The sequence below is a fragment of the Nonomuraea sp. NPDC050383 genome (genome assembly GCF_044459125.1).
GTDB lineage: Bacteria > Actinomycetota > Actinomycetes > Streptosporangiales > Streptosporangiaceae > Nonomuraea.
Genome location: NZ_JBITIP010000014.1, coordinates 169,224 through 250,138, shown reverse-complemented (window position 1 = coordinate 250,138; position 80,915 = coordinate 169,224). Strand labels below are relative to the sequence as shown.

Annotated in this window: 82 protein-coding genes (1 of these 82 only partly in view); 42 read left to right on the top strand and 40 right to left on the bottom strand. The window is 73.2% G+C overall.

The features are described 5' to 3' along the window. Window positions 1-112 precede the first annotated feature (112 nt). Window positions 113-1,654 carry an ISL3 family transposase gene (locus tag ACIBG4_RS30950; protein WP_397204807.1) on the bottom strand — a complete coding sequence of 514 codons (1,542 nt, stop codon included), beginning with the start codon at window positions 1,652-1,654 and terminating at the stop codon, window positions 113-115. A gap of 257 nt (window positions 1,655-1,911) precedes the next feature. Between ACIBG4_RS30950 and ACIBG4_RS30945 the strand changes: the two genes are divergently transcribed. From ACIBG4_RS30945 to ACIBG4_RS30930, 4 genes are all read left to right on the top strand, one after another. Further along, window positions 1,912-2,145 carry a hypothetical protein gene (locus tag ACIBG4_RS30945; RefSeq protein WP_397204806.1) on the top strand — a complete coding sequence of 78 codons (234 nt, stop codon included), beginning with the start codon at window positions 1,912-1,914 and terminating at the stop codon, window positions 2,143-2,145. Window positions 2,146-2,247: 102 nt separating this feature from the next. Next, a complete protein-coding gene (locus tag ACIBG4_RS30940; protein ID WP_397204805.1) occupies window positions 2,248-2,847 on the top strand; it encodes a hypothetical protein in 600 nt (199 codons plus the stop codon). 441 nt (window positions 2,848-3,288) lie between these two features. Next, window positions 3,289-3,792, top strand: coding sequence for a hypothetical protein (locus ACIBG4_RS30935; RefSeq protein WP_397204804.1), 504 nt, complete (start codon window positions 3,289-3,291; stop codon window positions 3,790-3,792). A 26-nt stretch (window positions 3,793-3,818) separates the two neighbouring features. After that, a complete protein-coding gene (locus tag ACIBG4_RS30930; protein WP_397204803.1) occupies window positions 3,819-4,604 on the top strand; it encodes a DUF6461 domain-containing protein in 786 nt (261 codons plus the stop codon). Between the two features lie 463 nt (window positions 4,605-5,067). On the opposite strand, the gene ACIBG4_RS30925 is transcribed toward ACIBG4_RS30930, so the two are convergent. Then, the gene (locus tag ACIBG4_RS30925; RefSeq protein ID WP_397204802.1) at window positions 5,068-6,057 is read right to left on the bottom strand and encodes a helix-turn-helix transcriptional regulator; all 990 of its coding nucleotides are present in this window, start codon (window positions 6,055-6,057) and stop codon (window positions 5,068-5,070) included. A gap of 94 nt (window positions 6,058-6,151) precedes the next feature. Here ACIBG4_RS30925 and ACIBG4_RS30920 point away from each other — a divergent pair, with 94 nt between their 5' ends. After that, window positions 6,152-6,526: a VOC family protein gene (locus ACIBG4_RS30920; RefSeq protein ID WP_397204801.1), complete on the top strand. Its 375-nt coding sequence runs from the start codon at window positions 6,152-6,154 to the stop codon at window positions 6,524-6,526. 119 nt (window positions 6,527-6,645) lie between these two features. Further along, the gene (locus ACIBG4_RS30915; protein WP_397204800.1) at window positions 6,646-9,525 is read left to right on the top strand and encodes an ATP-binding protein; all 2,880 of its coding nucleotides are present in this window, start codon (window positions 6,646-6,648) and stop codon (window positions 9,523-9,525) included. A gap of 63 nt (window positions 9,526-9,588) precedes the next feature. Here ACIBG4_RS30915 and ACIBG4_RS30910 read toward each other — a convergent pair whose 3' ends face one another. The 5 genes from ACIBG4_RS30910 to ACIBG4_RS30890 all read right to left on the bottom strand — a co-directional run bounded on the left by ACIBG4_RS30910 (window position 9,589) and on the right by ACIBG4_RS30890 (window position 15,604). After that, window positions 9,589-11,397, bottom strand: a complete 1,809-nt coding sequence (locus tag ACIBG4_RS30910; RefSeq protein ID WP_397204799.1) for a hypothetical protein — start codon at window positions 11,395-11,397, stop codon at window positions 9,589-9,591. 171 nt (window positions 11,398-11,568) lie between these two features. Continuing rightward, complete coding sequence (locus tag ACIBG4_RS30905; RefSeq protein WP_397204798.1) at window positions 11,569-12,258, bottom strand: FadR/GntR family transcriptional regulator; 690 nt, start codon at window positions 12,256-12,258, stop codon at window positions 11,569-11,571. Window positions 12,259-12,262: 4 nt separating this feature from the next. Beyond that, window positions 12,263-13,396, bottom strand: coding sequence for a mandelate racemase/muconate lactonizing enzyme family protein (locus ACIBG4_RS30900; protein ID WP_397204797.1), 1,134 nt, complete (start codon window positions 13,394-13,396; stop codon window positions 12,263-12,265). Window positions 13,397-13,433: 37 nt separating this feature from the next. Beyond that, window positions 13,434-14,564: an exo-alpha-sialidase gene (locus ACIBG4_RS30895; protein ID WP_397204796.1), complete on the bottom strand. Its 1,131-nt coding sequence runs from the start codon at window positions 14,562-14,564 to the stop codon at window positions 13,434-13,436. 140 nt (window positions 14,565-14,704) lie between these two features. Next, window positions 14,705-15,604 carry a LysR substrate-binding domain-containing protein gene (locus ACIBG4_RS30890; protein WP_397204795.1) on the bottom strand — a complete coding sequence of 300 codons (900 nt, stop codon included), beginning with the start codon at window positions 15,602-15,604 and terminating at the stop codon, window positions 14,705-14,707. A 99-nt stretch (window positions 15,605-15,703) separates the two neighbouring features. Here ACIBG4_RS30890 and ACIBG4_RS30885 point away from each other — a divergent pair, with 99 nt between their 5' ends. From ACIBG4_RS30885 to ACIBG4_RS30855, 7 genes are all read left to right on the top strand, one after another. Further along, window positions 15,704-16,528, top strand: a complete 825-nt coding sequence (locus tag ACIBG4_RS30885) for an oxidoreductase (protein WP_397204794.1) — start codon at window positions 15,704-15,706, stop codon at window positions 16,526-16,528. Between the two features lie 136 nt (window positions 16,529-16,664). Then, the gene (locus ACIBG4_RS30880) at window positions 16,665-17,075 is read left to right on the top strand and encodes a hypothetical protein (protein ID WP_397204793.1); all 411 of its coding nucleotides are present in this window, start codon (window positions 16,665-16,667) and stop codon (window positions 17,073-17,075) included. Window positions 17,076-17,080: 5 nt separating this feature from the next. Beyond that, on the top strand, window positions 17,081-18,295 hold the full coding sequence (locus ACIBG4_RS30875) for an NRAMP family divalent metal transporter (RefSeq protein ID WP_397204811.1): 1,215 nt from the start codon (window positions 17,081-17,083) through the stop codon (window positions 18,293-18,295). Continuing rightward, entirely contained in the window at window positions 18,292-19,089 is a 798-nt protein-coding gene (locus ACIBG4_RS30870) for a hypothetical protein (RefSeq protein ID WP_397204792.1), read from the top strand. Before ACIBG4_RS30875 ends, ACIBG4_RS30870 begins: the two co-directional genes overlap by 4 nt. Before the next feature lie 108 nt (window positions 19,090-19,197). Continuing rightward, the gene (locus tag ACIBG4_RS30865; RefSeq protein WP_397204791.1) at window positions 19,198-19,803 is read left to right on the top strand and encodes a hypothetical protein; all 606 of its coding nucleotides are present in this window, start codon (window positions 19,198-19,200) and stop codon (window positions 19,801-19,803) included. Between the two features lie 151 nt (window positions 19,804-19,954). Beyond that, window positions 19,955-20,476, top strand: coding sequence for a DUF6328 family protein (locus tag ACIBG4_RS30860; protein WP_397204790.1), 522 nt, complete (start codon window positions 19,955-19,957; stop codon window positions 20,474-20,476). Between the two features lie 273 nt (window positions 20,477-20,749). Beyond that, window positions 20,750-21,118, top strand: a complete 369-nt coding sequence (locus ACIBG4_RS30855) for a hypothetical protein (protein ID WP_310712109.1) — start codon at window positions 20,750-20,752, stop codon at window positions 21,116-21,118. 59 nt (window positions 21,119-21,177) lie between these two features. Here ACIBG4_RS30855 and ACIBG4_RS30850 read toward each other — a convergent pair whose 3' ends face one another. Both ACIBG4_RS30850 and ACIBG4_RS30845 read right to left on the bottom strand, forming a co-directional pair. Further along, window positions 21,178-21,594, bottom strand: coding sequence for an SRPBCC family protein (locus ACIBG4_RS30850; protein ID WP_310712110.1), 417 nt, complete (start codon window positions 21,592-21,594; stop codon window positions 21,178-21,180). Between the two features lie 68 nt (window positions 21,595-21,662). Continuing rightward, a complete protein-coding gene (locus tag ACIBG4_RS30845; RefSeq protein WP_397204789.1) occupies window positions 21,663-22,643 on the bottom strand; it encodes a carbohydrate kinase in 981 nt (326 codons plus the stop codon). A 203-nt stretch (window positions 22,644-22,846) separates the two neighbouring features. Between ACIBG4_RS30845 and ACIBG4_RS30840 the strand changes: the two genes are divergently transcribed. From ACIBG4_RS30840 to ACIBG4_RS30820, 5 genes are read left to right on the top strand one after another with little or no spacing between them, the layout of a single operon-like run. After that, the gene (locus tag ACIBG4_RS30840; protein WP_355435598.1) at window positions 22,847-23,836 is read left to right on the top strand and encodes a sugar ABC transporter substrate-binding protein; all 990 of its coding nucleotides are present in this window, start codon (window positions 22,847-22,849) and stop codon (window positions 23,834-23,836) included. 1 nt (window position 23,837) lies between these two features. Next, entirely contained in the window at window positions 23,838-24,809 is a 972-nt protein-coding gene (locus ACIBG4_RS30835; RefSeq protein ID WP_310712113.1) for an ABC transporter permease, read from the top strand. Beyond that, window positions 24,806-25,615, top strand: coding sequence for an ATP-binding cassette domain-containing protein (locus ACIBG4_RS30830; protein ID WP_397204788.1), 810 nt, complete (start codon window positions 24,806-24,808; stop codon window positions 25,613-25,615). Before ACIBG4_RS30835 ends, ACIBG4_RS30830 begins: the two co-directional genes overlap by 4 nt. 19 nt (window positions 25,616-25,634) lie before the next feature. Beyond that, window positions 25,635-26,648, top strand: coding sequence for a LacI family DNA-binding transcriptional regulator (locus tag ACIBG4_RS30825; RefSeq protein WP_355435589.1), 1,014 nt, complete (start codon window positions 25,635-25,637; stop codon window positions 26,646-26,648). 1 nt (window position 26,649) lies between these two features. After that, a complete protein-coding gene (locus ACIBG4_RS30820; RefSeq protein ID WP_397204787.1) occupies window positions 26,650-27,165 on the top strand; it encodes a hypothetical protein in 516 nt (171 codons plus the stop codon). 15 nt (window positions 27,166-27,180) lie between these two features. Here ACIBG4_RS30820 and ACIBG4_RS30815 read toward each other — a convergent pair whose 3' ends face one another. Then, entirely contained in the window at window positions 27,181-27,756 is a 576-nt protein-coding gene (locus ACIBG4_RS30815; protein WP_397204786.1) for a TetR/AcrR family transcriptional regulator, read from the bottom strand. Between the two features lie 81 nt (window positions 27,757-27,837). Here ACIBG4_RS30815 and ACIBG4_RS30810 point away from each other — a divergent pair, with 81 nt between their 5' ends. Next, on the top strand, window positions 27,838-28,524 hold the full coding sequence (locus tag ACIBG4_RS30810; RefSeq protein ID WP_310712119.1) for an SDR family oxidoreductase: 687 nt from the start codon (window positions 27,838-27,840) through the stop codon (window positions 28,522-28,524). Between the two features lie 40 nt (window positions 28,525-28,564). Here ACIBG4_RS30810 and ACIBG4_RS30805 read toward each other — a convergent pair whose 3' ends face one another. Together ACIBG4_RS30805 and ACIBG4_RS30800 are read right to left on the bottom strand one after the other, a co-directional pair. Next, window positions 28,565-29,389, bottom strand: coding sequence for a PIG-L family deacetylase (locus ACIBG4_RS30805; protein ID WP_310712120.1), 825 nt, complete (start codon window positions 29,387-29,389; stop codon window positions 28,565-28,567). Window positions 29,390-29,529: 140 nt separating this feature from the next. After that, window positions 29,530-29,847 carry an ArsR/SmtB family transcription factor gene (locus ACIBG4_RS30800; RefSeq protein WP_397204785.1) on the bottom strand — a complete coding sequence of 106 codons (318 nt, stop codon included), beginning with the start codon at window positions 29,845-29,847 and terminating at the stop codon, window positions 29,530-29,532. 93 nt (window positions 29,848-29,940) lie between these two features. Here ACIBG4_RS30800 and ACIBG4_RS30795 point away from each other — a divergent pair, with 93 nt between their 5' ends. Next, on the top strand, window positions 29,941-30,939 hold the full coding sequence (locus tag ACIBG4_RS30795) for a zinc-dependent alcohol dehydrogenase family protein (protein ID WP_397204784.1): 999 nt from the start codon (window positions 29,941-29,943) through the stop codon (window positions 30,937-30,939). 157 nt (window positions 30,940-31,096) lie between these two features. Continuing rightward, a complete protein-coding gene (locus tag ACIBG4_RS30790; protein WP_397204812.1) occupies window positions 31,097-31,246 on the top strand; it encodes a hypothetical protein in 150 nt (49 codons plus the stop codon). Window positions 31,247-31,304: 58 nt separating this feature from the next. Here the strand turns inward: ACIBG4_RS30790 and ACIBG4_RS30785 are convergent, their stop codons facing one another. Genes ACIBG4_RS30785 through ACIBG4_RS30775 form a run of 3 tightly spaced genes read right to left on the bottom strand, consistent with a single transcriptional unit; the run spans window position 31,305 to window position 35,721 of the window. Further along, window positions 31,305-32,264: a PmoA family protein gene (locus tag ACIBG4_RS30785; RefSeq protein ID WP_397204783.1), complete on the bottom strand. Its 960-nt coding sequence runs from the start codon at window positions 32,262-32,264 to the stop codon at window positions 31,305-31,307. Next, entirely contained in the window at window positions 32,261-33,382 is a 1,122-nt protein-coding gene (locus ACIBG4_RS30780) for a Gfo/Idh/MocA family protein (RefSeq protein ID WP_397204782.1), read from the bottom strand. Before ACIBG4_RS30780 ends, ACIBG4_RS30785 begins: the two co-directional genes overlap by 4 nt. Beyond that, a complete protein-coding gene (locus ACIBG4_RS30775) occupies window positions 33,379-35,721 on the bottom strand; it encodes a beta-glucosidase (RefSeq protein WP_397204781.1) in 2,343 nt (780 codons plus the stop codon). The genes ACIBG4_RS30780 and ACIBG4_RS30775 overlap by 4 nt, the downstream gene beginning before the upstream one ends. Before the next feature lie 271 nt (window positions 35,722-35,992). On the opposite strand from ACIBG4_RS30775, the gene ACIBG4_RS30770 reads away from it, so the two are divergent. Both ACIBG4_RS30770 and ACIBG4_RS30765 read left to right on the top strand, forming a co-directional pair. Further along, window positions 35,993-37,003: a LacI family DNA-binding transcriptional regulator gene (locus ACIBG4_RS30770; protein WP_397204780.1), complete on the top strand. Its 1,011-nt coding sequence runs from the start codon at window positions 35,993-35,995 to the stop codon at window positions 37,001-37,003. Next, on the top strand, window positions 36,991-37,737 hold the full coding sequence (locus ACIBG4_RS30765; RefSeq protein ID WP_397204779.1) for a cupin domain-containing protein: 747 nt from the start codon (window positions 36,991-36,993) through the stop codon (window positions 37,735-37,737). The genes ACIBG4_RS30770 and ACIBG4_RS30765 overlap by 13 nt, the downstream gene beginning before the upstream one ends. 65 nt (window positions 37,738-37,802) lie before the next feature. On the opposite strand, the gene ACIBG4_RS30760 is transcribed toward ACIBG4_RS30765, so the two are convergent. The 5 genes from ACIBG4_RS30760 to ACIBG4_RS30740 all read right to left on the bottom strand — a co-directional run bounded on the left by ACIBG4_RS30760 (window position 37,803) and on the right by ACIBG4_RS30740 (window position 43,605). Further along, on the bottom strand, window positions 37,803-40,007 hold the full coding sequence (locus ACIBG4_RS30760; RefSeq protein WP_397204778.1) for a hypothetical protein: 2,205 nt from the start codon (window positions 40,005-40,007) through the stop codon (window positions 37,803-37,805). Window positions 40,008-40,144: 137 nt separating this feature from the next. Next, a complete protein-coding gene (locus ACIBG4_RS30755; protein ID WP_397204777.1) occupies window positions 40,145-41,182 on the bottom strand; it encodes a hypothetical protein in 1,038 nt (345 codons plus the stop codon). After that, window positions 41,179-41,661, bottom strand: coding sequence for a SigE family RNA polymerase sigma factor (locus ACIBG4_RS30750; protein ID WP_355451418.1), 483 nt, complete (start codon window positions 41,659-41,661; stop codon window positions 41,179-41,181). Before ACIBG4_RS30750 ends, ACIBG4_RS30755 begins: the two co-directional genes overlap by 4 nt. 129 nt (window positions 41,662-41,790) lie before the next feature. After that, entirely contained in the window at window positions 41,791-42,759 is a 969-nt protein-coding gene (locus ACIBG4_RS30745) for an adenylate/guanylate cyclase domain-containing protein (protein WP_310710192.1), read from the bottom strand. Between the two features lie 81 nt (window positions 42,760-42,840). Beyond that, window positions 42,841-43,605, bottom strand: a complete 765-nt coding sequence (locus ACIBG4_RS30740) for a FadR/GntR family transcriptional regulator (protein ID WP_397204776.1) — start codon at window positions 43,603-43,605, stop codon at window positions 42,841-42,843. A 96-nt stretch (window positions 43,606-43,701) separates the two neighbouring features. On the opposite strand from ACIBG4_RS30740, the gene ACIBG4_RS30735 reads away from it, so the two are divergent. Genes ACIBG4_RS30735 through ACIBG4_RS30700 form a run of 8 tightly spaced genes read left to right on the top strand, consistent with a single transcriptional unit; the run spans window position 43,702 to window position 52,380 of the window. Beyond that, the gene (locus ACIBG4_RS30735) at window positions 43,702-45,192 is read left to right on the top strand and encodes an ABC transporter substrate-binding protein (protein ID WP_397204775.1); all 1,491 of its coding nucleotides are present in this window, start codon (window positions 43,702-43,704) and stop codon (window positions 45,190-45,192) included. After that, entirely contained in the window at window positions 45,189-46,136 is a 948-nt protein-coding gene (locus ACIBG4_RS30730; protein ID WP_397204774.1) for an ABC transporter permease, read from the top strand. The genes ACIBG4_RS30735 and ACIBG4_RS30730 overlap by 4 nt, the downstream gene beginning before the upstream one ends. Then, window positions 46,133-46,972 (top strand): ABC transporter permease, encoded by an 840-nt coding sequence (locus tag ACIBG4_RS30725; RefSeq protein WP_355451405.1) that lies wholly within the window; start codon window positions 46,133-46,135, stop codon window positions 46,970-46,972. Before ACIBG4_RS30730 ends, ACIBG4_RS30725 begins: the two co-directional genes overlap by 4 nt. Next, on the top strand, window positions 46,959-47,873 hold the full coding sequence (locus ACIBG4_RS30720; RefSeq protein ID WP_397204773.1) for an ABC transporter ATP-binding protein: 915 nt from the start codon (window positions 46,959-46,961) through the stop codon (window positions 47,871-47,873). The genes ACIBG4_RS30725 and ACIBG4_RS30720 overlap by 14 nt, the downstream gene beginning before the upstream one ends. Continuing rightward, entirely contained in the window at window positions 47,842-48,753 is a 912-nt protein-coding gene (locus ACIBG4_RS30715) for an ATP-binding cassette domain-containing protein (protein WP_397204772.1), read from the top strand. Before ACIBG4_RS30720 ends, ACIBG4_RS30715 begins: the two co-directional genes overlap by 32 nt. Further along, window positions 48,750-49,952 carry a M20 family metallopeptidase gene (locus ACIBG4_RS30710; protein WP_397204771.1) on the top strand — a complete coding sequence of 401 codons (1,203 nt, stop codon included), beginning with the start codon at window positions 48,750-48,752 and terminating at the stop codon, window positions 49,950-49,952. Before ACIBG4_RS30715 ends, ACIBG4_RS30710 begins: the two co-directional genes overlap by 4 nt. After that, window positions 49,949-50,953 carry a P1 family peptidase gene (locus tag ACIBG4_RS30705; RefSeq protein ID WP_397204770.1) on the top strand — a complete coding sequence of 335 codons (1,005 nt, stop codon included), beginning with the start codon at window positions 49,949-49,951 and terminating at the stop codon, window positions 50,951-50,953. The genes ACIBG4_RS30710 and ACIBG4_RS30705 overlap by 4 nt, the downstream gene beginning before the upstream one ends. Next, complete coding sequence (locus ACIBG4_RS30700) at window positions 50,953-52,380, top strand: aldehyde dehydrogenase family protein (protein WP_397204769.1); 1,428 nt, start codon at window positions 50,953-50,955, stop codon at window positions 52,378-52,380. Before ACIBG4_RS30705 ends, ACIBG4_RS30700 begins: the two co-directional genes overlap by 1 nt. Before the next feature lie 21 nt (window positions 52,381-52,401). Here ACIBG4_RS30700 and ACIBG4_RS30695 read toward each other — a convergent pair whose 3' ends face one another. Continuing rightward, window positions 52,402-53,172 (bottom strand): SDR family oxidoreductase, encoded by a 771-nt coding sequence (locus ACIBG4_RS30695; protein WP_397204768.1) that lies wholly within the window; start codon window positions 53,170-53,172, stop codon window positions 52,402-52,404. Between the two features lie 79 nt (window positions 53,173-53,251). On the opposite strand from ACIBG4_RS30695, the gene ACIBG4_RS30690 reads away from it, so the two are divergent. After that, entirely contained in the window at window positions 53,252-53,887 is a 636-nt protein-coding gene (locus ACIBG4_RS30690; protein ID WP_397204767.1) for a TetR/AcrR family transcriptional regulator, read from the top strand. A gap of 49 nt (window positions 53,888-53,936) precedes the next feature. Here ACIBG4_RS30690 and ACIBG4_RS30685 read toward each other — a convergent pair whose 3' ends face one another. From ACIBG4_RS30685 to ACIBG4_RS30660, 6 genes are all read right to left on the bottom strand, one after another. After that, window positions 53,937-54,917, bottom strand: coding sequence for an aldo/keto reductase (locus tag ACIBG4_RS30685; RefSeq protein WP_397204810.1), 981 nt, complete (start codon window positions 54,915-54,917; stop codon window positions 53,937-53,939). A gap of 111 nt (window positions 54,918-55,028) precedes the next feature. Next, a complete protein-coding gene (locus ACIBG4_RS30680) occupies window positions 55,029-55,793 on the bottom strand; it encodes an SDR family NAD(P)-dependent oxidoreductase (protein WP_355451383.1) in 765 nt (254 codons plus the stop codon). A gap of 52 nt (window positions 55,794-55,845) precedes the next feature. Then, window positions 55,846-57,147, bottom strand: coding sequence for an RNA polymerase sigma factor (locus ACIBG4_RS30675; protein ID WP_397204766.1), 1,302 nt, complete (start codon window positions 57,145-57,147; stop codon window positions 55,846-55,848). Window positions 57,148-57,155: 8 nt separating this feature from the next. Then, window positions 57,156-57,503 (bottom strand): YciI family protein, encoded by a 348-nt coding sequence (locus ACIBG4_RS30670; protein ID WP_355451377.1) that lies wholly within the window; start codon window positions 57,501-57,503, stop codon window positions 57,156-57,158. A gap of 95 nt (window positions 57,504-57,598) precedes the next feature. Further along, window positions 57,599-58,141 (bottom strand): GNAT family N-acetyltransferase, encoded by a 543-nt coding sequence (locus tag ACIBG4_RS30665; protein ID WP_397204765.1) that lies wholly within the window; start codon window positions 58,139-58,141, stop codon window positions 57,599-57,601. 71 nt (window positions 58,142-58,212) lie between these two features. After that, window positions 58,213-58,974, bottom strand: a complete 762-nt coding sequence (locus tag ACIBG4_RS30660; RefSeq protein ID WP_397204764.1) for an alpha/beta fold hydrolase — start codon at window positions 58,972-58,974, stop codon at window positions 58,213-58,215. A gap of 60 nt (window positions 58,975-59,034) precedes the next feature. Here ACIBG4_RS30660 and ACIBG4_RS30655 point away from each other — a divergent pair, with 60 nt between their 5' ends. From ACIBG4_RS30655 to ACIBG4_RS30640, 4 genes are all read left to right on the top strand, one after another. Further along, window positions 59,035-59,604, top strand: a complete 570-nt coding sequence (locus ACIBG4_RS30655; RefSeq protein ID WP_310710161.1) for a PadR family transcriptional regulator — start codon at window positions 59,035-59,037, stop codon at window positions 59,602-59,604. A 108-nt stretch (window positions 59,605-59,712) separates the two neighbouring features. Next, the gene (locus ACIBG4_RS30650; RefSeq protein WP_397204763.1) at window positions 59,713-59,949 is read left to right on the top strand and encodes a DUF6289 family protein; all 237 of its coding nucleotides are present in this window, start codon (window positions 59,713-59,715) and stop codon (window positions 59,947-59,949) included. Window positions 59,950-59,978: 29 nt separating this feature from the next. Next, the gene (locus ACIBG4_RS30645) at window positions 59,979-60,140 is read left to right on the top strand and encodes a hypothetical protein (protein WP_397204762.1); all 162 of its coding nucleotides are present in this window, start codon (window positions 59,979-59,981) and stop codon (window positions 60,138-60,140) included. A gap of 80 nt (window positions 60,141-60,220) precedes the next feature. Then, entirely contained in the window at window positions 60,221-64,501 is a 4,281-nt protein-coding gene (locus tag ACIBG4_RS30640; RefSeq protein WP_397204761.1) for a hypothetical protein, read from the top strand. A 68-nt stretch (window positions 64,502-64,569) separates the two neighbouring features. On the opposite strand, the gene ACIBG4_RS30635 is transcribed toward ACIBG4_RS30640, so the two are convergent. Further along, window positions 64,570-65,010 (bottom strand): MarR family winged helix-turn-helix transcriptional regulator, encoded by a 441-nt coding sequence (locus tag ACIBG4_RS30635; protein WP_397204760.1) that lies wholly within the window; start codon window positions 65,008-65,010, stop codon window positions 64,570-64,572. Window positions 65,011-65,089: 79 nt separating this feature from the next. Here ACIBG4_RS30635 and ACIBG4_RS30630 point away from each other — a divergent pair, with 79 nt between their 5' ends. Then, window positions 65,090-65,503, top strand: coding sequence for an organic hydroperoxide resistance protein (locus ACIBG4_RS30630; RefSeq protein ID WP_310710155.1), 414 nt, complete (start codon window positions 65,090-65,092; stop codon window positions 65,501-65,503). An 83-nt stretch (window positions 65,504-65,586) separates the two neighbouring features. On the opposite strand, the gene ACIBG4_RS30625 is transcribed toward ACIBG4_RS30630, so the two are convergent. Continuing rightward, window positions 65,587-65,865, bottom strand: a complete 279-nt coding sequence (locus ACIBG4_RS30625; RefSeq protein ID WP_310710153.1) for a hypothetical protein — start codon at window positions 65,863-65,865, stop codon at window positions 65,587-65,589. Between the two features lie 101 nt (window positions 65,866-65,966). Here ACIBG4_RS30625 and ACIBG4_RS30620 point away from each other — a divergent pair, with 101 nt between their 5' ends. Beyond that, on the top strand, window positions 65,967-66,962 hold the full coding sequence (locus ACIBG4_RS30620; protein WP_397204759.1) for an acetylxylan esterase: 996 nt from the start codon (window positions 65,967-65,969) through the stop codon (window positions 66,960-66,962). Between the two features lie 96 nt (window positions 66,963-67,058). On the opposite strand, the gene ACIBG4_RS30615 is transcribed toward ACIBG4_RS30620, so the two are convergent. The 11 genes from ACIBG4_RS30615 to ACIBG4_RS30565 form a co-directional block, all read right to left on the bottom strand. Next, complete coding sequence (locus tag ACIBG4_RS30615; RefSeq protein ID WP_310710149.1) at window positions 67,059-67,346, bottom strand: Fe-S cluster assembly protein HesB; 288 nt, start codon at window positions 67,344-67,346, stop codon at window positions 67,059-67,061. 116 nt (window positions 67,347-67,462) lie between these two features. Then, window positions 67,463-68,122, bottom strand: coding sequence for a potassium channel family protein (locus tag ACIBG4_RS30610; RefSeq protein ID WP_397204758.1), 660 nt, complete (start codon window positions 68,120-68,122; stop codon window positions 67,463-67,465). 34 nt (window positions 68,123-68,156) lie between these two features. Next, window positions 68,157-69,440, bottom strand: a complete 1,284-nt coding sequence (locus ACIBG4_RS30605) for an ArsB/NhaD family transporter (protein ID WP_397204809.1) — start codon at window positions 69,438-69,440, stop codon at window positions 68,157-68,159. Window positions 69,441-69,442: 2 nt separating this feature from the next. Then, window positions 69,443-69,886, bottom strand: a complete 444-nt coding sequence (locus tag ACIBG4_RS30600; RefSeq protein WP_397204757.1) for a CBS domain-containing protein — start codon at window positions 69,884-69,886, stop codon at window positions 69,443-69,445. Window positions 69,887-70,085: 199 nt separating this feature from the next. After that, entirely contained in the window at window positions 70,086-70,388 is a 303-nt protein-coding gene (locus ACIBG4_RS30595) for a hypothetical protein (RefSeq protein ID WP_310710137.1), read from the bottom strand. An 85-nt stretch (window positions 70,389-70,473) separates the two neighbouring features. Beyond that, window positions 70,474-71,886, bottom strand: a complete 1,413-nt coding sequence (locus tag ACIBG4_RS30590) for a dihydrolipoyl dehydrogenase family protein (RefSeq protein WP_397204756.1) — start codon at window positions 71,884-71,886, stop codon at window positions 70,474-70,476. A gap of 104 nt (window positions 71,887-71,990) precedes the next feature. After that, window positions 71,991-72,605, bottom strand: coding sequence for a pentapeptide repeat-containing protein (locus tag ACIBG4_RS30585; protein ID WP_397204755.1), 615 nt, complete (start codon window positions 72,603-72,605; stop codon window positions 71,991-71,993). A gap of 48 nt (window positions 72,606-72,653) precedes the next feature. Next, a complete protein-coding gene (locus ACIBG4_RS30580; RefSeq protein ID WP_310710134.1) occupies window positions 72,654-73,829 on the bottom strand; it encodes a cation:proton antiporter in 1,176 nt (391 codons plus the stop codon). A gap of 8 nt (window positions 73,830-73,837) precedes the next feature. Then, window positions 73,838-74,320, bottom strand: a complete 483-nt coding sequence (locus tag ACIBG4_RS30575) for a cation:proton antiporter regulatory subunit (protein ID WP_310710133.1) — start codon at window positions 74,318-74,320, stop codon at window positions 73,838-73,840. An 88-nt stretch (window positions 74,321-74,408) separates the two neighbouring features. Continuing rightward, window positions 74,409-75,584, bottom strand: coding sequence for an acetate/propionate family kinase (locus ACIBG4_RS30570; protein WP_397204754.1), 1,176 nt, complete (start codon window positions 75,582-75,584; stop codon window positions 74,409-74,411). Then, window positions 75,560-77,863 (bottom strand): phosphoketolase, encoded by a 2,304-nt coding sequence (locus ACIBG4_RS30565; RefSeq protein ID WP_397204753.1) that lies wholly within the window; start codon window positions 77,861-77,863, stop codon window positions 75,560-75,562. The genes ACIBG4_RS30570 and ACIBG4_RS30565 overlap by 25 nt, the downstream gene beginning before the upstream one ends. A gap of 130 nt (window positions 77,864-77,993) precedes the next feature. On the opposite strand from ACIBG4_RS30565, the gene ACIBG4_RS30560 reads away from it, so the two are divergent. The 4 genes from ACIBG4_RS30560 to pgi form a co-directional block, all read left to right on the top strand. Further along, window positions 77,994-78,383, top strand: coding sequence for an ATP-binding protein (locus ACIBG4_RS30560; protein ID WP_397204752.1), 390 nt, complete (start codon window positions 77,994-77,996; stop codon window positions 78,381-78,383). A 135-nt stretch (window positions 78,384-78,518) separates the two neighbouring features. Then, the gene (locus ACIBG4_RS30555; protein ID WP_310710126.1) at window positions 78,519-78,935 is read left to right on the top strand and encodes an ATP-binding protein; all 417 of its coding nucleotides are present in this window, start codon (window positions 78,519-78,521) and stop codon (window positions 78,933-78,935) included. Between the two features lie 48 nt (window positions 78,936-78,983). Continuing rightward, window positions 78,984-80,690, top strand: coding sequence for an IlvD/Edd family dehydratase (locus tag ACIBG4_RS30550; RefSeq protein ID WP_397204751.1), 1,707 nt, complete (start codon window positions 78,984-78,986; stop codon window positions 80,688-80,690). Window positions 80,691-80,844: 154 nt separating this feature from the next. After that, window positions 80,845-80,915, top strand: the 5' end (the start) of a protein-coding gene (pgi, locus tag ACIBG4_RS30545) for a glucose-6-phosphate isomerase (RefSeq protein WP_310710123.1). 1,561 nt of this gene lie beyond the right edge of the window; only the first 71 of its 1,632 coding nucleotides appear in the window; its start codon is at window positions 80,845-80,847; its stop codon lies off the right edge, out of view.

Sequence of the window (80,915 nt, the reverse complement as noted above, 5' to 3'; positions counted from 1 at the left end):
CCCGCTACGACAAGCTCGCCGTTCACTACCAGGCAAGTGTCACCATCGTCTGCCTGTTGCTATGGCTCACATGAGATCCACAAAACAGGCCCTAGCGCTGATCTCCTTGCGTTCAGATGATCAAGAGTCGTCGGCGGAGTAGGTCGAGGTTGGCTCGGCCGTACATGCTTCTCTTGATCATTTTCAGTCGGTTCACGGTCCCCTCAGTAGGACCGTTGCTCCAGGGCAGGGTAAGTCCGGCAGTGACAGCATCCTGGTCGCGGATGAGGCTAGTCGTGAAGCGGTGGAGCGCGGGCAGGTCATCGGCCCGGACAGCCTCGATCCAGGTCGGTAGCCTGGCTCCGTCTAGGTTCTGGATCATGTTGGCGAAGCTGCCGACGTGATGACGTGTGGCCTCCAGTTCGGGGCAGCGCGCGAGGATGTTCTTGAGCTGCACGGTGGCGCCCGCGCTCAGGTGGTCGGGGTCGGACATGATCCAGCCGGCGACTATGCGCGGTTTCGGGGGTGTCGGCGCGGTCGGGGGTGGGTCCGTCCGTTCACGCAGCTGGGCGACGTAGCGTTCGACGGTGCGCAGGCTGCCGCGCCAGCCCAGGAGCTGGATCTCGCGATGCAGTGCCGTGGCGTTGCAGAGCCCGTCAGCGAAGCGCTGGTGCAGGTGGTCCATGAACCGGTCCAGACGGCTCGCACGATTGTTGGCCCTGCCCAGGTACTGCTCCAGGGGCGTGCCGGCGAAGCGGTAAACGGTGCGCTCGCTGATCCCGAGCTCGCGGGCGGCCTCGGCGCGGGACCGGCCTGCGGCCAGCAGTTCGTGGATCGCGACGTGGCGTTGCCGATGCCGCCGGGCCAGCGGGTACTCGATCGGCGGATCCGGTTGCGGTGGCGGGCCGATCTGGCTGTGCTGTTCATCGGCTACGTGGTTGTCCTCAAGGGGCGGCTCGGGCAGGCAGGCGGCGTGTGCGGAGACCGTCTTGTCCACTGCCGCGCCCAGGTTCGCCCACAGATGCCAGCGGTCGGCCACCTCGATGGCATCCGGTGCGCCGCGACGGACTCCGTCGGCGTAGGACCCTGCGCGGTCCCGGCAGATCACCGCGATGCCGGGACGCTCGGCCAACCATGCGGCCAGTGTGTCGGCGTCGCGGCCGGGGAAGATGTCGATCGGCCGGCGGGTCTGCATATCGATGATCACAGTTCCGTACACGGCGCCCTTGCGCAGTGCGAAATCGTCGACCCCGATCACCGTCGCCGCCGCCGCGGGCGGCTCGGGCAGCGCACGGACCAGCCGGATCAGGGTGTCTCGACAGGCTGGCATGCCCAGCTTGGCGGCCATACGAGATCCGGCGCGGCCAGCCAGCGCCAATCCGATTGCGGCCAAGCGGTCGGTCAGCCCGGCCGTGCGCCGCGCGAACGGCGCGGTCAGGCCGGGGATCTGCTCAGCGAACGTCACCGCACCGCATCCAGGATCATCGCAGCGGAACCGTCGGACGCCGACGTCGATTCGCACCGGGCGACCGGAAAGCGGCAGGTCGGTCAGCCTCCGGCGATAGCCCCCGTGCGTCCTGGCCGACACCGTGCCGCACCTCGGGCACGCAGCCGTGCGCATGGTCGAGCTGACCGTGAACACGACCGCGCCTTCCTCGACCTGCGCTGACTCCACGCGGGCTAATGCAAGGTGTGGCAGCAGTAACTCAATCCCATGATCGATGCACGCGAACCAGCATCACCAACCCGCACACCTCGACGCAGGAACAATACGCACCTGGTCTACACAAAAACAAGATCAGCGCCAGAGCCCAACTTCGATGACACGAGGACTGGTATGTCGACACCCATCGAAGTGACAGTGCCCAGGTCAGGAGGAGACCTCACTGTCATCTTCGCTGCGTCCAGACAGTTGGCCGGCGTCCTCTACGCATGGCGTTGGTGGTTGAGCCACAGCAGGACGAGTCCTTCGCCTCGCGGGTTGATCGGATGGCGGTAGGGAACGGATGCCCGCCGTGGACGATCGTCGAGTGGCTGGGGCTGGATGTGCGGGCCACGTCCGGCGATGTCCGCTCGCTGGCGTACGGCATCGTTGCGGCCCCGGAGATGTGTCAGGTGATCAGGGCTGCCGCCGGGGTAGGCGCCTGGATGCGATCCCTAGAATGATCATTCCTGCATGACCTCGATATGGAGTCCGAGCTGGCTTCCACAGGGACAACGGTGTGACTGTTCTCGGGCGGATGATTCTGCGGAAAGGTGGATCAGGGGGTGTTCGATGAGATCGTCGCTCACTACGACGACCTGATCGCCGAGATCGGGGACACCATCGCCTACACGGTGACGATCCCTGATTCCGGCATCCTTACCCTCGAAGAGGCCATGCACCGCATGGGGTTCGACCCGGCCGCACTGCAGGCCCCTGGACAACTGCACTCCGTCGGCAGCCTCTCCCTCTACCAGGTCGGCGCTGGCATCGCCACCCTGGATTGGATCAATCCGGCGGAGGAGCGCCGACAGGTGACCGATCGACTGGCGGGCGTAGGACACCGGCACTGGCAGGTGTCCTACGACATGGCGTGCAACACTGTGATGTATGTCCGTTACGGGGCCGACGAGGGCTGGGTCGAACACCCCGAGCCGGCCCGCCTTCCCTTCACCCACTGGACGGAGTACCTGGGTCCGCTGATCGGCTACGCCGGCTTCTTGGCAAGCGGCTACGACAGCGAGGAGGCGGAGGCCGAGGTGGACATGACCGCGGCCTGCCTGACCGTGGTCGAGCTGGAAAGCGGCGTCCGGCTGGATCGGGAGTTGATGGACGGTCCGCGCACGGTGCTGCCACTCCCTGAACCGGACTTCGCCCAGTTCTAGGCTCCGCTGTCATGTTCAGTGACGCCAGACAGTTGTTGTCTGAGGCGCTGTAGCGTTATGGCCGCTTGGCGGGCTCGATTGTGCTGGGATGGCAGAGTGAGTGAGCGGCAGCCGGGTCCTCCACCACCTCAAGATCCGACACGTCGACCCGGCACTGCTCAAAGTGCTCGCTCTCGGGAACCCGGCGCGCCCCGCCACCTGCACCCGGCCGAAACCGTCGAAGACCTGGGCCTGCCCGAGGTGGCGCTGCTTTGGGCCGGCGAAGGCTTACGTCCCTGGGAGACCGCCTTACCCAGCCTGCCGCTGCTCAGGTGAGCGCACCTCGGCGCACGAACCGATGGCCTGGCCAGAACTCCTGAACGAAGGCGAGCACGGCCACACCACGACACCCGAGCTCGGATCGGCCGGAAGTGTCAGTACATGATCATACTCTTGCCGACCATGACCACTACTCGCGCCGTCTCGTTCGACCTCTGGGTTTCCTATGGGCAGGCATATCTCGTTGATGACACCGACGGCAACCCGGGCTACGCCACCTTTGCCGATGATCATCCCGATCGTCCCGTCGGAATCATCCGTGTGGAGGACGGCGCCGCTCTCTTGCTCACGGGTACGCACACGGGCACCCTCGGCATTTCGGCGACCGTGGCTGACCACGACCCGGGAGCGAACACCAACGAGTATGAGGACATTGTGGAGATCAGCTTCCGGTCCGAGGCCGGGCGGCTCTCGCTGTGCGAGTGGGGAGGCGAACGCGCCCACGAGCTGCCCGAGTTGCCTTCGGGGCCGGGGTGGTATCGGCTGCGCTATCACGCGGTGAACATGGACGAGGAGTCGGAAGCGGAAGATCGCTATCTGCTCCAGATCTGGCCACAGCCTGAATCCATCCCACGAATGGTCAAATGCACAAGCGCGGCACTCGCCTATTGGTGCAGTGCGGGCTGACGTCCCGGCTTCGGTAGTTTCTGACCATGGCCGATGCCGACTTCACCCCCCTTCGCGTCACCTACCGGGCGCCCAAGCTCGGCCGCACTCAGATTCGGGACTGGGCGAGAGCGAACGGCTACCTGGTCGGTGAGCGTGGCCGGATGGCTCCAGAAATCACCGAGGCCTTCTTCGCCGCCCACCCCGAGATTCTCGAGCAGGCGAGCACGTTCGAGATGGTCCGCGCCACCGCGAGAACCCCCGGCGCGTCGCCGGAGGATTACGAGTGGCAGGAGAACAGCCCACTCGGGGACATCTACACGATCGTCTTCGTTCGTGGGCTCGACGAGCACGAGACGCTGCGCCGGCTCGGGGCCGCGGACGAGGACATCCGGCTCATCATGGACGAGGACCACTCCCAGCCGGAAGGGCCGGAGATCATCACCGTGAGGCGAATCGGGGACTGGACAGTCGCGATCGAGGACCGCGGCTGGCGCGGCCTGCAACGGGAGGGTTTGGGCGTCCTGTCGCGCGACGGCGGAGAGGCCGTGGCGGTGCACCGGCATGACTACGCCCAGCACCACGTCGCCTACGCCGTCGACGGCCAGATCATCACCGACATCAACCCGGGGTTTCCCATCGACAGGCAAGGCGCGGATCCCGACTGGCTCAATCGTCACCTCCGTGAGCTGGGCATCGATCCGGCCGCCGACGACAGCATCGACAACCCCATCCCGGCGGCCCTGGCACTCGCCGGCCGCATCACAGAGGTCACGATCACTCCACAGCACCTTCGCCGCCCCGTCCTGGGTGCGGCAGTGCCCGATGCCTGATTTTGATCCAGGTGGGGATCAGATCGCGCACTGGACACCCGGCGTTCCAGGTTCCGGTGCATGGCCGCCACCGGACGAACTCGTGAAACCCAAACTCACGATCGCCCCATGACTTCTCACCATCGACGTCCTCGAACGCTGGGCCGCAGCCGCCGATCGCACCGGGCGTCACGAAGCCGCCGCCCAAGAGCGCGAATCCGAGAACTGATTCTCTCCCGGCTTCAAGCGCACGGCGTCCGACTGCCTGAAGGCTCCGCCGACAACCCTGGGTCACCGCTCAAGGGAACTTGATCTCCGGCCTGGTACTGCCGACTCTGATGACGCGAGCATCCGTAATTCGACGCATATCGAAGTGACAGTGTCCAGGTCGGGAGCAGGTCCTGCTGTCATCTTCGCTGGGTCCAGACATCACTGTCCGTCCGGACTCAAGGGCTGACCGGTGGCTGGCGGCCCGGCTCGGCGATCAGGCTTGGCGGGCGCTGGACGCCAGGCGATCGGCGAGCGCGATGACGAGGTCGCGCAGTTCGTCCGGGCGCTCGATGACGAACGGCCGGTCGAGGGAGGCGAGGAGCGGAGGCAGCCAGTCGAGCCGCTCCACCCGTAGCTCGACGTGCAGCCAGCGCTCGGTCGCCGGATCCGAGCCTGCCGCGGAGGCGGGCTCCGTTATGGTCGCCACGCTGCCGGGAAGCCGGGCGCGAATCTGCGCGACCGTCCCGTGGATCCGCAAGGTCACCTCGTGCCGGTACGCCGCTGTGGCGAACCCGGACAGGACGCGCTGCGCCGGGTCCGGTCCGGCGGGCGCCTCGAACGATCCGGGCAGGGTCCTGGCGTGCGCGACGCGATCGAGCCGGAAGGTCCGCTCTTCGCCGATCTCGGGATCGGTGCCGATGACGTACCACCGGCCCGAGTGCGTGACGATCCCGTACGGGTGCAGCGTGCGGTCGCGTCGCCGGTCGTCGCGGTCGGTGTACCTGATCGAGACCGGCCTGCGGTGGTGTACCGAGTCGGCGATGGTGAGCAGGACCCCGGCATCCGGGGTGGTGAACTCGCCGGGTGGTTCGGTGAAGGCGAGGGATTCGAGGACCGTGTCGAGCCGGTGGGCGAGGCGCTCGGGCAGCACCCGCCGGATCTTGGCCGCGGCCGTCTCACTCGCCGTGCCGGCCGCGGTCGTCAACCCCGTCCGGCGGCCGGCGATCAGGCCGAACAGCACGGCGAGCGCCTCGTCGTCACTGAGCATGAGCGGAGGCAACCGGTAGCCCGGGGCGAGGCGGTAACCCCCGTGACGGCCGCGCACCGCCTCGACGGGTATGTCGAGGTCGATCAGATGGCCGACGTACCGCCGGACGGTGCGGCCGTCGACGCCGAGCCGGTCGGCGAGCTCGGCCATCGTGCGGACGCCGCCCGACTGCAGCAGCTCCAGGAGGGTGAGCACGCGGCCGGCGGGTCGGGACATGCTCAAAGTCTAGCGACAATACTGGACCGATTCTGTCCAGTATTTGTTCTAACGTGTGACGTACCACCGCTTCTCGGACCCAAGGAGAACACCCATGGACTTCGTCTCGATCCGCATCATCACCGGCGACGTCGCGCGCCTCGTCGAGTTCTACGAGAGGGCCACCGGGCTGCGGGCGGCCTGGTCCACCGAGGACTTCGCCGAGCTCCGGACACCCAGCGCCACCCTCGCCATCGCCGGCACCCGCACCGTCCCGCTCTTCGCGCCAGGCTCCGCCCGCCCGGCCGACAACCACACCGTGATCATCGAGTTCCGGGTGGACGACGTGGACCATGTGCACCGGAACCTGGCCGGCTTCGTCACCGACTTCGTCAATGAGCCCACCACGATGCCCTGGGGCAATCGGTCGCTGTTGTTCCGCGACCCTGACGGCAACCTCGTCAACTTCTTCACCCCCGTCACCACGTGACGGCATCGCGGCGGAGGGCCCCTGGACATCGACCCGGATCCATATGATCATCGATCTCGCACCCTTCACTGACCGTGCGACGGGTCCTGGCGTGATCGCCGGACGGACCGGAGGATGCCATGACCGATGACAGGTCGGCCTCGCCGGGAGCTGTCCGGGAGCAGTGGTCCGAGCTGGTCGCGCGAGCCGGCGAGACGGCACGGATCGAGGAGGCCGTCGCCGGTGCGGCGGCCGGGGAATGCCGGCTGCTCCTCATCGACGGTGATCCGGGAGTAGGCAAGACCCGGCTGCTCGCGTACCTGATCGAGCGGGCGCACGCGGCCGGGCGGACCGTGCTCGACGGCAGCGCCACCGAGTTCGAGCGGCTAGTCCCGTTCGGCATGTACGTGGACGCCTTCACCCGGATGTCCGACGAGCACGACGAGCCGGGCGGCGCCGGACCCGGTGTCCTCGCCGAGGCGGCACTGCGTACCTTGCTGTCGGCGGGTGAGACGAGCGACACCGAGCGCGGCCGGTTAGATCGCTATCACACCTATCGAGGCATTCGAGCGCTCCTGAACCATCTGGCCACCGACCGTGGTGTGGTGCTGGCCTTCGACGACCTGCACTGGGCGGACGGGCCGTCGCTGGAGCTGACCGAGTTCCTCCTGCGCCGGCCGCCGGCCGCGGGATTCCTGCTGGCCGTCGCCTGCCGGTCGTCCATGATCCCTCCGATGGTGGCCGAGGCCGTCGCCCGGCGGGATCGGCGCGTCACCCGGCTGAGCCTGGCCCCGCTCGACGAGAACGGGGTCGCGCTGCTCATGCCGTCCGACACGAGCCCGCGCCGGCGGACGCTGATGTACCGGGTCAGTGGCGGCAACCCGCTGTTCCTGCGGGCGTTGCTGGACGCCGACGACCACACCCTGGCAGAGCTGGCCGACGGCCGGCCCGGGGCGGCGCTCGCCCTGGAGCGGGAGCTGCTGGCGGTGCTGCGCGGGGAGCTGGACCGGCTCACGCCGGCGGCCCGCCGGGCGGCTCACGCGGCGGCGGTCGCCGGAGAGCTGGCCTCGCCGGTCGTGATCGCCCACGTCGCCGAGCTCGACGCCGCGACCGCCGCCGCCGCCGTGGACGAGCTGTGCCGGCAGGGGCTCGGCACGCTGGCGGGCGCGCGGTTCGCCTTCCACCATCCGCTGGTGCGCGGCGTCGCGTACGACACCTGTGGCCCGGGCTGGCGCGTCGCGGCGCACGCGCGGGCCGCCGGCTACCTGCGCGGCAACGACGGATCGCTGGCGCTGCTCGCCCACCACACCGAGCGGTACGCCGAGCACGGCGACGAGCAGGCCGCCCGGACGCTGGCAGAGGCCGGCATCGCCTACCTGGACTCCGCGCCGGCGACCGCCGTGCGGCTGCTCCGCGACGCCCTGCGGGTGCTGCCGGAACGCGACGACCTCGTGCCGTACCGCGGCCACCTGCTCACCTGCCTGGCGAAGGGGACCGGTGTGATGGGCTCGCTCACCGAGAGCCGGCGCATCCTGCACGAGGTCATCCACCTGCCGCACGAGGTGGCCGCGGCGGCGGTGGCCTTCTCCTCCGTGATCTCCCGGCTGCTCGGCCGGCTGGACGAGGCACGCGCCCTGCTGAGCGCGCACACCGGACGGGCCGGGCACGACTCGCGGCTCCGCGCCCAGCTCCTGCTGGAGCGAGCCTGCGTCGCGGTGCTTCGGGCGGACCCGGGTGAGGCCCGCCGGCACGCGCGCGAAGCCGTCGCGCTCCTGTCCGAGACCGCCGATCCGGTGCTCAGCGCCGCGACGTACGCGGTGCTGGCCCTGGCGTGCCTGCAGGACGGCGACATCTCCGCGGGCCGGGCGCACAGCGGGCGAGCCGGCTGGCTGATGGACAGCGCGTCGGACAACGCCCTGGTGTCGCACGTGGAGCTCGTCGCGCCGCTCTCGTGGGCCGAGACCCTGCTGCAGCGGCCCGGCGACGCCGAGCGCCACCTCGCCCGTGGGGTGGACCTCGCGACGATGTCCGGCGGCAGCTACGCGATGCCCTACCTGCTCATCGCCCAGGCCCACCAGCAGGCGCGGGCCGGCCGCCTGGCGGAGGCCATCGAGACCGCGAACCACGCCGCCACGGCGTCGGAGTACATCCAGAGCAGCGAGACCCTGGCGATGGCCCGCTGCGTCATGCTGTTACCGGTGCTGTGGCGGCACGGCACCGGTCCCGCCATGAAGCTCGCCGCCCGGCTCGCCGAGGCGGCTCCAGGTTCGGCCTGGTGGCAGGCCATGGCGCATCTGTCCGCGGCCCGGGTCCGCCTGGCCGCCGGCCGTGCGCAGCCGGGGCACGCGCCGCCGCTGCCATCGGTCCTCACCCGTGACACCGAGGTGGAGCGGCTGGCCGTGCAGTCGCTGCAGGCCGGGGCCGAGGGCGACGTCGGCGCCGCGCTCCGCCGGTCGGCGGCCGCGGTCGCCGCCGCCGAAGGTGGTGGCGCCTACCGCGCCGGGATCGCGTACGACGCCCGCGCCCGCGCGTTGTGCGGCCACGACGACCTGACCGGAGCCGCGGCTGCTGCCCGGATCGCCGCCGAGCGGTTCGCCGAGAGCGGTGCCGTCGGCGAGCGCGGCCTGGCCCACCAGCTTCTCGCCACCGTCCACGGCCGCATGGGGGACGTGGCGTCGTCCCGCGCCGAGATCGGCCGGGCCAAGGCTGCCTACCGGGAGTCGGGTGCCGACTGGCTCGCCGGTCAGCTGGCCCGGGCGGAGCGGCGGCTGGCCGCGCGCGGCCCCCGGCAAGCGGCGCGGAGAGCCGCCGGCCCGCCGGCGCTGACCGCGCGCGAGCGCCAGGTGGCGGAGCTCGTCAGCCAGGGGCTGACCAACCGGGAGGTGGCCGAGCGTCTCCAGCTCAGCCGGAAGACGGTCGAGACGCACGTGGCACGCATCTTCAGCAAGTTCGACGTGCGGTCCCGGGTGGCGCTGGCCAGGCGCATGGCCGGCCAGGGCGACATCCCGGCAGCCGGATGACGACGATCGGAGCCTCCGGGCGGCCGCCCGGAGGCTCCGGTCATCCGTGTCGTCCGATGCCCGTCAGAAGTCGTCGGGGAGGGTGCCGGTGTTCAACCACTGTTCCGACGCCTCCCGGATCTTGTCCGGGTCGACCTTCTCCCCCTTCTGGCACGGGTCCTGCCTGACGGTCCTGGGGTTGAAGGTGACCCAGACGAGGTCGATCGGTTTCTGCAGCCCCCCACCGCTCAGCGTGGACGTCGAGACCTGCAGGCCCGGCTCGCCCGGGTCCTTGGCCTTGATCTCGCAGGGATCCCCCGTGGGGGTGTTGTCGATCGGGCCGCCTACGGGGATGGACGGCGCGCTGCTGTAGGTGGCGGGAATCCAGGTCGAGGGTGCCGGCCCGCCGCCACCGCCGGAACCGCCCCCGCCGCCCCCGACCACGGGAGCTCCCGGCATCGGCGGCAGGGGGATCGGATTGTCCAGCACCTCGGTCGGGACCGTCACCTCACCGTCGGGGCCGATGAAGTGGCAGATGCTGTCGATGTCGCTCCCGTCGCACGCCTCCTCGGGGTGGGCACTCACCCATTCCTCCAGCGCCTGGTCGGCGACCGGGTCGTCGGCGGAGGCCTGCGCGTCGACGTTGACACGTGAGAAGTCGGGCCCGTTCGGGAAGAGCGCCGGGAACTCGTGGGCCATCCAGGTGGCCAGCGCCCTGCCGATCGTGACGGCCCCCACCTCGTTGGGGTGGAAGCTCTCCTGGTTGATCTTGAAGAGCTTGAACTGCCCCAGCAGCCGGTAGCGGGGCCTCAGCCCGGTGAAGTACGGCTCCACCTGGCCGAGCTCGTGGCCGGCCACCACGCTGCTGCCGTTCGGTCCCGCCGTGTTCGGGTCGAACACATGGACGTTGACGTTCGGGTACCTGGCGCGGAACCGGTCGACCGCCTCCTTGATGGCCTTGTTCACCTCGGTGGCGAACGGATACATCAGGTCCAGGGTCGGCCCGGCGATCTGCTTGATGTCGCCGTTGCCGGACTGCTTGATGGCCAGCGGGTAGAGAGCCACGACGAGATCCGCCTGCTGCGCCACGTTATGCGTCTCCACCAGGCCCTGTTCGACGTTCGCCGAGACCTGCGGCATCCGCTTCAGCAGCCGGCCCACCTCCAGCCGGACGGCGGTCATCTGGTTGTGCACCCAGCTCGACGGCCTCAGGATCCCGTCCTCGTAGTACACCTTCACCGCGGTCTCCAGCAGCGACCCGAATCCGGCGTCGTTGCCGCCGAGCCCGAAGTAGACGATCTTGGTGTCCGCCGGGATGCCCTGGAGCTGGGGCGCGTTCCGTAGCTGCGCCGGGTCGGGTTTGTCGTCGTTCTCGTACTGCGGCTGGGTGAGGTGCTTGGTCTTGGCTCCCGACGAGGCGTTGAAGACGAACGTGTCGCCGCCCCACGTGGTGCGTATCTGGGTGGGGTCGAGCGTGTACGTCCCGACGGGATAGCGGCCCGATTCCAGGAAGGCCCATGCCGCGTGAAGGGGCGCCAGGCCGGATATGTGCCGCCAGTCGTCGACGCCGTCCGGCTTCGCCTTCCAGTAGATGCTGTTCCTGCTCGCGCCCTCGCCACCCGTGTAACTGTCGCCGACCCCGGCGATCGTGTACGCCTCCAGCGTCGTCGGAGGGGGCGTCGGTGGCGGCGTCGGCTGCACGGTGGGCGGGGAGAGCGTCGGGGGGACCGGCTTGAACGTCGGTCTGGTCGGGGGCGTGGTCGGCACGGGGACCGGCGGCCCGGCGCTTGCCGGAGCGCTGACCAGCACGGCCGCGGAGAGGGCGGCCACGAGCCCGATCAGGCCCAGCCGCCCGAGGGTGCGCCATCTCCGGAACCGGCGGGGAAGTCGCATGGACGAGCCTTCCTGTTGCTGCGATGGAAAGGGGGCGCGCATGTGCTGCCCGCATCATCCGCCGCCCGTGGGATCGCTAACATCAGGTGTCGTCCACCCGACCACCCCGACATCTGCCGATGGGTCCGACGGAGCTCGGCGTCCTCGCCGGCCAGGAGCTCGTGCGCGGGGTCAGCCGCCGGTGCCCGGGGCCGGTCCGTCCTGGAGGAGGCGGGTGTGGCTGTTGGAGAGGTGGACGCGGGCCGCCGCCCGCGCCGCGTCCGCGTCCTGCCGGGCGATCGCCCCGTAGATGTTCTCGTGCTCCGCCACGATCCCGGCGAAGCGGCCGCCCGGGTCGAGGCGGTCCCGGGGAACGACGATCATGGACGGGCCGAGCGACGAGACCAGGTCGGCGAAGTGATGGTTGCCCGTCGCCAGGGCGATGCGCAGGTGGAAGCGGTAGTCGGCGTTGACCGCCGTGCTCGGGTGGTCCGCCGCCCCGGCGAACGCGTCCAGGGCCTCGCGCAGGTCCGCGAGCTGCGCGTCCGTGCGGCGGCGGGCGGCCAGGGCGGCCGCCTCCACCTCGAACGCGGTCCGGAACTCCAGCAGCCCCGCCACGTCCTCCAGCGTCGCCTCCCCGCCGGGGCCGGTCAGGAAGCGGTTCGTGGAGGGACGGGCGAGGACGAAGCTGCCCCGGCCGTGGTGCGTCTCGACCAGCCCGGCCGCCTGCAGCCGGGAGATGGCCTCGCGCACGACGGTCCTGCTCACGCCGTACGTCTCGACCAGGCTGCTCTCGGTCGGCAGGCGCTCGCCGGGCCGGACCACGCCCTCCCTGATACGGGCCGTCAGGGTGTCGACGAGGCGCTGCGTGCGGTTGGTCATCGGGTTACCGGCCGCCGAACTCGCACTGGTCGGCGGTCCACTTGCGGGCCTGCTCGCTCAGGGTGACGCCGAGGCCGGGCCGCGAGGGCACCAGCATGCGGCCGTCGCGGATCTCCAGGCGCTCCTCGAACAGCGGCTCCAGCCACTCGAAGTGCTCCACCCACGGCTCCAGCGCGTACGCCGCGGCGAGGTGCACGTGGATCTCCATGGCGAAGTGCGGCGCGAGCTGCAGCCGCTGGTGCTCGGCGAGGGCGGCCAGGCGCAGGAACGGGGTGATGCCACCGATGCGGGGCGCGTCGGGCTGGATGACGTCGGCGGCGCCCGCGCGGATGAGCTCGGCGTGCTCGGCGACGCTGGTCAGCATCTCGCCCGTCGCGATCGGCGTGTCGAGGGAGGCGGCGAGCGCCGCGTGGCCGGCGCTGTCGTAGGCGTCGAGCGGCTCCTCGATCCACACCAGCCCGTACGGCTCCAGCGCCCGGCCGAGCCGCTGGGCGGTGGGGCGGTCCCACTGCTGGTTGGCGTCCACCATGAGGGGGACGGCGTCGCCGAGGTGCTCGCGGACCGCGTTGACGCGGGCCAGGTCCACCCGCGAGTCGGGGTGACCGACCTTGATCTTGATGCCGCCGATGCCGCGCTCCAGGGCGGCGGTGGCGTTGTCCATGACCTGCTCGACGGGGGCGTGCAGGAAACCGCCCGAGGTGTTGTAGCAGCGGACGGAGTCGCGGTGGGCGCCGATGAGCTTGGCCAGGGGGAGGCCGGCGCGCTTGGCCTTGAGGTCCCACAGCGCCACGTCGATGGCGGCGACGGCCTGCGTGGCCAGGCCGCTGCGCCCGACGGACGCACCGGCCCAGACCAGCTTGTCCCACAGGCGGGCGATGTCACTGGGGTCCTCGCCGAGCAGCTCGGGGGCGATCTCGCGGGCGTGGGCGTACTGCCCGGGGCCGCCGGCGCGCTTGGAGTAGCCGAACCCGACGCCCTCGTGGCCGCTCTCCGTCCCGATCTCGGCGAACAGGAACGCGATCTCGGTCATCGGCCGCTGCCGCCCGGTGAGCACCTTGGCGTCGCTGACGGGGGTGTCGAGGGGGAGGTAGGCGGAGGACAGCCGCACCCACGTGATGCGGTCGGAGGCAGACATCATGCCGGTCATCATATGACTCGCCATGTTGTCGGACAACTCACGGCCTCACGAGTTCGGCGAGGGGGAGGCGGAGGAAGGTGATGGTCTCGTACGCGGAGAAGTCGCCCGTCTCGAACAGCAGCCCGACCGTGTCCGCGTCCACCCGCGCCAGATCCGAGTAGGCGGCGGGCAGACCCGACACCGTGTACGCGGGACGCCAGGTGACGCCGTCGTCGCCGCTCACGCGCACGGTCATCACGGCCCGCGCGTCCGGGGCGGCGGGGCCGGACAGGAGGAGCACGCCCGGGTCGTCCCAGGCCAGGACGCTGCACTCCACGACCGGGCACACCACGCCGGCCTGGGGGCGGAACGGCAGCTCCAGCGTCTGCCCGCCGTCGGCCGAGTACGCGTCGGCGCGGGTGCCCGGCGCGGCAGAGTCGGTGCGGCAGTTGAGGTAGAGGCGGCCGCCGGGCAGCTCGGCGGCCGTGGTCTCGTTGACGTTGACGTACCCGTCGGGGTTGTCGTCGGTGTAGCCGATGCGCCAGGTCGCGCCGCCGTCGTCGCTGAGCAGGGCGTGCCCGCCGTTGTACCTGCCCTCGGTGCCGTTGTCGGCGCCGGTGGGCGGGAGCGAGTGGTTGCCGGGCACCGCGATCCGGCCCGCGTGCGGTCCGTGCCGCAGCTCGACGGCGTGGCCGGGGCCCGTGGCGTACCACCGCCACTCGGGGCGCTTGACGCCTGCGGTGATCTCGCGGGCCTCCGACCAGGTGGCCCCGTCGTCGTCGCTCGTCTGGACGTACACGCGCCGGCCGTTCGCGGCCGGGACCTGGCCGCGCCGGATCTTGTCCTCCGTGGCGTCGGCGGCGTTGCGCACGTGGACGAGCACGACGCGGCCGTCGCGGGTGACGACCGGGGCGGGGTTGCCGGCGGTCCCGCCGCGCGGCTCGCGCGCCACCACCTGGAGCGGGCCCCACGTCGCGCCGCCGTCCGCGGAGCGCTTCAGGACCAGGTCGATCCGGCCGGCGTCCCCGGCTGCGTCGCGCCGCCCCTCGGCGAAGGCCAGGACGGTGCCCGCGGCGGTGACCACGACGGCGGGGATGCGGAAGGTGTGGTAGCCCTCGGTGCCGGCCCGGTACGGCACGGAGGTGGAGGTGCCGGCCCGGTACGGCACGGAGGCGGGGTGGGCGTCCATGGGCGTCCCTCTCAGGGGTGGCTGCTGACGCAGGCGGTGTCGGCTGCGTGGACGCAGCATGATCGCCGCCGGGCGAGGCCGCCGGGTGGACGCGGGGGGACGCGCGCGTGAACACCCCGGGGAAGGGGCTCCCGGGGCCCCTACCCGGCGGGCCGTACGGGCGTGGCCTGGCGGCAGGCGCGCACGTAGTCCACGACCAGCGGGCGGCGGTCGCCGGCGCGCCAGGCCAGCGCCAGCCGGGACGGCGAGATGCCGCGCACCGGGCGGGTCACCACGCCGCCCAGCGTCAGGAGGGGCGCGTTGCCGCTGGCCAGCAGGCAGACGCCCCGGCCGTCCACCAGCGCCTCGTACGTCTCGGCCGTTCCGGCGATCTCGGCGCCGACGCGCACGGGCCTGCCGTCGCGGGCCTCCGTGGCCAGCCAGTAGTCACGCAGCGGGCCGGCCGTCTCCGGCAGGGCCAGGAACGGCTCGTCCAGCAGCTCGGCGAAGTCGACGACCTCGTGCCCGGCCAGCCGGTGGGTCTCGGGCATGGCCACCACCCGCGGCTCCTCGGCCACCACCGTCCAGGTGTACCTCTCGGCGTCCGGGATCGGCAGCCAGACGAACGCCACGTCGGCCGAGCCGTCCGCCAGCCCGGCGGTGGAGTCCTCCCAGCCGACCTGCCGCAGCCTGACCGTGGCCTGCGGGTGCAGGGCGGTGAAGCGGGACCTGATCGCCGGCAGCATGCCGCCCCGCCCCGGGCTGGTGCTCATGCCCACGACCAGGGTGGCGCGCTGCTCGCCGCTGACCCGGGCCACGGTCTCCCAGGCGGCGTCCCACTCGGCGAGGACCCGCCGGGCGTGCGGCAGCAGCGCCGCCCCCACCGGGGTGAGCCGCACGCCCTGGGCGGCGCGTTCGAACAGCGGCGCGCCGAGCTGCCGCTCCAGCATCCTGATCTGCTTGCTCAGCGCCGGCTGTGAGACGAACAGCCGCTCGGCCGCGCGCGTGAAGTGCAACTCCTCGGCCGCCGTCATGAAGTACCGCAGATCCCGCCCGTGCACGTCCATAACCATCAGTTATCACGCTTGCTCTTGGACGCGGACCCCGGCCCCCCGGCAGGGTGGATCACGTACGGAGCACTCCCTGTGAGAGGAACCCTGATGAACAAGGTCTGGCTGGTCACCGGCGCGAACAGCGGCTTCGGCCGGGCGATCACCGAGGCGGCCGTCGCCGCCGGCGACGTGGTCGTGGCCACCGCCCGCCGGGTGGCGACCCTGGACGACCTGGTGGCGGCGCACCCCGACCAGGTGGAGACGCTGCCGCTGGACGTCACCGACGCCGCCGGTGTCGAGGCCACGGTGCGGCAGGTGGCGGAGCGCCACGGGCGGATCGACGTGCTGGTCAACAACGCGGGCCGCAGCCACGTCGGCGCCGCCGAGGAGACCACGGACGCCGAGCTGCGCGCGCTGTTCGACCTGCACGTGTTCGGCCCCGCCGCGCTGGCGCGGGCGGTGCTGCCGCACATGCGCCGCCGCCGCTCCGGCGCGATCGTGCAGCTCAGCAGCATGGGCGGGCAGATGTCCTTCGCGGGCTTCGCCGCCTACAGCGCCACGAAGTTCGCGCTGGAGGGCATGTCGGAGGCGCTCGCGGCCGAGGTCCGCCCGCTGGGCATCAAGGTGCTGATCGTGGAGCCCGGCGCCTTCCGCACCTCCCTGTTCGCCAACATCACGGCCAGCGACCCGATCGACGACTACGACGACACGGTCGGCCCGACGCGGCGGATGGCCGAGACCGGCGACGGCACGCAGCCGGGCGACCCGGCCAAGGCCGCGGCGGCCATCATCACCGCCCTGGAGGCCGAGGACACCCCGCTGCGGCTGCCTCTCGGAGACGACGCCGTGGACGCGATCGTCGGCCACCTCGACGCCGTCCGCGCGGAGATCACCGCCTGGGAGAAGGTCGCCCGCGACACCCGTCTGGGCTGAGGACCCGGGTGACTATGATCGCCGCCTGAGGGAAGCCTGCCTCCATGACCGATGAGGGGCTGGTGCTGCTCATGGCATGGGCGCAGTTGCTCACCCTGCTCGGCGTGCTGGCCTACTTCCTGCTGCGCGGGCGCTCATGAGGGCGTTCCTGGCCGCCGCCGCGCTGGTGCTGATGCTCGGCGGGTGCGTGAGCCCGGCCTGGGACGACCACGACTACGCGCTCAAGGCGCAGCAGACGACCCAGTCCGTGGTGTCGACCGTCGAGGTCGTCCGGCTGGCCGTCCAGCACTCCGGCGAGCTCCACCGGCCGTACCTCAAGGTGGTGCTGACCGAGGCGGCGACGGACCTCGGCACCCTCGCCCAGCAGTTCGGGGGCGTGCAGCCGCCCTCCGACGCCTCCGACGAGGTGCGCGACCGCACGCTGGAGCAGCTCCAGCAGGCCCAGGACCAGGTGGACGCGCTGCTCATCGAGGTCCGGCGGGGCGGCGTCGAGCACCCGGACCGGGCCGCCGCGCGGCTGGAGAAGCTGGCGAAGGAGCTGCGGTGAAGAAGATGTTCGCCGTGACGCTCGGCATCCTCACGGCGTTCGGCGGGTTCGTGGACATCGGCGACCTGGTGGCCAACGCGCTCGTGGGAGCCAGGTTCGGCATGTCGCTGGCCTGGGTGGTCGTGGTCGGCGTGGTCGGGATCTGCCTGTTCGCCGAGATGTCCGGCCGCATCGCCGCCGTCTCGCAGCGGCCCGTCTTCGACCTCGTACGCGAACGGCTCGGGCCGAGGGCGGGCGTGGTCAACCTCGGGGCGTCGTTCTTCGTCAGCCTGCTCACCCTCGCCGCGGAGATCGGCGGCGCGTCGCTCGCCCTGGAGCTGGCCACCGGGGTCAACTACCTGCTGTGGGTGCCGGCCGTGGCGCTCGTCGCCTGGCTGGTGATGTGGCGGGTCAAGTTCGAGACCATGGAGCGGGTCTTCGGGCTCCTCGGGCTGGTGCTGGTGGTGTTCGCCGTCGCGCTGTGGAAGCTCGGGCCCGACTGGGGGGAGCTGGCCGGCCAGCTCGCCTCGCCGCCGCAGGCCGAGGGCGCGCCGACGTACTGGTACTACGCCGTGGCCCTGCTCGGCGGCGCCATGACGCCGTACGAGGTGTTCTTCTTCTCCTCCGGCGGCGTGGAGGAGAAGTGGACGCGCGAGGACCTGAGTGTGGCGCGGGCCAACGTGTTCGTCGGCTTCCCCCTCGGCGGGGTGCTGTCCCTGGCCATCGCGGCCTGCGCCGCCACCGTGTTCCTGCCGGTCCAGGCGCAGGTGGACTCGCTGGCGCAGATCGTGCTGCCGGTCGGCCTGGGCCTCGGCCAGGCCGGGCTCGCGCTCGTCATCCTCGGCGTGTTCGCGGCCACGTTCGGCGCCACCCTGGAGACCGCGCTGTCGTGCGGCTACACCCTCGGCCAGTACTTCGGCTGGCAGTGGGGCAAGCTGGTGCGGCCCGTCGACGCCGCCAGGTTCCACACCGTGGTGCTCGTGACGGTGGTCCTGGCCGCCGCGCTCATCCTCACCACCATCGACCCGATCATGGTGACGGAGTACTCGCTGGTGTTCTCGGCCGTGGCATTGCCGCTGACGTACCTGCCCGTCCTGATGATCGCCAACGACCCCGACTACATGGGCGAGCGGGTCAACAGCCGCTGCACCAACGCGCTCGGCACCTTCTACATGCTGCTCCTCGGCGTGGTCGCCGTGGTGGCGATCCCGCTCATGATCGCGACGAAGGCGGGCCAATGAGAGCCAGAGAGATCCACGCGGGGCTGCACCTGCTCGACCGGCAGGTGGTGCGCGTCTCCACCGGCAGGCTCGTCTGCAAGGTGGACGACCTGGAGCTGACCGGCGACCCGCCGTACGTGACCGCGATCCTGGCCGGCCCGCTGGCGCTCGGCCCCCGCCTCGGCGGTATCCCAGGCCGGCTCATGGTGGCGCTCGCCGAGCTCCTCAGCCCGCAGGAGCGCCCCCAGCCGTGGCGCATCCCCATGCACCTGGTCACCGAGCTGGGCGCCGCCGTCGAGGTGGGGGGCGAGCCGGAGGAGCCCGCGCTGGAGACCTGGGCCAGGCAGAACATCGTCGCCAGGATCCCCGGCAGCGGCGGCGATTCCGCGCAGCGGAAGAACCCCGCGACCCACGGTGACGTCCCTGCCGCGCGGCTCAGCGCCTACCTCGACCGGCCGGTGATCGACTCCGACGGCGTGCCCGTCGGCCGGGTGGCCGACATCCGGCTGCGTCAGGACGGCCCGCTGCTGCGGCAGGTGCAGCAGGCGTTCACCGTCGCGGACCTCATCGTGGTGCCCGGCTGGCGATCCCGGCTGTTCGGCTATGAGCGCGGGCCCGGCGGCCGGGCCCCCTGGCTGGTCAGCGCCTTCCTCCGCGGCAGGTTCGCCGGCGCCAGGCTGGTCCGGTGGGAGCAGGTCGGGACGGCCGGGTACACGGGGCCCGAGTCCGGGAAGCCCGCGTTCCGGCTCGACGTGCCCGTCGCGCGGCTGGCCCCGCTCAGCGACCTCTACGAGCCCGACCCCCGGCGGCGGTAGCGTCACCAACTCTTGGGGCCCACGAGGGACCCGGCCGGTCGACCGGCCAGGCGGGCGCTCCTAGCGTGGTGGGGGACAGGCGAGGGAGTCCGGAGAGGGGAGGCGGCGATGTTCGTCCAGGTCTTCCAGGGGCGGGTGGCCGACGTGACCGAGGCCCGCCAGGCGCTGGACCGGTGGGCCCGCGATCTGGCGCCCGGCTCGCACGGCTGGCTCGGCACCACCGCCGGCGTGACCGCCGACGGCACGCTGGTGGCCGTGGCCCGGTTCGAGTCGCGGGAGGAGGCGCGGCGCAACTCCGACCGGCCCGAGCAGACCCAGTGGTGGATGGAGACCGCCAAGCTGTTCTCCGGCGAGGTGGCCTTCCACGACTGTGACCAGGTGGACGTGTACCTGCGCGGAGGGTCCGACTCGGCCGGGTTCGTCCAGGTGATCGAGGGGCGGGTCCGCGAGCCGGAGCGCGTGCGGGAGGTGCTGCGCCGCATCGAGCCGGACCTCGACGGGTGCCGGCCCGACCTCATCGGCGGGCTGGCGGCCGTGTCCGCCGACGGCGGGTACGTCGAGACCGCGTACTTCAGCTCCGAGGAGGAGGCGCGGCAGGGGGAGAGCAAGGAGCTGCCGGCGCGGCTGCGCGAGGCGTTCGAGGAGCTGATGGGGCAGTTCGAGGGCGCGCCGGTCTACCACGACCTGCGCGAGCCCTGGTTCTACTCGCCCTGACCCCGCCGTCCGGTCCTTGATCAGCGGCTTCGCCCGCCGCGCCGTCTCCGCCGCCCGCGGAGGAGGTTTCGCCGCCCCGCGCCCGGAAAGACGAGGCGCGAGGTCAGTGCAGAACGTCCGCGTGACGGCAAGAGGTGGAAGGGCGGCCCAGGTGGATCAGGAGTTGGAGTCCGGGAAGGAGCGCGCCGACCGCAACTTCGTCGAGTTGCTGCAGGGCGCTCGCGTGGCGGTGACCGGGGTCCAGGTGCTGTTCGCCTTCCTGCTCACGGTGCCGTTCTCGCCGGGGTTCGTCCGGCTCGGGGAGGGCGACCGGCGGCTGTTCTACGTGGCGCTGGTCAGCGCGGCCGTCGCGTCCATCTGTTACATCGCGCCGGCGACGCAGCACCGGGTGCTGTTCCGGCAGGGGCTGAAGGAGACGCTCGTACGGCGCTCCAACGCGTACGGGATCGCCGGGGCGCTGGCGCTGGCCGTGTCGATGACCGCGGCGACCATGCTGGTGGTGGACTTCCTGTTCCACAGCGCCATCGGGATGGTCACGGCCGGGGCCGTCGCGCTGCTGGCGGTGTGGGCGTGGTTCGGGCAGCCGGCGCTCGACCGGTCCCGGGCGGCGGAGGACGCCGGCGACGCCGGCAGTTCCGGCGACACGCCCTCGCGCAGGCGCACCGGGGGATGACGAACGGCCCGCGGCACCGTATAAGGGGGAGGACGCGTCTTGCGCGCCCCCGCTCACCGCGGCCGGCGGCGAGACGAGCCGAGGGTGGCCCAGCCGCCGTGCCCCGGGCCGGCGCGGCGGCGGCCCCCACGCCTTCCCCCCGAGAACCCCACGCCTCCGCCCGAGGCTCCCGGGTCGCCACCGGGGCTCCCGGCCCGTGACGCATGCCGTACGGGATGCGGGGTAACGGACCCGGAAGCACCTGTCACCAGGGGAAACACACCGGGGGGAATCGTGGCAGAGCAGAACCGGCCCGTCGAGGGCGAGCACAAGTACCAGCAGCACATCGACTCGACGGAGGAGCACGAGGAGCGGCCCGGCCGCAGCCTCGTCACCACCGACCACGACGTGATCCGCCAGTGGGCCGAGCACCGCAAGGCCCGTCCCTCCACGGTGCCGGGCACGGAGCACGAGGGACACCCCGGCGTGCTCAGGTTCGACTTCCCCGGCTACGGCGGCGGCGACCTCCAGGAGATCTCCTGGGACGACTGGTTCAGGACGTTCGACGAGCGGAAGCTGAACTTCATCTACCAGGAGCACACGAAGGACGGCAAGGAGAGCAACTTCTTCCGCCTGGAGAACCCGGACCGCGAGGACGCCTGACGACCGACAGAGCCTCGTGGCGGTGAACGGCGGTCCACGGCAGGGCCGGCCCGGTGCGCTCAGGCGCGCCGGGCGACCTCGCCGGCCAGCCGGTCGAGCGACTCGTCCAGCATGCCCCGCACCTCCGAGCGCCGCTCCTGCGACGTCTCCTCCTCGGGCTCGTCGAGCAGCGAGATGTGCACGGTGACCTCGCTGGCGCCGTCGCCCCGGTCGGAGACCTGCAGCCAGCCCGCGTAGCCGGGGTGGTCGCGCCCGCCCCACTCCACGCGCAGCTGGTCCTTCGAGGCGCCGAACAGGCCCTCGTGCTCGCCGTCGCCCGGCACCACGTCGCCGGCCGCCTCCACGGTGCCCGCGCCGCTGTCGCGCACGATCAGCCCGTGCGGCAGCCACTGGTTGACGAGCCCCACGTCGGAGGCCACCTCGAAGACCGTCGCACTGGTCGCGGGCATCTCTCGCGTCGCTTCGTACTCTGCCATCTCGACACCCCCGCCCCGGCCCTACCCGCCGCCCGCGGGGGCAAACGATCTCCGCGGGCCGGGCGGCCTCAGGCGGTCGCCCGGTCGTCCAGGTCGCGTGCCCACGGCGGGTCGGCGCCCGCGACCGCGCACGTCAGGGCCGCCACCCGGGCGGCGAACGCGGCGGCGTCGGCGGCCGTCTCCAGGTCCAGCCCGTCCAGCCGGCCGCCCAGCAGGCCCCGGTCGCCGAGCCGGTGCAGCAGCCCGGCGGTGAACGCGTCTCCGGCGCCGACCGTGTCCACGACCGTGACCCGCGGTGCCGCGACCTCCGTCCGCGCGCCGTTCAGCGAGACGAGCGCCCCGGCGCCGCCCCGGGTGACGATGACCAGCGGCGCCCCCGCGGCGTGCCAGGTGTCGCAGACCCGCTCCACCGGCTCGTCCGGGGCGAGGAAGGCGAGGTCGTCGTCGCTCAGCTTGAGGATGTCCGCGAACGCGCACCAGCGCGGCACGTCGTACGCCTCGCGCGGCGCCAGGCTCGGCCTGACGTTGGGGTCGATCGACACGGTCGCGCCGCGGCTCGCCGCCCCCGCCGCGAACGCCTCGACCGCGTCGCGGCCCGGCTGCCTGACCAGGGCCAGCGAGCCGGTGTGCAGGCACGACGCCCCGCCCAGGTCGCGGGAGGCCAGCTCGGCGGACGTCCACGCCCAGTCGGCTGCGCCCTCGGCGTGGAAGCCGTAGGCGGCCTGGCCGCGCTCGTCGAGCGAGGCGACCGCGAGCGTGCTCGGCTCGGCGGCGTCCACGCACGCCGTCAGGTCGACGCCCGAGGAGGCGAGCCGGTCGCGGAACAGCCGCCCGAACACGTCGCCCGACAGCCGCCCCAGGAACCTGGTGGGCGTGCCGAGCCGCGCCAGGGCCACGGCCGTGTTGGCGGGGCCGCCGCCCGCGTGCACCCGCAGCGTCAGCTCACCGGCCTGGGCGTCAGGCCGGCTCCCCGCCTCTTGCGGCCGCTCGGGGCCGGGCCCGTGTTCGGCGAAGGCGTCGGCCACGCACTCGCCGAGGACAGCGATCATCGGATCTTCCTTTCCGCCACGTTGCCGACCGACCACGTCTCCCAGTGTTGCCGATTCGTTACGGGGCGAAAGCATTGACGTTTCCAGGCTCGGAGTTCATCATCGCAACACAGCCAATGTCAACGTTGACATGTGTCAACGATGACATTGCGTTAGCCCTGATAGTACGATTAAAACCGAGACCACTCTGTTAGGAAGCCACCATGAAAGCAAGGCTCTCGGCCGGTCTCCTGGCTGCCGCACTGCTGGCAGCCGGATGCGGCGGCAACAGTGGGGGCGGCGGCCAGGAGGCCGGCGCCGCGAAGGTCGGACTCATCACGAAGACGGAGACCAACCCGTTCTTCGTGAAGATGAAGGAGGGCGCCGAGAAGGCCGCCAAGGCCGACGGCATGGAGCTCATGACGGCGGCCGGCAAGTTCGACGGGGACAACGCCTCCCAGATCACCGCCATCGAGAACATGGTGGCCGCCGGCGTCAAGGGCATCCTCATCACCCCGAGCGACACCAAGGCCATCGTCCCCGCCATCAAGAAGGCCAGGGACGCGGGTGTCGTCGTGATCGCGCTCGACACGCCGACCGAGCCGCAGAGCGCCACGGACGCGCTGTTCGCCACCGACAACCTCAAGGCCGGCGAGCTGATCGGCCAGTACGCCAAGGCGGCGATGGCGGGCAAGCCCGTCAAGATCGCCACCCTGGACCTGGCGCCCGGCATCACCGTGGGCCAGCTCCGCCACGACGGCTTCCTGAAGGGCTTCGGCATCGCCCAGGGCGACCCGCGGATCGTCTGCTCGCAGGACACCCGCGGCGACCAGGCCAAGGGTCAGACCGCGATGGAGAACTGCCTGCAGAAGGCGCCCGACATCAACCTCGTCTACACCATCAACGAGCCCGCCGCGCTCGGCGCCCACACCGCGCTCAAGGCCGAGGGCCGCGACAAGGACGTGCTCGTCGTCTCCGTCGACGGCGGCTGCACGGGCGTCAAGGCCGTCCAGGCCGGGCAGATCGCCGCGACGTCGCAGCAGTACCCGCTGAAGATGGCCGAGCAGGGCGTCAACGCCGTCTCCGCGTTCGCCAAGAGCGGCAAGAAGCCCTCCGGCTACACCGACACCGGCGTCACGCTGATCACCGACAAGGCGGTCCCCGGCGTCGACGCCAAGGACACCGCCTTCGGCCTGGCGAACTGCTGGGGCTGACATGGCCGTCATGCAGGCGACGCTGACGCGCCGCATCGTGTCCACGCCCACCGCGGGGCCCCTGGCGGCGCTCGTGCTGGCGTGCGTGTTCTTCTCCCTCAAGAGCGACCAGTTCCTGACCGGCGGCAACTTCTCGCTGATCATCCAGCAGGTGATGGTCGTGGGCACGCTGGCCATCGGCCAGACCCTCATCATCCTGACCGCGGGCATCGACCTGTCGAACGGCGCCATCATGGCGTTCGGCGGGATCGTGATGACCAAGCTGGCCGTGGACAGCGGGCTGCCGCCGCTGCTCGCGATCGCGGCCGGGCTGGTCGTGTGCGCGGCTTTCGGCCTGCTCAACGGGCTGCTGGTGATGAAGATCAACCTGCCGCCGTTCATCGTCACGCTGGGCATGCTGAACGTGGTGTTCGCGCTGACCCACATCTACTCGCAGGACCAGACGGTCACGAACCTGCCGCCCGCGATGACGTACCTCGGGCAGACCTTCCGCATCGGCGGCACCAACGTCACCTACGGGTCGCTGCTCACCATCGTGCTGTTCCTGCTGTTCGCCTACCTGCTCGGCCAGACCGCCTGGGGCCGTCACGTGTACGCGCTCGGCAACAGCGCCGAGGTGGCCCGCCTCACCGGCATCCGCACCAACCGGCTCCTCGTCGGCGTCTACACGGTGGCCGGTCTTGTGTACGGCATCGCGGCGCTGCTGCTGGTGTCCCGTACGGGGGTCGGCGACCCGCAGGCCGGCCAGACCGACAACCTCGACAGCATCACCGCGGTCGTCCTCGGCGGCACGAGCCTGTTCGGCGGGCGCGGGACCGTGCTGGGCACCCTGATCGGCGCCCTCATCGTGGGAGTCTTCCGCAACGGCCTCCAACTCATGGGCGTACCGTCGATCTATCAGACTCTCATCACCGGCATCCTGGTGATCCTCGCCGTCACCGTCGACCAGCTCTCCCGCAGGAGGACCCGATGACACCCGTGCTCCAGGCCCGCGGCCTGGTCAAGCGCTACGGCCACGTGACGGCGCTGGACGGCGCCGACTTCGACCTCATGCCCGGCGAGGTGCTCGCGGTCATCGGCGACAACGGCGCCGGCAAGACCAGCCTCATCAAGGCGCTGACCGGCGCCCTCCAGCCGGACGAGGGGGAGATCCTTCTCGACGGCGAGCCGGTGCGCTTCCGCGACCCCCTGGAAGCGCGCAGGCACGGCATCGAGACCGTCTACCAGGACCTCGCGGTCGCCGCCTCGCTCGACATCGCCACCAACATGTTCCTCGGCCGCGAGGTGCGCAAGCGCGGTCCGCTCGGCACGGTGTTCCGGATGCTCGACAAGAAGCGCATGCGGGAGGAGTCGGCCGAGCACATGGCCAACCTCAAGATCGGGCTGCGCTCCCTGACCCAGCCCGTCGAGTCGCTGTCCGGCGGGCAGCGGCAGGGCGTGGCCGTCGCCCGCGCGGTGGCCTGGGCCTCGCACGTCGTCGTCATGGACGAGCCCACCGCCGCGCTCGGCGTCAAGGAGTCGGGCCAGGTGCTCGACATGATCAAGCGGGTCCGGGACCGCGGCACGCCGGTCGTCCTGATCAGCCACAACATGCCGCACGTCTTCGAGATCGCCGACCGCATCCACGTCCAGCGGCTCGGCCGCCGGGTCGCCCAGATCAAGCCGGGCGACCACAGCATGGCCGAGGTCGTGGCCATCATGACCGGAGCGATGACCGTCTCCGACGGCAAGGCGGTGGTCGCGGACCAGGGGGCCGCGGAGGCCATCGGCCTGTCCTGACGCCACTACCATGGTCGGAATGCGGCGACCCACGATGGCAGACGTCGCCCGCGAGGTGGGTGTCACGGCCAAGACCGTGTCGCGGGTGCTCAACGACGACGGGCCCGTCGCGGTCGAGACGCGCGAGCGCGTCATGGAGGCGGTCCGCAAGCTCGGCTACCAGCCCAACCTCATGGCCCGCAACATGCGGGTCGGGGCGCGCGACGCCGCGATCGGGCTGGTCATCCCCGAGATGGGCAACCCGTTCTTCGGCACCGTCGCGGGCGGGGTCGAGAGCGCTGTCCGCCCGCGCGGCCTGACCCTCATCGTCGGCTCCTCCAGCGAGACGGCCGAGCTGGAGCGGTCCCTGATCGCGACGTTCCTGGCGCGGCGGGTCAGCGGGCTCATGGTGGTGCCGTCGTCCGACGGCGACCACCGCTACCTGCGCGCCGAGCGGGTCGCCGGGCTGCCCATCGTCTTCCTCGACCGGCCCGCCGTCGGCATGGCCGCCGATCACGTGGTCAGCGGCAACCGCGAGGGCGCCCGGGACGGGGTCGCCCACCTCGTCGCCCACGGGCACCGCCGCATCGGCTTCGTCGGTGACCTGCCCGCCGCCCTCTACACCCGGCGCGAGCGCTTCCAGGGCTACCGCGACGCGCTGGAGGCGGCGGGGCTGCCGTTCGACCGGGCGCTCGTCGAGAGCGGTCACGACCAGGAGGCGGCCAGCGCGGCCGTCGCGCGGCTGCTCGCACTGCCCGCCCCGCCGACGGCGCTGTTCGCGGCCAACAACTTCGCCTCCATGGGGGCGGTCGTCGCCCTGGCCCGCGCGGGGCGGCGGGACGTGGCGCTGGTCGGGTTCGACGACCTGCCGCTGGCGGAGGTGCTGGAGCCGCCGCTCACGGTCGTCGCCCAGGACCCGGCCGCGCTGGGCACGGCGGCGGCGGAGCTGGTGCTGTCGCGCCTCGACGGCCTGCCCTCGCGCGCGGCCCGCCGCGAGCTGATCCCGACGCGGCTCATCGCCAGGGGCTCGGGCGAGCTGCCCCCGGCCCGCTGACGTGTCCAGGCGGTTCCGGGACCAGGGGTGGCGGCTGTGGCACTTCGCCCGCGAGATCCTCGTGCGCTGCCCGCGCTGCGACGGCCGCGCGTGCGTGGCGGTCCACCCCGGCCACCGTGAGCGGCACGCGCACGCCGTGGGATGGCTGACGGCTCCGCACCGGCTGAGCTGCGGCGGGTGCGGGCGGGTCGCCGACTGGGCGCCGGACCGCTGGGAGCCGGGCCGGGGCGACGCGTACTTCACCGCCGGCGGCCCCTACGTGGTGCCGCGCCTGGGCGGCCCGGAAGACCCGTACTTCGGGCTGCCGCTGTGGCTGCGGCGATCCTGCCGCGGCGGCCGGGTGCTGTGGGCGTACAACCTCGCGCACCTGGACGTGCTGGAGGCGTACGTGGCCGCGCCGCTGCGGGAGCGGCCGGTGACGGCGGGGTCGCAGACGATGCTGGAGCGGCTGCCCGCCTGGATGAAGGCGGCGGAGCGCCGCGACGAGGTGCTGGCGGCCATCCGCTCGCTCCGTTAGCGGTCGCGGGGTGGGTCAGGGGGAGACGGCGCGTATGAGCAGGCCGGTCAGTTCCCGGCCCGCGTCCTCCCCCAGAGGAGCGTGGTCCAGCATCAGCCGGTACCACAGGACGCCGTACACCACGTCGATGAGCAGCTCCCGGCCCACGTCCGGGGGGATCTCGCCGCGGGCGGCGGCGCGGTCGAGGATCCGCCGCAGCGCGGCGCGGCGGCTGAACAGGAACCGGTCGCGGAACGCCTTGGCGAACTCGGGGTCGAGCAGCGCCTGCGCCATCAGGCCGGTCAGCACCGAGCGCAGGCCGCGCTCGCGGAACGTCGCGCCGATGAACGCGTCCAGGTCGGCGGCCAGCGTGCCCTCGTCCGGGAGGGTGATCGAGGTCTCGGCGCGGTCGATCAGCGCTTCCAGCACGACGTCGGCCTTGGAGGACCACCAGCGGTAGACCGTCTGCTTGCCCACGCAGGCGCGCGCGGCGATGCCCTGCATGGTGAGCGCCGCGTAGCCGTGCTCCGCCAGGTCGAGCATCGCCGCGGCGAGGATCGCCTGCCGTGCAGCCTCACTCCGTGGCCGTCCCCGGCTCCGCTGATCCGTCATGACCCCACTTTACAAGACGCGATGTCTCGGATTACGCTTCTTCTATATCGAGACGCTGTGTCTAGAAAAAGGGGGCGCGCGATGCGCGTTGTGATCATGGGTGGGACGTCGGGCATCGGCCTGGCCGCGGCGGAGCTGCTGGCGGCGGACGGCGCCGAGGTGATCGTCACCGGCCGCGACCCGGAGCGGCTGGCCGCGGTGAAGGACCGGGTGGCGCTGGCCGAGGCGGTGGACGGCACGGATGAGGAGCAGGTCGCGGCGTTCTTCGAGCGGACCGGCCCGGTGGACCACCTCGTGCTGGCGTTCAGCTCGGGTGGGGGCGGCATGCGGCCGGCCACCGAGACCGGGGCCGACGACGTCCGCTCGGCCTTCGAGGGCAAGCTGTTCGCCTACCTGTCCGCGGTGCGGCACGCCACGGTGACAGGGTCGATCGTGTTCATCTCCGCGGCCAGCGCGCGGGCGGCGCTGCCGGGCACGGTGACGCTGGCCGCGGTCAACGGGGCGATCGAGCGGATGGTGCCGCCGCTGGCCGCCGAGCTGGCCCCGGTCCGGGTCAACGTCGTGTCGCCCGGCGTCATCGACACGCCGTGGTGGGGCTTCCTGCCGGAGGAGGCGCGGGCGGCGCAGTTCGAGGCGATGGCGAGCGGGCTGCCGGCCAAGCGGGTGGGCCGTCCGGACGACGTCGCCGCGGCCATCCGCTACCTCATCGACGCGACGTACGTGACGGGCACGATCCTGCCGGTGGACGGCGGCTTCACCGTCGCCTGACCCGTCTTCCGGGGGGAGCGCGCTCCCCCCGGAAGAGGTGTTACGGGCGGAGGCCGGCGAAGAGGTCGTCCTCCTGGTCCGGGGCGTCGACCCGGCTCTGGACGCGGGTGAACGCCTCGTGCGAGAACGCCTCCTGCTGCGTCTGCTCCGGCATGTTGAGCAGGAAGATGTTGTCGCCCTGGCTCTCGTGCGCCCGCAGCGCCTTGAGCTTGCGCTCGACGTACGGCGCGACCTCGACGACGGTCGTCACCAGCTCGTCCGGGGTGCCGAAGTCGTCGGAGGGCCGGAAGTCGCCGAGGTCGAGCCCGCTCTCGGCCATCATCTCGAACATCCGCCGGATCGAGGCGCGGGGGATCGCCGTGTAGTAGAGCTTGTCGGGGATGCCCGTCGCCTCGACGGCCGCGACGGCGACGCGGTGGGTCTGCACGTGGTCCGGGTGGTTGTAGCCGCTGCCGCCCGTCTCGTCGTACGTCACGACGACCTGCGGCCGGTAGCGCTCGATCAGCTCGGCCAGCCGGGACGCGGCGGCCTCCACCGGGACGTTGGCGAACGCCTCGGGGTGCCGGTTGGCCTCCCAGCCCTCCATGCCGGAGTCGCGGTAGCCGAGCAGCTCCAGATGGTCGATACCGAGGTGGGCCACGGACTCGCGCAGCTCCGCCAGCCGCCGCTCGGCCACCGCCGCGTCGTCGTGGCCGGGGTCGCCCGGCTTGACGCCGCCCGGGCCGTCGCCCTGCTCGCCGTTGGTACAGGTGACCAGGACGGTGCGGATGCCCTCGTCGGTGTAGCGGGCGAGGATGCCGCCGGTGCTCAGGCACTCGTCGTCGGGGTGGGCGTGCACGGCCATGAGGGTGAGTTGCCGATCCATGGGAGCGACCCTACTCTCCGGCGCCGACAACCTGTGGCCGGCGGCCTGTGGCCGGCGGGATGCGGGGTGCGGGACCCGCCGGCCGCGCGGGCCCCCGGTCAGAGCCGTGCGGGCCCCCGTCGGAGCCGTGCGGGCCTCCGTCAGAGCCGGGCGGCCTGGCGCGCGGTCAGGGCGTCGAGCAGGCCGGGGAACGCCTCGTCCATCTCGGCGCGGCGCAGGGCGTTCATCCGGGACGTCCCCACGTAGTACTGCCGGATGAGGCCCGCCTCGCGCAGCACCTTGAAGTGGTGGGTGGCGGTGGACTTGCTGACCGCGATGTCGAAGGTGCCGCAGGCGAGGTCCCGGCCGGCGGCGTCGAGCTGCGTGACGATGCTGCGGCGTACCGGGTCGACGAGGGCCTCCAGCACCTGCTGGAGCTCGACCTGCGACACGTCCGGATGCGGCGGTGTGCGTCCCATGGACCCCATGGTACGACACCCATCAAAGTTTGACAGCCATCGTACTTATGGCCCACAGTGACTCCCGTACACGAGTGACGAGAGGACGAGGACATGGCCAGGACGGTGCGCTTCCACGAGCTCGGCGGGCCCGAGGTGCTGCGGCTGGAGGACCTTGAGCCGGGGGAGCCGGGGCCGGGCGAGGTGCGGATCCGGGTGGAGGCGATCGGGCTCAACAGGGCCGAGGCGCTGTTCCGGAGCGGCCGGTACATCCAGCCCGTCAAGCGGCTCCCCTCCGGGCTCGGCAACGAGGCGGCCGGGGTGATCGAGGCGGTCGGCCCGGACGTGACCGGGTTCGGGGAGGGGCAGGCGGTCAGCGTCCTGCCGTCCTTCTCGCACAACGACTACGGCGTGTACGCCGAGCGGGCCGTCGTGCCGGCGAGCGCGCTCGTGCCCCGCCCCGACGGCGTGGACGCGGTGGCCGGCGCGGCGGTGTGGATGCCCCATCTCACGGCCTACGGGGCGATGGCGGAGGTGGGCGGCGTGCGGGCGGGCGACACGGTCGTGCTGACCGCGGCCTCCAGCAGCGTCGGCGTGGCCGCGATCCACACGGCCGGCCGCCTGGGCGCGACGCCGGTCGCCGTCACCCGCACCTCCGCCAAGAAGCGGCGGCTGCTCGACGAGGGCGCGGCCGAGGTGATCGTCGCCGAGGAGGAGGACGTCGCCGGACGGGTCCTGGAGCTGACCGGCGGCCGGGGCGCCGAGTACGTCTTCGACGCCGTCGCCGGACCGGGCGTGACCGAGCTGGCCAGGGCCGTGGCCCCCGGCGGGACGCTGTTCCTGTGGGGCGCGCAGAGCGGGCAGCCGACGCCGTATCCCGGGTTCGACCTGGGCATGCCCGCCCTCAACATGCGCACGTACACGATGCTCGAGATCACCCGGGACCCCGCGCGGCTGCGTCGCGCGGTGGCGTTCATCACCTCGGGCCTGCGTGCCGGCACCCTCCGCCCGGTCGTCGACCGGCTCTTCCCGCTGGAGGAGATCGTGGAGGCGCACCGGCACATGGAGTCCGGCGCCCAGTTCGGCAAGATCGTGGTGACCACGGCTCGCTGACCGGGCGGGAGCCAGCCCGCCAGGGGACGGACCACGGCCGCGCCCAGCGGCGCCGGCTCGACCTCGCCGCCCACCGCCGCCCCGTGAGCAGGTCCGTCCCCTCCACGGGCACGGTCGCGCCGCGCTCGGCGTCGTGGTTGAGGAGGAACACGTACTCGTGCTCCCCGTCCGCGCGCACCGCGCACTCCACGTACGCGGGGACGCCCTCGAAGGGGTTCGCCACGCCGGCCTGCCGCACCGCGTCGAGCAGCACCGCGTCGAAGGCCGCCCGCTCCAGCAGCGTAGCGACGTGGTGCTCCAGTGGTGATGCCGCTGCGCCCGTACTCCGGCGAGCTGGAGAACGGCCGGTCAGGGGAGGGGACCGGTCAGGGGAGGGGAAGCGTGGCGGCGGCGCCGGCGGCGGCCTTGGCCAGGCTTTCGGCGCCGCCGGGGCCGGTGTCGCCGTCGGCGAAGGTGACCGTGTGGCGGAAGCTCAGGGACTGGCCGGGCTCGACCGGCCGGACGGTGTCGAAGAACGGCGCGGGGCAGACGCAGGCGAAGACGCCGGTGCGCACGAACCACCGCACCGGCTCCTCACCGGTCCCGGGCGTGTCGTCGGTGAAGACGAGCGTCGAGCTGCCGCCCGTCTCGTCGTGGTCGCCCGCGTAGGCGAGCCATCCGCCGCGCTCGCCCATCATCTCGTCGCCGCCCGTGCGGCCGTCCATGTAGACGCGGCCGCCGCTGAACGAGCGCGGTCCCCGCCAGAACAGACCGCCGTAGCCGGCGTTGGGCCGCCCCTCGGTCGTGGGGCTGCCGATCGGCACGGTCGCGCCGGAGACGTTGGTGAACGCGGTGGCGTAGGCGAGCGTCCAGGTGCCCTGCGCCTCGTCCACGGTCGCGGCGAACGCGCGCCGCTCGGTGAACCACGTGTCGCCGGTGCTCGCCACCCAGTCCAGCGTCTCGCCGACGGTGACGCGGTCCTGGCCGGTCTCGACGGCCGTTTCGATCGAGGTGAAACCGGTGTGGACGGTGGAGCCGTTGTTGTCCTCCTGGGCGTAGCCGCGGTCGCGGTAGTAGGTGGGGCCGCCCCAGAAGTTCTGCGCGCCCACGTTCGGCAGCGACCAGGCGATGCCCTTGTGCCAGACGTGGTCCCACGGCCGGTAGAGCGACACGGTCCGGCCGGACAGCGTGCGCAGCGGGTGGAAGTACGGCCGGGGCGACTCCAGCCGGGCGTCCCACGGTCCGTAGACGTACCGGAACAGCTCGACGCCTCCGGCGGTCAGCCGCAGGGAGCGGTCGTGCTCGTCGGTGATCTGGAGCCGGTTCGCGGGCTCGGTGACGGTCAACGTCCTTGCCTTTCGTCGGGTCGGGTGAGCCAGGGGACTCGGCCGCCGCCCATCGAGGCGTGGAACGGCGAGTCTTCGGTGATCTGGCCGCGGGCGACCTCCTCGCCGGTGAAGGCGGAGGCGTAGATCGCGGCGATGAGCTCCAGGGTCTGCCGGGCGTCGGCGGAGGCGACCGGCGGCGCCGCGCCGGTGCGCAGCGCGTCGATCACGGCCTCGAACTGGGCGGAGTGCCCGGAGGGCCGGCCCTCCGGCAGCGCCTCCCAGCGGGCGGCCACCTCGGGGTCCGCGCCGGGGGCGGGGGTGAGGCGCCACGCGTCGTCGCCGTAGCCGTACAGGTGCTCCAGCTCGACCGTGGCCCGCTCGAAGTCGAAGCGCAGGTGGCTGGTCTCCCGTGCGGACAGCAGGCTGTTGACGGCCACCACGGTCGCGCCGCTCTCGAGCGTCACCGTCGCCACCGACAGGTCCTCGGTGTCCGTGGCGCGCGCCTTGCGCTCGGCGACGGCGCGGACCGAGGCCCAGGGGCCGGCCAGCGACAGCAGGAGGTCCATCTGGTGGATGCCGTGCCCGAGCGTCGGGCCGCCGCCCTCCGATTCCCAGGTGCCGCGCCACGGCACCTCGAAGTAGGAGTCCGGGCGGAACCAGAGCGTGTCGCACAGCGCCAGGCGCAGCGGGCCGTACTCGCCGCGGGCGATCGCCTCGCGCACGGCCACGGCCCGCCCGCCGAAGCGGTGCTGCGAGACGGTGGCGAAGAAGCCGGGGCTGCGGGCCTCGGCCGCCGTGATCTCGTCGAACTCGCGCAGCGACAGCGCCGGCGGCTTCTCCGACAGCACCGACCAGCCGCGCTGCAGGACGGCGATCGCCTGCTCGCGGTGCAGCGCGGGCGGCGAGCACAGGTGGACGACGTCGCACTCGGCGTCCTGCAGCAGGTCCTCCAGCCGGGTGTACGCGCGGGGGATGTTCCACGTGCGGGCGAACGCGGCGACGCGGTCGGCGTCCACGTCCACCGCCGCGACCAGCTCGGCGGCGCCGTCCATGCGGGCGAGGTCGTCGGCCTGGACGCCGGCGATGCCGCCGCTGCCGACGATGGCGATCCGGGCCGGCCCGGAGTGCGGGGTCATGAATGCTCCTCTTCCTGGCCTTGCCGGGTGGGGACGGGCTCGAGGTGCACGCTCACCTCGGTGAGCCGCCGCTCGGCGCCGGTGACCTCGTACACGGGGCCCGTGATCGTCACCGGCAGCTCCGCGACCACGTCGGCGGCCGAGCGGCGGACCGACAGCACCACCTCGCCGGGCTCGACGACCCGCCGCCCGTCCCGGCCGGTGAACGAGAGCAGCCGCGGCGGCACGTCGAAGGCCACCCGCGCGGCCTGGCCCGGCGCCAGCTCGACCCGGGCGAACCCGACGAGCTGGGCGAGCGGCCGGGTGACCGAGGCGATCGTGTCGGAGGCGTACACCTGCACGACCTCCGCGCCCGGCCGCTCGCCCGCGTTGCGGACGGTCACCGCGCAGCGGATGGGCCCGCCGGCCGGCACGGTCTCGTCGGCGGCCGGGTCCGTGTAGGCGAAGCGCGTGTAGCTCAGGCCGTGGCCGAAGGGCAGCGCGGGCGCGGGGTCGATGTTGCTGACGGAGCTTGCCGCGCCGAGCCGCGGGTGCAGGTAGCTGTACGGCTGGCCCGACGCCGAGCGCGGCATGCTCATCGGGAGCCGGCCGGAGGGGTTGACCGCGCCGCTGATCACGCGGGCGACGGCTCCCGCGCCCTCCTCGCCGGGGAAGAACGCCTGCACCACGGCGGCGGCCCGCTTCAGCACGTCCGGCACCGCGTACGCCCGGCCGGTCAGGAGCACCACCACCGTCGGCGTCCCGGTCGCGAGCACGGCCCGCGCCAGCTCCGCCTGGGCGCCCGGCAGGTCCAGCGACTCCACGTCGCAGCCCTCGCCGGAGGTGCCCCGGCCGAACAGCCCCGACCGGTCGCCCAGCACGAGGACCGCCACGTCGGAGGAGGCGGCCAGCCGGGCGGCGGCGGGGATGCCGGCGCGGTCGCCGTCGTCCACGCCGGTGCCCCGCTCGTGGGCCAGCTCGGCGTCCGGCAGCTCGGCGCGCAGCGCGGCGAGCAGCGTGGGCGCCTCGATGCCGGCCTCCACCTCGGGGAAGTGGGGGAGCACGTGGTTGACGAACGCGTAGCAGCCGAACAGCGCCGCGACGCTGTCCGCGTTCGGCCCGAGGACCGCCACCCGCCTGCCCGCGGCGTCGCCGAGCGGCAGCACGCCGTCGTTGGCGAGCAGCACGACCGACTCCTCGGCGAGCCGGCGCGCCACCTCCCGCGACTCGGGCGGGTCGAGGTCCACGGGGCCGGACGGGACGGGCTCGTAGCCCTCGTCCAGCAGCCCGAGCGCGGCCTTCTGGGTGAGCACGCGGCGCAGCGCCCGGTCCACCAGGTCCTCGGAGACCCGCCCGGACCGCACAGCCTCCTTCAGCGGCTCCAGGTAGGCCACGCCGGTGGGCAGCTCGACGTCGACCCCGGCGGTGAGCGCCTGCCCGGCCGCGTCCCCGGCGTCCTCCGCCACGGCGTGCAGGGTGTGCAGGAACGCCACCCCGAAGTAGTCCGCGACGACCGTGCCCTCGAACCCCCACGCGCCGCGCAGCAGGTCCGTCAGGTACGTGGGATCGGCGGCGACCGGCACTCCGTCGATCTCCGCGTACGAGTGCATGACCGAGCCGGCGCCCGCGTCGCGCACCGCCACCTCGAACGGGAACAGCAGCGTGTCCGCCACCTCGCGCGGGCCCGCGTGGACCGGCGCGAGGTTGCGGCCGGCGCGCGAGTTGCTGTAGCCGACGAAGTGCTTGAGCGTCGCGATCACCCCGGCCGACTGGAGCCCCCGCACGTACGCCGCGCCGACGACCGCCACCTCGTACGGGTCCTCGGACACGCACTCCTCGACCCGCCCCCACCGCTGGTCGCGGATGACGTCGAGGACCGGGGCGAGGCCCTGGTGGACGCCCAGCGCCGCCATGCCCTCGCCGATCCGCCGGGCCATCCGCTCCACCAGGACGGGGTCGAACGACGCCCCCCACGCGGGCGGCGCCGGATAGGTGGTGGCCCGCCAGGCGGCCAGGCCGGTCAGGCACTCCTCGTGGGCCAGGGCGGGGATGCCCGGCCGGGTGTGGTCCATCAGCCAGCGCTGCCGCTCGGCCAGCAGCGTGCTCGCCCACCGCGGATCGACGGGCCGGGTGCCGTAGTGGCGGGTGACGTGCCCGAGGCCGTGGCGCGCGAACGTCTCGAACTCGACGTCCTCTCCCTGCATCGCGTCCTGGAGCGGGGCGACGGCCCCCTCCTCGCGGTCGACGTTCAGCCATACGCCGACGAGCTGCGCGAGCTTCTCGTCCAGCGACAGGCCGGCCACCAGGTCGTCGACCCGCCGCGCCCGGCGGCTCTCCGGGCTGTGCGGCTCAGCTTTCACCGGTGTCCATCCTCATGTGGTCGGCATCTCCGATCAGGCGCGGAGAGAAAGGGGGAGGGCAGAAAGTTTCTGATTGGTTTTCGGAAGAAATTACCGTAACATGCCGTATCGTGACGCTAGGCTCCGGCCTGTAAGCATGTCAATAGCCCGATCTCTCGCAGTCCTGCCTGATCAGCCGCGATCAGCGGGGCGACCTCGCTCGACGGATTTTCCGGAAAGTTGCGTATCGACGGCGACCGCCGGAGAGCGCGCCACGGTCACAGGAGGTCCCGTGTCACGAGCCACGCTCGCCGACGTCGCCGCCGCCGCCGACGTCTCGGTGCCGACCGTCTCCAAGGTGCTCAGCGGCAAGAAGCACGTCTCGGCCGCCACGCGCGAGAAGGTCCTCGAAGCCGTGCGGACCCTCGGGTACGAGGCGCTCCGCCCGGCCGGCGCGCCCCGCGTGGGCCTCGTGGACCTGCTCATCGACGGCCTCGGCTCGCCGTGGGCGCAGGTTCTGATCAGCGGCGCCGAGCGGGCCGCGGCGCGCTGGGGGTTCTCCCTGGTCATCACCTCCTCCGGCCGGCCCGACTTCGACCTGCGCCAGTGGCTCGGCATCCTGCGCAAACGCGGCACCGACGGGATCGTGCTCGTGCTGTGGCGGGCCGGCCAGGAGGAGGTCGCGGCCATCCAGGAGCTGCTGCACGTGCCTCTGGTGCTGCTCGACCCCGTCGGCCGGCGCGACCCCCGGCTCTCGACGGTCGGCGCCACCAACTGGTCCGGCGGCGTCATGGCGGCCACCCACCTGCTGGAGCTGGGGCACACCCGCATCGGCTTCATCGGCGGCCCGCGCGACACGCAGTGCACGCTCGACCGGCATGAGGGCTACCTGGCCGCGCACCGCACGTTCGGCATCGAGCCCGACCCCGTGCTGACCCGCTTCGGGGACTTCCTCATCGGCGGCGGCAAGGAACGCGGGGGCGAGCTGCTGGACCTGCCCGACCCGCCCACCGCCGTCTTCGCCGGCTCCGACCTGCAGGCCGCCGGCGTCTACCAGGCGGCGGCCGAGCGCGGCATCCGGGTGCCCGGCGACCTGTCGGTCGTGGGCTTCGACGACGCCCCGCTCTGCGAGACCATGTCGCCCGCGCTCACCACCGTCCGCCAGCCGCTCGGCGACATGGCCAACGAGGCCATCCGGCTCGTGGCGGACGAGCTGTCCCATCCCGGCGAGTCCACCGGCACCCGGATCGAGCTCGCCACCAGTCTGGTCGTCCGAGGGAGCACCACACGATGCGTGAGCTGAACCAGGGGAGCTTTCCCGGCGGCACGTCGGTCAGCCGGTTGTCGGTCTACTCCGGCGTGTGCGCGGCCGACGGCCTGGCGGGCGGCACGCCGCACCTGCACACCGCCTCCACCGAGGCGTACGTGGTGATCGGCGGCAGCGGCGCGCTGCAGACGCTGGACGCGCGCGGGCTGCGCGAGACCGAGCTGCGGCCCGGCTCCACGGTCTGGTTCACCCCCGGCACCATCCACCGCGCCGTCAACCACGACGGCCTGCGGGTGGTAGTGGTCATGCAGAACGCCGGACTGCCCGAGGCCGGCGACGCCGTCATGACCTTCCCCCCGGACGTCGTGGGCGACCCCGGCCGCTACCGCGCGGCCGCCGCCCTGCCCGCCGCGGCGTCCACCGAGGAGATCGAGCGGGCCGTGGCCCGCCGCCGCGACCTGGCCGTGGACGGCTTCCTGCGCCTGGCCGCCGCCGCCCGCGACGGCGACCCCGAGCCGCTGCGCCGCCTCTACGCCGCCGCCGTCGCCCTGGTCCGGCCGAACGTGGCCCGCTGGCGCGACCTGTGGGAGCGTGACGTCGCCGCCCAGACCCGCCACACCGCCGCCGTCCTCGACGCCCTCCAGGCCGGCGACGGCGCCCACCTGCTGGACGCGGCCCTCATGGAGAGCCCGCCCCAGGACCGGTGGGGCATGTGCGGAAACCTCGTCACCCACGACGTCACCCACCCCATCGTCCGCGCGCCGTCATAGCGGTCCGGGCGGCGCCTCACCCCGTGCGGGGCGAGGCGCCGCCTTCCCGCCGGCTCACCCCGGTGTCACTGCTGCGGGGCGCCCCCCGGCTGGGTGACGCCGTTGACCTTCAGCGTGTACGGCGCGTACTGCCCCACCTGCTCCGTCGGGTCGTCGTAGGCGACCACCGCGACCACCTTCGGGAACGGGGCCAGCACGGCGAGCTGGAGCCGGTTGAGCGAGAGCGTGCGCCGCCCGTCGGACTCCACCTGGAGCGCCACCGCGTGCTTGTCGTCCAGCCCGACGAGGCGGACGTTCCAGTTGGCGACCGGCGTCGGGTGGATCTCCGTCGGCGAGTCGAACGGCTCCAGGCTCGACCCGTCGCTCACCGCCGTGCCGCCGACCGTGACGTCGTCGATCCGCAGGCCACCCTCGTTGACGCCAGCGTCGCTGACGTACCGGAAGCCGAGCAGGATCTCCTTGCCCGCGTAGGCCGCCAGGCTGAAGGTGTGCGGCTCGAAGCCGGTGGTGGTGCCGTTGAGCGCCGGGCCGAGCGGGCCCGTCACCGTGCGGTCGCCGGGGACGGCGGTGTAGGTGGCGCCGCCGTCCGTGGAGACCACGACGTAGCCGTAGTCGAAGCCGCTCTCCGCCCCGTACTTGGCCAGGAGGCGCAGCGTCGGGTCCGCGGTGGGGACCGTCACCCGGGTCACCGCGGCGGCGTCGAGATTGCTGGAGTTGCCCGACCACAGCACCGGGTTGCCGGCCCGGTCCGGGTCGTCGGAGACGACGGTCCAGGCGAGCGGCTGGGCGGGCAGCGTCTTCGCGCCCTCGAACGACAGCGACCGCAGGTCCGACCCGCGCAGGACCTTCCCGCCGGTCGCCTGGAGCGGCACGTAGTCGGCGCCGTTCGGGGCGGCGCCGGCCGTCCTGTACGCCGCCGGGTTGTCCAGGTTGACCGTTGAGCGCAGGCTCGCGGTGGTCACCCGCTTCTTCGGCACGCCGAGCATGACGCCCCTGGCCGACTCCCCGACGATCTTGTCCACCAGGGTCGTCGTCTGGTAGTCGTGGATCACCTGGTACGGGTTCTTGACGCCGCGCGCCTCCAGCGCCGCCCGCAGGCTGGCCAGGCCCTGCAGGTCGCCGTCACGGTGCAGGCGCGTCAGGAAGTCCGTGCCGTACCTGTCGTACAGGAACAGCATGAACGAGTACGCGTTGCCGTAGTCGGCCAGCACCCCGCTGGCCGTGGCGCCCTCGCCCCACAGGTTCAGCGAGTTCTCCGGGCCGCCGCAGTCGCGCGGGTTGGTGTTGTACGGCGTCTGCACGGTGCCGAAGCCCTGGAAGCAGTAGATGTGGCTGTCGGCGCCCCGGTCGAACACCGTGGCCTTCGCGTCGGCGTATCCCACGAGGGTCTGCGCGAAGTCCGACAGGCCCTCGTTCATCCAGGTGGTCTCCAGCGGGTCGGTGTAGTAGTGGGCCAGGTGCTGCCACTCGTGCGCGAACGTGTTCTCGTACTGGTGCGGCCGCGCCGGGCGGGAGGTGCACAGGTCGGAGGTGGGCTCGTCCGGCGGGTTGGCGCCGGTGCGGTGCAGCCAGTCGAACGCGTCGATCGTCATGACGTTGCGGTCGAGCAGCTCGTTGAACTGCGAGGAGAAGAACCCGGCGATGTACGTGGGCGCGGCCGGGAAGTCGTAGAAGTTGTCGTCCCTGACGTTGTCCACGAGCGTCACGGTGCGGTTGCCCGCGCCGGTGTAGACGCCGCCGTTGCCGTTGGCGTCGGGCCCGAGGACGGCGTTGGAGCCGTCGCGGTCCGGCGGCCTGCTGAAGGCGGCGGTCTCCTTCGGGTACATGTTGGTGTCGAACTCGTGGACGAGGCTCGCCACCTGCGCGTCGGTGACCTGCGTGCTGGACGGGACCTGCGCGCGGCAGTCGCCGGCGGGGAAGGCGAGGTCGTTGGCGACCCACACCTCGATGTTGTCGCCGACGCCGCGCAGCGTGTAGTCCTTGCGGTAGAGCCGCCCGTTGAAGTCGTCCATGCCGAGCCACTGCCGCACGGTGCCGACCGGCGGCGTGTCGGCGGCCTTCGCCCTGGCACTCGGCTTGGCCCGGTACGCCGACGGCACCTTGACCGGCTTGCCGTCGAGGGTGAAGTCCTTGCGGGTGAGCTCCCGCACGTCGGACGGCGCCGGGGCCGGTGGGGCGGCGTGCGGGGCCTCCGCGGTGGCGGGAAGGGCCGTGAGGAGGGGTAAGGCGAGGAGCGTGGCTGCGAGCCCGATGATCCGGTGGCGCGCCATGGAACCCCCTTTTGATGGGTGTTGCCCGGGATTGTTGGGGACAAGCCGTTATCACCCGGGGCCGTGGGGGCGCGCAAGCGAAGCAGTTGCCAACAACCACCCGGGGTTTTCGTGCTCACGCGCCCTCCACCTCACGCCTACCGCCGGAAGAGCCCCACCGACCAGCGGACCGGGCGGCCGGCCGCCGGTGACCGCATGGTGAGCTTCACGGTGACGGTCACCGTCCTGCCCTTCGGCACGTTGAGCATCTTCATGGCCATGGGGAAGGGGCCCTTCTCCCACAGGGGGCACGGGCTGCTGCTGCCGGAGTCCCGGCCGTCCACCGCGTGGCCGAACCAGAGCCGCGGGGCGAGGTCACCGGTGCAGGCCTGGTCGATGCCGTACGTGTGGCCGTCGCCGCGGATCCGGAAGGTCGCGGTGCCGGCTCCGGGCCAGCGGCCGGAGCGGGTGTCCATCAGCGTCCACCCCTGCATCTCGCGCGGGAAGGCCCTGGGCGGCCGCGGCTCGGCCGGCGTCTGCGGCGGCGTCCACTCGTACACGGCGAGGGACCAGGACACGCGCTCCTCCTTGACCGGGACGCAGGGGTCCTTCGCGCCGGCCCGCACGCATCCGGAGCCGTGCGTGGTCGTGTCGAAGGTGACCGTGATCCGGCTCCCGGCACCCGCGGGCACGGTGAGCGGCACCAGGTTCCTCTGGCCCGTGCAGAACAGGCCGCCCCCGCCCCCCGAGGGCCGTCCGTCGACCGTGATCCGGGGACCGGCGCTGATCCCGGTCCGGCCGGCGCAGAGTCCCGCCACATCCAGGGGCCTGCCCGTGACGGGGACGGTGATCGTGGTCTTCCTGCTGCCCGTCCTGCCGATCGAGGTCGCGGCCAGGCGCCGGTAGACGGTGCCGTCCGGCGCGGTGAAGCTCTCCGGCAGCCCGGCCGGGGCGGCGGGCGCGACCAGCGGGTGGGCCGTGGTGGTCGTGTCGGGGCCTCCCCCCGTGACCCCGCCGGGCAGCAGCACCAGGCCCAGCGCGGCGACCGCCGCCACGGTGGTCCCGGCCGCGGCGAGCCGCCGGCGCAGCCGGATCCTCGAGATGCGGGCCCGTACCTGCTCGTGGCGGACCGGGTTGGACGGGGGAGTGGCGTCGCCGTGCTCGCGCAGCACGTCGCGCAGCTCGCGTACGGTCATCGGTGGGTCTCCTCCATGATCGACTCGTCCACCCGCAGCTTGGCCAGCGCCTTGGCGGTCTGGCTCTTGACCGTGCCGGGCGCGCAGCCCAGCAGCCGGGCCACCTCGGCCACGGGCAGGTCCTCGTAGAAGCGCAGCACGATCACCGCGCGCATCCGGGCGGGGAGGCGGCCGACGGCCCGCCACAGCTCCTCGCGGTCGCGGCCGGCGCCGCCGTCCACGGGGACGTCCGGCAGGTCGTCGCTCGGCAGCTCCCGCCGCCACTTGCGCCGCCACCACGACGTGTACGTCGTCACGAGCACGCGGCGCACGTACGCCTCCGGCTCCTCCACGCCGGGCCAGGCGAACCAGGCCTTGGCCAGCGACTCCTGCAGCAGGTCCTCGGCCAGGGCCCAGTCGCGGGTCAGCAGGTACGCCGTGCGTAACAGCCGGTCCGACCGCGCCAGCACGAATTCCTGATATATCGCCCGATCCGCCACCTAAATGCCTCCTGCCGGCGCGGCGCGCCCGCACGCGTCTCGTCCGGCCCTCCCGCTGAGGGCCACTGCGGCTAGTGACGCATCGACGCGCCCGCCGGGTTGCCCGGCCTCAACAGGGAACGGGTCGGATCAGCCGGCGCGGCCGGCGCGCAGGATCGTGAACGGCGCCAGCTCGCCCAGGCCGCGCACCGACAGCCGGTTGACCGGGCGCAGCTCGAAGGCGCGGTCGCCCTCCAGCTCCTCGGCCATCTCCGGGTCGGCCAGGATGGTGCCGGGACGGGCCAGCGCCGTGAGCCGGCTGGCCAGGTTGACCGTCGTGCCGAACACGTCGCCCATCCGCCAGATCACCGACCCCGCGGCCAGCCCCACGCGCAGCTCCGGCATGCCCCGGACCCTGGCGTGCGTCTCCAGCAGCCGCAGCCCGATCTCGGCCGCCTCGTGGGCCTTGCCGGCGACGAACAGCACGGAGTCGCCCAGCGTCTTGACGATCCGGCCGCCGGAGGAGGTCACCACGTCGGCGGAGCGGCCCTCGAAGCTGTCGACCAGCGTGGCCAGCTCCCGCTCGGTGATCTGCCGGCTCAGCCGGGTGAACCCGACCAGGTCGGCGAAGCCGACCGCCAGCCGTACCGCGGTGTGGTCCTGGTCGACCATGCGGCCGGCCGCTGCGGCGAGCTGCCGCTGCCACGAGTAGACGAGCAGCCGCGCGAGCGGGGGCACGACCCGGTCGGCCCGGCGGCGCCAGGCGCGGGACCGCTCGGCCAGCGGGACGCCCGCCTGGTCCAGCTCTTCGGCGCCGAGCTGCGCCTGCGACTCGGCCAGGCGCGTGGTGGCCCGCCCGAGCGAGCGGGCTATGAGCAGCACGTGCTCCTCGTCGTAGACGCCGGCGCTGACCATGCCGACCAGGGTCCTCAGCGCCTCCACGTCGGAGTCGGTGAACTCCACGGCGTCGTCGCGGACGTTCGGGAACCCGAGCGCCCGCCAGAACCGGCGCGCGCGGTAGACCGGCACCCCGGCCATCTCGGCGACCTGGTGGCTGGTGTAGCGACGGGGCTCGCGCAGGAACGCCTCGGCGAGCCCGTCCGAATCCTCGCGCGCCACGGCTGCAACATACACCCGTTAACGGGAGATAGCGCGTCCATATCCCAAGGTGGCCGGACATGTCGCGGTCCATCCGGAACGCTACTCCAGCAGGGCCCGCAGGGGGGAGCGCTCGGCCGCCGGGACGTGGTCCGCGTAGTAGTCGTACATCGTCTGCCGCGCCAGCCGGGCCGCCAGCGGGCCGTCGCCGGCGCGGACCGCGGCCAGCACCTCCTCGTGGTGGCGGATGCTGCGCCGCATCAGCGCCTCCCGGTCGGGCTCGGCGGCGAGCCGGTCGGCCACCAGGCCGACGACGATCGAGCGCACCACCTCGACGCAGATCTGGATGAGCTTGTTGCCGCTGGCCCGCGCCACCGCGTCGTGGAAGGCCACGTCGGCGGCGCTGAACGCGTCATGCCCGTCCGCGGCGCCCTCCCGGAGGGTGGCGCGCATCCGGTCGATGGCCGCCTCCATCTCGGCGAGCTGCTCGTCGGTGCGCAGCCGGGCCGCCAGCAGGTTGGCCGACCCGTCGAGCAGCATCCGGAACTGCACCAGCTCCCCGAGCGACAGGCCCTCGACCCGGGCCAGCGTGGCCATGGACCTCTGCAGCGCGTCGGGGCTGAACGGCAGCACCTCGGCCCCGTGCGGGTCTCCCGGCCGCGAGCGCACCAGGCCGCGCGACTGGAGCACGCGCAGCGCCTCGCGCACCGTGGACCGGCTCACCGAGAACTGGCCCATGAGGTCGCGCTCGCTGGGCAGCCGCTGACCGGGGCGGAGAGCGCCGCTCTCGATGGCCTGCTCGACCTGCTCCACGATCCGCTCGTACGCGCGTACGGTGCGTACCGGCTCGAAGCGTGGACCACTCATTGCGCCCCCTTGACCTGAGCCGTCGTCGGCTGGCAATGTGCGTAGCCTACTGGTCCGACCAGTGCACTAGCCAGGGCACAGCCAGGAGGCTTGGACATGAGGCGCATCGGCATCTGGATGGCCCTGGGCGGGCTCCTGCTGGGCACGGCGGCCTGTGGCGGCGGCTCCGGCGGAGGCTCCGGGGGAACGGCCGCGAAGCAGACGCTGGCGGTCGGGTTCACGGCCGAGCCGGCCAACCTCGACTTCACCTCCACCGAGGGCGCCGCCATCCCGCAGGCCCTGCTCGTCAACGTCTACGAGGGCCTGGTCAAGCTCGACCAGGACGGCCGGATCCAGCCGCTGCTCGCCGAGAAGATGGAAGTCTCGCCGGACCGGAAGACCTACACCTTCACGCTGCGCAAGAACGTCACCTTCACCAACGGCGCCCCGTTCACGGCCGACGACGTGGTCTTCTCCCTCGGCCGCGTGCGGACGGACTGGAAGCTGAAGATCAAGTCGCAGCTCGACGTCATCGACAAGGTGGACAAGAAGGACGACACGACGGCTGTCGTCACGCTCAAGCGCCCCAGCAACGGCTTCCTCTACGCGCTGGCGACCCGGCTCGGCGCCATGTTCAGCCGCACCGGCGTCGCCGACCTGGCCAACAAGCCCGTCGGCACCGGCCCCTACCAGCTCGGCTCGTGGAAGCGCGGCGACTCCATCAGGCTCGACGCCAACCCGAAGTACTGGGGCACCAAGCCGGCGATGAGCGCCGTCACCCTCAAGTACTTCAAGGACGCGACGGCCATGAACAACGCGCTGCTGACGGGCGGCATCGACGTCATCTCCAGCGTCCAGGCCCCCGAGTCGCTCCAGCAGTTCGCCGACCCCAACCGGTTCGTCACGGTCGAGGGCACCACCAACGGCGAGGTGGTGCTGTCGATGAACAACGGCCGCCCGCCGTTCGACGACAAGAAGGTGCGCCAGGCCGTCCGGTACGCCATCGACCACAAGGCGCTGCTCGACACGGCCTGGGCCGGACGCGGCAAGCTCATCGGCTCCATGGTCCCGCCCACCGACCCCTGGTACGAGGACCGCGCCGGCGACTACCCGTACGACGCGGCCAAGGCCAAGGAGCTGCTCGGCGGCAAGACGTACACGGTCAAGATGCGCATCCCCAACCTGCCCTACGCCGTGGCCTCCGCCCAGGTGGTCAAGTCGCAGCTCGCCCAGGTGGGCATCACGGCCGACATCGAGCCGCTGGAGTTCCCGGCCCGGTGGCTGGACGTGGTGTTCAAGCAAGGCGACTACGACCTGTCCATCATCAACCACGTCGAACCCCGCGACATGGGCATATTCGCCGACAAGTCGTACTACTTCCGGTACGACAATCCGGAGTTCGGCAAGCTGCTCGCCTCCGCCGACGAGGGCAGCGAGCAGCAGCAGACCGACGACCTCAAGCAGGCCGCCAAGCTCCTGTCCGACGACGCCGCCGCCGACTGGCTCTTCCTCTTCCCCAACCTGATCGTGGCCAAGAAGGGCGTCACCGGCCTGCCCCAGAACGCCATCGCCGAGTCGTTCGACTTCACCGGGCTCGCCAAGCAGTGATCGTCTACCTGTCGAAGCGGCTGGCGGTGCTCCTCGCGAGCGTCGCCGCCGCCGGCGTGGCGGTCTTCGCGTTCATGGCCGTGCTGCCCGGCGACCCGGCCGAGGTCGCGCTCGGCGTCAACGCCACGCCCCAGGCGGTCGCCGAGCTGCGGGCCCGGTTCGGCACCGACCGGCCGCCGGTCACCCAGTTCCTCGACTGGTTCGGCGGGCTGGCCCAGGGCGACTTCGGCACCTCGTACGTGACCAGCTCCCCGATCGGGCCGCAGATCGCCGACCGGCTCGGCGTGACCGCGGTGCTGGTCATCGGCGGCATGGTCATCGCGCTGCTCGTCGCCGTACCGGCCGGCACGTTCGCCGCCGTCCACCACCGTGACCCGCTCGGCGCGGCCGTCAGCGCGGTGAGCCAGATCGGCATCGCCGTCCCCGCGTTCCTGGCGGGCATCCTGCTCGTGTTCGTCTTCGCGGTGAAGGCGCAGGTGCTGCCGTCCGGCGGCTACGTGCCGATCGCCGACGACCCGGCCGGGTGGCTGCGCGGCCTGCTGCTGCCGTGGCTGTCGCTCGGCCTGGTCCAGGGCGCCGTCCTGACCAGGTACGTGCGCAGCGCCGTGCTCGACGTGATGCGCGAGGACTATCTGCGCACGGCCCGGGCCAAGGGCAGGGGCCGGATGGGCGCCCTGTGGCGGCACGGGCTGCGCAACGCCTCCATCCCCGTGGTCACCGTGCTCGGCCTCCAGCTCGCGACCCTGCTCGTCGGCGCCGTCGTGGTCGAGCGGGTGTTCGTCGTGCCGGGGCTCGGTGACCTGCTGCTGAACGGCGTGGCCGGGCGCGATCTGCTGCTCGTCCAGGGCGTGGTGATGGTGCTGGTCGCCGCCGTCCTGCTGATCAACTTCGTGGTGGACGTCTGCTACGCCGCCCTCGACCCCCGCCTGCGGGGCGCCCGATGAGGGGACGGCTCAACCTGGGGCTGGTGACGGGCGGCACGCTGGTCGGGATCGTCGTGGCGGCCGCGCTCGTCTCGTTCGTGTGGACGCCGCACGACCCGACCCTCGTCGACGCGGCCGCCAAGCTGCGCGAGCCCGGCGGCGGTCACCTGCTCGGCGCCGACAAGTTCGGCCGCGACACGCTCAGCCAGCTCATGGTCGGCGCCCGCACCACCCTGTACGTGGGAGTGGTGGCCGTCGGCATCGCCGCCGTCCTGGGCACGCCGCTGGGCGTGGCCGCCGGCATGGCGCCCCGCTCCCGGGGCTGGCTGTCGGAGCTCATCATGCGGGTGAACGACCTGGTGTTCGCCTTTCCCGCGCTGTTGCTGGCCGTCATGCTGGGCGCGGTGTACGGGGCGGGCACGCTGACCGCGATGATCGCGATCGGGGTGGCCACCGTGCCCGCGTTCGCCCGCGTGGCCAGGGCGGCGACGATGCAGGTCATGGTGACCGACTACATCCTGGCCGCGCGCGCCGCCGGCCGCCGTGGCCCCGCCATCGCCGCGCGGCACGTGCTGCCGAACATCGGCTCGGTGCTCATCGTGCAGGCGTCGGTGTCGTTCGCCATCGCGATCCTGGCCGAGGCGGCGCTGTCGTTCCTCGGCTTCGGCACCCGGCCGCCCACGCCGTCGTGGGGGCGCATGCTCCAGGAGTCGCAGGAGCTGCTGTTCTCCACCCCGCGCCTGGCCCTGTGGCCCGGCCTGGCCATCGCGCTGGCCGTGCTCGGCTTCAACCTGCTCGGCGACGGCCTGCGCGACCACCTCGACCCGAAGCTGAGGAGCATCCGTGCTGACGGTTGAGGGATTGAGTGTGCGGGCCGAGGACATCGAGCTGGTGCGGGAGGTGTCGTTCGGCATCGGGCCGGGCGAGCGCGTCGGCCTCATCGGCGAGTCCGGCTCCGGCAAGTCGCTGACCGCGCTGGCGCTCATGGGGCTGCTGCCCGACGGCGTGACCGCGTCCGGCACCGCCCGGCTGCGCGAGCGCGACCTGGTGGGCGTGCCCGAGCGGCGGCTGAAGGATCTGCGCGGCCGTACGGTGTCCATGGTCTTCCAGGAGCCCATGACGGCGCTCAACCCGCTCATGCGGGTCGGCGCGCAGGTCGCCGAGGTCATGACCCTGCACGGCGCCCCGGCGCGCGGCGCCCGCGAGCGCGCGGTCGAGCTGCTCGGCCGGGTCCGCCTGCCCGACCCGGAGCGGATCGCCCGCTCCTACCCGCACCAGCTCTCCGGCGGCCAGCGCCAGCGCGTCATGCTCGCCATCGCCCTGGCCAACGAGCCCGAGCTGCTCATCTGCGACGAGCCGACCACCGCGCTCGACGTGACCGTGCAGCGGCAGATGCTGGAGCTCATCGCCGAGGTCGCGCCCGCGCTGCTGTTCATCACCCACGACCTCGCCGTCGTCGCCTCGGTCTGCGAGCGGGTGCTCGTCATGTACGGCGGGCGGGTCGTGGAGAGCGGCCCCCTGCGCGAGGTGTTCGCCCGGCCCCGCCACCGCTACACCGAGGGCCTGCTGGCGGCCTCCCGGCTCCCGCCGCGCGGCACCCGCCTGGCCACCATCCCGGGCACCGTGCCGGCGGCCGGGACCTTCCCGGAGGGGTGCGTCTTCCGCGACCGGTGCGCCCACGCCTCCGACGACTGCGCGACCGTTCCGGAGCTGACAGGAGACGGCCATGCCTTCGCATGCCGGCACCCCCGGGACTGACCCGGTGACCGCCACGACGGCCGCGACCGACGCTACGGCCGCGGCAGACACGGCGGCCGCGGCGCGCGGCCGGGACCGCGCGGGCGGCTCCCGGGGCGAGCCGCTGATCGAGGTGCGCGACCTCACCCGCGTCTACCGCCGCCCCCGCGGCTCGCTCACCCGCCCCGGCGAGGCCGTGCACGCGCTGAAGGGCGTGTCGCTGACCGTCCACCGCGGCGAGCGGTTCGGGATCGTCGGCGAGTCCGGCTCCGGCAAGTCCACGCTGCTGCGCCTCCTCTGCGCGCTCGACCGGCCCACGAGCGGCTCCGTCACCTTCGGCGGCCGGGAGGTGACCGGCCGTCCCGAGCGGTCGCTGCGGTTCCTGCGGCGCAGCCTCCAGATCGTCTTCCAGGACCCGATGAGCTCCCTCGACCCGCGCATGCGGGTGCGCGACCTCGTCGCCGAGCCGCTGGTCGCGCTCGGGGAGCCCGTCGGGAACCGCGTCGCCGAGCTGCTCGACGCGGTGGGCCTGCCCGCCTCGGCGGCCGGCCGCTACCCGCACCAGTTCTCCGGCGGCCAGCGGCAGCGCATCGCGATCGCCCGCGCCCTCGCGCCCCGGCCGGAGGTGCTCGTCGCCGACGAGCCGGTCAGCGCCCTCGACGTGTCGGTACGCGGCCAGATCCTCAACCTGCTGGCCGACCTGGCCGACGAGCTGGGCCTCACCCTCGTCTTCGTCTCGCACGACCTGGCGGTGGTCCGGCACCTGTGCGAGACCGTCGCGGTCGTCCACGACGGGTTGATCGTGGAGAGCGGCCCGGTGGACGACGTGTGGGCCGCGCCGGAGCACCCGTACACGCGCGCGCTGCTGGCGGCCGTACCGACCCTGGAGGGACTGCTGTGATCGACGTAGACGCCCGCGGAGTCGTGGAGTTCACCCAGGCGCTGGTGCGGATCCCCAGCACCAACGATCCGGCCCGCGGGCGCTGCGAGCGGCCGGCCGCCGAGCTGGTCGAGGCGCGGATGCGGGAGTGGGGCTGGGAGCCGCGCGTCTACGAGGTCGAGCCCGGCCGGCCCAACGTGGTGGCCGTCGTCGAGGGCGGCGGCGGTGACGGGCCGACCCTCATGTTCGAGGGGCACACCGACGTGGTGACCGAGGGCGACCTGTCGAGCTGGACGGTGGACCCGTTCGGCGGCGAGATCCGCGACGGGAAGCTGTGGGGGCGGGGCAGCGCCGACATGAAGTCGGGCCTGGCCGCCGCCCTCTACGCCACGCGGGCGCTCCAGCTCGCCGGGCCGTTCCCGGGCCGGATCAAGGTGTGCGCGCTGGCCGACGAGGAGGGCCTGATGATCGGCGCCCACCACTTCGTCGCCGAGGGCCTGGCCGCCGACGTCGACGGCGCGATCGTGGCCGAGCCGGAGGCGGGCGAGATCTGCGCGGTCGCCAAGGGCGCGCTGCGGCTCCGCGTGGACCTCACCGGCAAGATGGCGCACGGCGCGATGCCCCAGCACGGCCGCAACCCCATCCAGGCCGTGGGCGCGCTGCTCGTGGGGCTGCGTTCCCTGGAGAAGGAGCTCCAGGCGGCGCATCCCGCCCACGAGCATCTGGGCGAGGTGTACGTGACGCCGACCGTGGTGCGGGCGGGCACCGAGGAGCAGGTCAACGTCATCCCGGCGGTCGCGTCGGTCTTCGTGGACGTGCGGACCGTCCCCGGGCTCGCGCACGCGGACGTCGCCGCCCGGGTGCGGGAGCTGGCCTCCCACGACGGGATCGCGGCGGAGGTGTCGGTCCTCGTGGACCGGCCGCCGGTGGAGGTGCCCGTGGACGACCCCGTGGTCGCGGCGCTGGCCGGCGCGCACCGGGCCGTCACCGGCGAGGAACCCGTCTACGGGGGCGTGCCCGGCTCGACCGACGGCACCGTCCTGACGCACTGGGGCGGCGTGCCGTCCGTCGTGTACGGGCCGGGCGGCAAGTGGATCGCCCACCAGGCCGACGAGTACGTCGAGGTGGACGAGATCGTGCAATGCACCCGCGTCTTCGCCGAGGCGGCCCGCCGCTTCCTCACCGGGGCCCGGTCCTCCGGGCCCGGGAGGCGGGCGTGAAGGCCGGGCGCACCAACGCGCTGGTCGACGTGCCGGGCCTGCGTGTCGGCCACGCGGAGCGGGTCGGCGGCGGCTACCGCACCGGCACCACCGTCGTGCTCGCGCCCCCCGGCGGCATGGTCGCGGGGGTGGACGTGCGCGGCGCCGCGCCGGGCACCCGGGAGACCGAGCTGCTCGACCCGCGCAACCTCGTCGAGCGCGTCCACGCGATCACCCTCGCCGGCGGCAGCGCGTACGGGCTGAGCGCCGCGTGCGGCGTCATGGAGCGGCTGGCCGACGCGGGGATCGGCTTCCCCGTCGAGGGCGGCGTGGTGCCCATCGTGCCCGCCGCCGTCATCTACGACCTGGGGCGCGGCGGCCGGTTCCGCGCCGTGCCGGACGGCGCGCTGGGCGCCGCCGCCGTGGACGCCGCCTCGGCCGCCGAGGCGCGCAGCGGGTCGGTCGGCGCGGGCGCCGGAGCGGTGGCGGGCGGGCTGGCCGGCGGCGTCGGCACCGCCAGCGCCGTGCTGCCCTCCGGCGTGACCGTGGCCGCGCTGGCCGTGGTCAACGCCGCCGGGTCGGTCCTCGACCCGGGCCGCGCGCTGCTGTCCGGCACCCGGTACGGCCTGCCGGGCGAGTTCGGGCCGCTGCGCGAGCCGTCGCCCGAGGAGTCCGCCGCCTGGCGGCCCGCCGCCGTCACCTCGTTCAACACCACGATCGGCGTCGTCGCCACCGACCTCACCCTCACCAAGGCGCAGTGCGGCAAGCTCGCGGGTGTCGCCCACGACGGGCTGGCCAGGGCGATCAGGCCCGCGCACACCATGGTCGACGGCGACACGATCTTCGGGCTGGCCACCTGCGGCGAGCCCGCGCCGGACCCGTACGGGCTGCAGGACGTGCTGGCCGCCGGGGCCGACGTGTTCAGCCGGGCCGTGGCGCACGCCGTCCTGGCCGCGACCGGGCGTGCGGGCGCGCCCGCGTATCTCGACGTGTTTCCCAGCGCCAGAGGGGGCGTGGCGTGATGATCGCCGAAGATGGATGGCCGGCCGGGCTGCCGGTGGGCGACGGTTGGGTGGAGACCGGGCTCTCCCGTGACGTCGTCTTCCCGTACGACGGCTCGGTGGTGGCGAGCGCGCCGGTCGGCACACCGGAGCTGGCCCGCCGGGCCGTCGAGGAGGCGCTCGCCGCGGCGCCGGCCATGGCCGCGCTGCCCTCGCACGCCCGCCGCGCCGCCCTCATGGGCGCGCACGACGCCCTCGCCGCGCGCCGGGAGGACGTCGAGCGGCTGCTCGTGCTGGAGACCGGAAAGCCGCTCGTGGACTGCCGGGTGGAGGTGGCGCGCACGCTCGTCACACTCGCCACGGCGGCCGAGGAGGTGGCCCGGCTGCACGGCGAGACCGTGCCCCTCGACCTGCTGCCGTCGGGGGAGGGGCTGATCGGGTTCTGGACGCGGCGGCCGATCGGCGTGGTGGTCGGGATCACCGGCTTCAACTACCCGCTCCTGCTCGCCGCCCACAAGATCGCCCCGGCGGTGGCCGCGGGCTGCCCGGTGATCGTCAAGCCGGCCCCCGCGACGCCGCTGGCCACGCTCTGGCTCGTGCACCTGCTGCGGTCGGCGGGCGCGCTGCCTCCGGCCGGGGTCCAGCTCGTGACCGGGGACGTCGAGGTGGGGCGGGCCCTGGTGGAGGACCGGCGGATCGGGGCGGTGTCGTTCACCGGCTCGGCCGCCGCCGGCCACGCCATCGCGCGGGCCGCCGCGCCCACCAAGGTCCTGCTGGAGCTCGGCTCGAACGCCGCGCTCGTGGTGGCCGCCGACGCCGACCTGGAGGCCGCGGCGGACGCGGTCGTGCGGGGCGGCTACTACGCCTCCGGCCAGGCGTGCATCTCGGTGCAGCGGGTGCTGGTGGAGGAGCCCGTACGGGAGCCGTTCCTGGCGCTGCTGGCGGCGCGGATGAAGGACGTCGTCACCGGGGACCCGCGCTCGCCGGAGACGCGGGTCGCGCCGCTGATCGACCCGGCCGCGACCGAGAGGGTGCTCGGCCGGGTGAGGGAGTCGGGCGGCACGCTCGTCACGGGGGGCATCGCCGACGGCCGGGCCATCGCGCCGACGGTCCTGGTGGACGTCCCGGACGGGGCCGCCGTGTGGGACGAGGAGATCTTCGGCCCCGTCGTGTGCGTCCGCTCGGTGCCGGACCTGGACGCCGCCTTCGCCGCCGTCAACGCCTCCCGCTACGGCCTGCACGCCGCGGTCTTCACCCGCTCGCTGTCCACCGCGTTCGCCGCCATCGACCGCGTCGAGGCCGGGGGAGTGGTGGTGAACGACGTGCCGGGATTCCGCGCGGACAACATGCCGTACGGGGGCGTCAAGGACTCGGGCGCCGGCCGGGAGGGCCCCCGCTTCGCCATCGAGGAGCTCACGGTCACCCGCATGGCGATCATCCGCCCGTGACCGCCTGACCTGAGGGGGGCGTCACAGGCCCGAGCCGCCCGTGGCGTCGACGACGCGGCCCGTGACCCAGCGGGCGTCGTCCGAGGCGAGGAACGCGACGACGTCCGCGATGTCGTCCGGCTGCCCCACCCGGCCGAGGGCGGCCACCGCCGCGGCCCGCGCCTGCGCCTCCGGGTCGCCGCGCAGCCAGCTGGCGTTGACGTCGGTGTCGACGATGCCGGGCGCCACGGAGTTGACCGTGATGCCGCGCGGCCCGAGCTGCTTGGCCAGGTTGAGGGTGAACGTGTCGAGCGCGCCCTTGGTCGAGCTGTAGGCGATGATCTCGGGCATCGCGATGCGGGCCGCGCCGCTGGAGACGTTGATGATCCGGCCGCCGTCGCGCAGCCGGCCCAGCCCTTCCTTGACGATGAAGAACGGCGCCCGCACGTTCACCGCGAACACCTCGTCGAACCCCTCCTCCGTGAGGTTCGCCAGATCGGAGCTGCGGCCGATGGCCGCGTTGTTCACGATGACGTCCACGCCGCCGCCGGGCACGAGCGGGCGGACGCCGGCGTCGAAGGCCGCCCACAGCTCGGCCGCGTCGCCGTGCCGGCCAAGCTCGGCCCGGATCGCGAACGCCTGACCGCCGTCCTTGCGGATACGGGCCACGACCTCCTCCGCCGAGGCGGTGTCGCGGGCGTAGGCCACGGCCACCACCGCGCCGTCGCGGCCCAGCCGCTCGGCGATGGCCCGGCCGATGCCCCTGCCGCCACCGGTGACCAGCGCGACCTTGCCGTCCATGGTCCTGCCCATGATGCTCCCCTTTTCTTGAGTGATTGCTCAACAAATAAGCTAGCACGAATTGTTGAGCGCTCGCTCTACAATGGGTGGCATGACGACGGACACGGACCCGGAGGCCGGAGCGGTCCGGCGGGCCGCGCGGGGCAGGCCGCGCGCGTTCGACCGCGACGCCGCGCTCGCGGCGGCCACGTTGCTGTTCTGGCGGCACGGGTACGAGGCGACCTCGGTGGGCGACCTGACCGAGGCGATGGGCATCCGGCCGGGCAGCCTGTACGCGGCCTTCGGGGACAAGAAGGCGCTGTTCAAGGAGGCCGTGGCCGCCTACGGCCGCTCGCCGGTGGGCGCGTTCATGGGGGTGGCGCTGGAGGAGGAGCCCACGGCGCGGGGCGCGTTCGCCCGCATCCTGCGCGAGGCCGCACAGATCTACCCGGACCTGTCACACCCGGCCGGCTGCCTGACCATCTGCGCGGCCACCAACGTGACCGTCCAGGACGAGGAGGTCGGGGCCTTCCTGCGCGACCTGCGCAACGCCAACCTGGTCACCTTCGAGGCGCGGCTGCGGGCCGCCCGGGACGAGGGCGAGCTGCCGGCGGACGCCGACCCGAAGGCGCTGGCCGCCTACTTCGCGGCGATCATCCAGGGCATGTCCCAGCGGTCCCGCGACGGCGCGACGGCGGCCGAGCTCGCCGCCACGGCGGACCTGGCCCTCGCGGCCTGGCCCGCCTGACGCCGCCCCGGGCCTTCCCGCGCGTGGGCGGCCGGCCGGGAGCCCCGTGTCACCAGCGGGCGGCCACCTGCGGGGCGATGAGGTCGTCGTAGACGTCCCGCACCACGCGCAGCGCCTGCGGCGGCAGCGGCGCGAGCCCGGCCGCCGCCGCGTTGGCGCGGGCCTGGGCCGGGTTGCGGGCGCCCGGGATCACCACACTCACCCCCGGCTGGTCCACGATCCAGCGCAGCGCGAACTGCGCCATCGTCGCCCCCTCCGGGACGAGCGGCGCGAGCCGCCGCACCGCCGCCAGGCCCGTGGCGAAGTCCACGCCGGAGAACGTCTCCCCGACGTCGAACGCCTCGCCCGCGCGGTTGTAGGTGCGGTGGTCGTTCTCGGGGAACGTCGTGTGCTCGTCGTACTTGCCCGACAGCAGGCCGCTGGCCAGCGGCACCCGCGCGATGACGCCCACCCCGGCCGCGCGCGCGGCCGGCAGCACCTCGTCCAGCGGGCCGAGCCGCAGCATGTTGAGGATGATCTGCACGGTGGCCACGCCCGGCCGGGCGATCGCCCGCAGCGCCTCCTCCCGCGTCTCGACGCTCACGCCGTACGCGGCGATCCGCTGCTCGGCGACGAGCGTGTCGAGCGCGTCGAACACCTGATCGGAGGAGTAGACGGGCGTGGGCGGGCAGTGCAGCTGCACCAGGTCGAGCACGTCGACGCCGAGGTTGGCGCGGGAGCGGTCGGTCCAGGCGCGGAAGTTGTCCAGCGTGTAGACGCCCGGCTCCTGGGGCATCACGCGGCGGCCCATCTTGGTGGCCACGGTGACGCCGGGCCGGGTCTTCAGGAAGCGGCCGATCAGGCGCTCGCTGAGCCCGTCGCCGTAGGCGTCGGCGGTGTCGACGAACGTCACGCCCGCGTCGGCGGCGGCGGCCAGCGTGGCCAGCGCGTCGTCCTCCGCCACCTCGCCCCAGTCGGCGCCGAGCTGCCAGGCGCCCAGCCCGACGACGCCCACCCGGCGGCCGGTCCGGCCGAGAACCCGCTCCTCCATGCTCGCGGACACGTGCGCTCCCCTTTCACGCCGTTACGTTGTGTGAACGTTAACAGCCGGTACGGGCCTCCCGCGAGCCGCCCCGGCGGTGCCCACCTCCGGGGCGCCTGGTCAGGCGGGCGGGTCGAAGCGGCCGTCCACGGCGGTCCACCCGCCGTCCACGTACAGCACGGACCCGGTGACGAAGCTCGCCGCGTCGCTCGCCAGGTACACCACCGCCCCGGCCATCTCCTCCGCCCGCGCCCACCGGCCCAGCGCGCTCTTGGCGGCGTACGCGTCGTACCAGGCGGGGTCGTCCTTGATCTGCCGGGTCAGCGGCGTCTCGACCACCCCGGGCGCGACCGCGTTGACCCGCACCCCGTACGGGCCGAACTCGGCGGCGGCCGTGCGCAGGAGCTGCACCAGCCCGGCCTTGGTGGCCGAGTAGACGCCCTGCCCCGGCTCCGTCACCGACGCCCGGATCGACGCGAACCCGATGATCGACCCGCGCCGTCGCTCCACCATCCCGGCGCCGAAGGCGCGGACCACGTCGAACGAGGCCCGCAGGTTGAGGTCCACCACCCGGGCGAACTCCTCGCCGGAGTAGTCCAGCAGCCGCTTGCGGACGTTGGTGGCGGCCGTGAACACGAGCACGTCCGCCGGCTCGCCGTCCGCCGCCTCCCGCACCGCGTCCGCGTCCAGCACGTCGAGCAGCCGGGCCGTGCCGCCGGCCCGCGCGGCGGTCTTCTCGGCGGCCGGCAGGTCGCGGTCCGCGCACACGACCTCGGCGCCGTGCGCGGCCAGGGCCAGCGCCGCCTCCCTGCCGATGCCGCTCCCGGCCCCGATCACCACAGCCCGCCGCCCGTCGAGGCGGAACAACGCGTCGTATCCCGTCATACGCAGCACCCTAGTCACTGGTCGGACCAGTGCACCAGGTGTCCCCGGTGTCTCAGGTCAGCGTGGCGCGGGCCCGCCGCAGGAAGTCCTGCTCGGCGGCGTTGGCCGTGCGGCCGATCGCCGCGTCGTAGGCGTCCGCCGCCTCCGCCGTACGCCCCACCCGCCGCAGCAGGTCGGCGCGTACGGCGTGGAACACGTGGTACCCGTCCAGGTCCAGCTCCTCCACCAGGGCGAGCGCCGTCCGCGGGCCCTCCGCCTCGGCCACCGCGACGGCCCGGTTCAGCGCCGCGACCGGGGACGGGGCGACGGCCAGGAGCTGGTCGTACAGCCGCACGATCTGCCCCCAGTCGGTGTCCGCGGCCGTGCGCGCGTCGCCGTGCACGGCGTTGATCGCGGCCTGGATCTGGTACGGCCCCGGCCGCCCGCGGCGCAGACAGCGGCGGACCAGCGCGTGGCCCTCGGCGATCAGCTCCCGGTCCCAGCGCGAGCGGTCCTGCTCCGGCAGGGGCACCAGCCGCCCGCCGGGCGTGGTGCGGGCGGCCCGGCGCGCGTCGACGAGGAGCATCAGCGCGAGCAGCCCCAGCACCTCCGGCTCGTCCGGCATCAGCTCCGCCAGCAACCGCCCCAGCCGTACGGCCTCCGCGCACAGGTCGTCGCGGACCAGCCGGTCCCCGGCGGCGGCGGTGTGTCCCTCGGTGAAGACCAGATAGACCACGGCCAGCACCGAGCGGAGCCGGTCCGGCAGGTCCGCCTCGCGCGGCACCCGGTACGGGATCCGCGCGTCGCGGATCTTGGCCTTGGCCCGCACCAGCCGCTGGGCCATGGCCTGCTCGCTCACCAGGAACGAGCGGGCGATCTCCGCGGTGCCGAGCCCGCCGAGCAGCCGCAGCGTCAGGGCGACCTGGGCGTTGACGGCCAGGGCCGGATGGCAGCAGGTGAAGATGAGGCGCAGCCGGTCGTCGTGCACGGGTCCCTCCTCGGCGGTGGAGCCGGGGTCGTCCCCCGCATGCAGCAGGGCCGCGGCGGCGTGCCGGTCGGCCCGGGACGACTCGCGGCGCAGCCGGTCGACGGCCCGGTTGCGGGCGGTCGTGATGATCCAGCCGGCCGGGCTCGGCGGCGTCCCCTCGGCCGGCCACCGGTCCAGCGCCACGGTGAACGCGTCCTGGACGGCCTCCTCGGCGAGGTCGATGTCGCGGAAGTGGCGCACCAGCACGGCCACCGCCCGGGCGTACTCCCGCCGGAACACGCCCTCGACGTCCACCGGCCGGTCCGGCCGGTTCAGCGGGTCCGGCGCCCGCGGCGGCTGAGGCCCGCCCGGCCCCTCCGGGGAGGAGGGGCCGGGCGCGGGCGGCACGTCGCGGGTCAGCGCAGGTCCTTGAACGGGCGGACCTCGATCGGCAGCCCGCTGGCGGCCCCGATCCTGCGCGCCCACTCCAGCGCCCCGTCCAGGTCGTCCGCCCGTACGACCACGAAACCGCCGATGTGCTCCTTGCCCTCGGTGTACGGGCCGTCGGTCATGAGCATGTCGCCGTCGCGTACCCGGACCACGGTGGAGCTGCTCGCCGCGTGCAGCCCGCCGTCGAACACCCACGCGCCCGCCTCCCGCATCTCCCGGTTCACGACCGCGAGCTCCCTCATGATCGGCTCCAGGACCTCGGGCGGCGGCGGGTCCCCGTCCGGCTGGTACAGGCTGAGCAGGTACTGCTGCATGGGTGTCTCCTCGGTGTCGTGGCCGGCCCGTCGCCGTCCTCTCACCCTCTACACGAACGGACCGCGCCGGGATCGACATCCAGGGCCCGGCGAGTTCACGACTTTCCCGCCTCCCATTCGCCGCGCAGCAGCTCGTACTCGACCTCGCCCTCCTCCGAGCCGTCGATCCGCTCCGGCCAGTCCTGGAAGAACGTCCGCGCGAACCGCAGGCCGCACTTCTCCATCACCCGCCGGGAGCCGCGGTTCACGGTCATGGTCCGGGCGAACACCCGCCGGGCGCCCAGCTCGCCGAACGCCTTGTCGATCAGGGCCAGGGAGCCCTCCGTCGCGTACCCCTTGCCCCAGGACGCCTTGCGCAGCCGGTAGCCCAGCTCCGGCTCCGCGGGATCGCCGCCGCGCGCGGGCCGCAGGTGGAACCAGCCGGCGAACTCGCCGGTGTCCCGCTCGATCGCCGCGAAGAAGCCCGAGCGGATGAACGCGGGCAGGACCTCCTCCACGATCTTCTCGCGCGGCGTGGGCTTGCCGCCGGAGAGGAACCGCATCACCTCGGGGTCGCTGTCCAGCTCGACCAGCAGCTCGGCGTCGTCCTCGGTGAAGCGGCGCAGCAGCAGCCGGTCGGTCGTCAGAAAGATGTCCACGGGCCCACGGTAGCCAGCGGGGACGGCGACTCTCGACGTCATTTCCGTTGCGCGGACCCGGAAGGCGACCGTCAGGGCAGGAGCCCGGCGATGGCGTGGGCGAAGGCTTCGGGATTGTCCAGCATGACGTTGTGGCCCGCGTCGGGGATCTCCAGGAGCCCCACGCCCGCGGCGGCGAGGTCGCCGGCCGAGGCGGGGGGCTCGCCCTCCGGATACAGGTACGCGCGCGGGATCGGCAGGGCCATGAGCAGCTCGCGCATGGTCGGGTCCGTGCCCTCGGCCAGGCTCACCGCCGAGCGGTGGAGCGCGCGGCGGTCCGCCAGGCGCATGGTGGACCACCAGTGCGGACCCACCCGGTCGCGGACCTCCCTCCAGCCGTGGTCCACGAAGTCGTCCTCCGTGTGGCTCGCGATGCCGCTGCCGCCCGGCCTGACCGGTGTGGGCGGATAGGGGTCGAGGTTGGCGTCGACGAGGATGAGGCGCTCGGCGATGCCGGGGTGGCGGGCGGCCAGGACGATGGCCACCGCGCCGCCCATGCTGTGCGCGATCAGGGACACCCCGCTCGCCCCCGCCTGCCGCAGGGCCGTGGCGAGCGTGTCGGCGTGGGCCTCGAGGGTGTAGGAGAAGTCGGCCGGCCGGTCGCTGATGCCGAACCCGAGCAGGTCGACGAGGAGCGAGCGGCGGCCGCCCAGCAGCGGGTGAGCCGCCGTGGCCGCGTAGTAGGGGGCCGACATGGCGCCCAGGCCGTGCACGTAGACCACGGCCGGATCGGTGCCGGGCAGCTCGACCCAGCGCATCCGGGCGCCGCTCGGGTGGACCGTCGCGTCACGCATGAGTGAACCTCCTGATGCATCGCAAGCAATATATATCGGCTTCGAGGTATAGTAGGGGACATGCTGGAGCTGGCGATCCTCGGGTTCCTCAGGGAGCGGCCGTCGCACGGGTACGAGCTGCGCGTGAAGGTGGCCGCGTTGACCGGCCACGTCCGCCCCGTGGCGGACGGCACGCTCTACCCGGCGATCAAGCGCATGGCCGCCGCCGGGTGGGTCACGAGGAAGGACGAGCCCGGCGCGACCGCGGCGCCGCGCCGCGTCCTCTACCTGACCGGCGCGGGGACGGCGGAGCTGGAGCGGCGGCTGCGCGCACCGGCCCCGCTCGACATCAGCGACGAGAACCGATGGTTCACCCTGCTCGCCTTCCTGCGGCATCTGGACGACCCGGCCGCGCAGGCGGAGGTGCTGCGCAGGCGGCTCGCGTTCCTGGAAGAGCCGACGAGCTTCTTCTACGACGGCGACCGGCCGATGGGGGCGGAGGAGTTCGGCGACCCCTTCCGCCAGGGGCTGCTGGCCATCGCGCGGGCCACCGGCCAGGCGGAGCTGACCTGGCTGCGCGCCACCATCGACGCCCTCGAACGGGAAGCCGGTGAGGAAGGTCGCGGCTCGATGCGACACAGTGGGACATGAGCCCCTCTTGCGTTTTCTTCCCGAGGGACGGATCATCACGATCACCGGTTGGGCCGCCCATGAAGTCGCGGGATCTTCGTGCTGTTTCGTGCTCAGGAAGGATGACTGATGATCCGTCGCGTACTGGCCGTCGCGGCCATGGCCGCCGCCGCGCTCGCCACCGTCCCGGCCGGCGCGCAGGCCGCCCCTGCCTGCGGCGCCGGCTACATGTGCAACACCCAGTACTTCTCCGACCCGGCGCGCACCAACCTGGTCGGGGTCAAGACGCAGTTCTGCGATGGTGAGGTCTCGACCTGGGGCAGGGTCACCGGCTACATCATTTGGTCCACGAGCCCCTGCACCTGATCGAAGGCATCCGGCGGAGCCTGCGGCGCATGCGCCGCAGGCTCCGCCGGATTCGTCTGTGCTCGATCGTCGCCGTGCCGCCGCTGGTGGTGGGGGGTCTCTACCGGTACGTGCGCAGCCCCATGTACGGGGCCATCCTCGCGGCGGTGCCGGACCGGCCGATCTGGGGCCCCATGTTGGGCCCAGATTGACGAATAGTGAGGAAATGTGGTCGGGTCGTAACTCTCGTTAGAGATGTGATGATTGAGACCGCTTCGGGGGTAAGCGTTAGATGTCGCGGTATCCACGGCACGCGTTCGCGCGCGTGCTCGCCTCCGCGTCCCTGGCCGGCGCCGTTCTGACGACCGGCTCCGCGGCGGCGAACGCGGCGGAGCCCCTGTCAGAGGCGGGTCCGGCGGGTGCGGGGGCAGTGGACGGCGCGACGCCCCACCCGATGCGGGGTCCCGTCCGGGCGGCGCAAGTCTCCGGCGCCGCCCGGACGATCAGTCCCGCGCTACTCTCCCCGGCCGACTCCGCCGGGGTACGGGTGCGGCCGGTGCCGGCCGTTCGCCGGCCGGCTCCCGCCACCGTGAACGTCCCCACGGAAGCGTCCCCGGCCCTGCGGGACGCCGACGGCCGGCTCGCGGCGCCCGCCGCTCCGGAGATCACCGTCCCGGCGGGGCCCAGGCTGGTGAGCGAGGTCGAGCGCGAGGCGGCCAGCCACGTCGGCGCGGACGGCCCCGGCGTTCGGTCCGTGCTCCCCGACACCCGCGACGCCCGCCCGCTGACGGTGAAGAGAGCGCCGGCCACCTTCTCCCGCTCCCTCGCCGACACCCTCACCGGCGCCTTCCCCACCGGAGGCGGCACGGCGGGTGGCACGTCGGGTGGCACGTCGGCCGGGGTGACGTACCGGCTGTGCGTGGAGAGCGCCGAGGTGCCGGTCTCGTGCTCGGCGGTCCGGCCCGTGGCGGTGCCCGTGGTGGCCGACGTCACCGGTGACGGCCTCCCCGACCTGGCCGCCGGCCTGGTGCCCGCCGCCCGTCCCCAGGAGGGGGCCGTGGGCCTCGGGTTCGCCGTGCGGCGGCTGCCCGGCGCCGCCGGCGGACTCAGGGCGCGCGTGTGGGCCGAGTACGACGGGCGCGTGTCGGTCGGCTTCGACGGGCTCCGCAAGGGGGCGTCCCTGTCGGACGCCGACCGCGGCACGTTCACCGTCGACCTGTCCGGCACGCGGGTGCGGGCCGCCGTGAAGCGCACGAAGCCGGGCGCCTCCGCGGCCGTCATGGCCGGGCTGACCGGCCGCGCCGCGGTGAGCCTCACCCAGACGCCCGCCACCAAGAGCCTCACCGTCGACGCCGACCTCAGCACCCCCGCGCTGGAGATCTCCGCCTCCGCCCCCGCCAGGGTCGACGCCGTGGCCGTGGACCGCGGCAGGTACACGCGGGCCGTGCTCGACCGCATGCCCACCCGCGCCCGGATCGAGCTGGCCCGCGGCCACGGGTCCGCGCGGGTGCGGTTCACCGGGTCCAGCCCGGCCGGACGCGCGGAGCTGCGGAGCTACGTGTACGGCGACGGCCGCCTGTCGCGGGCGATGACCGCCGAGCTGCGGGACGTGCCGCCGTCCCTGACCGCCACGTACGGGACCGGCGGCGGCCGGCACACCCTGGAGGTGACCTCCGGCGGGGCGCGGGCGGGCGCCGCCAGGCTGCTCTACTTCGACCGGGCCGCCGGTCAGACCGTGCTGCGGGCCGAGCTGGACGGCCTGCCGGCCAAGGTGCGCCTGGAGAGCGACCCGGCCGCCAACCGCGTCACCCAGACCGCCGGCACCGCCATCGGCAGACTCGCCGTGGTGCTCCAGCGGGGCGGCGGCGCGGTGTCCAGCCCCCGCGGCCGGCACGTCACCATGATCAAGGACGGTGCGGCGCTGGGCGTCTCGGCGTTGCTGACCGGGGTGTCGGGGCTCGACGTGACGTACGGCTCCGCGCCGCGCGCCCGCCTGGAGGGCGGCTCAGGCGGGTCCTTCGTCGCCGCCGCGAGTCTCGACGGGACGCGGCTGGCCCGGGTCGAGCTGTCCGACACCCCCGGCGACGTGGACGTGAGCCTCGACCCGGCCGCGGGGAAGGCCGTCTACCGGGGCACGGGGATGATCCGCCAGGCGCGGGCCTCGTACACGGACCTGAAGGCGGGCCCGACGATCGACGCCGTGGTGTCCGGGGTGCGGGGGGAGGTGGCGGCGTCGTGGGCGCTGGGGGAGCGGTCCGTGGTGGAAGTCCGCGGGACGTCCCGGCTGCCCCGGGTCCGGCTGTACGCGGCCGGGAAGCCCGCCGCCGGCGCCGCCGACCCGGCGGACGACGTGCGGGCGGAGATCGGCGGCGCGGGGCGGCGCGTGCGGCTGGTGGCCGACGCCGCCGCCCGTACCCTGGCCTGGACGTCCGACCGGCCCGTCGGCTCCGTCGCCGCGCTGGCCCGCGCCCGGGCCGGCGGCCGCTACGTCAGGGCCTCCGTCCGCGTCACGGGCGTGCCGGCCCGCTTCGACGCCTCCTGGGACGCCGGGGCGTACCGGTTCCGTGGCCTGTCGGGGCCGGTCGGGTCGGCGGAGCTGGCCTTCACCAACCACGACGGTGCCCGGGCGCCCGCCGGTCCGCACCTGGCGGCCCACTTCGACGAGGCCACCGGTGACCTCGACGCGAGCGTGCGGGTCAAGGGGCTGAGGAGCGTGGAGTTCAGCCCGGAGGCGGCCGGGTTCACGGCCGGGTTCGGCGCGGCGCGGCAGCGGCTCGCCCTCGACGCCGACGTCACGCGCGGCGGCCTGCGGTTCGGGCTGCTCGGCCACGTCGGTCCCGTCCCCGGGCGACTGTCGGTCACGTCCGCCGACGGCGTGATCACGTACTCCGGCGCCGTCGCCTCATCCGTGCCGGGGAAGGGCGCGCGGCTGGACCTGCGGGCGCGGGCCTGGGCGGGCAAGGCGGCCGCCCTGCGCGGCATGGCCGCCGCCCCCGCCGTGGCCGGCGGCGTCTCGCTGGTGGACGGCGGCTGCCCGCCCGGGTCGCCGGGCTGCGCGGACGGGCCGTTCTGCGTCGCCGGGCGCGGCTGCTTCGGGGTCCAGGCGTACGTGGACCTGACCGGGCTGCCGGACCGCGTCACCGTGGACCCGGCCAGGACGGCGGTCACGTTCGACGGGTTCCGGCCCGGGGGCGGGAGCCTGGAGGTGTACCTCGCCAGCACCGTCCTCGCCCCCGTCCCGGTCAAGGTGCGGGCCACGCTCGCGGGGCTGCCGCATGCCGTCACCAGCATGGCGGTCGGGCCGTTCGAGGTGGGCGGCGGCGGGGTCGTGCGGGCCGCGTACAGCGTCCGGCCGGCGGCCACCCTCGGATCGCTCACCCTGCACGCCGAGGCCGGCGGGGTGCGCGGGCGGGTGGCGGTCGACCCGGTGCCCGCGACGCTGGCCGTCCAGGGCACGTACGGGGCGCGCACCCGTGTCCGCGTCACCGGCTCCTCACCCGTCCGCCGGCTCAGCGCCGCGGTCACGGTGCCGGGGGCGGGCAGCGGCGAGCTCAGCCTCAGCGACGTCCCGGCCGTCTTCGGGCTGGACGCCGACGCCTCCGGTGGAGCGCTGCGCGTCCCGGCCGTCACGTACAAGGCCGTGCCCGGACCGGGGAGCGCGGCCGGCCCGGGTACGCGCGGCCGGGCCGGTGAAGGGGTGAACACGCTCGACGGCCGGCTGGCCGTGGAGGGCCGGCTCGCCGACCCGTCCGGGCGGCTCGGCGGCGTGGCGCTCTCCGTCACCGACCTGGCCGCGGACACCACCATCCGCCCCGGCCCCGGCGGCCAGGGCGTGGACCTGGTGTCCAGGCCCGTGCCCACCGGCCGGGTCGCCGTCCGGGCCGGGCTCACCGTGGACCCGGTCGCCCGCCAGCGCGTCGCCGTGAGCAAGGACGTCCCGTACACGACCGGCTTCCTGTCGTACCAGGTGGGCGGCGACTTCGCGCTGGACCGCAGCACCGTCGCGGACGTCTCGCTCGCGGTGCGGCGCGTGTCGTGGCTGCGGGTGCGGCCGGGCCGGATCCCGTTCGGGCTGCGGGCGCCCGCCGCGCTGGGCTATCTCGCGCCGGGGTTCGAGGGCGGGTACGACCGGCTGGACCTCGGTGCCAAGGGCGTGGACCTGCGGCCCGACGTACGCCTGGACGTGCGGCTGAGCCGGAAGGTCGGCGCCGACGTGTTCCACGACTCGGTGCGGCTGGGCCGCGCGACCTCCCTCGCGCTGCGCCGCTACGACCAGCGGATGCGGCGCATCGGCGCCCGGCAGGCGATCAGCGCCGCCGGGGTGCGGCTGGCCTGCCTGACCGTGGACGCCCGGCCGGGGTTCGCGGAGGGAGGGAAGAGCGGCTCCATCAGGCTGCGGGGCGCGGACGGGCCGCAGATGGTGTCGCTGCTCGACCCGGGCGGCCAGGTGCCGGACTACGTGGTGGACCTGCTCACGCATTTCATGTCGCCGTTCCCGGACGCCGGGTGGAAGGTGGCCGGCGTCAAGGCCGGCCGCTGCGACGTCCCCTCGGCCGGGCCCGCCGCCCGCTGATCCCAGCTCCCGGCTGGGCGAGGACCGGCGATTAGGGGGGACGGGCGGTTTGGCAGGGACGGCCGGGGTCAGGGGCGGGCGGCGGCTTCGGTGAGGGAGCGGGTCAGCCGGTCCAGCGTCCGGTGCAGGTCGGCCAGCTCCTCCGGCCGCATGCCCGACGCCTCCCCGATCCGCCGGGGCAGCGGCTCGGCCCGCGCCCGCAGCAGCGCCCCCTCCGGGGTCAGCCGGACCAGCACCGACCGCTCGTCCCCGGCGTCGCGCTCCCGGCGTACGAGCCCGGCCGCCTCCAGGCGCTTGACCAGCGGCGACAGCGTGCCCGAGTCGAGCCGCAGCGCCACTCCGAGGTCCTTGACGGACGCCTGCCGCCGCTCCCACAGCACCAGCATCACGAGGTACTGCGGGTACGTCAGCCCGAGCGCCGCCAGCTCACGCCGGTAGACCGCGTCGAGGGCGCGGGAGGCGGCGTGCACGGCGAAGCACACCTGGTCGTCGAGCAGCAGGGCATCCATACGACCAAGATACCCGATTTGACTGTTGCCAACTTAGTTGTGCACAATCGAGTTGCGTCCAACCCTAAGGAGCGAATCCATGAGCGTCCTCTACACCGCCATCGCCACCGCCACCGGCCGCGAGGGCCGTGCCGTCACCTCCGACGGCAGGCTCGACGTGGCCCTGGCCCCGCCGAAGGAGATGGGCGGCACCGGTGCCGGCACCAACCCCGAGCAGCTCTTCGCCGCCGGCTACGCCGCCTGCTTCGCCAGCGCCCTCGGCGTCGTCGCCAGGCGCGCCAAGGCCGACGTGTCGGAGGCGTCCGTCACCGCCGAGGTCGGCATCGGACCGAACGACGCCGGTGGCTACGCGCTCTCGGTCGCGCTGCGCGTCGAGCTGCCCGACCACCTGCAGGGCGAGGAGGGACGCGCCCTGGTGGAGGCCGCCCACCAGGTCTGCCCCTACTCCAACGCCACCCGCGGCAACATCCCGGTCGAGCTCGTCGTCGAGTGACCCCGCGCGAGGGACCGGTCGGGCGGTCAGGGCCTCGCCCGGCCAGCGTCAGGCGGTCACGGCCTCGGCCGGCCGGATGAGCGTCAGGCGGTCAGGGCCTCGCCCAGCCGGATGAGCGTCAGGCCCGGCCGGCGCACCAGCTCCCGCACCGTCCAGACCTGCTCGTCCACGACCGTCCCGTCCAGCCGCATCCGCGCCCCGACCCGCAGCACCGGCCGCCCCGTGTCGTCGCGGACGAGCCGGGCCCGCGACTCGGTCTCGTCCGTGAACAGCAGCAGGAAGTCGCTCGGGTCGGCCGGGGCCTCCATGGCGAGGCCGGGCTGGAGACGGGGGTGCGCGATCTTCACCAGGTGATCGTTCATTCGTCCGCCTCTACCCCGGGACGGGCTTGCGGCACCCCGGGATAGCGCTTACCTGCTCCCATGCGGTGAAATGTCCTCAACCGTTCCCCGGGTTCCACAGGTTGGAGATCTTCGTGGCCCTGTTCGACCTGCCGCTTGACCAGCTCCGCTCCTATCGCCCCGAGCGCGACGAGCCCGCCGACTTCGCGGACTTCTGGACGCGCACACTGGAGGAGGCCCGGCGCTTCGACCTCGCCCCCGAGTTCACGCCGTACGACCTGCCGCTCGCCTCGGTGGACGTGTACGACGTGTCGTTCGCGGGCTGGGGCGGCCACCGGATCAGCGGCTGGTTCCTCACCCCGCGGGACGCGGAGGGGCCCCTGCCCTGCGTGATGCACTACATCGGCTACTCCGGCGGGCGCGGCTTCCCGCACGACCACCTGATGTGGCCCGCGGCGGGGTACGCCGTGTTCGTCATGGAGACCCGCGGCCACGGCGGCGCCAGCACGGGACACCCGGGTGCCACCGGCGATCCCCACGGCGGCACGCATCCGCACGCGCCCGGCATGATGACCAAGGGCATCCTCGACCCGGAGGAGTACTACTACCGGCGGGTCTTCACCGACGCGGTGCGCGCCGTGGACGCCGCGGCCGGGCACCCGGCGGTGGACGAGAGCCGGATCATCGTCTCGGGTGGCAGCCAGGGCGGCGGCATCGCGCAGGCCACGGCCGCCCTGTACCCGTCGGTCGCGGGGGCGCTCATCGACGTGCCGTTCCTGACCCACTTCCGCCGGGCCGTCGAGATCACCGACCGCGACCCGTACCAGGAGATCGTGCGCTTCCTCGCCAGCCGCCGCGGCGACGAGGCGCAGGTCTTCCGCACGCTGGCCTACTTCGACGGCCTGCACTTCGCGGCCCGCGGGCAGGCCCCGGCGCTGTACTCGGTGGCGCTCATGGACGACGTCTGCCCGCCGTCCACGGTCTTCGCCGCCTACAACCACTGGCAGGGCCCGAAGGAGATCACGGTCTGGCCGTGGAACGGGCACGAGGGCGGCCAGGGCTTCCAGCGCGAGGAGCAGCTCCGGTACGCGCACAAGCTCCTGTCCGGCGCCGTCTGAGCAGCGCGGGCACGCCACCGGCCCGGCACGACACGCCGTGCCGGGCCGGGGGCGGCCCGCGGGTCCCCCGTCAGGCCGGGGCCGCCGCGTGGGATGTCAGGTCGGCTGGTCGGTGACGAGGAACGAGACGGCTCCCTTGTCGTCGGCCCCCGCGTCCAGGGCCTTGTCGTCGAGGACGGTGGCGGCCACCGGGTCGAGGTAGACGCGGGCCCCCTCGGTCTCGACGACCGCGTCCGTGGGCTCGGGCTGGTGGGCCAGCGAAAGGGTGAGCGTACCCGTGTCCTGCCCCTGCGACGCGATGCGGACGCCGCTCTGCGAGGGCTCCGGCGCGGAGGCCGTGAGGTCGCGGATGGCCTGGGCTGCGTTTTCTGTCAGGGTGAGCACTAGGGCTCCTCCTCGTGATTGACGTGCAGGAATTGCCTGCCATGCCCGCTCGTCCCCCACCCAACCCTTCTCCTACATGATTTTTACGGATATATCGGGCACAGGGCGATGGCGGCTCACAGCTCGGCGAAACGCTCCACGGCCTCCGTCCGGCCCGAGACGATGATCACGTCGTTGTACGTCAGCTCCGTCTCCGCCGTGGCGTACGTGAACTCCTCGCCGGGGCTCTTGACCGCGACGATCGTGATGCCGTACTTGCGGCGCAGGGAGGAGCGGCCCAGGGGCACGCCCACGTACTCCTTCGGCGGCAGGGTCTTGGCCAGCGCGAAGCCCTCGTCCACCTGCATGTAGTCGAGCATGCGGCCGCTCACCAGGTGCGCGACGCGCTCGCCCATGTCGTGCTCGGGCAGGACGACGTGGTGGGCGCCGATGCGGCTGAGGATGCGGCCGTGCTGCTTGCTGACGGCCTTGGCCCAGATGTCGTCGATCTCCAGCTCCACGAGCAGCGAGGCGGTCAGGATGCTGGCCTCCAGGTCGCCGCCGATGGCGACGACCGCCCGGTAGAAGTCGGGCACGCCGAGCTGCCGCAGCGCCTCCATGTCGGTGGCGTCGGCCGCGGCGATCTGCGTGATCTGCCCGGCGAGGGCCTGCACGACCTTGGGCCGCCGGTCGATGGCGAGCACCTCGGTGCCGTGCCGCGCCAGCTCCAGCGCCAGCGACGTGCCGAACCGGCCGAGCCCGATGACCACGACCGGGTCGAGCTTCTTGTCAGCCACGGGGGAGTAGCTCCTCAGTGTGGGAGGTGGGGGGTCAGAGAAGGTAGCGCAGCCACAGGTACGGCGTCGCCAGCGCGACCGTGACGACCATGACGACCAGACCGTACCGGGTGAAGCCCCAGAAGCTGATCGGCGTGCCGTTGCGGGCGGCGATGCCGATCACCACGACGTTGGCCGCCGCGCCGACGGCCGTGGCGTTGCCGCCGAGGTCGGCGCCGAGCGCCAGCGCCCACCACAGCACCTGCCCCTGATGGTCGCCGCTCGCCTGCACGAGCTGCTCCACGATGGGGCTCATGGTGGCGACGTACGGGATGTTGTCCACGATCGCCGACAGCCCGGCCGATCCCCACAGCAGCGCCATGGTGGTGGCCGCCGGCCGTCCCTCGGCCGCTCCGGCGGCGGCTCGCGCGACCTCGCCGATGACGCCGGTGTGGACGAGCGCGCCCACCATCACGAACAGCCCGGCGAAGAACACCAGCGTCGGCCACTCGACCTCGGCCAGGGCCTCCTCGGTGGTGACCTCGGTGAGGGCGACCAGCACCCCGGCGCCGAGCAGGGCCACGATCGACGGCTCGTAGTGCAGCACCGGGTGCAGCACGAACGCCGCCATGACCAGCCCCAGCACGACGAGGCTCTGCCACAGCAGGCGCCGGTCGGCGATGGCCTCCCGCTCGTTCAGCGCCATGATCTCCGCCGCCCGCGCCGGGTCGTAGCGGAACGCCCGGCGGAACAGCACCCGGCACAGCAGCGCAAAGGCCGCCACCAGCACCACGACCAGCGGCGCCAGGTGGACGAGGAAGTCGTTGAAGGTGAGACCGGCCCGGCTGGCGATGATGATGTTCGGCGGGTCGCCGACGAGCGTGGCCGTGCCGCCGATGTTGGAGGCCATGGCCTCGGCGATGAGGAACGGCGCGACCGGCAGCGCCAGCCGCTCGCACACCAGGAACGTCACGGGCGCCACGAGCAGCACGGTCGTGACGTTGTCGAGCAGCGCCGACGCCGACGCGGTGATCACCACGAGCAGCACCATGAGCCGGTACGGCCGCCCGCGGGCGCGCTTGGCCGCCCAGATCGCCAGGTACTCGAAGACGCCGGTGCGCTTCAGCACCCCCACGATGATCATCATGCCGAGGAGCAGGAACACGACGTTCCAGTCGATCCCGGTGCTCTCGGAGAAGAACGCGGGCCCGGCGGCGGTGGCGTGGATCACCAGCATGATCCCGGCGCCGCCCAGCGCCGCGGCGACCCGGTGCACCTTCTCCGTGGCGATCAGCGTGTACGCGCCGAGGAAGACGGCGACCGCCAGCCAGGCCGTCAGCGTCACTGCTCGACCAGCCGGTCCACCAGCGCCTGGAGCGTCACGGCCCCGCGCAGCCCGCTCCCGTCCACCACGGCCACGAGCGGGCTGTGCGTGCGCGCCATGAGCGCGGCCAGCTCCAGCACCGTGGCGTCGGGATCGGCCACGGGCAGCTCGCGTGGCCGGGGCGGCAGCGCCTCGCGCACCGTACGCCCCGCGATGGAGCGCATGAACATGTCGGCGTGCGCCTCGTCGACGACGCGCGCCAGCGCGGGATCCTCCAGGCAGTAGCCCGGCACGGCCAGGCGCAGCACCTGGGTACCCGGCAGGATGCCGGCCGGCAGCCCGCGCTCGTCCACCACGATCAGACCCGGCAGGTCCTGCTCGGCCAGCAGGCGGGCGGCGTCGGCCACCGGGGTGTCGAGACCCACGGTGGGGAAGTCGGCGACGAGATCGCTGGCACGCATGAACGGCACTCCCGGGGCACGACGACAGGACCGCCGACCAGCCTTCCCGGCACACCGTGGATCAACCTACCGCCTCCGGCGGGTCCTCCGCCCGGCGGCCCCGTCCACGGCCCGGTCCGGCGCCACGAGCCGGCCGCCGGCCGCTCCGCCGAGCGGCGCGCAGCCGGTCAGCACCGGCTTCCCACCTCGGAGCGGACGATCAGGGGCGGAAGGTGACGACCATCTGGCTTCCGTCCTCGCGCACGTGGCAGCCGTCGTCGGCGAGCAGCGTGCGTAACGCGAGCCGTACCGCGCCCCGGATCAGGCGGTAGCGGGCCGCGTGCTCCTCGCCGGGCGCGGCGTCCGGCTCCCACGAGACGACCACGCCACGGCCCGGATCGTGCCAGACGCGGAGGCCGCCGTCGCCGTCGGCCTCGGGACGCTCCACGGTGAACCCCGCCTCCGAGAGCCGGTGGCGTACCCGGCTCTCCAGGACGGTGGCGTCGAGGGGTGCGAAGCTCACGACGATCATCTTCCCGCGCCGGACCGGTCCATGCCTGGTGTCCCCGGCACGCGCACAGCCGCCCGCACCTGCCCCGGCGCCCCGGTCAGAGGCCGTACGTCTCCAGCAGGCGCAGCCAGATCTCACTGACCGTCGGGAACGACGGGACGGCGTGCCACAGCCGCTCCAGCGGCACCTCACCCGTGACCGCGATCGTCGCGCCGTGCAGCAGCTCGGCCGCCCCCGGACCGGCGAACGTCACCCCGAGCAGCACCCGCCGGTCCTCGTCCACGACGGCCTTGGCGCGCCCCCGGTAGCCGTCGCCGAGCAGGTAGGCGCCCGACACCGCGCCCATGTCGTACTCCACGGCCCGGACCCGGAACCCCGCCTCCCGCGCGGCCTGCTCGGTGCGGCCCACCGAGCAGAGCTGCGGGTCGGTGAAGACCACCTGCGGCGCGCCCTGACCGTCGGCCGTGTCGCGCAGCGCCGGCAGGTCGTCGGGCTCGCCCTTGGCCCGCGCCGCGATGACGTCGCCGCACACCCGCGCCTGGTACTTGCCCATGTGGGTGAGCAGGGCCCGCCCGTTGACGTCGCCGACCGCGTACAGCCAGCCGCCGTCGGCGCCGGTGGCGCGCATGCTGTCGTCGACCTCGACGTAGCGGCCCGGTGTCAGCCCGACGGTCTCCAGGCCGACCTCGGACGTGGCGGGCTTCCGGCCGGTCGCCACGAGCAGCTCGTCGGCCTCCACCGGCGGCCCGTCGGGCAGGCGGACGGTGACCTTGCCGCCCGGCTCGGGCCGCTCCACCGCGACGGCGTCGGTGTGGAAGCGCACGTCGATCCCCGCGTCGGCGAACGAGGCCGCCAGCAGCTCGCCGGCGAACGGCTCCATCCGGGGCAGCAGCCGGTCGCCGCGCACGAGGACCGTCGTCTGCCGCGCGCCGAGGCCGTGCATGGCCTGCGCCATCTCGCAGGCGACCACGCCGCCCCCGATGACGGCCAGCCGCTCGGGCACGGAGGCGGCCGCGGTCACCTCGTGGCTGGTCCAGGGGGCGGCCTCGCGCAGACCGGGCACCGGCGGCACGGCCGGGGTGCTGCCCGTGGCGAGCACCACCGCGTGCCGCGCGGTCAGCGTGCGCTCGGAGCCGCCGGGCTCGGTGACGCGGACCCGGCGCGGGCCGTCGAGCCGGCCCGTGCCGCGCACCATCGTGGCCGGCACCCCGTTCAGCCAGTCCACCTGGCCGGAGTCGTCGTAGTGCGCCACCGCCTCGTCGCGCCGGGCCAGCACCTTGCCGGCGTCGATGGGGCCGAGCGTCAGGCCGGGCACGCGGGCCACCTCGGCCGCCAGCTCCACGGGACGCAGCAGCGCCTTGCTGGGGATGCACGCCCAGTAGGAGCATTCGCCGCCCAGCAGGCGGTTCTCCACGACAGCGGCGGTGAGCCCGCCCCGCACGGCCCGCGCCGCCACGTTCTCCCCGGCGGGACCGCCGCCGATCACGATCACGTCGAACTCGTCGCTCACGTCTGCCTCCCACATCTCACCGGCGTACCGGCACCAGCCTTTCAGAAGGTGCCGCTCCGGGGCGAAGCCGGGGCGGCGCCCGGTCCACAGGGCCGGTGGGGCCGTCAGCGCACGTCGAGGCCGAGCGCGGCGGCGACCACCGTCGCCTGGTGGGTGTCGATGATCGCCTTGTCGAGCTCGACCGTGAGCGGGTCGAGGCCGCCGAGGTCGCTGCCGCGCAGGTCGCAGCGGGTCAGGTCGGCGCCCCGCAGCCAGGCCCCCGACAGGTCGCAGCGCAGCAGCGAGGCGCCCTCCAGCCGGGCGCCGGTCAGGTCGGCCTCCCGCAGCCGTACGTCCTGGAAGGCGCTGCCCCGCAGGTCGGCGCCGGGCAGCCCGGCGAAGGACCAGTCCCCGCCCTCGACCTTGAGCAGCCCGTACGAGCAGCCGTCGAACCTGCCGCCGGTCAGCTTGCAGCCCCGGAACGTGGCGTCGAAGAAGGAGCAGCGGACGAACGCGCAGCCCGCGAACAGGGCGTCCTCGTGCAGCGACACGTTGAAGCGGACGTCGCGGAAGACGCACTCCTCGAACACCGATCCGCGGTCGGTCGCCTCGGTCATGTCCACGCCGGAGAACAGGACCCGCCGGTGGACCTCGCGGTGCAGCTCGCGCCCGTCCCAGTCGGCGGAGTCGATCGTCGTGTCGGTGGGAGGGGGGCGGTGCCCGTCCGCGCGTTCGGCCATGGCCGGCAGGCTAGCGACCGCCCCCGACAGTTGTCGCGGTGAGGTGTGTCAGCCCGTCTCGCCGGCGGCCCGGCGGGTCAGGGAGTCGATCAGCGGCTGCACGAGCTTGGCCGCCAGCGGCCCGAAGGCCGCCAGGATCAGCACGTACGCCGCGGCCAGCGGGCCGAGGTCGGGGTGGACTCCGGCCGCCACGGCGAGCCCGGCGATCACGATGTTGAACTCGCCCCGGGGGATGAGCGCGATGCCGGCGCGGGCCTGGCCGGCGCGGGCGATGCCGGCCCGGCGGGCCGCGTACATGCCTGTCAGCAGCTTGGTGGCCATGCTGATCACGGCCAGCAGCGCCGCCAGGCCCGCCACGGGCAGGATCTTCGCCGGGTCGGTCTGGAGGCCGAAGAAGACGAAGAACACCGCGGCGAACAGGTCGCGCAGCGGCTCCAGCAGCGCCCGCGCGTCGTGGGCGAGCTGCCCGGACAGGGCGATGCCCACGAGGAACGCGCCGACGGCCGCCGACACCTGGAGCTGCTGGGCCAGCCCGGCCACGAGCAGCGCGAGCCCGACGACCTTGAGCAGCAGCACCTCGGAGTTGGGGCTGGAGACGAACGCCTCGATGAAGCGGCCGTAGCGCAGCGCGACCAGCAGCACCACGCTGACCGTGGCCAGCGCGACGGCCACGGTGACGGCGCCGCTCACCAGGCTCAGCCCGGCCAGCAGGGCCGTCAGCACCGGCAGGTAGAGGGCCATCGTCAGGTCCTCGAACACCAGCAGCGACAGCACCGTCGGCGTCTCCCGGTTACCGATCCACCCCAGGTCGGACAGGACCTTGGCGGTGATGCCGGAGGAGGTGGCGTAGGTGACGCCGGCCATCGCGACCGCCGCCACCGGCCCCCAGCCGAGCAGCAGCGCGCAGATCGCGCCGGGAGCGGCGTTGGCGACGAGGTCGACGAGCCCGGCCCGGGCGTTGCTCTTGAGGCTGGTGACCAGCTCGCCGGCGTTGTACTCCAGGCCGAGCGTGAGCAGCAGCAGGACGACGCCCAGCTCGGCTCCGGCGGAGATGAACTCCTCGCTCGTGGCCAGGGGCAGCACGCCGCCGGTGCCGAAGGCCAGCCCGGCGATCAGATAGAGGGGGATCGGGGAGATTCCGGCCCGTAGGGCGAGGGCGCCGAGCACGCCGAGGCCCAGAATGACCGCACCGACTTCGACCAGCAGTATTGCAGTGTCGTGCACCCAGGGCCCTACCCGTGCGCCAGGATGTCGGCCACCTCGGCGGTGCTGTCCGCGCCGCCCACGACGACGACGATGTCGTTCTCGGCGAAGACGAAGTCCGGTCCGGGGCTGGTGAAGACCTGGGGCCCGCGCACCACCGCGACGATGGAGGCGTTGGTGCGGGTCCGCACGCGCGCGTCGCCCATGGGCCGCCCGGTGTACGGCGAGCCGGGCGGGATGGGCAGCTGGAGGCTGACCAGGCCCTCGACCTGCTGGTGGAGCTGGTTGAGCCGCTGCACGATGCGGGGCGCGCCGAGCAGCTCGACGAGCGCCTCGGCCTCCTCGTCGTTCAGCTTGACCGTCTCGCAGGCGCGGTCGGGGTCGCCCTTGTCGTAGATGACCAGGTCACGGCGCCCGGTCCGGTGGGAGATCACCGCCACCCGTCTGCCGCTCTGCGTCGTGAACTCGTGCCGTAGCCCGATGCCCGGCAGCGCAGTCTGCTCGACCTCCACCGTCTCCCCGCTCGCCCGATCCGCTGATGACCCGCAAACCGTACCATTTGGCGGCATATGGGCCTGTTGTGCGGATCAGGAGGCGGGGTCAGATGAGGGCGAGCGTCTGGCGGGCGATCTCCCACTCCTCGTCCGTCGGCACGACCAGCACCGCCGTCCGCGCCCCCTCCGGAGACACGGGCCGCTCCCCGGAGGCGTCCGCCGCGTTCCGCTCCGCGTCCACGGCCAGGCCGAACCGGTCCAGCCCGGCCAGCGCCTCGGCCCGCGTGGCCGCGTCGTGCTCGCCGACGCCGCCGGTGAACACGACGGCGTCCACCCGGCCGAGCACCGCGCAGTAGGCGCCGACGTACTTGCGGATCCGCCGCGTGTAGACGTCCAAGGCCAGCCGGGCGCGGGCGTCGCCGCCGGCGGCGCGCCGCCGCACCTCCCGCATGTCGCCCGACCCGGCCAGGGCGAGCAGCCCGCCCGCACGGCTCAGCGCCTCCTCGGCCGGCTCCACGTCCAGGCCCCGCGCCCGCTTGAGGTAGCCGAGCAGCGCCGGGTCCACGTCGCCGGAGCGGGTGCCCATGACCAGGCCCTCCAGCGGCGTCAGCCCCATGGAGGTGTCCACGCTGCGGCCGCCCTCGATCGCGGTGGCGCTCGCGCCGTTGCCGAGGTGCAGCACGATCAGGTTCGTCTCCTCCGGGGAACGGCCCAGCAGCTCCGCGGCCCGCCCCGACACGTACGCGCACGAGGTCCCGTGGAAGCCGAACCGCCGCACCTCCCACTCCCGCGGCACCGCGTACGTGTACGCCTCCGGCGGCAGCGTCTGGTGGAAGGCGGTGTCGAACACGGCGACCTGCGGCACCCCCGGGAAGGCCTCGCGCGCCACGCGCACGCCGGCCAGGTTCACCGGGTTGTGCAGCGGGGCGAGCGGCGCCAGCTCCTCGACGGCCGCGATCACCTCGTCGTCGACGAGCACCGCCTCGCGAAAGCGGGTCCCGCCGTGCACGACCCGGTGCCCGACCGCGACCGGGTCGAGCTCCGGCCCGGCCTTGTCGAACGCCTCCAGCACCGCCGCCAGCCCCTCGGCGTGCCCGGGGAAGGGCCGCTCGCACTCGTACGGCCGGCTCTCCGCGCCGCCCGCGTGGTGGGTGAGCCGCCCCTCCTCCTCGCCGATCCGCTCGACCAGGCCGCGCGCCGCCCGCTCGCGGGACTCCACGTCGATGAGCTCGTACTTGATGGAGGAGGAGCCGGTGTTCAGGACGAGAATGCGTGCGGCCATGTCCACCCGCTGATCTCGGGAGCGTCCTCGCCGTGCATCCGCGTGTACGCGCGGGCCTGCAGCCGGGCGTCCGACATGCGCTGGCGCAGGTGCGCCTGCGTGGTGCCGAGGCCCGGCACCCGGTCGATGACGTCCATGACGAGGTGGAAGCGGTCGATGTCGTTGAGCATCGCCATGTCGAACGGCGTCGTGGTGGTGCCCTCCTCCTTGTAGCCGCGCACGTGCAGGTGGTTGTGACCGCTGCGGCGGTAGGTCAGCCGGTGGATGAGCTGCGGGTACCCGTGGAAGTTGAAGATCACCGGCTTGTCCGGGGTGAACAGCGCGTCGTACTCGGCGTCCGGCATGCCGTGCGGGTGCTCGCTGCGCGGCTGCAGGCGCATGAGATCCACGACGTTGATCACGCGCACCTTCAGCTGCGGCAGGTGCTCGCGCAGCATCGCCGCGGCGGCCAGCGTCTCCAGGGTGGGCACGTCGCCCGCGCAGGCCAGCACCACGTCCGGCTCGGCGCCCTCGTCGGTGCTCGCCCACGGCAGGATGCCGAGGCCGCGGGTGCAGTGCGCGATCGCCTCGTCGATCGTGAACAGGTCCAGGACCGGCTGCTTGCCGGCCACGATGACGTTGACGTAGTCGCGCGAGCGCAGGCAGTGGTCGCCGACCGACAGCAGCGTGTTCGCGTCCGGGGGCAGGTAGACCCGCACCACCGCCGGCTTCTTGTTGACCACCACGTCGAGGAAGCCCGGGTCCTGGTGGCTGAAGCCGTTGTGGTCCTGCCGCCACACGTGTGACGACAGCAGGTACGTCAGCGAGGCCACGGGCCGCCGCCACGGGATCTTCTTGGACGACTCCAGCCACTTGGCGTGCTGGTTGAACATGGCGTCGATGATGTGGATGAACGCCTCGTAGCAGTTGAACAGCCCGTGCCGGCCGGTCAGCAGGTAGCCCTCCAGCCAGCCCTGGCACAGGTGCTCCGAAAGGATCTCCATGACCCGCCCGCCGGGCGCCAGGTTCTCGTCGGTGGGCTTCAGCTCGGCGTTCCAGGCCCGGTCGGTGACCTCGAAGACGTTCGACAGCCGGTTGGAGGCGGTCTCGTCCGGCCCCATCAGCCGGAACGTCGTCGGGTTGGCCGCGATGATGTCGCGCAGCAGCCCGCCGAAGACGCGGGTCGGCTCGTTGATCGAGGCGGCCGGCGACTTGACCTCGACGGCGTGCTCGCGGAAGTCCGGCAGCCGCAGCGGCGCCAGCAGCTCGCCGCCGTTGGTGTGCGGGTTCGCGCTCATCCGGCGCGGCCCGCCGGGCACGGTCCCGGTGACCTCGGGCACCGGCCGGCCCTCCGGCGTGAACAGCTCCTCGGGCCGGTAGGAGCGCATCCAGGTCTCCAGCATGGCCAGATGCTCGGCGTTGTCCCGCACGCCGGCCAGCGGCACCTGGTGCGCGCGCCACGTGCCCTCCACCGGCAGGCCGTCCACCTCGCGCGGGCCGGTCCACCCCTTGGGGGTGCGCAGCACGATCATGGGCATCCGCTCCGCGTCGCCCGCCCGGTACGCGGCGATCTCGTCGAACACCGTGTCCAGGGTGCCGGCCATCTCCTGGTGGTCCGGGCCCACCACGTGCGGCCGGTAGCCGTAGCCGCGCATGAGCTCGAGCAGCTCCTGCTCGGGGATGCGGGCCAGGACCGTCGGATTGGCGATCTTGTAGCCGTTGAGGTGCAGGATCGGCAGGACCGTACCGTCCTTGCGCCGGTCGAGCAGCTTGTTGGAGTGCCAGCTCGCCGCGAGCGGCCCCGTCTCCGCCTCCCCGTCGCCGATGACGCAGGCCACCACCAGGTCCGGGTTGTCGAAGGCCGCACCGTAGGCGTGCGCCAGGCTGTAGCCCAGCTCGCCGCCCTCGTGGATGGAGCCGGGCGTCTCCGGCGCCACGTGGCTGGGGATCCCGCCGGGGAAGGAGAACTGGCGGAACAGCCGCCGCATGCCCTCCACGTCCTGGCCGATGTCGGGGTAGCGCTCCGTGTAGGAGCCCTCCAGCCAGGCGTGCGCCACCGCCGCCGGCCCGCCGTGGCCGGGCCCCGCGACATAGATCATGTCCTGGTCGCGGAGCCTGATGATCCTGTTGAGATGGGCGAAGCAGAAGTTGAGTCCGGGCGTGGTACCCCAGTGGCCCAGCAGGCGCGGCTTCACGTGCTCGGCCCGGAGCGGCTCCGTCAGGAGGGGGTTGTCCAGCAAATAGATCTGCCCGACGGACAGATAGTTCGCCGCCCGCCAGTACGCGTCGATATCGTCCATCCCATGATGGTTCCTTCATACGGACGGCTCAACCGCCTTGATTAGAACGGCTCTCCTGTGGCAGGAGACGAGTCAACCGGCTGAGTGAGGCGTCATGGACATCCGGTCATCGAGAACACAGGCGTTCGCCATGGCATTCACCGAGGCGGACGTAGCGGGGGCACGCGGCGCGGTGGAGCGCTTCGCGCAGGCACACGGCCTGGCGGAGGAGCGCGCCGTGGACCTCGTGCTGGCCACCAACGAGGCGGTCGTCAACGCGATCGCCTACGGCGAGGGAAGGGGGGTGCTGCGGCTGTGGAGAGACGGCGACGACATGGTGTGCGAGATCCGCGACTACGGAGCCGGGATAGCGGAGCGGACACTGGACAAGGTGGATCCGCCGCCCATGACCTCGGCGGGCGGCTGGGGCATCTGGCTCATGCGGCGTCTGGCCGATGACGTCACCATCACGACCGGCCCGGACGGCACCGCCGTGCGCATCGCGATGTCGCTGGGCGACCGGCGGCACGACGCGTCCTGACGGCACGCGCCCGTCCACGCACGCCACCACCCTCCGACCGGCCATCCACCCCGGACCGGCCATCCACCCCGGACCGGCCATCCACCTCGGACCGGCCGACCACCGGCAGGCCGACCACCTCAGGCAGGCGACCCCGTGAACTCCGAACGCGGTGAGGCGGACCCGCCTCCGCTGCTCGACACGTTCTTCGAGCAGGACACCCTGACCGGCACGCGCGCCGAGACACAACGGGTCGCGGGTGAGAACGGGCTCATCTCCACCCGCCTCGTCGACTTCGTCATGGCGGTCAACGAGTGCCTGGTCAACGTCGTCACCCACGCCGGCGGGCGCGGCAGGCTGCGCCTGTGGCACGACGGCGAACGGCTGCTGTGCGAGATCCGCGACTTCGGTCCCGGCATCCCGGCGTCGTACCTGGAGGACACCGGCCTGCCCGCCCCCTCCCAGGTGGGCGGGCGCGGCATCTGGCTGATCCGCCGCCTGACCGACGGCGCCGCCTTCGCCACCGGCCCCGCTGGGACGACCGTCCACATGGTGATGAAGACCACCGGATAGGGCCGCCTGACAGGGGCGCCCGACAGAGCCGGGCGATAGGCTGCGGCCATGGGGCTCCGCAGCGCGCAGTGGTACTCGGGTGACGACCGGAACTCCTACATCCACCGGGCCTGGATGCGCCGCGGCCTGCCCTCCTCCGCCTTCGGCGGCGACCGGCCGCACATCGCGATCGCCAACACCGCCTCCGACCTCACCCCCTGCAACTCCCACCTCGACGAGGTGGCCGCGAGCGTGCAGCAGGGCGTGTGGGCCGCCGGCGGCGTCCCGCTCGACCTGCCCGTCGTCTCCCTCGGCGAGACCAACGTCCGCCCCACCGCGATGCTGTGGCGCAACCTGGCCGCCATGGCCACCGAGGAGATGCTGCGCGCCAACCCGATCGACGGCGTGGTCCTGCTCGGCGGGTGCGACAAGACGATCCCGTCGCTGCTCATGGCCGCCGCCTCGGTCGACCTGCCCGCCCTCGTCGTGCCCGGCGGCCCCATGCTGACCGGCCACTTCCGCGGCGTACCCCTCGGCTGCGGGACCGACGTGTGGCGGCTCAGCGAGGAGGTGCGCGCCGGCACGCTGTCGCGCGAGGCGTTCCTGCGCTCCGAGTCGTCCATGATCCGCAGCCGCGGCCACTGCAATACCATGGGCACCGCCTCCACGATGGCCTGCATGGCCGAGGCTCTCGGGATGACCCTGCCCGGCACCGCCGGCACCCCGGCTCCCGACAGCCGGCTGCTGGAGCTCTCGCACGCCGCGGGGGAGCTGGCCGTCGAGCTCGTCCGGCAGGAGCGCCGCCCCAGCCAGGTGATGACCCGCGGCTCGTTCCTCAACGCGATCGTCACCCTGGCCGCCATCGGCGGCTCCACCAACGCGGTGATCCACCTGCTGGCCATCGCCGGCCGCCTCGGCGTGCCGCTCGACCTCGACGACTTCGACCGCACCGGCGCCGGCGTCCCCCTGCTGGCCGACCTCCAGCCGGCCGGGCGCCACCTCATGGACGACCTGTACCGCGCCGGCGGGCTGCTCGCCCTGCTCCGGGAGGTCGAGGACCTGCTCGACCCGGCCGCGATCACCGTCACCGGCCGGCCGCTCACCGCGTACCTCGCCGAGGCCGAGATCTGGGACGAGACCGTCATCCGGCGCCGCGCCGACCCGCTGCTGGCCGACGCGGGCATCGCCGTGCTGCGCGGCAACCTGGCCCCCGACGGGGCCGTCATCAAGCCCGCCGCCGCCTCGCCCGAGCTGCTGCGCCACCGCGGCCGGGCCGTCGTCTTCGACAGCGTCGAGGACCTGCGCGCCCGGCTCGACTCGCCCGACCTCGACGTGGACGAGACCTCCGTCCTCGTGCTGCGCGGCTGCGGCCCCAAGGGCTACCCCGGCATGCCCGAGGTCGGCAACCTGCCGCTGCCCGCCAAGCTGCTCGCCAAGGGCGTGCGCGACATGGTGCGGATCAGCGACGCCCGCATGAGCGGCACCGCCTACGGCACTGTCGTCCTGCACGCCTCGCCCGAGGCCGCCGCCGGCGGGCCGCTGGCCCGGGTCCGCACCGGCGACCCCGTCGTGCTCGACGTGGCGGCCAGGCGGCTCGACGTGGACCTGCCCGACGGCGAGCTGGCCGCCCGCGACCCCGTCATGACCGGCCACGCCCGGCCCGTACGCGGCTGGGAGCGCCTCTACGTCGACCACGTCACCCAGGCCCACCAGGGCGTGGACCTCGACTTCCTCGCCGGGTCGAGCGGAGACCGGGTGGGCCGCGACTCCCACTGACCCCCCCGCCCCCGCCTCCCCGCGGCGCCGGTTCCGGCCGCGGCAAAGAGTGGGCTGCGCCGTGCGCGGAATCGGCTCGCCTGGGTACGGGGTTACGGAAGCATGTGAACCGTGTGATCGGATTGACGGCACCCTTAACGACGCAGGAGGACACGTGAGCGGCGACATCACCCACAGCCAGGAGTGGGCGGCGCTGGGCAAGCACCACGAGGAGCTGGCCGGCAG

Bases quoted from the DNA above. Each gene is read 5' to 3' on its own strand.
- ACIBG4_RS30945 (WP_397204806.1), top strand. From the start codon at position 1,912: ATGGCGTTGGTGGTTGAGCCACAGCAGGACGAGTCCTTCGCCTCGCGG.
- ACIBG4_RS30935 (WP_397204804.1), top strand. From the start codon at position 3,289: ATGACCACTACTCGCGCCGTCTCGTTCGACCTCTGGGTTTCCTATGGG.
- ACIBG4_RS30930 (WP_397204803.1), top strand. From the start codon at position 3,819: ATGGCCGATGCCGACTTCACCCCCCTTCGCGTCACCTACCGGGCGCCC.
- ACIBG4_RS30925 (WP_397204802.1), bottom strand. From the start codon at position 6,057: ATGTCCCGACCCGCCGGCCGCGTGCTCACCCTCCTGGAGCTGCTGCAG.
- ACIBG4_RS30920 (WP_397204801.1), top strand. From the start codon at position 6,152: ATGGACTTCGTCTCGATCCGCATCATCACCGGCGACGTCGCGCGCCTC.
- ACIBG4_RS30915 (WP_397204800.1), top strand. From the start codon at position 6,646: ATGACCGATGACAGGTCGGCCTCGCCGGGAGCTGTCCGGGAGCAGTGG.
- ACIBG4_RS30910 (WP_397204799.1), bottom strand. From the start codon at position 11,397: ATGCGACTTCCCCGCCGGTTCCGGAGATGGCGCACCCTCGGGCGGCTG.
- ACIBG4_RS30905 (WP_397204798.1), bottom strand. From the start codon at position 12,258: ATGACCAACCGCACGCAGCGCCTCGTCGACACCCTGACGGCCCGTATC.
- ACIBG4_RS30900 (WP_397204797.1), bottom strand. From the start codon at position 13,396: ATGATGTCTGCCTCCGACCGCATCACGTGGGTGCGGCTGTCCTCCGCC.
- ACIBG4_RS30895 (WP_397204796.1), bottom strand. From the start codon at position 14,564: ATGGACGCCCACCCCGCCTCCGTGCCGTACCGGGCCGGCACCTCCACC.
- ACIBG4_RS30885 (WP_397204794.1), top strand. From the start codon at position 15,704: ATGAACAAGGTCTGGCTGGTCACCGGCGCGAACAGCGGCTTCGGCCGG.
- ACIBG4_RS30880 (WP_397204793.1), top strand. From the start codon at position 16,665: ATGAGGGCGTTCCTGGCCGCCGCCGCGCTGGTGCTGATGCTCGGCGGG.
- ACIBG4_RS30875 (WP_397204811.1), top strand. From the start codon at position 17,081: ATGTTCGCCGTGACGCTCGGCATCCTCACGGCGTTCGGCGGGTTCGTG.
- ACIBG4_RS30870 (WP_397204792.1), top strand. From the start codon at position 18,292: ATGAGAGCCAGAGAGATCCACGCGGGGCTGCACCTGCTCGACCGGCAG.
- ACIBG4_RS30865 (WP_397204791.1), top strand. From the start codon at position 19,198: ATGTTCGTCCAGGTCTTCCAGGGGCGGGTGGCCGACGTGACCGAGGCC.
- ACIBG4_RS30850 (WP_310712110.1), bottom strand. From the start codon at position 21,594: ATGGCAGAGTACGAAGCGACGCGAGAGATGCCCGCGACCAGTGCGACG.
- ACIBG4_RS30845 (WP_397204789.1), bottom strand. From the start codon at position 22,643: ATGATCGCTGTCCTCGGCGAGTGCGTGGCCGACGCCTTCGCCGAACAC.
- ACIBG4_RS30840 (WP_355435598.1), top strand. From the start codon at position 22,847: ATGAAAGCAAGGCTCTCGGCCGGTCTCCTGGCTGCCGCACTGCTGGCA.
- ACIBG4_RS30835 (WP_310712113.1), top strand. From the start codon at position 23,838: ATGGCCGTCATGCAGGCGACGCTGACGCGCCGCATCGTGTCCACGCCC.
- ACIBG4_RS30830 (WP_397204788.1), top strand. From the start codon at position 24,806: ATGACACCCGTGCTCCAGGCCCGCGGCCTGGTCAAGCGCTACGGCCAC.
- ACIBG4_RS30825 (WP_355435589.1), top strand. From the start codon at position 25,635: ATGCGGCGACCCACGATGGCAGACGTCGCCCGCGAGGTGGGTGTCACG.
- ACIBG4_RS30815 (WP_397204786.1), bottom strand. From the start codon at position 27,756: ATGACGGATCAGCGGAGCCGGGGACGGCCACGGAGTGAGGCTGCACGG.
- ACIBG4_RS30810 (WP_310712119.1), top strand. From the start codon at position 27,838: ATGCGCGTTGTGATCATGGGTGGGACGTCGGGCATCGGCCTGGCCGCG.
- ACIBG4_RS30805 (WP_310712120.1), bottom strand. From the start codon at position 29,389: ATGGATCGGCAACTCACCCTCATGGCCGTGCACGCCCACCCCGACGAC.
- ACIBG4_RS30800 (WP_397204785.1), bottom strand. From the start codon at position 29,847: ATGGGACGCACACCGCCGCATCCGGACGTGTCGCAGGTCGAGCTCCAG.
- ACIBG4_RS30795 (WP_397204784.1), top strand. From the start codon at position 29,941: ATGGCCAGGACGGTGCGCTTCCACGAGCTCGGCGGGCCCGAGGTGCTG.
- ACIBG4_RS30780 (WP_397204782.1), bottom strand. From the start codon at position 33,382: ATGACCCCGCACTCCGGGCCGGCCCGGATCGCCATCGTCGGCAGCGGC.
- ACIBG4_RS30765 (WP_397204779.1), top strand. From the start codon at position 36,991: ATGCGTGAGCTGAACCAGGGGAGCTTTCCCGGCGGCACGTCGGTCAGC.
- ACIBG4_RS30760 (WP_397204778.1), bottom strand. From the start codon at position 40,007: ATGGCGCGCCACCGGATCATCGGGCTCGCAGCCACGCTCCTCGCCTTA.
- ACIBG4_RS30755 (WP_397204777.1), bottom strand. From the start codon at position 41,182: ATGACCGTACGCGAGCTGCGCGACGTGCTGCGCGAGCACGGCGACGCC.
- ACIBG4_RS30740 (WP_397204776.1), bottom strand. From the start codon at position 43,605: ATGAGTGGTCCACGCTTCGAGCCGGTACGCACCGTACGCGCGTACGAG.
- ACIBG4_RS30735 (WP_397204775.1), top strand. From the start codon at position 43,702: ATGAGGCGCATCGGCATCTGGATGGCCCTGGGCGGGCTCCTGCTGGGC.
- ACIBG4_RS30725 (WP_355451405.1), top strand. From the start codon at position 46,133: ATGAGGGGACGGCTCAACCTGGGGCTGGTGACGGGCGGCACGCTGGTC.
- ACIBG4_RS30715 (WP_397204772.1), top strand. From the start codon at position 47,842: ATGCCTTCGCATGCCGGCACCCCCGGGACTGACCCGGTGACCGCCACG.
- ACIBG4_RS30700 (WP_397204769.1), top strand. From the start codon at position 50,953: ATGATCGCCGAAGATGGATGGCCGGCCGGGCTGCCGGTGGGCGACGGT.
- ACIBG4_RS30695 (WP_397204768.1), bottom strand. From the start codon at position 53,172: ATGGGCAGGACCATGGACGGCAAGGTCGCGCTGGTCACCGGTGGCGGC.
- ACIBG4_RS30690 (WP_397204767.1), top strand. From the start codon at position 53,252: ATGACGACGGACACGGACCCGGAGGCCGGAGCGGTCCGGCGGGCCGCG.
- ACIBG4_RS30685 (WP_397204810.1), bottom strand. From the start codon at position 54,917: ATGGAGGAGCGGGTTCTCGGCCGGACCGGCCGCCGGGTGGGCGTCGTC.
- ACIBG4_RS30680 (WP_355451383.1), bottom strand. From the start codon at position 55,793: ATGACGGGATACGACGCGTTGTTCCGCCTCGACGGGCGGCGGGCTGTG.
- ACIBG4_RS30670 (WP_355451377.1), bottom strand. From the start codon at position 57,503: ATGCAGCAGTACCTGCTCAGCCTGTACCAGCCGGACGGGGACCCGCCG.
- ACIBG4_RS30660 (WP_397204764.1), bottom strand. From the start codon at position 58,974: ATGCGTGACGCGACGGTCCACCCGAGCGGCGCCCGGATGCGCTGGGTC.
- ACIBG4_RS30655 (WP_310710161.1), top strand. From the start codon at position 59,035: ATGCTGGAGCTGGCGATCCTCGGGTTCCTCAGGGAGCGGCCGTCGCAC.
- ACIBG4_RS30650 (WP_397204763.1), top strand. From the start codon at position 59,713: ATGATCCGTCGCGTACTGGCCGTCGCGGCCATGGCCGCCGCCGCGCTC.
- ACIBG4_RS30645 (WP_397204762.1), top strand. From the start codon at position 59,979: ATGCGCCGCAGGCTCCGCCGGATTCGTCTGTGCTCGATCGTCGCCGTG.
- ACIBG4_RS30640 (WP_397204761.1), top strand. From the start codon at position 60,221: ATGTCGCGGTATCCACGGCACGCGTTCGCGCGCGTGCTCGCCTCCGCG.
- ACIBG4_RS30635 (WP_397204760.1), bottom strand. From the start codon at position 65,010: ATGGATGCCCTGCTGCTCGACGACCAGGTGTGCTTCGCCGTGCACGCC.
- ACIBG4_RS30630 (WP_310710155.1), top strand. From the start codon at position 65,090: ATGAGCGTCCTCTACACCGCCATCGCCACCGCCACCGGCCGCGAGGGC.
- ACIBG4_RS30625 (WP_310710153.1), bottom strand. From the start codon at position 65,865: ATGAACGATCACCTGGTGAAGATCGCGCACCCCCGTCTCCAGCCCGGC.
- ACIBG4_RS30600 (WP_397204757.1), bottom strand. From the start codon at position 69,886: ATGCGTGCCAGCGATCTCGTCGCCGACTTCCCCACCGTGGGTCTCGAC.
- ACIBG4_RS30585 (WP_397204755.1), bottom strand. From the start codon at position 72,605: ATGGCCGAACGCGCGGACGGGCACCGCCCCCCTCCCACCGACACGACG.
- ACIBG4_RS30570 (WP_397204754.1), bottom strand. From the start codon at position 75,584: ATGGCCGCACGCATTCTCGTCCTGAACACCGGCTCCTCCTCCATCAAG.
- ACIBG4_RS30565 (WP_397204753.1), bottom strand. From the start codon at position 77,863: ATGGACGATATCGACGCGTACTGGCGGGCGGCGAACTATCTGTCCGTC.
- ACIBG4_RS30560 (WP_397204752.1), top strand. From the start codon at position 77,994: ATGGCATTCACCGAGGCGGACGTAGCGGGGGCACGCGGCGCGGTGGAG.
- ACIBG4_RS30550 (WP_397204751.1), top strand. From the start codon at position 78,984: ATGGGGCTCCGCAGCGCGCAGTGGTACTCGGGTGACGACCGGAACTCC.